At 46.8% G+C, this 115,343-nt stretch carries 104 protein-coding genes, 6 tRNA genes, 3 pseudogenes and 2 riboswitches (2 of these 115 running past the window's edge); of the genes and pseudogenes, 80 read left to right on the top strand and 33 right to left on the bottom strand.

Features of this window, described 5'->3' with window-relative positions; genetic code table 11:
• From B4V02_RS19040 to B4V02_RS19030, 3 genes are all read left to right on the top strand, one after another.
• A protein-coding gene (locus B4V02_RS19040; protein WP_244188558.1) for an ATP-binding protein crosses the window boundary here: on the top strand, window positions 1–2,845 show its 3' portion. It extends 170 nt beyond the left edge of the window; the window shows 2,845 of its 3,015 coding nt (coding positions 171–3,015); its start codon lies off the left edge, out of view; it ends in the stop codon at window positions 2,843–2,845.
• A complete protein-coding gene (locus tag B4V02_RS19035; RefSeq protein ID WP_094155958.1) occupies window positions 2,838–3,950 on the top strand; it encodes a response regulator in 1,113 nt (370 codons plus the stop codon). Before B4V02_RS19040 ends, B4V02_RS19035 begins: the two co-directional genes overlap by 8 nt.
• Before the next feature lie 364 nt (window positions 3,951–4,314).
• Window positions 4,315–6,612 (top strand): S-layer homology domain-containing protein, encoded by a 2,298-nt coding sequence (locus B4V02_RS19030; protein WP_244188363.1) that lies wholly within the window; start codon window positions 4,315–4,317, stop codon window positions 6,610–6,612.
• 249 nt (window positions 6,613–6,861) lie between these two features.
• Here B4V02_RS19030 and B4V02_RS19025 read toward each other — a convergent pair whose 3' ends face one another.
• The gene (locus B4V02_RS19025; RefSeq protein ID WP_094155956.1) at window positions 6,862–7,392 is read right to left on the bottom strand and encodes a cysteine hydrolase family protein; all 531 of its coding nucleotides are present in this window, start codon (window positions 7,390–7,392) and stop codon (window positions 6,862–6,864) included.
• Window positions 7,393–7,527: 135 nt separating this feature from the next.
• On the opposite strand from B4V02_RS19025, the gene tsaE reads away from it, so the two are divergent.
• Genes tsaE through tsaD form a run of 4 tightly spaced genes read left to right on the top strand, consistent with a single transcriptional unit; the run spans window position 7,528 to window position 10,438 of the window.
• Window positions 7,528–8,007 (top strand): tRNA (adenosine(37)-N6)-threonylcarbamoyltransferase complex ATPase subunit type 1 TsaE, encoded by a 480-nt coding sequence (gene tsaE / locus B4V02_RS19020; RefSeq protein WP_007429260.1) that lies wholly within the window; start codon window positions 7,528–7,530, stop codon window positions 8,005–8,007.
• Window positions 8,008–8,010: 3 nt separating this feature from the next.
• Window positions 8,011–8,844, top strand: coding sequence for a tRNA (adenosine(37)-N6)-threonylcarbamoyltransferase complex dimerization subunit type 1 TsaB (gene tsaB / locus B4V02_RS19015; protein ID WP_094155955.1), 834 nt, complete (start codon window positions 8,011–8,013; stop codon window positions 8,842–8,844).
• Window positions 8,845–8,861: 17 nt separating this feature from the next.
• Window positions 8,862–9,377 (top strand): ribosomal protein S18-alanine N-acetyltransferase, encoded by a 516-nt coding sequence (gene rimI / locus B4V02_RS19010; RefSeq protein WP_007429263.1) that lies wholly within the window; start codon window positions 8,862–8,864, stop codon window positions 9,375–9,377.
• Window positions 9,374–10,438, top strand: coding sequence for a tRNA (adenosine(37)-N6)-threonylcarbamoyltransferase complex transferase subunit TsaD (gene tsaD, locus B4V02_RS19005; protein ID WP_094155954.1), 1,065 nt, complete (start codon window positions 9,374–9,376; stop codon window positions 10,436–10,438). Before rimI ends, tsaD begins: the two co-directional genes overlap by 4 nt.
• 549 nt (window positions 10,439–10,987) lie before the next feature.
• On the opposite strand, the gene B4V02_RS19000 is transcribed toward tsaD, so the two are convergent.
• Window positions 10,988–12,952 carry an ABC-F family ATP-binding cassette domain-containing protein gene (locus B4V02_RS19000; RefSeq protein ID WP_094155953.1) on the bottom strand — a complete coding sequence of 655 codons (1,965 nt, stop codon included), beginning with the start codon at window positions 12,950–12,952 and terminating at the stop codon, window positions 10,988–10,990.
• A gap of 278 nt (window positions 12,953–13,230) precedes the next feature.
• Between B4V02_RS19000 and B4V02_RS18995 the strand changes: the two genes are divergently transcribed.
• The 7 genes from B4V02_RS18995 (at window position 13,231) to groL (ending at window position 18,496) form a co-directional block, all read left to right on the top strand.
• Window positions 13,231–13,881 (top strand): 5-formyltetrahydrofolate cyclo-ligase, encoded by a 651-nt coding sequence (locus tag B4V02_RS18995; protein WP_007429266.1) that lies wholly within the window; start codon window positions 13,231–13,233, stop codon window positions 13,879–13,881.
• 43 nt (window positions 13,882–13,924) lie between these two features.
• A complete protein-coding gene (gene moaC, locus B4V02_RS18990; RefSeq protein ID WP_007429267.1) occupies window positions 13,925–14,413 on the top strand; it encodes a cyclic pyranopterin monophosphate synthase MoaC in 489 nt (162 codons plus the stop codon).
• Window positions 14,414–14,526: 113 nt separating this feature from the next.
• Window positions 14,527–15,009 carry a MogA/MoaB family molybdenum cofactor biosynthesis protein gene (locus B4V02_RS18985; protein ID WP_007429268.1) on the top strand — a complete coding sequence of 161 codons (483 nt, stop codon included), beginning with the start codon at window positions 14,527–14,529 and terminating at the stop codon, window positions 15,007–15,009.
• Window positions 15,010–15,069: 60 nt separating this feature from the next.
• Window positions 15,070–15,321, top strand: coding sequence for a twin-arginine translocase TatA/TatE family subunit (locus B4V02_RS18980; protein WP_094155952.1), 252 nt, complete (start codon window positions 15,070–15,072; stop codon window positions 15,319–15,321).
• Window positions 15,322–15,411: 90 nt separating this feature from the next.
• Window positions 15,412–16,179, top strand: a complete 768-nt coding sequence (tatC, locus tag B4V02_RS18975) for a twin-arginine translocase subunit TatC (RefSeq protein WP_094155951.1) — start codon at window positions 15,412–15,414, stop codon at window positions 16,177–16,179.
• A 334-nt stretch (window positions 16,180–16,513) separates the two neighbouring features.
• On the top strand, window positions 16,514–16,795 hold the full coding sequence (groES, locus tag B4V02_RS18970) for a co-chaperone GroES (protein WP_007429271.1): 282 nt from the start codon (window positions 16,514–16,516) through the stop codon (window positions 16,793–16,795).
• A 72-nt stretch (window positions 16,796–16,867) separates the two neighbouring features.
• Window positions 16,868–18,496, top strand: a complete 1,629-nt coding sequence (gene groL, locus B4V02_RS18965) for a chaperonin GroEL (RefSeq protein ID WP_094155950.1) — start codon at window positions 16,868–16,870, stop codon at window positions 18,494–18,496.
• Between the two features lie 228 nt (window positions 18,497–18,724).
• Here groL and B4V02_RS18960 read toward each other — a convergent pair whose 3' ends face one another.
• Window positions 18,725–19,453, bottom strand: coding sequence for a protein kinase domain-containing protein (locus B4V02_RS18960; protein WP_094155949.1), 729 nt, complete (start codon window positions 19,451–19,453; stop codon window positions 18,725–18,727).
• A 2-nt stretch (window positions 19,454–19,455) separates the two neighbouring features.
• Window positions 19,456–20,529, bottom strand: coding sequence for a hypothetical protein (locus B4V02_RS18955; protein WP_094155948.1), 1,074 nt, complete (start codon window positions 20,527–20,529; stop codon window positions 19,456–19,458).
• 197 nt (window positions 20,530–20,726) lie between these two features.
• Here B4V02_RS18955 and B4V02_RS18950 point away from each other — a divergent pair.
• Together B4V02_RS18950 and B4V02_RS18940 are read left to right on the top strand one after the other, a co-directional pair.
• A pseudogene (locus B4V02_RS18950) lies at window positions 20,727–21,087 on the top strand (TCP-1/cpn60 chaperonin family protein); the annotation flags it as partial.
• A gap of 464 nt (window positions 21,088–21,551) precedes the next feature.
• Window positions 21,552–21,932 carry a hypothetical protein gene (locus B4V02_RS18940; RefSeq protein WP_068498724.1) on the top strand — a complete coding sequence of 127 codons (381 nt, stop codon included), beginning with the start codon at window positions 21,552–21,554 and terminating at the stop codon, window positions 21,930–21,932.
• A gap of 334 nt (window positions 21,933–22,266) precedes the next feature.
• Here the strand turns inward: B4V02_RS18940 and B4V02_RS18935 are convergent.
• Window positions 22,267–22,476: pseudogene (locus B4V02_RS18935) on the bottom strand (IS3-like element IS655 family transposase); the annotation flags it as partial.
• 150 nt (window positions 22,477–22,626) lie between these two features.
• Window positions 22,627–23,340: a hypothetical protein gene (locus tag B4V02_RS18930; protein ID WP_094155947.1), complete on the bottom strand. Its 714-nt coding sequence runs from the start codon at window positions 23,338–23,340 to the stop codon at window positions 22,627–22,629.
• 384 nt (window positions 23,341–23,724) lie between these two features.
• On the opposite strand from B4V02_RS18930, the gene B4V02_RS18925 reads away from it, so the two are divergent.
• The 4 genes from B4V02_RS18925 (at window position 23,725) to B4V02_RS18910 (ending at window position 27,251) form a co-directional block, all read left to right on the top strand.
• Window positions 23,725–24,609, top strand: a complete 885-nt coding sequence (locus B4V02_RS18925; protein WP_167383768.1) for an AraC family transcriptional regulator — start codon at window positions 23,725–23,727, stop codon at window positions 24,607–24,609.
• Window positions 24,610–24,706: 97 nt separating this feature from the next.
• A complete protein-coding gene (locus B4V02_RS18920; protein WP_094155946.1) occupies window positions 24,707–26,032 on the top strand; it encodes a prolyl oligopeptidase family serine peptidase in 1,326 nt (441 codons plus the stop codon).
• Between the two features lie 128 nt (window positions 26,033–26,160).
• Window positions 26,161–26,571, top strand: coding sequence for a YmaF family protein (locus tag B4V02_RS18915; RefSeq protein WP_094155945.1), 411 nt, complete (start codon window positions 26,161–26,163; stop codon window positions 26,569–26,571).
• 227 nt (window positions 26,572–26,798) lie between these two features.
• On the top strand, window positions 26,799–27,251 hold the full coding sequence (locus tag B4V02_RS18910; protein WP_068498739.1) for an SRPBCC family protein: 453 nt from the start codon (window positions 26,799–26,801) through the stop codon (window positions 27,249–27,251).
• A gap of 25 nt (window positions 27,252–27,276) precedes the next feature.
• Here the strand turns inward: B4V02_RS18910 and B4V02_RS18905 are convergent, their stop codons facing one another.
• The 6 genes from B4V02_RS18905 to B4V02_RS18880 all read right to left on the bottom strand — a co-directional run bounded on the left by B4V02_RS18905 (window position 27,277) and on the right by B4V02_RS18880 (window position 32,472).
• The gene (locus B4V02_RS18905; RefSeq protein WP_244188362.1) at window positions 27,277–28,767 is read right to left on the bottom strand and encodes an oligosaccharide flippase family protein; all 1,491 of its coding nucleotides are present in this window, start codon (window positions 28,765–28,767) and stop codon (window positions 27,277–27,279) included.
• An 88-nt stretch (window positions 28,768–28,855) separates the two neighbouring features.
• Complete coding sequence (locus B4V02_RS18900) at window positions 28,856–29,980, bottom strand: amidase domain-containing protein (protein WP_094155944.1); 1,125 nt, start codon at window positions 29,978–29,980, stop codon at window positions 28,856–28,858.
• A gap of 2 nt (window positions 29,981–29,982) precedes the next feature.
• A complete protein-coding gene (locus B4V02_RS18895; protein WP_094157040.1) occupies window positions 29,983–30,636 on the bottom strand; it encodes a class F sortase in 654 nt (217 codons plus the stop codon).
• A 79-nt stretch (window positions 30,637–30,715) separates the two neighbouring features.
• Window positions 30,716–31,027 carry a hypothetical protein gene (locus B4V02_RS18890; RefSeq protein ID WP_007429296.1) on the bottom strand — a complete coding sequence of 104 codons (312 nt, stop codon included), beginning with the start codon at window positions 31,025–31,027 and terminating at the stop codon, window positions 30,716–30,718.
• Window positions 31,028–31,143: 116 nt separating this feature from the next.
• Window positions 31,144–31,935: a polysaccharide deacetylase family protein gene (locus tag B4V02_RS18885; protein WP_094155943.1), complete on the bottom strand. Its 792-nt coding sequence runs from the start codon at window positions 31,933–31,935 to the stop codon at window positions 31,144–31,146.
• A 216-nt stretch (window positions 31,936–32,151) separates the two neighbouring features.
• Window positions 32,152–32,472 (bottom strand): hypothetical protein, encoded by a 321-nt coding sequence (locus tag B4V02_RS18880; RefSeq protein WP_094155942.1) that lies wholly within the window; start codon window positions 32,470–32,472, stop codon window positions 32,152–32,154.
• A gap of 191 nt (window positions 32,473–32,663) precedes the next feature.
• Here B4V02_RS18880 and B4V02_RS18875 point away from each other — a divergent pair, with 191 nt between their 5' ends.
• The 6 genes from B4V02_RS18875 to B4V02_RS18850 all read left to right on the top strand — a co-directional run bounded on the left by B4V02_RS18875 (window position 32,664) and on the right by B4V02_RS18850 (window position 39,426).
• Window positions 32,664–33,629, top strand: a complete 966-nt coding sequence (locus B4V02_RS18875; protein ID WP_094157039.1) for a carbohydrate ABC transporter permease — start codon at window positions 32,664–32,666, stop codon at window positions 33,627–33,629.
• Window positions 33,626–34,447 carry a carbohydrate ABC transporter permease gene (locus B4V02_RS18870; RefSeq protein WP_007429300.1) on the top strand — a complete coding sequence of 274 codons (822 nt, stop codon included), beginning with the start codon at window positions 33,626–33,628 and terminating at the stop codon, window positions 34,445–34,447. Before B4V02_RS18875 ends, B4V02_RS18870 begins: the two co-directional genes overlap by 4 nt.
• A gap of 154 nt (window positions 34,448–34,601) precedes the next feature.
• Complete coding sequence (locus tag B4V02_RS18865; protein ID WP_094157038.1) at window positions 34,602–35,969, top strand: ABC transporter substrate-binding protein; 1,368 nt, start codon at window positions 34,602–34,604, stop codon at window positions 35,967–35,969.
• A gap of 260 nt (window positions 35,970–36,229) precedes the next feature.
• Window positions 36,230–36,814: a TetR/AcrR family transcriptional regulator gene (locus B4V02_RS18860; protein WP_094155941.1), complete on the top strand. Its 585-nt coding sequence runs from the start codon at window positions 36,230–36,232 to the stop codon at window positions 36,812–36,814.
• 22 nt (window positions 36,815–36,836) lie between these two features.
• Window positions 36,837–38,201 (top strand): HlyD family secretion protein, encoded by a 1,365-nt coding sequence (locus tag B4V02_RS18855; protein WP_094155940.1) that lies wholly within the window; start codon window positions 36,837–36,839, stop codon window positions 38,199–38,201.
• A 1-nt stretch (window position 38,202) separates the two neighbouring features.
• On the top strand, window positions 38,203–39,426 hold the full coding sequence (locus tag B4V02_RS18850) for an ABC transporter permease (protein ID WP_094155939.1): 1,224 nt from the start codon (window positions 38,203–38,205) through the stop codon (window positions 39,424–39,426).
• A 110-nt stretch (window positions 39,427–39,536) separates the two neighbouring features.
• Here the strand turns inward: B4V02_RS18850 and B4V02_RS18845 are convergent, their stop codons facing one another.
• Together B4V02_RS18845 and B4V02_RS18840 are read right to left on the bottom strand one after the other, a co-directional pair.
• Window positions 39,537–41,291: a glycine betaine ABC transporter substrate-binding protein gene (locus B4V02_RS18845; RefSeq protein ID WP_094155938.1), complete on the bottom strand. Its 1,755-nt coding sequence runs from the start codon at window positions 41,289–41,291 to the stop codon at window positions 39,537–39,539.
• Window positions 41,266–42,489, bottom strand: a complete 1,224-nt coding sequence (locus B4V02_RS18840; RefSeq protein WP_094157037.1) for a quaternary amine ABC transporter ATP-binding protein — start codon at window positions 42,487–42,489, stop codon at window positions 41,266–41,268. The genes B4V02_RS18845 and B4V02_RS18840 overlap by 26 nt, the downstream gene beginning before the upstream one ends.
• A 425-nt stretch (window positions 42,490–42,914) precedes the next feature.
• Here B4V02_RS18840 and B4V02_RS18835 point away from each other — a divergent pair, with 425 nt between their 5' ends.
• Together B4V02_RS18835 and B4V02_RS18830 are read left to right on the top strand one after the other, a co-directional pair.
• Window positions 42,915–43,478 (top strand): GbsR/MarR family transcriptional regulator, encoded by a 564-nt coding sequence (locus B4V02_RS18835; RefSeq protein WP_007429307.1) that lies wholly within the window; start codon window positions 42,915–42,917, stop codon window positions 43,476–43,478.
• Window positions 43,479–43,676: 198 nt separating this feature from the next.
• On the top strand, window positions 43,677–45,158 hold the full coding sequence (locus B4V02_RS18830; protein ID WP_094155937.1) for a carboxylesterase/lipase family protein: 1,482 nt from the start codon (window positions 43,677–43,679) through the stop codon (window positions 45,156–45,158).
• Between the two features lie 124 nt (window positions 45,159–45,282).
• Here the strand turns inward: B4V02_RS18830 and B4V02_RS18825 are convergent, their stop codons facing one another.
• From B4V02_RS18825 to B4V02_RS18800, 6 genes are all read right to left on the bottom strand, one after another.
• Window positions 45,283–47,310, bottom strand: coding sequence for a methyl-accepting chemotaxis protein (locus B4V02_RS18825; RefSeq protein WP_094155936.1), 2,028 nt, complete (start codon window positions 47,308–47,310; stop codon window positions 45,283–45,285).
• A 256-nt stretch (window positions 47,311–47,566) separates the two neighbouring features.
• Window positions 47,567–48,514 (bottom strand): DMT family transporter, encoded by a 948-nt coding sequence (locus B4V02_RS18820; RefSeq protein ID WP_094155935.1) that lies wholly within the window; start codon window positions 48,512–48,514, stop codon window positions 47,567–47,569.
• A gap of 128 nt (window positions 48,515–48,642) precedes the next feature.
• Window positions 48,643–48,787, bottom strand: a riboswitch (FMN riboswitch).
• A gap of 74 nt (window positions 48,788–48,861) precedes the next feature.
• Window positions 48,862–49,557 (bottom strand): ABC transporter permease, encoded by a 696-nt coding sequence (locus B4V02_RS18815; protein WP_094155934.1) that lies wholly within the window; start codon window positions 49,555–49,557, stop codon window positions 48,862–48,864.
• Entirely contained in the window at window positions 49,550–50,473 is a 924-nt protein-coding gene (locus tag B4V02_RS18810) for an ABC transporter ATP-binding protein (protein WP_094155933.1), read from the bottom strand. The genes B4V02_RS18815 and B4V02_RS18810 overlap by 8 nt, the downstream gene beginning before the upstream one ends.
• Before the next feature lie 101 nt (window positions 50,474–50,574).
• On the bottom strand, window positions 50,575–51,519 hold the full coding sequence (locus tag B4V02_RS18805; RefSeq protein ID WP_094155932.1) for a sensor histidine kinase: 945 nt from the start codon (window positions 51,517–51,519) through the stop codon (window positions 50,575–50,577).
• A gap of 1 nt (window position 51,520) precedes the next feature.
• Window positions 51,521–52,228 (bottom strand): response regulator transcription factor, encoded by a 708-nt coding sequence (locus tag B4V02_RS18800; protein WP_094155931.1) that lies wholly within the window; start codon window positions 52,226–52,228, stop codon window positions 51,521–51,523.
• A gap of 567 nt (window positions 52,229–52,795) precedes the next feature.
• Between B4V02_RS18800 and B4V02_RS18795 the strand changes: the two genes are divergently transcribed.
• Together B4V02_RS18795 and B4V02_RS18790 are read left to right on the top strand one after the other, a co-directional pair.
• The gene (locus tag B4V02_RS18795) at window positions 52,796–53,299 is read left to right on the top strand and encodes a DUF6933 domain-containing protein (RefSeq protein WP_007429326.1); all 504 of its coding nucleotides are present in this window, start codon (window positions 52,796–52,798) and stop codon (window positions 53,297–53,299) included.
• Between the two features lie 224 nt (window positions 53,300–53,523).
• Entirely contained in the window at window positions 53,524–55,155 is a 1,632-nt protein-coding gene (locus B4V02_RS18790) for a formate--tetrahydrofolate ligase (RefSeq protein ID WP_094155930.1), read from the top strand.
• Window positions 55,156–55,180: 25 nt separating this feature from the next.
• Here the strand turns inward: B4V02_RS18790 and B4V02_RS18785 are convergent, their stop codons facing one another.
• Complete coding sequence (locus B4V02_RS18785) at window positions 55,181–56,899, bottom strand: AraC family transcriptional regulator (protein WP_094155929.1); 1,719 nt, start codon at window positions 56,897–56,899, stop codon at window positions 55,181–55,183.
• Window positions 56,900–57,009: 110 nt separating this feature from the next.
• Window positions 57,010–58,005 carry an ABC transporter substrate-binding protein gene (locus B4V02_RS18780; protein WP_094155928.1) on the bottom strand — a complete coding sequence of 332 codons (996 nt, stop codon included), beginning with the start codon at window positions 58,003–58,005 and terminating at the stop codon, window positions 57,010–57,012.
• A gap of 235 nt (window positions 58,006–58,240) precedes the next feature.
• On the opposite strand from B4V02_RS18780, the gene B4V02_RS18775 reads away from it, so the two are divergent.
• From B4V02_RS18775 to B4V02_RS18750, 6 genes are all read left to right on the top strand, one after another.
• Window positions 58,241–58,873: a LysE family translocator gene (locus B4V02_RS18775; protein WP_094155927.1), complete on the top strand. Its 633-nt coding sequence runs from the start codon at window positions 58,241–58,243 to the stop codon at window positions 58,871–58,873.
• 124 nt (window positions 58,874–58,997) lie between these two features.
• Window positions 58,998–60,272 carry an outer membrane lipoprotein-sorting protein gene (locus B4V02_RS18770; RefSeq protein ID WP_094155926.1) on the top strand — a complete coding sequence of 425 codons (1,275 nt, stop codon included), beginning with the start codon at window positions 58,998–59,000 and terminating at the stop codon, window positions 60,270–60,272.
• Window positions 60,273–60,559: 287 nt separating this feature from the next.
• The gene (alr, locus tag B4V02_RS18765; protein WP_094155925.1) at window positions 60,560–61,756 is read left to right on the top strand and encodes an alanine racemase; all 1,197 of its coding nucleotides are present in this window, start codon (window positions 60,560–60,562) and stop codon (window positions 61,754–61,756) included.
• 293 nt (window positions 61,757–62,049) lie between these two features.
• Complete coding sequence (locus B4V02_RS18760) at window positions 62,050–62,331, top strand: CopG family ribbon-helix-helix protein (protein WP_007429334.1); 282 nt, start codon at window positions 62,050–62,052, stop codon at window positions 62,329–62,331.
• A 6-nt stretch (window positions 62,332–62,337) separates the two neighbouring features.
• The gene (locus B4V02_RS18755; RefSeq protein WP_007429335.1) at window positions 62,338–62,688 is read left to right on the top strand and encodes a type II toxin-antitoxin system PemK/MazF family toxin; all 351 of its coding nucleotides are present in this window, start codon (window positions 62,338–62,340) and stop codon (window positions 62,686–62,688) included.
• Between the two features lie 179 nt (window positions 62,689–62,867).
• Window positions 62,868–65,090: a Tex family protein gene (locus tag B4V02_RS18750; RefSeq protein WP_094155924.1), complete on the top strand. Its 2,223-nt coding sequence runs from the start codon at window positions 62,868–62,870 to the stop codon at window positions 65,088–65,090.
• Window positions 65,091–65,160: 70 nt separating this feature from the next.
• Here B4V02_RS18750 and cmpA read toward each other — a convergent pair whose 3' ends face one another.
• A complete protein-coding gene (cmpA, locus tag B4V02_RS18745; RefSeq protein ID WP_007429337.1) occupies window positions 65,161–65,295 on the bottom strand; it encodes a cortex morphogenetic protein CmpA in 135 nt (44 codons plus the stop codon).
• 143 nt (window positions 65,296–65,438) lie between these two features.
• Between cmpA and B4V02_RS18740 the strand changes: the two genes are divergently transcribed.
• The 3 genes from B4V02_RS18740 (at window position 65,439) to B4V02_RS18730 (ending at window position 66,137) form a co-directional block, all read left to right on the top strand.
• Window positions 65,439–65,927: a SprT family protein gene (locus tag B4V02_RS18740; RefSeq protein ID WP_094155923.1), complete on the top strand. Its 489-nt coding sequence runs from the start codon at window positions 65,439–65,441 to the stop codon at window positions 65,925–65,927.
• A 44-nt stretch (window positions 65,928–65,971) separates the two neighbouring features.
• A tRNA-Asn gene (locus tag B4V02_RS18735) sits at window positions 65,972–66,047 on the top strand.
• A gap of 1 nt (window position 66,048) precedes the next feature.
• Window positions 66,049–66,137 (top strand) — tRNA-Ser (locus B4V02_RS18730).
• 184 nt (window positions 66,138–66,321) lie between these two features.
• Here B4V02_RS18730 and B4V02_RS18725 read toward each other — a convergent pair.
• Both B4V02_RS18725 and B4V02_RS18720 read right to left on the bottom strand, forming a co-directional pair.
• Entirely contained in the window at window positions 66,322–67,203 is an 882-nt protein-coding gene (locus B4V02_RS18725) for a Cof-type HAD-IIB family hydrolase (protein ID WP_094155922.1), read from the bottom strand.
• 35 nt (window positions 67,204–67,238) lie between these two features.
• A complete protein-coding gene (locus B4V02_RS18720) occupies window positions 67,239–68,000 on the bottom strand; it encodes a DeoR/GlpR family DNA-binding transcription regulator (protein ID WP_094155921.1) in 762 nt (253 codons plus the stop codon).
• A gap of 244 nt (window positions 68,001–68,244) precedes the next feature.
• On the opposite strand from B4V02_RS18720, the gene B4V02_RS18715 reads away from it, so the two are divergent.
• The 6 genes and pseudogenes from B4V02_RS18715 to B4V02_RS18690 all read left to right on the top strand — a co-directional run bounded on the left by B4V02_RS18715 (window position 68,245) and on the right by B4V02_RS18690 (window position 70,203).
• Window positions 68,245–68,316, top strand: a tRNA-Glu gene (locus tag B4V02_RS18715).
• A gap of 86 nt (window positions 68,317–68,402) precedes the next feature.
• Window positions 68,403–68,478 (top strand) — tRNA-Lys (locus B4V02_RS18710).
• Window positions 68,479–68,492: 14 nt separating this feature from the next.
• A tRNA-Leu gene (locus tag B4V02_RS18705) sits at window positions 68,493–68,575 on the top strand.
• Between the two features lie 162 nt (window positions 68,576–68,737).
• Window positions 68,738–69,193, top strand: a complete 456-nt coding sequence (locus B4V02_RS18700; protein ID WP_007429341.1) for a MarR family winged helix-turn-helix transcriptional regulator — start codon at window positions 68,738–68,740, stop codon at window positions 69,191–69,193.
• Window positions 69,194–69,378: 185 nt separating this feature from the next.
• On the top strand, window positions 69,379–69,756 hold the full coding sequence (locus B4V02_RS18695; protein ID WP_007429342.1) for a helix-turn-helix domain-containing protein: 378 nt from the start codon (window positions 69,379–69,381) through the stop codon (window positions 69,754–69,756).
• Window positions 69,757–69,818: 62 nt separating this feature from the next.
• Window positions 69,819–70,203 (top strand): annotated as a pseudogene (locus B4V02_RS18690) (helix-turn-helix domain-containing protein).
• Window positions 70,204–70,280: 77 nt separating this feature from the next.
• On the opposite strand, the gene B4V02_RS18685 reads toward B4V02_RS18690, so the two are convergent.
• Window positions 70,281–70,502, bottom strand: coding sequence for a hypothetical protein (locus tag B4V02_RS18685; RefSeq protein ID WP_007429344.1), 222 nt, complete (start codon window positions 70,500–70,502; stop codon window positions 70,281–70,283).
• Between the two features lie 323 nt (window positions 70,503–70,825).
• On the bottom strand, window positions 70,826–71,563 hold the full coding sequence (locus B4V02_RS18680; RefSeq protein ID WP_167383767.1) for an urease accessory protein UreF: 738 nt from the start codon (window positions 71,561–71,563) through the stop codon (window positions 70,826–70,828).
• A 262-nt stretch (window positions 71,564–71,825) separates the two neighbouring features.
• Between B4V02_RS18680 and B4V02_RS18675 the strand changes: the two genes are divergently transcribed.
• Window positions 71,826–71,908, top strand: a tRNA-Leu gene (locus B4V02_RS18675).
• A gap of 92 nt (window positions 71,909–72,000) precedes the next feature.
• On the opposite strand, the gene B4V02_RS18670 is transcribed toward B4V02_RS18675, so the two are convergent.
• Window positions 72,001–72,486, bottom strand: coding sequence for a glutathione peroxidase (locus tag B4V02_RS18670; RefSeq protein WP_094155919.1), 486 nt, complete (start codon window positions 72,484–72,486; stop codon window positions 72,001–72,003).
• Between the two features lie 465 nt (window positions 72,487–72,951).
• Window positions 72,952–73,124, top strand: a riboswitch (cyclic di-AMP (ydaO/yuaA leader).
• Window positions 73,125–73,239: 115 nt separating this feature from the next.
• Here B4V02_RS18670 and B4V02_RS18665 point away from each other — a divergent pair.
• The 5 genes from B4V02_RS18665 to kdpC all read left to right on the top strand — a co-directional run bounded on the left by B4V02_RS18665 (window position 73,240) and on the right by kdpC (window position 78,567).
• Window positions 73,240–73,635 carry a hypothetical protein gene (locus B4V02_RS18665; RefSeq protein WP_043890908.1) on the top strand — a complete coding sequence of 132 codons (396 nt, stop codon included), beginning with the start codon at window positions 73,240–73,242 and terminating at the stop codon, window positions 73,633–73,635.
• Window positions 73,636–73,790: 155 nt separating this feature from the next.
• Window positions 73,791–73,868 carry a K(+)-transporting ATPase subunit F gene (kdpF, locus tag B4V02_RS27245; protein ID WP_007429349.1) on the top strand — a complete coding sequence of 26 codons (78 nt, stop codon included), beginning with the start codon at window positions 73,791–73,793 and terminating at the stop codon, window positions 73,866–73,868.
• A gap of 141 nt (window positions 73,869–74,009) precedes the next feature.
• Window positions 74,010–75,686 carry a potassium-transporting ATPase subunit KdpA gene (gene kdpA, locus B4V02_RS18655; RefSeq protein ID WP_094155918.1) on the top strand — a complete coding sequence of 559 codons (1,677 nt, stop codon included), beginning with the start codon at window positions 74,010–74,012 and terminating at the stop codon, window positions 75,684–75,686.
• Between the two features lie 53 nt (window positions 75,687–75,739).
• Window positions 75,740–77,785, top strand: coding sequence for a potassium-transporting ATPase subunit KdpB (gene kdpB / locus B4V02_RS18650; RefSeq protein ID WP_094155917.1), 2,046 nt, complete (start codon window positions 75,740–75,742; stop codon window positions 77,783–77,785).
• 56 nt (window positions 77,786–77,841) lie between these two features.
• Complete coding sequence (kdpC, locus tag B4V02_RS18645) at window positions 77,842–78,567, top strand: potassium-transporting ATPase subunit KdpC (protein ID WP_094157036.1); 726 nt, start codon at window positions 77,842–77,844, stop codon at window positions 78,565–78,567.
• Between the two features lie 140 nt (window positions 78,568–78,707).
• On the opposite strand, the gene B4V02_RS18640 is transcribed toward kdpC, so the two are convergent.
• Complete coding sequence (locus B4V02_RS18640) at window positions 78,708–80,027, bottom strand: Nramp family divalent metal transporter (protein WP_094155916.1); 1,320 nt, start codon at window positions 80,025–80,027, stop codon at window positions 78,708–78,710.
• A 304-nt stretch (window positions 80,028–80,331) separates the two neighbouring features.
• On the opposite strand from B4V02_RS18640, the gene B4V02_RS18635 reads away from it, so the two are divergent.
• On the top strand, window positions 80,332–80,607 hold the full coding sequence (locus tag B4V02_RS18635; protein ID WP_007429354.1) for a hypothetical protein: 276 nt from the start codon (window positions 80,332–80,334) through the stop codon (window positions 80,605–80,607).
• 136 nt (window positions 80,608–80,743) lie between these two features.
• On the top strand, window positions 80,744–81,163 hold the full coding sequence (locus tag B4V02_RS18630; protein WP_094155915.1) for a thiol-disulfide oxidoreductase DCC family protein: 420 nt from the start codon (window positions 80,744–80,746) through the stop codon (window positions 81,161–81,163).
• Window positions 81,164–81,174: 11 nt separating this feature from the next.
• Here B4V02_RS18630 and B4V02_RS18625 read toward each other — a convergent pair whose 3' ends face one another.
• Window positions 81,175–81,966, bottom strand: coding sequence for a DUF3153 domain-containing protein (locus tag B4V02_RS18625; RefSeq protein ID WP_094155914.1), 792 nt, complete (start codon window positions 81,964–81,966; stop codon window positions 81,175–81,177).
• Window positions 81,967–82,202: 236 nt separating this feature from the next.
• Here B4V02_RS18625 and B4V02_RS18620 point away from each other — a divergent pair, with 236 nt between their 5' ends.
• The 15 genes from B4V02_RS18620 (at window position 82,203) to B4V02_RS18545 (ending at window position 99,478) form a co-directional block, all read left to right on the top strand.
• Window positions 82,203–83,171 (top strand): metal ABC transporter solute-binding protein, Zn/Mn family, encoded by a 969-nt coding sequence (locus B4V02_RS18620; RefSeq protein ID WP_094155913.1) that lies wholly within the window; start codon window positions 82,203–82,205, stop codon window positions 83,169–83,171.
• A gap of 14 nt (window positions 83,172–83,185) precedes the next feature.
• On the top strand, window positions 83,186–83,950 hold the full coding sequence (locus tag B4V02_RS18615) for a metal ABC transporter ATP-binding protein (RefSeq protein WP_094155912.1): 765 nt from the start codon (window positions 83,186–83,188) through the stop codon (window positions 83,948–83,950).
• A gap of 5 nt (window positions 83,951–83,955) precedes the next feature.
• Complete coding sequence (locus B4V02_RS18610) at window positions 83,956–84,885, top strand: metal ABC transporter permease (RefSeq protein WP_094155911.1); 930 nt, start codon at window positions 83,956–83,958, stop codon at window positions 84,883–84,885.
• Window positions 84,882–85,769 carry a metal ABC transporter permease gene (locus tag B4V02_RS18605; protein WP_094155910.1) on the top strand — a complete coding sequence of 296 codons (888 nt, stop codon included), beginning with the start codon at window positions 84,882–84,884 and terminating at the stop codon, window positions 85,767–85,769. The genes B4V02_RS18610 and B4V02_RS18605 overlap by 4 nt, the downstream gene beginning before the upstream one ends.
• Window positions 85,770–85,989: 220 nt before the next feature.
• The gene (locus tag B4V02_RS18600; protein ID WP_094155909.1) at window positions 85,990–88,341 is read left to right on the top strand and encodes a histidine kinase; all 2,352 of its coding nucleotides are present in this window, start codon (window positions 85,990–85,992) and stop codon (window positions 88,339–88,341) included.
• Between the two features lie 492 nt (window positions 88,342–88,833).
• Window positions 88,834–89,991, top strand: coding sequence for a P-loop NTPase family protein (locus tag B4V02_RS18590; protein ID WP_094155908.1), 1,158 nt, complete (start codon window positions 88,834–88,836; stop codon window positions 89,989–89,991).
• A gap of 24 nt (window positions 89,992–90,015) precedes the next feature.
• Entirely contained in the window at window positions 90,016–91,263 is a 1,248-nt protein-coding gene (locus B4V02_RS18585; protein ID WP_094157035.1) for a TadA family conjugal transfer-associated ATPase, read from the top strand.
• A complete protein-coding gene (locus tag B4V02_RS18580; RefSeq protein WP_094155907.1) occupies window positions 91,260–92,057 on the top strand; it encodes a type II secretion system F family protein in 798 nt (265 codons plus the stop codon). The genes B4V02_RS18585 and B4V02_RS18580 overlap by 4 nt, the downstream gene beginning before the upstream one ends.
• A gap of 12 nt (window positions 92,058–92,069) precedes the next feature.
• Window positions 92,070–92,948, top strand: a complete 879-nt coding sequence (locus B4V02_RS18575; RefSeq protein WP_094155906.1) for a type II secretion system F family protein — start codon at window positions 92,070–92,072, stop codon at window positions 92,946–92,948.
• A gap of 13 nt (window positions 92,949–92,961) precedes the next feature.
• The gene (locus B4V02_RS18570) at window positions 92,962–93,153 is read left to right on the top strand and encodes a Flp1 family type IVb pilin (protein ID WP_010349413.1); all 192 of its coding nucleotides are present in this window, start codon (window positions 92,962–92,964) and stop codon (window positions 93,151–93,153) included.
• On the top strand, window positions 93,153–93,821 hold the full coding sequence (locus B4V02_RS18565) for a TadE family protein (RefSeq protein ID WP_094155905.1): 669 nt from the start codon (window positions 93,153–93,155) through the stop codon (window positions 93,819–93,821). Before B4V02_RS18570 ends, B4V02_RS18565 begins: the two co-directional genes overlap by 1 nt.
• Before the next feature lie 60 nt (window positions 93,822–93,881).
• A complete protein-coding gene (locus B4V02_RS18560) occupies window positions 93,882–96,098 on the top strand; it encodes a DUF5702 domain-containing protein (protein WP_094155904.1) in 2,217 nt (738 codons plus the stop codon).
• Entirely contained in the window at window positions 96,067–97,047 is a 981-nt protein-coding gene (locus B4V02_RS18555; protein ID WP_094155903.1) for a TadE/TadG family type IV pilus assembly protein, read from the top strand. The genes B4V02_RS18560 and B4V02_RS18555 overlap by 32 nt, the downstream gene beginning before the upstream one ends.
• Window positions 97,048–97,074: 27 nt before the next feature.
• Window positions 97,075–97,587 carry an A24 family peptidase gene (locus tag B4V02_RS18550; RefSeq protein ID WP_094155902.1) on the top strand — a complete coding sequence of 171 codons (513 nt, stop codon included), beginning with the start codon at window positions 97,075–97,077 and terminating at the stop codon, window positions 97,585–97,587.
• Between the two features lie 64 nt (window positions 97,588–97,651).
• On the top strand, window positions 97,652–99,478 hold the full coding sequence (locus B4V02_RS18545) for a DUF6382 domain-containing protein (protein ID WP_094155901.1): 1,827 nt from the start codon (window positions 97,652–97,654) through the stop codon (window positions 99,476–99,478).
• Window positions 99,479–99,696: 218 nt separating this feature from the next.
• Here B4V02_RS18545 and B4V02_RS18540 read toward each other — a convergent pair whose 3' ends face one another.
• A complete protein-coding gene (locus tag B4V02_RS18540) occupies window positions 99,697–100,278 on the bottom strand; it encodes a TetR/AcrR family transcriptional regulator (protein WP_244188360.1) in 582 nt (193 codons plus the stop codon).
• Window positions 100,279–100,486: 208 nt separating this feature from the next.
• Here B4V02_RS18540 and B4V02_RS18535 point away from each other — a divergent pair, with 208 nt between their 5' ends.
• The 3 genes from B4V02_RS18535 (at window position 100,487) to B4V02_RS18525 (ending at window position 103,217) form a co-directional block, all read left to right on the top strand.
• Window positions 100,487–101,161 (top strand): nitroreductase, encoded by a 675-nt coding sequence (locus tag B4V02_RS18535; protein WP_208618687.1) that lies wholly within the window; start codon window positions 100,487–100,489, stop codon window positions 101,159–101,161.
• Window positions 101,162–101,643: 482 nt separating this feature from the next.
• Window positions 101,644–102,849, top strand: coding sequence for a WXG100 family type VII secretion target (locus B4V02_RS18530; protein ID WP_094155899.1), 1,206 nt, complete (start codon window positions 101,644–101,646; stop codon window positions 102,847–102,849).
• Between the two features lie 17 nt (window positions 102,850–102,866).
• Window positions 102,867–103,217: a hypothetical protein gene (locus B4V02_RS18525; RefSeq protein ID WP_094155898.1), complete on the top strand. Its 351-nt coding sequence runs from the start codon at window positions 102,867–102,869 to the stop codon at window positions 103,215–103,217.
• A gap of 72 nt (window positions 103,218–103,289) precedes the next feature.
• Here the strand turns inward: B4V02_RS18525 and B4V02_RS18520 are convergent, their stop codons facing one another.
• On the bottom strand, window positions 103,290–104,204 hold the full coding sequence (locus B4V02_RS18520; RefSeq protein ID WP_094155897.1) for a TIGR01777 family oxidoreductase: 915 nt from the start codon (window positions 104,202–104,204) through the stop codon (window positions 103,290–103,292).
• Between the two features lie 207 nt (window positions 104,205–104,411).
• Here B4V02_RS18520 and B4V02_RS18515 point away from each other — a divergent pair, with 207 nt between their 5' ends.
• From B4V02_RS18515 to ppnP, 4 genes are all read left to right on the top strand, one after another.
• Complete coding sequence (locus B4V02_RS18515) at window positions 104,412–105,539, top strand: deoxyribonuclease IV (RefSeq protein ID WP_094155896.1); 1,128 nt, start codon at window positions 104,412–104,414, stop codon at window positions 105,537–105,539.
• A 22-nt stretch (window positions 105,540–105,561) separates the two neighbouring features.
• Window positions 105,562–106,461: a formyltetrahydrofolate deformylase gene (gene purU / locus B4V02_RS18510; protein WP_007429379.1), complete on the top strand. Its 900-nt coding sequence runs from the start codon at window positions 105,562–105,564 to the stop codon at window positions 106,459–106,461.
• A gap of 357 nt (window positions 106,462–106,818) precedes the next feature.
• On the top strand, window positions 106,819–108,864 hold the full coding sequence (tkt, locus tag B4V02_RS18505; protein WP_094155895.1) for a transketolase: 2,046 nt from the start codon (window positions 106,819–106,821) through the stop codon (window positions 108,862–108,864).
• A 207-nt stretch (window positions 108,865–109,071) separates the two neighbouring features.
• Window positions 109,072–109,386, top strand: a complete 315-nt coding sequence (gene ppnP / locus B4V02_RS18500; RefSeq protein ID WP_094155894.1) for a pyrimidine/purine nucleoside phosphorylase — start codon at window positions 109,072–109,074, stop codon at window positions 109,384–109,386.
• An 86-nt stretch (window positions 109,387–109,472) separates the two neighbouring features.
• On the opposite strand, the gene B4V02_RS18495 is transcribed toward ppnP, so the two are convergent.
• On the bottom strand, window positions 109,473–110,372 hold the full coding sequence (locus B4V02_RS18495; RefSeq protein WP_094155893.1) for an NAD(P)-dependent oxidoreductase: 900 nt from the start codon (window positions 110,370–110,372) through the stop codon (window positions 109,473–109,475).
• 249 nt (window positions 110,373–110,621) lie between these two features.
• Here B4V02_RS18495 and B4V02_RS18490 point away from each other — a divergent pair, with 249 nt between their 5' ends.
• The 5 genes from B4V02_RS18490 to B4V02_RS18470 all read left to right on the top strand — a co-directional run.
• A complete protein-coding gene (locus B4V02_RS18490; RefSeq protein WP_010349396.1) occupies window positions 110,622–111,977 on the top strand; it encodes a glucose-6-phosphate isomerase in 1,356 nt (451 codons plus the stop codon).
• Between the two features lie 148 nt (window positions 111,978–112,125).
• Entirely contained in the window at window positions 112,126–112,758 is a 633-nt protein-coding gene (locus tag B4V02_RS18485) for a YigZ family protein (RefSeq protein ID WP_007429385.1), read from the top strand.
• A 5-nt stretch (window positions 112,759–112,763) separates the two neighbouring features.
• A complete protein-coding gene (locus B4V02_RS18480; protein WP_094155892.1) occupies window positions 112,764–113,345 on the top strand; it encodes a TetR/AcrR family transcriptional regulator in 582 nt (193 codons plus the stop codon).
• Between the two features lie 362 nt (window positions 113,346–113,707).
• Window positions 113,708–114,769, top strand: coding sequence for a sulfate/molybdate ABC transporter ATP-binding protein (locus B4V02_RS18475; RefSeq protein WP_007429387.1), 1,062 nt, complete (start codon window positions 113,708–113,710; stop codon window positions 114,767–114,769).
• 172 nt (window positions 114,770–114,941) lie between these two features.
• Window positions 114,942–115,343 carry the 5' portion of an MBL fold metallo-hydrolase gene (locus B4V02_RS18470; protein ID WP_094155891.1) on the top strand. The gene runs 369 nt beyond the window's last position, so 402 of the gene's 771 nt are visible here — the first part of the coding sequence; the start codon lies at window positions 114,942–114,944; its stop codon lies off the right edge, out of view.

Raw genomic sequence — 115,343 nt, 5'->3', positions numbered from 1 at the left:
GTGGAAAGGAAAATCAGCAAATGGCGGTATGAACCGAACAGGGTATGGCACGTACCGCTTGAAAGTGTTGGTTAAAAATACGGATGAGGTTTTAGGTTTAAAAATAAGGAGTATTCGCCTTTCCCATCGCTTGTTCATTAACGGCAAGCTAGAAGGCGAAAGTGGGCGCCCAGCAGTAGATATCAAGGCGCATCAGCCCGGAAATACGCCTTACAGTGCGTTTTTCCACACGGATACCAAAGAAATCGAAATTGTGATTCAAGTATCTAACTATGTATTTGTCACCGGTGGTATTGCTGGCTCGATCCCGTTCGGATTGGCTGAAGATGTGACAAAGCTAAACAGTATACAGATCGGCACCGATATCGGGATTATATTGATTCTTGGCATGTTTGGTGTGTACCATCTCAGCTTCTTCCTGCTAGGGCGAAGAGAGAAAACATATTGGCTCAGCGGGCTGTATTTGCTGCTGCTTTTATTGGAAAAAGCACTTTTTGGCGAAAAGATTTTACAGAGGGTACTGCCTGGCCTCCCTTTTGATATTGCTTACAAACTGCTGGATTTAAGCGAATTTGTCGGTGCTGTGGTGCTCATCCTGTTTTTCAGTTCAGTTGAAGCCCGCCTCATGTCGTCTCGGATGATGAAGCTGATACTGACTCTGTTAGGCCTATATATTACGGCGGTTGTCGTGCTGCCTTACCGTGTGCATATCCAGGTAAAATACGTTTTCTTTCTTTACTTAATCATCGTTATCCTATACATTATTGGCAGAATGGCGTATCTGTACATTCAAAGCCAGAGCGGCTCATCCGATCGGAAGGAATTAATGCTGTTTATTGGCGGAAGCGTTTCGATGTTGATCTTTCTGGTGGACGGAAGCCTCTATTCGGAGAATATGGTTTCGACCGATCTGCCGGGAAAACTCGGAGTAGTTTGTTTCATTATCATCATGAATATCCTGCTCGTGGTTCGATTCTCGAATGCTTATGAGAAGACGGAGCTCCTTTCCTATCAATTGACGGTTTCCAATGAGCTCAAGGACGAGTTTTTGATGAACACATCTCACGAGCTCAAGACTCCATTGCATGGGATTATGAATATGACGTCTTATTTGCTGGATGATGAGGAAAAAAATCTGTCGCCGAAGCAAAAACGGAATCTTTCGCTGATCAAGGATACGTCTATCAAGCTGTCCATGCTCATTCACGATTTAGTCGATGTTACCCGTTTGAGACACGGGGAACTGAGTCTGCATCCGACCGCTGTGAATGCCAGAATGGTAACGCAGATTGTATTCGACGTGCTGCAATTTGAACTTTTGGGCAAAGATGTGCGACTGGATAATCAAGTCGGTTCCGACGTCTGGGTGCAAGCGGATGAGAATCGGCTGCGTCAAATCATGTACAATCTGGTCAGCAATGCCATAAAGCATACAGACAAAGGGTCGATCAAGGTGGTGTCGAGCGTTGCCGAGGGAATCGTAACGATTTCTGTCGAGGATACTGGAACAGGGATTCCTAAGGATAAGCATGCTGTAATTTTCGAATATTTTGAGCAACTCGATGGGCCGCTGCCAAAGGATGGATATACAGGAATGGGCGTTGGTTTGTACATTAGCCGCAAGTTGGTCGAACGGATGGGTGGAGAAATTCGGGTGGATTGGTCGGAGGTCGGTCTAGGCACGCGTATGACGTTTACATTGCCAAGCGCAGTCCAAGTAACGGCTAATCGTGAAACAACATATGCGTTGGAAGAGCAGCAGCGATATACCGATAAGGATCAGGAGCTGAATATTTGGGGTGGACACGAGCATACCGTAATGATTGTTGACGATGAAGCCTCCAATATTCACACCTTGTTGAATATTTTGAAACGGCATCGCTACAATGTCGTCACCGCTTTCTCGGCAAAAGAAGCATTGGAGAAAATAGAAGAGTACCCGCAAGTTGATCTTGTCATTCTCGATGTGATGATGCCGGGGATCTCGGGCATTGAGTTGTGTCAGAGACTGCGAAGCAGCTACTCCATTCTCGACCTGCCCATTTTATTCGCAACAGTTAAGGATACGCCCCAAGACATTGCGCTCGGCTTCAGGGCCGGGGCGAACGATTATTTGACCAAGCCGTTTGAGGCGGAAACGCTCATTGCCAGAATCCAGACCCTGATCGCTGTGAAAACATCGCTCCAAGAAGCGATTCGCAATGAGCAGGCGTTCCATCAAGCGCAGATTAAACCGCATTTTCTCTATAACGCCTTGAGCAGTGTTATTTCATTTTGCTATACGGACGGGGAAAAAGCTGCGTACTTGTTATCAATGCTCAGTCAGTACTTGCGCTACATTCTGGACATGGATTCTTCCACGCTGTACGTTCCTCTCTATCAGGAAATGGAGTTGATTGAGGCGTATGTTGAGATTGAGAAAGCCCGTTTCGGAGAGAGGTTCGACTATGACGTTCACTACGATAACCGTATAAAACATTTGGAAATTCCTTCTTTATGCATCCAGCCTTTTGTCGAGAATGCGATTCGACACGGTTTGTTCGAGAAGGAAGGACACGGCAAGGTGACGATTGTGATCAACGAGGGAGACGGTCACATCCGGGTGGAAGTCGAAGACAACGGTGTCGGCATACCGAATGATCTACTGTACCGCATGTCTCAAGGAAACCTGCAGGATTGCGGCATCGGCATCTATAATATCCGCAAGCGTCTGGACTCTCTGCAAGGGGCAACGCTAAACATCAGCTCCGATGTGGGAGTAGGAACTAAAATAACGATGCATTTGCCTGTAAGGAATAACAAAGTGACCGGGTCGGGTAAACGAAGGAGGAGCGAGGTTGTTTAATGCGGTCATTGTGGAGGACGAAATACCGATTTTGAATTTAATGAAACACGTCATCGGGCAAAACCCGTATTTTACGATTATAGGTGCTTTTACAAGCTCGCTTGAGGCGCTGGCCAGCCTGCCTGAGCTTCGGCCAGATGTTGTTTTCCTCGATGTGGAAATGCCAAAGATGAACGGGCTGGAACTTGCAGAAAATATCAACGAAGCGTCGGAGCAGACAAAAATCATCTTCACGACGGCTTACCAGCATTATGCGCTGGATGCATTCAAGGTTTATGCCTTCGACTATATTTTGAAGCCCGTGACACCTGGGGCGATCGAGCGGGTCGCGAACCGGTTGGTCAAGCTGCATCGGCCTGCCATCTATGCTGAACAGCAGGTGGGGCTTTCCTCGATTCGGTGCTTCGGAGGATTCGAGGTCCGAAATCGGGAAGGATCGCTAATCCGCTTTCCGACACGCAAGACGGAGGAGCTATTCGCTTATTTCCTCTGCCATCCGGGTCAGAATCTCAACAAGTGGCGGTTGGCGGATTTGTTGTGGCCGGATATGAGCGAGGACCGCGCGTCGCATAATTTGCATAACACGATGTATCGTTTAAAGAAGCTTTTGAAAGAGCAAGAACTCGGCATGGAGATTCAGAAAACGAACGAAGGATACATGCTGGAACCATCGGATCGAACATACGATGTGCTGGAATATGAGCGGTATGGCTTTTCTCTTGCGGAAGGGTTTCAGGATACGGTGCAAACAGAACATCTATGCTCACTCTACAAAGGTCCGCTGCTGGAGAGAAAAGATTACTTCTGGAAAGCTCCGCTGGAGGCAACATTCTGTAAACAGTACACATCGCTTGTGCGCAGTTTGATCCAGCAGTATCTCGCCAGGGAGGATTGGAAAAAGGCGGAGCAAAAGATTGATTCGTATTTGACCGTGTATCCCCTGAATGAGGAGATGAATCAGACTTTACTGAGCATCTATGCAAGCAGCGGGGACAAGGAGAAAATCGTCAGGCATTACGCGCAGTTCGAGGCTTCTTATCGCAAGGAGCTGGGGCTGGAGCCGCCGCAGGAGCTGAGAAGCCAGAAGGCCTCATATTTGGAGTAGGGTTCACCGAAAACTGAATACTGGATTAATAAGAAAGTGGTTATTCCCGGTAGAAAAATCTATTGGGGGATAGCCTCTTTTTTATTTTATCGACCGCATCCGTGGTTTTGTGAGAATTTTGTGAGAGCTGTTTGATAGAATGTATGGCAATGGGGAGGGAGAGAGGCAATATGGGCGAGTGAATCAAGCAATACTGTTGGGCATGTGGAAAAATAGTCGATCTCTGCTCCTCTTGGAGTTGTAGATTACAGAAGCGTTGAGTATTTGAAAACTCGTATGAAGTTCATCCTAGAATACAGCGAGAGGCGAGTGAAAGAAATAGATGATTAGACGGTGTATTTCTTCGTTATTGGTATTATTTTTTATGGCAGGAATGACCCCTGTGCATGCAGGCTCTACTAACTTGGCGTTGAATAAAACTGCAACAGCCAGTAGTCTATGGGCTGGTACTCTTCCAAGTAATGCAGTCGACGGTAATCCACGTAGTGAGTGGGGACCTTCAACCGCAAGCGGTTCTCCTTGGCTTAAGGTTGACTTAGGCTCGGTAACACAATTTAATAGTTATATGGTACAGACATTGTCAGATCGGTATAACAGTGCGATCACATTAGAAACAAGCAATGATGATTCGAATTGGACTGTAGTAGATACAGTAGCTGGAAATACGAATGTAATTATCAATAAAACATTGCCTCGAGTTGTCAGTGCAAGATATGTGAAGGTTACGATTAATTCGTGGTCTTTTTTTCCTGACATTACAGAATTCCAACTATACAATACCACGCTGGATGCGCCAGCCGACGTTGCAGCTACAGCAAGTGATGAGCAAGTAACGTTAAACTGGAGCAGCGTATTGGATGCAACGAGTTATAAAGTGTACCAAGGTACATCGCCAGGTATATACGATGCAGCTCCAGTAGCGACAGCCACCGGCACAACTGCAACAGTAACAGGACTGACCAACGGTACAACTTATTACTTTGCGGTTAAGTCTAGCAATGAACACGGGGATAGCTCTGCCTCGAATGAAGTGAGCGCAAAGCCACATATTAACCCGCCTGCGGCACCAGGAGGACTCACAGCGACATCTGGTAACGGACAAGTGACTTTAGGCTGGAACGGTGTTTCAGGAGCAGTCACCTACGATGTTTACAAGGGAACAGCATCGGGTTCCTATGGGTCAATCCCGGTAGCGACGGTGAGCGGGGCGACTTATAGCTATACGGAAACAGATTTGACGAACGGTACGACGTATTTTTTCGTAGTCAAGGCAAGCAACGCAGGAGGCTACAGCGACAACTCTAATGAAGTGAGTGCAACGCCGCAAGTTCCAGTGCCTGGAGTGCCGGTATTGCTGCCCGCTACAGCCGGAGATTCGCGAGTAAGTCTTACATGGAATCCGATGATCGATTCCACGGGGTATAAAATATTCAAAAGTACGACTTCCGGGGCTTATGGGTCAGAAGAAACCACGGTAAGTGGTTCAGTATACAGCTATGATGTAACAGGCTTGGCAAATGGCACCACATACTATTTTGTCATCAAAGCAACGAACCTGGGAGGAGAAAGCGCTACTTCCAATGAAGTGAGCGAAACACCCAAAACCGTTCCGTCATCACCAACGGATGTAACTGCAACAGCAGGTGATAGACAAGCGACTGTCAGCTTCAATATCCCTGTCGAAAACGGAGGAAGCCCAATAACACGCTACGAGGTCACGGCCTCACCAGGGAATATCACCGCAATAGGGACGGCAAGCCCGATCACGGTAACGGGGCTGTCCAATGGCACCACGTATACGTTTACGGTGAAAGCTGAAAATGGTGCAGGTAGCAGTGCAGCTTCCGCTGTCTCCAAGGAAGTCACTCCAACAGCGCCATCCAGAAAGAGAGATAAATCAGAAACGGATACATCATCTGTATCTTCTACATCGACTATATCGTCAACACAGACCACGTCGCCTGCTCCGGCACCGAATCCTGAACCTGCGCAGCCTACTGTTGATGTATTTAAGAGCAACATTGTTAATGTAGCAAGCTCCGTTAAGGATATTGAGTCCAAGGTAGCGGAAGCTAAGCAAGCTAATGTCAAGATTGAATTGGCTGACATTAAAGGGCACTGGGCTGAAAAGGCGATCGATACGTTTGTAAAACTGCAGATTATCAAAGGTTATGGGGATGGACAGTTCAAACCTAATGGCGATATCACACGTGCAGAGTTCGCAATGCTTATTTCTCGCGCATTCGATATTAGCGGCGGTGCCGATCATTCCGCTGCTATGAGTGATATTAGCAGTCACTGGGCTAAGGAAGCTATTGAGAAGCTCGCTAGCGCAGGGGTACTTGGTGGTTATGGCGATGGAACATTCAAACCGAACCAAACGATCAGCCGCGAAGAAATGGCTATCATCCTATCCCGTATTGTGAACTTGGATGGTGTGGATAAAGAGGATTCCAAAGGTAACTTTACAGATATATCCATTGCAAGCCCCTATGCAACGAACGCAATTAAGGATGTTGCAGAAGCGGGTATTATCAATGGCAAGAGCAATGGCGCATTTGATCCACAGGGCAATGCCACACGTGCGGAGGCTCTAACGATTGTTCTAAATGCATTGAACCTCCATCCACAAGTTAAGAATCTCGTGGATTCCTTGAACTAATGTCTTACCTGACATCATTCATATGTAACAGCGGAGCTATATGACAAAGGTTATCCTGCAACAGTTGAGAAGGGCTGTTGCAGGATAACCTTTTGTTTTAGCCGCTTATCATAAGCTGCATACTGACTTCCGCGATCCGAATGGTGTAAGACAGGTAGAGCCATCCTTCATCGGTGGGGATATAAGTGATATCTGTCATCCACATTCGCCTGGCAGTAAACGGGAGCTATTTTTTTATGATGGTCAGGCTCATGAAAACTGTACATCTGCCGTCGCAAGCAAACGCACAAAACGATTGCCAAGCACCCCATTGTGATGAGCTATAATTTGTTCACCGCTTAGCACCTTGCTATCAAATGTACTATGCGCATCCGATACGAGCACATTGTTCTGATATCCCAGACTATAGGCACTTCGGCAAGTCGTGTCGAGGCAAAACTCGGTTTGCATCCCCGCGATTACGAGTTGATCGGCGCCCAATTCCTGGAGCACATGCTGCAATTCGGTTTGGTAAAAGCTGTCCCAGGACGATTTGCGAACAATTCGTTCATGAGGAAGAGGACGCACAGCGTCGGCGATGGGCCAGCCAGCACTGTTTTCCCGGAAATCCTCATCCGTTTCATCCGTATGCTGCACAAAAATCACCGGTGTGCCTGCAGCTCTGGCTTTGGTCAAAAGCTGCTGCAAATTCGCTATCACTTCCTGCTCCCGATATAGCTTCTCATCATACATGAACATAGCCTGCTGTACATCAATCAAGAGTAAAACGTTTTGTCCCATCGTTTCGATTCCCTCCTTGTGTATCTTCCTTAACATACAATAGCATGTCTTCATGCCTTGCGGCGACATAAGGTGAACTATATAATAAAGAACAAGTTGGAACGGTCCGTTGTGGACGAAAGGTGATTAAAATATATGACAATTTCGCAGGAACAGTTTACGTTCCGTTCTGTCGCAGAGGCGCAGACCGGGGCATTGGCTGGTTTTTTGGCAGCCCAAGCCGTTCCCGGAACGGTGATTGTGCTGGACGGAGATCTGGGAGCAGGTAAAACGGCCTTTTCCAAAGCTTTTGCCAGCCATTTGGGTGTCCCGGGTATTGTGAACAGCCCAACCTTTACGCTAATCAAGGAGTATGAGGGCCGTTTGCCCTTGTACCATATGGATGTGTACCGCATCACCCAGGATGAGGCAGAGGACCTTGGGCTGGATGAGTATTTTTACGGAGCAGGAGTATGTCTGGTGGAATGGGGCAGTATTATACCCGATATATTGCCGGAGCAAAGGCTTCACATGTATATAGAGACGACGGATGTCGGGGAACGCTTGATTCATCTGACCGGGTATGGCGAGCCTTATGAACAATGGTGCCGCAGTTTGCGGGAGAATGGAGTTTGAACCATGCAAAGAGAGCATACAGATGAGAATGTAAAGCCGCGTGAGCGGTTTTTGGTGTTAGATACAGCGACGACCGTGATGGCAGCCGCCCTGATGAACGGAAGAGAGCTGCTGGGAGAAAGCAATGTGTATGGCGAACGAAATCACTCGGTGCATGTCATTACCGAGCTGGAACGGCTCCTGAGCGAAGCAGGATTGACGCGCGATGATGTGGACGGTATTGCAGTCGGTGTCGGACCGGGTTCTTACACCGGTATCCGGATTGCGGTGACTGCTGCCAAAACCCTCGCTTGGGCCTGGGGCATCCCGGTGACATCTATATCCACTTTGCACGCTTTGGCGTGGGGAGGGTGGAATCGTGGTGTCGTGCAGGAGCAAGCAGGGAAAGGTGAGTCGGTGAGTGAAAGTCCAGCCGGAGCGAAGGCAGCAGACTGGATTGTGCCTGTGCTGGATGCGCGCCGTGGACAGGTTTACACGGGGCTGTTCGCTGTGAATACAGTTGACGGCACCGATAGCCCGCAGCGGCTGGAGCCGGATGCGATCCGGCTGATGTCCACCTGGACCGGGGACCTGCTGCAACGGCTGGAGGCTTTGCCTTCTGAGGAGCGTCCTGCTGCCATTTGGCTAGTCGGTGAAACGGCGATCCATGCCGAAGCAGCCGAAGGCCTGCGTGCATGGTGTGAGCTTCGTATCGTACCTTATGAGCTGGAAGGAAGATGGGTTGGCCGCCTTGGGGCGGATAAGCTGCTTCGTCAGGAGCATGACGAGCTACATACGCTGGTTCCGAATTATACCCAGCTGGCGGAGGCGGAAGCCAATCTGCTTCGTCAGCGCTAAAGAGAGCGGTGAACAACATGGCAAAGAACATACAACGGGAAGAGAAGCTTGAGTTTCGCTTGATGCAGCTGGATGATATTCCCGATGTGCTGGAGATTGAGCATGAGGCGTTCACGCTGCCGTGGACGGAAGAAGCATTCCGCAATGAGCTGACGATGAATCATTTTGCCAAATATATGATTATGGAACTGAACGGACAAGCCATCGGCTACGCGGGCATGTGGACGATTATGGATGAGGCCCATATCACGAATATTGCGGTTCGTGAGGCATTTCGCGGGCGCAAGCTTGGGGACAAGCTGTTGGATGAACTGATGCAGACCGCCTCATATTTAGGGATGGAACGTATGACGCTGGAGGTACGGGTAACGAATCGGATCGCTCAGGGCTTGTATGAGAAAAAAGGGTTTAAGCCCGCAGGTGTCCGCAAAGGCTATTATTCGGATAATAACGAGGATGCCGTGATTATGTGGGCGGATCTTCCCGCACATAAGGCATCCGATGAACAGGAAGGAAGCGTGCAGGAGCAATGACGCAAGTGGAAAAAGCAGGTACAGGCACCGCCTCCGGCGAGCCTTGCTATATACTGGCCGTGGAAACGAGTTGTGATGAGACGGCTGTTTCCGTCGTGAAAAATGGTACAGAGGTACTTTCAAATCTGATTTCCAGCCAGATTGAAACACACAAAGCCTTTGGCGGGGTAGTGCCAGAGGTGGCATCGCGCAAGCATGTGGAGAGCATTACTTACATGCTGGACGAAGCCATGCAAGCATCTGGAATTACGCCCCGCGAGCTTTCAGCAGTTGCCGTGACGCAAGGTCCGGGGCTGGTCGGGGCATTACTGGTTGGTATTGTCGCCGCCAAGAGCGCCGCCATGGCGTTCGGCAAGCCGTTGATCGGGACGCATCATATTGCCGGACATATTTATGCCAATCAGTTGGAGCATGATATCGTATATCCGTGCATCGCACTTGTGGTGTCAGGAGGACATACGGAGCTGGTGCTGATGGAGTCCGAAGGCCAGTTTCAGCTCATTGGCCGGACAAGGGATGATGCAGTCGGAGAAGCCTATGACAAAGTAGCGCGAGCCATTGGGTTTCCGTATCCCGGCGGTCCGCATGTGGATCGTGTGGCCCATGAATCGGAGGAGGTCGTTACTTTGCCCCGTGCATGGCTGGAGCCGGATTCTTATGATTTCAGCTTTAGCGGTTTGAAATCTGCAGTGCTGAATGTGATCAACCAGACGAAAATGCGCGGAGAAACCGTTCAAGCCGGAGCTATTGCAAGAGGCTTTCAAGAGTCGGTAGTCGAGGTGCTGGTAGAAAAAGCGATTCGTGCCATGCGTGAATACCGTGCGAAGCAGCTTCTGCTCTGTGGCGGTGTCGCCGCCAACCAAGGACTGCGTACAGCATTGCGTGAGCGCTGCGAGCGTGAAGGAATCGAGCTGCTTGTACCGTCCATGAAATATTGTACAGACAATGCAGCCATGATCGGCGCTGCGGCCTATGCCAAGTGGAAGCGCGGGGAATTTACTTCATTGGATATGAAGGCAGATCCAGGGCTGTATCTGGAGGAATGGTCTGTCCAATCTTAATTGAACAGGAATGAGCAAAGACACGGCACATTTGAGGTCGTGTCTTTTTTGTTCCATCCTGCTTAATATAAAAAGAATAAAAATTCAATAGGTATAATTAAAGGAGTTTGAGCTGATCCATGATAGCATCTTATCCTACCGCATGGTTCGTCACAATCGTGCACGGTTTTTCATGATTCATCAAAAAACTCAGAGGTTTTAATACTCCTCGAACAATGATCTGATTTGTCAAGTTGTGAACAAAGTTATCCACATATGCCGCTGAAAATGTGGATAATCATTTTCGAAGCAAGCAGGCTAAGACTTTTTGGAGATTGCAAGCTAGGGGATATTTCGCACCTCTAGCTGTTGTGAAATCTGTGGATAATGTGGATAAAAGGGTGGATAAATTTGGTTTTCATTTGAAGATGGCTTTTTAACAATAAAAAAATGGCCCAAAAGGCCATTTTTCAATATCATTAATACACATAAGTTGTGGATATCCCTGTGTACAAAAAGTAAGAAGAGGCAAATGTGAAATTTCTAGGGCCAAGATTTTATGCAGTTGCTTTAATCCTCTAACAGTTCTTCCCAAGACGCATAGGTTTGAGCCAATTCCTGTTTATGGCTGTCGAGTTGTGACTGAATTTCCTGAAGCGCCTCATAGTCCTGATAAATCTCTGGCAGAGTCATTTGCTCCTCTAGCCCTGAAATTTGCTCCTCCAACGCTTTGATTTGGTTTTCCAGGGCTTCCAGCTTACGCTGACGGCTACGCTCCTCGCTCTTGGCTTGTTTGTCTGCCGCATAGGTAGCCGCGCGTGATTTGGGTGAGGTCTCGTCTGTTACGGATGCAGAGGCCGCCGATATTTTGCTGCGTGTGGCCTGACCTGCCTCCAGAGCTTCCTGCGCTATCTCCTCCAGCTCCTGTTTTTTGGCTACATAGTCATCATAATTCCCCAGGAAATGTTGTATCCCTTCGGGATGAAGCTCAATGACACGCTCCGCCATTTTATTCAGGAAGTAACGGTCATGGGAAATGAATAGCAGCGTGCCGTCATAGTCCATCAAAGCAGCCTCCAGCACTTCTTTGCTGAACAGGTCCAGATGGTTGGTAGGCTCATCGAGAATCAATACATTGGCTTCGCGAAGCATCAGCTTGGCCAGAGATACACGAGCTTTTTCCCCGCCGCTTAATGTAGATATTTTTTTCAGTACATCGTCACCGCTGAACAGAAAATTCCCCAGCACCGTACGAATCCGTGTTTCCTCCATATGAGGGTACTCGCTCCACAGCTCCTCCAGTACAGTATTGGCCGGGTTCAGATTCGTCTGCTCCTGGTCATACAGGCCGATTTTAATTTTCGTGCCCCAGTGAATGAAGCCGGCAGCAGGCTTTAGCGATCCGGTCAGGCACTTGAGCAGCGTCGATTTTCCGATCCCGTTCGGACCAATCAGTGCCACCGTATCTCCACGTTTTAAATCAAAGGATGCATGCTGGAACAAAGGCTTTTTACCCTCATACGCTACGGAGAGGTCGCGCACCTCCAACACTTCCTTACCTGACATAAAGGCTGTTTCGAAGGAAAAATGAGCTTTTTTCAAATCGCCCATAGGTCGATCCATACGCTCCATTTTATCCAGCTGCTTGCGGCGGCTTTGGGCACGTTTGGTTGTGGAGGCCCGCACGATATTGCGTTGTATAAAGGCCTCCATACGGGCGATTTCCTCTTGTTGCTTTTCGTAATGCTTGAGATTCGTTTCGTACTCGGCAGCCTTCAGCTCCATATAGCGGCTGTAGTTGCCTGTATAGCGGGTGGAGCGGTGGCGTTCGATTTCAATAATCGTCGTTACCAGCCGATCCAGAAAATATCGGTCATGTGATACGACCAGCAGAGAGCCGGAATAGCCGCGCAAATAGTCCTCCAGCCAGGTCAGTGTCTGGATATCGAGATAGTTGGTCGGCTCATCGAGCATAAGCACGTCTGGAGCAAGCAGCAGAATGCGTGCCAGCGCGAGACGTGTTTTTTGTCCGCCGCTCAGTGTAGCTACAGGAGTCTCCGGTGCAAATGAACCAAAGCCCATGCCATGCAGCACGCTGCGAATACGGGTCTCCATTTCATAGCCGCCGTGATCCTTGAACCAGTCTGACCGTCGTGCATAGCGTTCCAGCAAATCAGCATAGCGCTTTTCGTTCTGCGCATTGGCCGGGTCAGCGATTTCCTGCTCCATTTGCCGCAGCTCCTGCTCAGCTTCAATCAGCGGGGCGAATACCAGCATCATTTCTCCCCAGATCGATCGGTCCGAATTCAATCCGCTGTTTTGTGCCAGATAACCGATGCTGGTCTCCTTTGCTTTAAAAATTTGTCCACTATCATAGGATATTTCACCAGCGATGATTTTGAGCAGAGTCGATTTGCCTGCACCATTCACACCTACCAGTCCAATGCGTTCACGTTCCAATATTTGAAGGTTAATCCCGTCCAGAACGGGCTCAATTCCATAGGATTTTGTAATTCCGGTTACTTGCAATAGCATCGCGTATCGTTCCTCCATTACATTTTGCACAGTTTCCCTGCTTTCCCTGCAGGTGCCTTCCTTCCAGTTTACATGAAAATACCCACTATTGCACTGCTATTGCCTCGTAAACCCTTGAGCCACGTGTAGTCAATTTGTATAAACAATGATAAACTTAAACAAGGACTGAAAAAGAATGAAAGAAACTTGCAACGTACAGCACTTACTGACAAATGAACTCAAATGGATTATTGTAACGTTTTAAAGTATTAGCGACGATTGTGCGGGAGGGCGGATATGTGGATGTCTGTAGTGTGAAGAACGCGCTGCGTTTGCAACAACGGGATGCGCGGGACTCCATGGACCCGTTGACAAGGCAGAAAGCATCGGCTGTGGCTTGTCGGCATGCAATCGAGGCATGGGAGCAGCTTAGAATAAACAGAAACGGAGACAAGCTGACGTTATTCAGCTATCTCTCATTCGGCAGCGAGATTTCGACAGCTCCCCTCATTGAGCATTGCTGGTCACAGGGGGACCGTGTGCTGGCTCCGAGAGTGGACCCGGCAACCCGGACCATGGAACTAAGAGAGATGGATCAGCACGGAGATATCGTGCCAGGCATTTGGGACATTCCTGAGCCTGCACCGACATGCAAGGAATGGTCCCCTCAAATGTGGGCTCAAATCGACTGGGTTGTTGTGCCCGGCTTGGCCTTTGATCGTCTGGGAGGCAGAATCGGCTATGGCGGGGGCTACTATGACCGCTTTACCGCACAGGTAGAGGCAGGGAAGCGTAACAGCGGCTGCGCGGGTCCGCTTTATGTCTCGCTGCTGCTGCCGGGACAATTGCTGGAGCGGGTGCCCATGGAGCCGGGGGATTTGAGAGTGGACGTTCTTTTTACCACGGAAGGGTCTTTGGATTGTGATTATGCAAAACTGAGAAATGACTAATGAAACGAAGTATCTGGTATGTGAAAGGAGCTGTGAGGGAGTCGTGGATTCCTTTACTCATTTTAACGAACAGGGACGGGCGCGTATGGTAGATATTTCTGGCAAAGCGTCCACGGTTCGTACAGCAGTCGCTGTGACACAGATTACGATGAATCCGGCTACATTAACGGCTGTGAAAGAAGGAAGGATCGGCAAGGGCGATGTTCTTGCTGTAGCGCAGGTCGCAGGGATTCAAGGCGCGAAAAAAACGTCGGACTGGATTCCCATGTGTCATCCGCTGGCCCTGACAGGCGTAAATATTACTTTTTCCGATAATGGACATGATGTGCTCCATATTGAGGTTGAAGTGAAGACCGAGGGTAAGACAGGTGTAGAAATGGAAGCTTTGACAGCGGCTTCAGCCGCAGCGTTAACCGTGTATGATATGTGCAAGGCGCTGCAAAAAGATATGATCATCGGCCCTACCATGCTGCAATCCAAAACAGGCGGCAAGCATGGGGATTTTCAAAGGGAGGACCACCGGAAACCTTGACATAGATAACATTGTCGCCGAGAGGGTACTGTGATGTGATGGAGGATGCAGCGTGGCTGTTTCTGATTTTCAGAAGAGAAAGTATTCTTTCATGATAGGAGAAGGGTGATCTTATGGTGTGGAAAACGGCGATCCTGACAGCCAGTGATAAGGGGGCAAGAGGAGAGCGTGAGGATACAAGCGCACAGGTCATCCGGGAGCTCGTCGAAGAAGAACTGGGCGGAGAGATTGTAGAGTACCGGATCGTTCCCGATGAACCGGATGAAATTATTGCGGCTTTAATCGAAATGACCGATTATTTTCATGCAGACCTGGTACTGACTACGGGTGGAACCGAGCTGGCGATCCGTGATGTGACACCCGAGGCAACTCGGCGGGTCGTGGAACGGGAAGTGCCAGGTATGGCGGAAGCGATGAGAATGAGCGTGATGCAGAAAAATCCGGCGGCTATGCTATTTCGAGGAATTGTGGGAATACGTGGGCGTACACTGATCGTAAATTTGCCGGGAACGCCCAAAGGCGTGCATGAAAATCTGGCAGCTATTATGGATCAGCTTCCGGAGGCGCTTCTTATGGTGACAGGCCAGTTCCGGTAGAAGGCGGCACTTGTGTGTGGTATGATACCCGTAAGGATTGATGAAGGAGGATTACTGCACATGCCCAATATTGGAGCACCGGGTTATATTTTGTTGATTATTCTGGCCCTGCTGCTGTTTGGCCCGAACAAGCTGCCTGAGTTGGGACGAGCTGTGGGCCGGACATTCCGTGAGTTTAAAAACGGGGCACGCGATATTTTGTCCGAAGACGAACGGACGGAACGTAAAGGCGTCAAAGATAGTGTGGTTCAAGCATCCCAGCCGACGTCTTCTGAGGCTCAGCCTCAGCCTGAGGATAAACGGTTGCCGTAAATTTATGAACATGAGCCTCTTCTTCAGGGAAGGGCTTTATTTTTTAGGGTTGCTACAGTACAGCGTTCCGTTCGGAAGGGAGGAGTGGGCGTGGCCCCATCAGAGCAAGAAATGTCGCTAATGGAACATCTGGGCGAGCTTCGTCGCAGAATTATTTATGTGCTGATTGTATTTGTCCTGGCGCTGGTAGGCGGCTTGTTCGCGGCGGGGCCTGTCTATGACTGGCTTATTCGCTCCGGTTCGGCACAAGCTTTTCAGCTGAATGCATTTTCCTTTTGGGACGGGATCGGTATCTACATGAAGATCGCTATGATCATCGGGATTGCGGTAGCCCTGCCGTTTGCGTGCTATCAGCTATGGAAATTTGTCAGCCCTGGATTGCGGCCGCAGGAGCGGAGTGCGACGTTGCGTTATGTGCCGTATGTGCTGCTTTTGTTTATCGTTGGTACAGCTTTTGCTTATTTCATTATTTTCCCGATGGCGATTCAGTTTACGTCCTCTGTCACCAAAAGCATGGGATTGCATGAAACGTACGGTATCGCGCAGTATTTCACCTTTATGTTTAATATCGTGCTGCCTGTGGCACTCCTATTTGAACTCCCGTTGCTAATCATGTTTCTGACGGGGATTCATGTTTTAACTCCAATGAGGCTTCGCAAATGGCGAAAAATTTCATATTTTCTGCTTGTGTTCGTTGCAGTTGTTATTACCCCGCCGGATTTTATATCCGATTTTTTGGTAGCGATCCCGTTGCTGGTGCTATATGAAGTGAGCGTGTATTTATCTTCGGTCGTGTATCGCAGGCAGCTGCGTGCACAGGAGGAACGTGAGGCCCGCATGTGTGTAGCACATGAATAGTGAGGCCGGACGCAGGACCTGAATGGGCTTGGTAAAACGATTTTTTCAGGTCCTGTAGCTAAATTGGCGACTTGCAGATCATGAAAAGCAGCGGTTGGGCTGCCTCAAAAATAAGCATTTGCCCAGGACAACGGTTATTTTTAAGGCAGATGGAAATAATCGAGAAGGGCTGTCCGTAAAAATTCCCATAAAAAATACATTAGGGACTTGAAATTCAATCTCAAGTTGAGTATCATAAAGTTGGTTGTTAGCACTGACGACTGTTGAGTGCTAATACATACAACATAACAACCGAATTAAAGAATAAAACACTTAATAAGGAGGCTATTTTTTCATGATCAAACCTTTGGGTGAACGCGTATTGGTGGAAGCAATTGAGCAAGAAACAACGACTTCCTTCGGAATCGTACTTCCTGACTCTGCCAAGGAAAAGCCGCAAGAAGGCAAAATTATCGCGGTTGGCGCAGGCGCATTGAAAGACGGTGCCCGTATTCCTCTGGAAGTAAAAGAAGGCGACCGTGTCATTTTCTCTAAATACGCTGGAACGGAAATCAAATATGAAGGTAAAGAATATTTGATTATGAAAGAAAGCGATATCCACGCGATCATCGGTTAACCGGAATCCGGACAGGACCTGAATATAGGAATCGAACGAATCATTCATAATCCATAGGGAGGTTTTACACAAATGGCTAAAGACATTAAATTCAGTGAAGACGCTCGCCGCTCCATGCTGCGCGGGGTAGATGCATTGGCTAACGCTGTTAAAGTAACACTCGGACCGAAAGGCCGTAACGTTGTACTTGAGAAAAAATTCGGTAGCCCGCTCATCACCAATGACGGTGTAACGATTGCAAAAGAAATCGAGCTGGAAGACGCATTCGAAAACATGGGTGCTCAACTGGTTAAAGAAGTAGCAACCAAAACCAACGATGTAGCTGGTGACGGTACAACTACGGCTACGGTTTTGGCTCAAGCCCTCATCACTGAAGGTCTGAAAAACGTAACTGCTGGCGCAAGCCCAATCGGTATCCGCAAAGGGATCGACAAAGCGGTTAAAGCGGCTGTTGCTGAACTGCAATCCATCTCCAAACCAATCGAAAGCAAACAATCCATTGCACAAGTAGCCGGAATTTCCGCTGCTGACGATGAAGTAGGCGAACTGATCGCCGAAGCTATGGAAAAAGTGGGCAAAGACGGTGTCATCACTGTTGAAGAATCCCGCGGTTTTGCAACAGAGCTGGAAGTTGTTGAAGGTATGCAATTTGACCGTGGCTACATTTCCCCGTACATGATTACAGATACGGACAAAATGGAAGCTGTACTGGACAATCCATACATCCTGATCACAGACAAAAAAATCACGAACACTCAAGAAATCCTGCCATTGCTTGAAAAAATCGTACAACAAGGCAAGCCGCTCGTTCTGATCGCTGAAGACATCGAAGGCGAAGCGCTGGCGATGCTGGTTGTCAACAAACTGCGTGGTACATTCAACGCTGTAGCTGTTAAAGCTCCGGGCTTTGGTGACCGTCGCAAAGCAATGCTGCAAGATATCGCTGCTCTGACAGGCGGCCAAGTGATCACGGAAGAACTGGGTCTGGACCTGAAATCTGCTTCCGTAGACCAACTGGGTACAGCACGTCAAGTGCGTATCACGAAAGAAAATACGATTGTGGTTGACGGTGCTGGAAACAAAGCCGACATCGACGCTCGTGTTAGCCAAATCCGTACACAATTGGAAGAAACTACTTCCGAGTTCGACAAAGAGAAGCTGCAAGAGCGTCTGGCTAAATTGTCCGGCGGCGTAGCAGTAATCAAAGTCGGTGCGGCTACTGAAACAGAATTGAAAGAACGCAAACTGCGCATCGAAGATGCCCTGAACGCAACCCGTGCTGCGGTTGAAGAAGGTATCGTATCCGGTGGCGGTGTAGCGCTCCTGAACGTATACAGTGCGGTTGCAGCCGTTGCACTGCAAGGCGACGAGCAAACAGGCGTAAACATCGTGTTGCGCGCTCTGGAAGCTCCAATCCGTACGATCGCTGCTAACGCAGGTGAAGAAGGCTCTGTCATCGTTGAGCGTCTGAAACGCGAAGAAGTTGGCGTTGGTTTCAACGCAGCTACTGGCGAGTGGGTAAACATGATCGACGCAGGTATCGTTGACCCTGCGAAAGTAACTCGTTACGCACTGCAAAACGCTGCATCTGTAGCGGCTATGTTCCTGACTACCGAAGCAGTTATCGCTGACAAGCCAGAACCAGAAAAGGCTGCAATGCCTGATATGGGCGGCATGGGCGGAATGGGCGGCATGATGTAAATAAAAGGCTAAAAGGCCTTTGAAAGGCTCTCGAAAGGGAGCCTTAGATTGTCGAGAAACCCCGGTCTTTACAGACGCGGGGTTTTTTCTTTATCCATCTTCTTCTTGTTCTTCACGGCTTGCCGTCACGGATCATATAGCCACTATCAGGGTCGGCTTTGCTCCTGTTTATTTCTATTTTTCATTCACATCCTCTGTGGTTTTAGGTTTTTTTTAATGATAGGGGAATTATTGATGAGAATAAATGATCTTATTTATAGAGGAATAAAGTTGATTCCACAACTCGGGAAAAAGATTCTCATAATTAGAATCTATCATTAGCGCGCTTCGATAAAAGGAATACGCATCATCCCATTTGAATTGATCGGGCTTATAGTTTGCCCCTCCTAAGTCTACTAAGTATTGTGGTTGTGTAAGAAGATAGGGGAGATCTGGCAAATGGTTCGGCCATAATCCTACTGAAAAAGCAAAGTCAATTAAAAATAACTTTACTGAATTACCAACTCCATCAATTTGAATTAACATATTGCCGGGTCTAACATCTCGATGAATTACATTTGTTTTATGCAAGATCGTTAAAATCTCAAGCATTTGCCTCAGTAATTCCCGCTTCTGATTGTAAGTTAAGCTTGGCCCCTGCATTAATAGTTGTTCCAACGTTATACCCTGTAAAAGCTCCATAGCAACAAAGGGATAAGGACCTTCCATCTCATATGCAATCAATTGGGGGAAATACTTGGTTTGAGTTGATGAATTTAATAATTGTAGCAGGATCGCTTCACGTTGCGAGGCTTGACCTAGAGTTCCGTCCATTTTTATGAAAATAGGTTTTGCTCCCGATATATCCATTCCTGAGAAATAATGAAAATTTAAATAAGATTTTTTTGGGAAATATTCAAAAAGATATCTAAAGCCATAACGGTTCTGCAAGTAGTAGATAAATTGGTTTTGTTCCAATGTTATCCTCCTCCCAAAACAGCACTATTAAAAAAGACAGATAAGTCATTAGGAACGGAATAATGGTATCCCTTCTTACTCATATAGGCATCCAAGAAAAGTTTCAGTTCCTTATTATTCGTTAAGGTTTGATACGAAAAATGTTCTATATTCAATTGATTTGCCATAGCGATAAGCCTCTCGATATAGTCTTGAGCAATCGTTGGTTTATGAATGAATGCATGATAAATAAGACTAAAAAAATAATCTTCTTGATTCGGTATAAAAAAGCCTTTATGGGATAATTCCTTATTCCTTAATATTGACATTTCCCAATCATTGCAATAATAATTATCTCCAATATAACGAAAATCAAATAATACCGTTTTACCAGCTATATTAATCTGATAATGGACTCGATATTCTTCCAAAAATACTTTTGTTGCGTTCGTAATAAACGAAACCTCTACAGCATCCTTGACAAGCAGGTCAATATCCCCATGGAGTTCCAAATGATACTGATTTGGTAAACACTCGAAATTCCGCAAAACGACATATTCCGTCGTCCAGTTTAATACAGTAAAAAGCTGTTGAATGTCTTGCCATCCATTCGTTCCTAGAAGATCTTGATACAAGGGATGAATCACGCCATCCCAGTTTCCCGGAAAATAAGATAAAAACGTTTTTGCATTACAGCTAATAAATAAGGTTAGGTCGTGGTCACATTCAATTTGCGTGTTCGTTCCATGGATTCGATGACCTCCGCCAGTCCAAGTCCGGTATAAGCTTTTAGCATCAAAAGTGTTAATGTTGACATTGCACATTCCCTTTGAAGTAGATCGTATTGCATAGACCGGATTTTCGTCTTGTACAATAACAAGTATAAAAGGTCCCATACCACAATGAATTTGCTTTTCACAACCGGGTGGAAGACTTTGTCCGTATAGTCTTGAAAGGTTTTTAGAGAAGTTAGAATTATTCCAATATATTTGATAAACTCTTTTTATTGTGAATTTCACTTTAAGGTCTTCGATGATTTGTTGTGCGCAATATGTTGCATGTTCCCAGATGATAAATAAATGCAGTTCAGGATTCATATGTTGAACTCCTCCTCTCATCCATTACAAGGGAAATTTTATTTTTTCTATATTTAGTTGTTATGGGTTCTACTCAAATTTCTACCTCCCTATCTGTTCTTTAGTCATGCTTACAATATCTATAATATGAAAACCAAGCGTAAAAGCATCAGACTTTGTCCTATAAAAAGAAAAAAAGAGACCCAAGTTCTAGTGCGGTTGCAGCCGTTGAATTGCAAGGCGACGAGCAAACAGGCGTAAACATCGTGTTGCGCGCTCTGGAAGCTCCAATCCGTACGATCGCTGCTAACGCAGGCGGAAGAAGGCTCGGTGATCGTTGAGCGTCTGAAACGCGAAGAAGTAGGCGTTGGTTTCAACGCAGCTACTGGCGAGTAGGTGAACATGATCGACGCAGGTATCGTTGACCCTGCGAAAGTAACTCGTTATGCATTGCAAAACGCAGCTTCCGTAGCAGCAATGTTACTGACTATCGAAGCAGTTATCGCTGACAAGCCAGAACCAGAAAAGGCTGCAATGCCTGATATGGGCGGCATGGGTGGAATGGGCGGCATGATGTAATAGGGTTGAAAAAACCTTATGCCTCAAGGTTTTTTGTTGGCCCAAATGGTTAATGGGTAACATTTGGGTAACATAAGAATGGAATTATAAGCCTCTCATGAGTTCTGCGAACTTACGGGAGGCTTCTTAGCATTTGGCTGGATGTGATTATTTATTTAAACAGACTTGATACTAGACTATATTTTTTTGGAACACCCTGCTGGCTATGCCGACAGGGTGTCTTCGTAGTATCCCGAGACTGCCTAGCACACTAAATAAGAGGCCACAGCAGCAGGGAAGTCGTCAGTATGTACAATTGACCGTGAAGGAGCCGAGCATAACCGCGAGCTATTAAAGGATAGGGATTTTATCTGCCAAAGTCTGATAGAATCTTTTTTAGCAGGACAAGCTTCCCCTTACTTCGACACGCTTGGAATAGTAGATTTATTATGTAATCATAATATTATACTGGGAGGTATTACTGTATGAAAAAGTTTAAACCTATGTTGCTAGTAATGATTGCTGTTTTTCTAATGTTTGCTACAAGCGCTTCAGCCTCAAATTACGTAACCAAAACTAAGTGGAAAAACGAAACCTACGCCCAAAGTGACATTATTCATACAAATGGCGGAAAAGTTAGATTACGTGGTGGTTATACTGGCCCAGGTAAAGCCACAATAATGTTTATGTACTCTATTGACGGTACATCCAGATATGGTCCAATAGGTACATATAGTTTTGACACTTTTATGAGTGGGAGATCATTTACTGATTATGTTGACGTACCTAGTGGGGGTTATTTCTACGTAGTCATTACAGGAGATGAAACTGCAGAAGCATACGGGAGAATAGACGACAAGAAATAAGTTTCGCTAAAGAGAAAAATATTGTGGGAGCGTATTCAGAAGGTCATTATGCCACTGGGTGATGCAAATAGATACTTTACACAATAAAAAAACCCGGATTGCTCCGGGGCTTTTTTATTGAAGGATTTCTCAAACTATTCACCGAATACCCATTCTGAGGTGATCATCATGAATCATACATATAAAGTGTTGAAATCGGATATCGAACATTTGCGGCTGCCTTAAGTCAGGTAAGAGTATATGGATTGTCAACAGACAATCAAACAGCTTTTTTAAGGGCTTCATTTGAGGTCATGATTCCCCAAGGTTCCATGGATTCGATGCTTGTTGTACCCGTTTTCATGACTTTGAACGTGGCTTCTGCCGCCGCGTTATCGTAGGGATAGCCTTTCATACTGAGGGAACGACCAATATGGAAGGTTTCCAGTAGCTCATCCTTGCTTTGATTTTTGAATTCACTTCCTCTGTCTGTGTGGAACCATTGAATCTGGCGCAAGTCGCCTTTCACGGTCGCAAAGGCACGGGAAACCAGTGACGTGCTTCTTGCGATTTGCAGGACGACGCACATTGCTGATACCGAGTATTTTTCCCGATTGTTCTGGATGATGGCTACTTTCGTCCCATGATCAGCGCGGCTTGCTTTAAAATATCGTTATACTTTCGGGCTTTTCTAAGCGTTTGGAAATTTATTTTGTTATTCTTTGTTTTTCAATTCATCGGGTAGCCCTGTTTTTGTAAATAACATGTGTACATACATTTTATATTCTTTAGAAAAAGCTTTTGCATTAGTCAGTTCCTGAATCACTGTATCTATGTGTGTTTCGTCCGACTCCTTAATGTACTTAAATAAATGTTCGTATGCTATAAAGCGAGAAGTGTAGTATCCATTTGCACTTCTTAACATGTTTTCCAAGTCGTATTTTAGGTCATTATGTAACCCGTCAGGAATTTTTATTGAATTAATTTTTTTAATTGTCTCTTTATATTTTTCATTGACCCGTTGAATTTCCTTACAAATGGCAGAATCATCGACTTTATCAGCCTTCATCATGTCGAAAACCCCGTTGCCTTGGTACTCATAGGGAGTCATTTCTTTATCGTATTTATTAAGGAGACTTTCAATTTGAAGAGCGTTTTTCTTATCAACTTCACTGTATGAAGGCGTGCTCTCAACCTCTTCATTGCTTACTTTAGAAGATACATCAGCTTGTGCTTGAGCTAAAGCTTTCTCAGATGCTGGTTTGGACTGATCGGCAGGTGTAGCTATGAAAAGTATGACTAAACTCAATAGTGAAATTAAAAAATTCCATTTGGCTTTTTTAGTTCGCTTGAATAGAGAGACTATTCCCAAAAGGAGAAAAAGCACAAAGGAAGCCGAACTGATTACAATTAAAAGTGAAGAAAACATTTTTCTTTACATCCTTCTATGACCCCATCGGCTGGGAATTTGCTTATTTTATCTTGTTAAATTTATTATCGAAAACTGACAATGAATATGTAACACTTTGTAGATTTTTAGATGCTGTTTTATTATGACTTGAAATGAAAGCGTTGACATACCTTTTAACCCGCTATATACTTATTTTAGTTAAATGAATAGCATTAGGATTGTTACTGTTATGCAGGCAAAACCTAAGGAGCAAAATATTAAGATCCAAGGATCTTATGTATTTTGTTGTACTTAGGTTTTTTTGTTTATTGAGAGAGGAAGGTTAAATACAAGTGGTTTCGGCACTCTGCTGAAGCCATTTTCTTCTATTTACTATGTTCACATCTGAGAGGAGCGACAAACTTGGAATACAAATATGAGTTGGTCCAGGCAGACAATCATTTTCCGTTAAAAATTATAGTTCATTCTTCAAATGAACCAGCATACATACCCAGGCATTGGCACGACAGCATAGAAATATCCTATGTGCTTTCAGGAGGAATCGACAATATTTACATTGATGGCGTGAATTATAGCTCCAAAGAAGGAGATATTGTGCTCATCAATTCGAATGCTATTCATTCCTTTTCTGTGGCTAAGGGAGAAGGAAGAGAGGCTATAACCGTCCTGATCCCTTATGGATTTATTAGAGAAAATGTTAACAGCAGTAACCCCATTTCATTTGATTGTATATCTATTTTCGAAACCAATGAGCAGAGATTGCAGCAATTTGCGGAGCTGCGTGGTTTGCTAGACACATTATTTGCGGCTTACCTCAACCGGCATAATGACCCTTTAGAACATATCCATTTAACGTCTCTATCTTATAAGCTGGTGTATCTTTTATTAATGCATTTTAAAATTGACAATGAATCTATTCACGGCTTTAATTCCAATAAATATTTGGAACGGCTGACGTTGATCACCGATTATATCCAAGAGAATTACGATCAAAGCTTATCCCTGGATTCCATAGCCCAGGTTTTTGGGTTATCTCCCGAATATTTGTCCCGTTTTTTTGTCAAGCATGTCGGGATGACCCTATTTCAATATATCAATGCCATCCGTCTGGAGAGATCTTTTCGTGTTCTTATGAATACGGACCATTCTATCATTCAAATTGCGCTGGAGCACGGGTTTCCGAACGAAAAATCTTTTGCCAGGGTATTTAAGAAGGTTTATCAGGCAACACCACATCAATATCGAAAGAGGACAAGGGGGATTCTGGGGCAAGGAGTCAGTAATTGACCCTAATTAGGTTAATAAAAGGCATGATGCAAATAAAAAAAATTATTAAAATAAATAATGTAAGCGTTTTACAAATGGATTTGGGAGGTAAGACACTATGTTTAAACGTTTTAAAAAGACTGCTAAAACAACTATGTTATTAACTCTGGCTGTCAGTACGACCCTTGCTTTCAGTTCTGGTGCATGGGCCAAGGATGCAAAGATACAGCCCACCTCATACCGGACGGTTGCGGAGGTAAAGGATTGGGGAGCAACCATTACAAAGATCATTGTTAATCTGGGTAAGCCGGTACCTAAAGAGGCGGTAACAAAGGATACATTTAAGGTGCATGTAGAAAGAAGCGATAGCAGGCTGGTAAATCCCTTTATTGAGAAAGGCAACCGGAAGGTCACCAAGGCCTATGTATCGGACAAAAACGGCAACCCTGTAAAGAAAACCGGAAGCTACGTTGTGTTGGAAATGGAGATCGGCCCGGCCATAACATTAGGCTCCGCTATTCATTATGATGCAGGTTCCGGGTTTAACGGGTGGAATGATAACAAATACACGATCACGCAGCAAAAAGCTATCAAAACCCAATCAGGAACGATTTCCGGCTTGGAAATTGATAATTCCACAGGTGAGATACGGAAGCTTGTAGATCAATTTAAAACCGGCAAAGCTTCTTTTGACGGGGTTACTTTAACCTATGCGGACTATGCGCCAGCAAAAGACAAAGTGAAAAACCCTCTAGTGATCTGGCTGCACGGTATGGGAGAGGGAGGCACAGATCCAACGATTCCGATTGCCGGCAATAAAGCTGCGAATTTTGCTTCTAAGGAAATTCAATCCTATTTTGGCGGGGCTTATGTGTTGGCACCTCAGACTCCAACCTACTGGATGGATGGTTTCACAGACTTTGGAGACGGAACCTCCAAATATGAGCAAGCATTGATGTCCTTAATTAAGGATTATGTGGCCAAGAACAAAGACATTGATACAGATCGAATCTACATTGGCGGAGACTCCAACGGCGGTTACATGACTATGCTGATGATCCGTGATTATAAAGATTATTTTGCAGCAGCTATGGTTGTGTGTGAAGCCTTGAAGGATAGCCTTATAACCGATGAACAAATTAACGAAATGAAGAACCTGCCGATCTGGTTTGTGGCCGCCAAAACCGACACCATAGTGCCGCCTAACGATTATATGATTCCGACCTACAACCGTTTAGTGAATGCCGGAGCAAAGGATGTTCATATGTCGTTATTTGACAACGTAGTGGATACTTCCGGCTTGTACAAGAAAAGCGACAAAACACCGTATGAATACAATGGCCACTGGTCCTGGATTTACGTGTATAACAACGAAGTATCGAAGCTGATTAACGGAAAGAAAACAACGATGATGGAATGGCTGGCCTCCAAAACATTGAACTAAAAGGTATAGCTGTTTCAGAAGCCTTATTTCACAAAAGTCTAGGTAATACGCCAATATTTCGCTTAGATTGAGCATTTACACTACCTCCTTCATAGTATGTAGCAGTTGATGAAGAGAGGAGGTTGCTGATGGAAATACCAGTAACAGGTTTTGTTGTACATTCCGGTGATTCCGACTCTGACCATTCGCATAGGCTTTTTATTACTTCGTGGGACGGTAGACCAGTTAATAGGGTTCACGTGCATCCTATTAAGGGGACTACATCATTTGATGTGGGACACTGCCACCATTACTGTGGAGAAACAAAGCCGGCTCCAAGTGGTGTTCCGCATGTTCATCATTATTGTGTGGAAACATCATGTAACGAGCAACATAAGCATCTTATTAAAGGAACAACAGGGCCAGCCATTCCCTTGCCAAGAGGTGGCCATTACCACCGTTTTGAAGGATGTACCACAGTAAGTGGTAAAATTCCTCACGTTCACAAGTACTGTGGAAGTACTGGTAATGAGGAAGAATGCCGGCCTCAACCGTATTGAAAAGCCTATCCTCCAATATCCCAATTCGCACAACATGGACGGCATGATGTGAAAATGCCAAAAACCCTTGTTGTAGCAAGGGGTTAGGAGATGTTAACTCTGATCAGATTGTTTTGAGGCTCTCATGAGTTCGTTGAACTTTTGAGTAGCCTTTTTTTCTTTGATTTATGGGTATAATAATGCAGACATGATCAAAATGCTGTTGAATTGAAGGGATTGAAGATGAAATGACATTACCTGTTTCTTTGCCTGATATTTCACAAAGGCCGCATCATCTGACGGTGGAACGAAAAATGGAGGCGTCACCTGTTGTCCTGTATCAAGCGTGGACCAAGCAGTTCGACCAATGGTTTGCAGCCCCAGGGACAGTCATCATGGAGGCCCGAGTGAATACGGCCTTTTTTTTCGAAACGCATTTTGAGGGGAAACGCCATCCGCATTACGGAAGGTTTCTAAGACTTGAACCAGATCGCCTTATCGAATTGACCTGGGTTACTGGGGAAGGAGGCACAAAAGGGTATGAAACGGTGCTCACCGTTGAGCTTAAACTCAACGGAAATGGCACACAGCTTCGCCTAACGCACGCAGGTTTTCCAGATACAAATTCGAGGGACCAACACGAGCAGGCATGGCCGATGGTACTTGATCAGCTCGACAAGAAGATGATGACCAATAGCTGATTAGAAATCTGAAAGCAGGCCTTGTCTACTCTTCGAAAACGCTCTTTAAGCGTACTTTCAAATACAGTGCACACCAAAAGCAGTAATGAAGTATCTCAGCAATAATTTGGACCGTCTGCGGCCAGTCTAATGAGGATAAAGACTTGGAACACAGCGTAACCATAATCAGAATGGCTTCAAAAGCAAGAATGTCCACTAACAGCATAATGATTATGCGGGATTTGATTTGCTGGAAGAGTTCCAGAGCTTTGAAATTCCAGGCCATTGCGATCCATTCGAGCATGATGATTCCCAAAGACATACCGGCATACCCGAGCCCGGGAATGGCAACTAAGGAATAAAGAATAATGAAGTTGACAAGGACTCCTGTGCCAAGGCCAATAAAGGGAGTTTTCTTCCGATTTTGTGCCCATAAGATGCTTGTTGTGATTTCCCGCAATCCGACGAATAACGGTAGCATTGCCAATGATTTAATGGGAATTTCGGCATGTTGTATACCAAAAACAAATAGGGAAATTTCGGAGGCATATTCAAAAATAAAAAAACCTGAGGCTAATCCCCAGACCCATGCTATCTGAAGGGCGGTATGGCTTTTTTTGTAGAAGATGTTATATTCCTTATTTTGCCAATCCGTAGTTATTTTCATTGTGAGCGTATGTGTTAGCGAGCCCGTAATCAGAGTAGGCATATAAGCGACCACAAGAGCGATACCCGTGACAATACCGAACATCTCCGCTGCTTCTTTGGGAGAAACTCCGGCAACCTGTAATCGTTGAGGGATGATGATCGCATCCATAAAGTCGGAAGCCGGGATAAGCAAGCGTGTAAGTGCAATAGCAAATGAAGCTTGTACCACCAAAGGTAGATCTGTTCGAGTTGATGGGGGAGACAAAGCTACAGAGGGACGATTGTACATAAAAAAAGCAGAAAGCATTGCAAAGGCTAACAATGCGCCTGTAAAGGTTCCAAGTACCGCTCCGCCTACAGCAGACTCAATGCCGTATTGAATAAATAGTGGCACCAGCCATATTAAAGTACCAATCCTGACGGTTTGTTCTATAATTTCCGAAAGAGCAATTGCTGTGTATTTCTCAAGCCCTTGCAAATATCCGCGCAGCAGACTTAGCAAGGGGACTGCCAGTATAGCAGGGGATAGACATCGAATCACAAAATCAAGCTGTGGATAACCAAGCAAAGAAGCGATCGGTTTTGAAAGCCAAAAGGTTAAGACACTGCATATCAAGCCCGTGAGCATCAGAAATATAGAAAAGATTTTGAACAAACGCCAGCCTCTTGCAGTATGCTTCGCTGTAAACATACCCAAAGCTGTCGGCAATCCCCCTGAAATAATCATCAATATTAAGCTATAGAAGGAGTAGGCTAGCTGATAAAGGCCCATTCCTTCGGCTCCAACAAGTCGCGTCATAAATACTTTTCCAACCAAACCGATGGCTTTCACAACAATCATCGCATTAGCTCTCACCATGGTTTGCTTTAATAAAAGAGGTAATTTCAAATTATTTTCACCCCATTAGAAGCTGTCCATATTATTCCTATGACAGCATCCTCCGGGATATGAACAAGTGTGACAAGTCATTTAATGCTTAATCTTGTATATGAATCAACAAATACTTGGTATTTTTATCCCACCCCAAGTCGAAGGGGACTCTGTAACGGTCTGCGGTATGGGAGTTGACTAAAGGAAAGCCACGCTGATCAAATCCAACAACTATAGAGAAATGGTCAACATCTCCTTTTAACACGTAAGCAATTAAATCACCTGGCATCAGCTGGGGTTTGTCAAGCTGCTGCTGCCGTTCATTTATCGATTGGACAATATTAGAAAAGCTTCCTTGCCCTATAATTCTGCCATAGCCGGAGCGTATCAGAAAATTTTTAAATGCGTCCGTTTGAACCCAGGCTTGGCTTCCACCGTGGCCATACAAGTAATGCCATCCTGATTTCATAGGCAGCCCTCCGCCTTCCTTCGCGTCCCCGATCACTTGTGAGGAGAAGTTGGTACAGTCGCCCCCTTTGGAATTATAATCCAGATATTTTTGATTATATCGCTGACCATTCCCTGCACCCCATGTCGTTCCTGCATACTTGTTTGCATAGTCAACTGCGCGGGTTCTGTTGTATTTATGAATAACCCTCTCTGGTGTTGCTGGATCTTTATGGGGAGTGAAAAATAAATCGGATTTTTCAATTTTCTTTGCATTTTCTTCTAGAGGGTCTGAATACCATTCACGCTCCACGTACCAACGATTGTCTTTTTTTCTCAATGTAATGCCATGACGAGTTCCAATTCCAAAATCATGCCGACCTGGATAGTCGTCGATATACTCATAACTCAATTTCAAGGACTGAACAAGAGACACTTTTGCCGTATCGCCCAACACGTCAGCACGAGCTACCCGAATGGAACTTTCCGCATTCACAAATTTCATTTTACGATGCTTGGCCCATTCTTGAATGTATTCGGCCCTGTTCATTTCATGAAGGTACGCGTAGTTGCTTCGTTTATCTGTTAACAAGTAATGGTCCTCAATATGCCTTTTATCCTGATCCATCAACAACTGAGTGCGGTCTTCAAACAATTCTTGAAGAAAGGGGACGACGTTTTCCTTTTTAGCTGGCTCGGCTTGTGCACGAAATAAAGAGAAGCTGCAAGCAGGAATCAATATTAAGGTCATGCACAGCAATTGTAATTTTGTGATTCTAAGCACAGTTATTCATTCTCCTTGGAAATGATTGGGTTGTCCTTGTTTTGAACCGTAAGTTTCTCACAAGCTGAATTCATGTGTGCTAATTTAGTAAAGACGACCAGTCTTCCTTCATGTTCCTTCTTGCTTCGACTGTAGCGTCCGGCACAGGTAATCAAGTTTAAACGGTGCTCTTCAGTAGGCCCAAAAATCGTTTGAATTGGTGCTTCGGGGGTTAGGTAAAATTTCACAGACTCTACAACAAACTGAAGCTTACAGCCGTCATCGCCAGTCACATACACGTAATCCCCCCTTTTCAGTTTTTTAAGAGGATAAAAAACTGCCGGACCCGTATATGTATCAACATGCCCATCCATAATTGCATTACCCGCGGCTCCTGGCAATATTCCAGTAGATAAATAACCTACTCGATCCGTGTTACCTGGAACGCCCATTTGTCCATTTTCTAAATAGGCAACCGGTTCTATAATCGAATGAACACGAACCGCAGGAATATCAATTTTATGTGGAATGATGCCTGGAAAGGGTTTACTTTTAACCTGTAATGGCTTCGGCGTTTTAGGTTGTTGAATTTCAAGCTTAGCCGGGGCCTGGGTGGGGTTGCCATCATGTTTAGCCGAAGAAGAACAGCTAGTACTACCCAGCAAAATCAATAGCACTATGATACGAATGATCCACTTTTTGTTCATATGAAGAAAGAGAGAGGGTCTACAAGCTAACCCTCTCCTTTGACCCTCCCTAATCCATTTGCTCGCTTGCGCCACCAAATCCGGTTTTTGGTAATTTAGTAGCCTTTGCTTTCATACTTTTCGCATGAATGCTTTTTCCTCCAATGATTTTGCCAGGTGCAGCTTTATGTGCATGTAGCTTGTGGACTTTCTCATGTTTGCTCTTGGCGTGCAGCTTGTGTTCATGTTTCGCATGAGCCTTAACCTTATGTTGGTGTACTTTGTGCTCATGCTTTTCTGTTGCGGGTGCAGATGCAGATACCATGGATCCTGCTGACAGAAATACAGCTAGGGACGCTACAGCCAATATTGCTTTTTTCATGTTATTGCCTCCTTGAGATAGTTGGTAATTCTCCATTATATTTTCCGTACGAAGAACGTTTTATGTAGCCAATAATTTCATAGGGGGAAATTGTCTTGAAATTCATTCCTATGAAATCATTTATTCACTTCAATAAGTCCTTCGGGCGTCTTACGATTGGCAAGCAGTTCGGTTACGGTGACGAAGGTAAACCCTCTTTTTTTCAGCTCAGGCAAAATGATTTTGAGGGCTTCAACGGTTTGTGTACTTTTATATACATAATCGTGCATGAGGACGATATCGCCGTTTCTGGCGTTGCGGAGCACTTTATTAGCGATGCGGTGTACGCCGGGTCTTCGCCAATCCAGGGTGTCCTGATGCCAGGACCATAAAATCATTTTGAGCCCTTTTTCTTTAGATAGTTTGACGAGCGAGTCGGTATAGGAACCACCCGGTGGACGGAAAAGGTGAGTTTCTGTACCCGTTGCTTGAACGATGCTGGCTTGGCCCTGATCCATTTCAGACAGGGCTTTGTTACGGGAAATACGATGGAAGGATGAATGATGGAAGGTATGGTTGCCGACATCATGTCCTTCTTCTCGTTCCCGCTTTACAATGTGAGGGAGTTTCTCTACTCGGCTGCCGACGACAAAAAAGGTCGCTTTGGCGTCATATTGCTTGAGCAAATCCAGAATAGCCGGCGTTTTGGTCTCATCCGGTCCATCGTCGAAGGTGAGGGCAATCACCTTGCGAGAGGTAGGAACTTCCCATACAATGTCCCCTCGTTCTTCGTAATAGGCTCTTCCTTTTGTAGGAGCAGGGGAGGCGTACGATGCGGCCTGTGTAGTATTGGTATAGGGTGTGGGGCAAAAGCTGGCACAGAACAAGGCAACAGCGACACTTGTAGACAGTAATCGGTTATATTTCATCAGGCATCTTCTCCGTTCTGACGTTTTCTCACATTAGCTTGCCAAGAAGGTACACATACCATTCCTCGTTTGCGAATTATCTGCTTTTAGATTCCTTTAAATTCCTGTTTCAATATGTAAAATAAATACGTAAAACCTCCAAATTTGTGAATAGCCAACTATCGGCATATTAACGAATTTGGAGGTTTTTTTGTCATGAACTGAATGCGTCGTGCGTCAGCTCAGCAGTATCATCACTAGCAGCGTGTACAGTACCAACAGTAGAATGACATTGCTGTAGGTATAGGGACGGTAAGGGGGTGGAGTGCCTGGGGAAGGCGAATGATACGGCTGAGGAACCCTTATATATAGATGATCGGCGTCCATGTGAACAATCGTTCCTTCATACACATGATGATCCATCGTTTGGACCCGGACGGTTTGATTGAGGTGTGGTTTGAGTCTTTGATGCAGGTGCTGGCGAGCCTTGACAAGCCTTGTCTGGAATTCCGGTTTGGCTTGATATAACGATTGTGGACTAGCGGTACTGTAGGACATTCGCCTCTAACCTCCATACCATGTAATAATGCATCCTATGCGGGAGTCTATGTCTGTGTGCTTATACCTATGGATCTTTTTTTTACAAAGAGGAGAAGAATTTACAGTATACACCAGTCCGTTTGATGATCCCTTTACATCGAAACGATACACTTACTGAGGCTGGTTTGAAAAGAAAGGGGCGTTTCGTTTTGAGTGAGCTTAACAAATCGATGGGACTTGGTACGAGAAGTCGGCATCTGGCTTCATCTAAGGCCCGCATACGCACAAGTTCGCTAAAAATTCAGAGATTGCGCGAAAATGCGCTGGCGTACACCTTTTTGGCTCCATCGCTCATTTTATTTGCTGTATTTATGTTTTATCCGATGTTGAAGTCGGTTTATCTCAGCCTGCATTCCACAGATCCGGCAGGAAACGTTGCAGCTTATGTAGGGTTGGATAATTTTGCTGTACTTTTCAGCTCAGGTCAGTTTCTGCAAGGGATCAAGGTCACGCTCCTGTTCGCGCTATTGACGGTGCCTGCAGGTATTTTATTGGCGCTCGTGCTGGCTGCACTGACCCATAGTAAACTACGCGGAATGCGCATTTTTCAGTTCGCGTTTTCACTACCGATGGTGCTGTCGGTCGGTTCATCTGCCGTCATATGGAAGTTTCTTTTTCATCCGACACTCGGGATGTTCAATTACGTGCTTTCCCTGTTACATATCAATCCGGTTCCATGGCTGACCAGCCCGGACTGGGCGCTGCTCTCCGTAGCCATCATGACTATTTGGATGAATCTAGGCTTCAATTACATTATTTTATCCAGCGGACTGCAAGGGATTCCGGACGACATGTATGAAAGTGCCAAAATGGATGGGGCCGGTCCCTTGATCACGTTCTGGCGTATTTCCATGCCATTGCTATCGCCAACGATCTTTTTTGTGACGGTAGTCTCCATTATCGGGGCCTTTCAGTCCTTCGCGCAAATTAACATTTTGACCAAGGGCGGGCCGGTGAACAGTACGAATGTGTTTGTATACTCCATTTATCAGGAGGCCTTCGTTAATTTCCGATTCGGCACGGGAAGCGCCCAGGCGATTGTATTGTTTGTCGTCATTTTGCTGCTCACGATGATTCAGTTCAAATGGGTGGAAAGAAAGGTGCATTACCAATGAAAGGACGCCTTCATTCAACGTTGCTGTATGTACTGCTCACGATTGCGGCTGCTCTGATTTTATATCCCGTCATCTATACGTTTTTTATGGCGGTGATGTCGCCTGAGGAAGCGAGTGCCTATCCGCCCCACTTTATTCCGCATTCCTTTCATTTGGCCAATTTTACCGAAGTGTTTGAAATCGTTCCAATAGCAGCCTTTATCGGCAACACCTTTCTCATTTCGGGCCTGACCATGATCGGTCAGCTCATTACAGCCAGTCTGGCGGCCTATGCCTTTGCCAAGATGGAGTTTAAGGGAAAAAATTTTATTTTCAGCATGTTTGTAGCCACGATGATGATCCCTTGGGAAGTGACTATTATTCCGAATTACCTGACAGTACGCAGTTGGAACTGGCTTGATACGTATCAAGGGCTGACGGTTCCATTTTTGGCAACAGCCTTCGGGACCTTCCTGTTAAGACAATTTTTTCTCCAGCTTCCCAAGGAACTGTTCGAGGCTGCCCGCATGGACGGGTGTGGACATATCCGTTACTTTCTCTTCCATGTGCTTCCATTATCGCGCCCGGCGCTCGGAACACTGGCTGTATATTCGTTTCTGAACATGTACAATTCGTATCTGTGGCCTTTACTGATTACGAATAGCGAAAATATGCGTACCGTACAGATTGGCATTTCCATGCTTGAATTTCAGGAATCCACTTCATGGAATCTGGTGTTTGCGGGCACTGCGCTTGTCATTTTACCGTCACTGCTCCTGCTGGTCTTTGGACTAAAGCAACTGGTACGCGGGATGGCCGCGGGTGCGCTGAAAGGCTGACCAAGCCCATGTTAAGCTCCTTATCCAAAGTTAACAGCAAAGCTTATAGCAACACCTGCGCAAGCAGCCTTTATACAAAGCTTGATCACAAAATAGTCTCGTAAAGGATTGTCGTATTCGAGAATGATTTAATCCAAGGGAGAGAAGAGAGATGATGAGATTTGTTCGTCTGAAAAGTGCCTTGACCCTGCTTATTCTGACTGCAATGGTGGTTGCAGCAGGTTGTAGCAACAATACGGCAGCAGAAAAGCCGGGGAATGACAGTAATGCAGGGGCTGCAGCGGGTTCTCCAGTCAAGCTGACCTGGTGGCATTCGATGTCCGGTAACGGTGAAAAAGCGATCAAACAGATCGCGGCTGACTTTAACGCCAGCCACAAGGACATTCAGGTGGAGCCCGTATACCAGGGCAAATATGATGACAGCCTGAACAAGCTGAAAGCGTCGCTTGGTTCCAACAGCGGCCCGGACATCATTCAGGTATATGAAATCGGCAGCAAATTCATGATCGACTCCAAAATGATCACGCCTGTACAACAATTTATTGATGCAGACAAATTCGATCTATCTCAGCTTGAGCCGAATATTACGCGATACTACACGATTGATGGTAAATTGAACGCCATGCCGTTCAACACGTCAAACCCGATTTTGTACTACAATAAGGATGCGTTCAAAGCGGCGGGGCTTGACCCGGCCAATCCTCCAAAAACCTATGATGAATTCGAAAAAGCTGCCAAAGCCTTGAGCAAGGATGGTAAACCCGGTGCATCCATCGCGATCTATGGCTGGTTTATGGAGCAATTGTTTGCCAATCAGAATGCGGATTATGTGAATAATGGCAACGGACGCAATCAGGCTGCAACGGAATCGCTGCTGAATTCGGATGCAGGTGTGAAAACCCTGACGTGGTGGAAGAAAATGATGGATGAAAAGGTTGTATCCAATCTGGGACGTAACTCGGATGATACTGCCAAAGCCTTTTCCGCAGGACAAATTGCGATGACGCTGGATACCACCGCTTCACTGCGTAATATTGTGGAGCAGGTTGGCGATAAATTCGAAGTAGGTACGGGCTTCCTGCCAAGAGCAACGGATGCTAAAGAAGGCGGTGTCGTTGTAGGCGGCGCGAGCTTGTACATTATGAACAATAAGCCTGAAGCCCAGCAAAAGGCAGCTTGGGAATTCATTAAATTTGTCGCTTCCCCGGCTGTGCAGGCCCAATGGAGTGTGAATACCGGATACTTCCCGATCACCAAAGCGGCTTATCATGAGCAGGTACTCAAAGACAATATGGTCAAATACCCGCAATTCCAGACGGCAGTTGACCAATTGCACGCTTCGGTGCAATCTACCGCTACACAAGGTGCTGTGATGGGGGTATTCCCGGAAGCGCGTCAAATTGTTGAGGGTGCAATCGAGGCCGTTCTGAGCGGCCAACAACAGCCAAAACAGGCATTGGATCAGGCGGCGCAGGAGATTACAGGCAAAATTGCACAATACAATCAAACGGTCAAAAAATAATCGGCCTTCCCTTAAAAGCGACGAGTAAACTGTAATACGTCCCCCTTTATCGGCCGCTTTTATAAAAATAACGGATTGAATGAGTGACCCTCTCACTGATTCAATCCGTTTTTTGCGTTATTTTCTTTTTAGAACGACTGTTTAGACGAAGTGTCTAAAATGAATAATTTGCATTTTTACTATTGCTGGATAACTAAAAGTGGGCTTATAATAAATACATAATTTTTGTACTGAACAGTCAGTTCAAAGAAGGAGGAAGCATGAAACAGCAGACAAAAGAAATTATTTTTAACGGAGCACTCAAGGCTTTTTCCGAACGAGGTTTTAATGAAACGAATATGGAGGAGATCGCCAAGGTATGTGGTATTGCCAAAGGAACCCTGTACTATAATTTTAAAAATAAGCAAGAATTGTACATCTACATCTTGAAGATGGGGATGGAACGTTTTGTTCGGGATATCCATGAAGCGATGGCTCAAACTCCCAAGGATCAGGTAGAACTAAGGATTCGCAAGCTGATCCAGGTACATATTGAGTTTATAGGGAGAGAGCCGGATTTTTGCCGTCTACTGGTCAGCAAAGGATGGGTTTCACAAGAGCAGCATTTTAATATCAGGCAGGTGCTGGCTGGCTATTTTGATTTTATGGAGGCAGAGATCGAATCCGGCAAGTTCTACGGGAAAATCTCGAGCAAGCTGGATGCAAAAACGACGGCAAATTGCCTGTTCGGTATTTACATTTTTATTCCGATGCGTTCAATGGTATGGGGCGAAACGATGAATATGCAGGAAGTTCGTGAAAGTACTGAATTATTTGTATGTAATGCACTAGGCATTCATCATTAATTGACAGATGGAGTGATGGAACATGAAAGCTAAAAAATATACGATTTACGCCGTACTTATTATTTTAATCGCTGTAGGAATCTATGCCTTGACGGCTTTCCCACGAGGAGGCAGCAGCTTATCTGCGGATCAATCCTCTTCTATTCCTACCGCTTATGTAGAATCGGATACCCTTAATGCCAGCTTTAAGATGGCAGGACGCATTGACCAGATGTTCGTAAAAGAGGGCGATCAGGTGAAAAAGGGGCAGGTATTAGCCAAATTGGAAAGTCGTGAGCTGGAAGATAAGGTGAAGCAGGCACAGGCTGCATTGCTGGCAGCCAAGAGTAATGTGTCCAAAGCGAAAGCCAGTGTACTGCAGGCTCAAGCAGGAGTAGGCCAGGCACAGGCTACTGTGAGTGCAGCTCAGGCCAAGAAAAGCCAGGGATCAACAGCAGTCGGTGTAACTGCACAGGCTTCCTCCAGCCAGATTGAACAGGCACAAGCGGCTGCGGCTGCGGCTAAAGCCAAGCTGGACGCCCTCAAGAGCGGTGCAAGACCGCAGGAGCTGGAACAAGCGCAAGTAGCTGTGAAGGCAGCCAAGGAAACGCTGGATTTGACCGTTAAAAATCTGGAGCGTGCCAAAAAGCTCCAAGAAGCCGGAGCGGCAACGCAGGCGTCATTGGATCAAGCAACGCTGGATCATCAACAGGCAGAAGCCAAGTACAATTCAGCTTCTCAACAGCTGAATATGGTACGTGAGGGAAGCCGCAAGGAGGAAATCACGGCGGCTGAAGCGCAGTACCGTCAGGCATTGGCTGCAGTGAAGGAAGCACAGGCTGGTGCAGGCAAAGTCGCTTTGCAGCAGGAAGATGTCAAAGCCGCACAGGCTTCGGTAGAGCAAGCGCAGTCCGCAGTGAAGGCGGCGCAATCCACGGTGGAGCAGGCGCAATCTGCGGTTGCAGGTGCCAATGCACAGGTAGCACAAGCGGAAGCCGCGCTCCAGGAAGCGCAAACTTACTTGAGCTACACCACGTTGCGCGCGTCCGAGGATGGAATCGTGAAATCCAAATCACTTAGCTTGGGGGAAATGGCTAGTGCAGGATTCCCGGTCTATACGATTGAAACTTCGACACAGCGTTGGGCTAAGTTCTATGTACCGGAAACATCTCTGAATGGTCTGCAAGCAGGGGATACCGTTCAAATTAAACTGCTGTCGGGTGGTAAGGAGCTGAAGGGTAAAGTGATTCTGTTGGAATCCGCTGCCGACTTCGCCATTCAAAAACCGAGCCAAAGCTCCGGTGATAAGGATGTTCGTTCCTTTGGCGTTAAGGTAGCTTTGCCGGATCTTGCTGCCTCGGTTCCAACGGGCTCTACAGTTCTGTTTACAGGCAAAGGGGCGCAATAATATGCAGGATCAACAGGAAAGACTTCGTATCCGCGATGTGTTTCGCGAGGAGTGGCTGAGCATCTTCCGGGATCGCCGCTTTATGGCTATTCTGCTGATTACGCCGATTGTGTATACGATACTGTTCGGCTTCCTGTATTCACATCAGCGGATTACCGAGATGCCTGTCACGGTATATGACGGAGATAACTCACAGCTTAGTCGCCAAATCATTCAGGCGTTCGACGCGACAGATTCATTTGCCGTTACACGGCAAGCGACCAATCAGGAGGATGCTGTCCATCAGGTGGAGACCGGGGAAGCTAAGGTCGGAATCGTCATTCCTGACAATTTCACCACTCGGCTTAAGCATGGGGAGAACCCGCCGGTGCTAACTCTGATTGACGGCAGCAATATGATGTATTCCAATAGTGCCAGCCGGATCGCGAATCAGGTCATCAGTAGCGTAAGTGCCGGAGTATCTATCAATTCTATGAAGCAAAAGGGAATGAATGCCGATCAGGCTGCCTCAACGCTGAGTACGATCCCGTTCCGATCGAGAGTGCTATTTAACCCGGTCTATGATTATAAGCTTTTCATGCCCTTAGGGGTTATTTCGGCGGCACTCCAGCAGTGCTTGCTGCTTGGCATTGCCTTATCCTGCACACGTGATAAGGAGGCAGGAACGTGGGGGAGATTTGGTGCATGGAAAAATACTCCCTGGCGCTTGGCAATTGCCAAGCTGACACCGTATTATGTGGCAGGAGCCTTCAATGTGCTGACTGTATTCAGTATCAGTGCGTTATACTTTGATATTCCATTCAGGGGACAGGTTCTTCCGCTGATTATGGTGTCGCTGGCCTTCAACTTTGCATTGTGCGGTTTAGGTTTTCTATTCAGTCTTTTTTCCAAGTCAAGAGTGGATGCCACGCAAACCCTGATGCTGATTGCTGTTCCTTCTTTTATGCTATCAGGCTATACGTGGCCACTGGAAGCAATGCCTGGCTTCTTGCGGGGGATTGCCGAAATATTACCGCTGACGTATTATCTGGATGCTGTACGAAATATTACGCTCAAAGGACTGGATATCACATACGTCTTTAAGGATACGATAGCTTTGGGAGTCATTGGCTGTGTGACTCTTCTGGTGTCCTTCGCTATTTATCCGCTATTTTTTAGACAGCACCAGACGACAGGGCAGCATGCCGATGTTCCCGCTCAAGAAGGTGTCACGCTTAAAGGCTGAAAGCAACTCTAAATATTCCAAATATAAAAAGGCAGATCAGATGCTACTCCTGATCTGCCTTTTGGTTATAAATACATAAGCGAAGCTGAAGCCGAAGCGGCTCCGCTTTCCTACAAATCAGCAATCGATTTAACATTCATATAAGCTGGAACGACCAATCCGGTTTTAACACCGGTCATATTAGCACCCAGATCGTCAAGCTTATCCTTGTATTTAGCCCAGTAGTCCGCATGTGTCAACGGCAGCCATGCAGCTGGCGAGGCATCTACATCGCCGCTGGCGACACCCGTCCACATTGGACCTGCTTCAACCTGCAGTGCGGTTACTTTGTAACCCAGTTTGTTTTCCAAAATATATTTCAGCAAATTCGTACTCGCAATTTCAGAATCCCAAGCCACATAACTCAGCTTAAAAGGGTCCCCATTGACAGGTTGCAGCCCATGAGTCCATTCCTGCACCTTATCGGCATGCTTCTCTGCCCAATCCTTGGCAGCTTGCTCAGGACTGGTTCCGGCTTGAATGGCAACCATCATTTCACCCATATCCTCCGGAGTCCATTTGAAGCGTTTCAGGAATTCGTAAGCGACAGGGGCATCCTTTTGCAGTCCTTTACGGGCAATCGTATGAATGCCCTCTGCTTCACCATAAGATTTTTTAGGGTCTTCCAAATATTTGAGATCATATTTGTTGAACATCCAGTGAGGAGTCCAGCCTGTAACAATGATCGGTTTTTTCGCTTTAATGGCTTTGTCCAGTGTTGCCGTCATGGCTGCACCGGAGCCTTCTACCAGCTTCCAATCGGATAAATTGTAGTCCTTAATCGCTTTGGCAGTTGATTTCATAATGCCTGCCCCGGCGTCAATGCCGATAATCTTGTAATCAACCTCTTCGCCAACCGGATTGGCGGCTGCGTTACCTTTGCCAGATGCAGAATGATCGGCACCAACAAAATATTGTGATGCGCCAGCGATCAGAATGACGGCTGTAACCGCAGAGGCAATCCACACTTTTTGTTTGGCGGATACACGGCTTTTGTTTCTTTTCGCTGGCTTGAACAGGTTTTGCGTGAAACGGTCAAGCACAATAGCCAGAACAACGACAGCCAGGCCAGCTTCAAAACCTTTACCAATTTGCAGCTGTGTCACAGCCCGGTACACAACCGCGCCGATACCTTCCGCACCGATCATGGAAGCAATAACCACCATGGACAGTGACAGCATAATCGTCTGGTTAATACCAGCCATCAGAGTAGGCAATGCCAGTGGAAGCTGTACTTTGAACAGCTTTTGCGCTGATGTTGAACCAAATGCGTCAGAGGCTTCAATCAGCTCACCCGACACCTGCATAATCCCCAAATTCGTCATGCGAATGGTCGGCGGGATGGCAAAGATGACCGAGGCGATGACGCCCGGTACAACACCAAGGCTAAAAAAGGTAACCGCAGGGAGCAAGTACACGAATGCGGGCATTGTCTGCATAAAATCAAGCAAAGGCGTGATTATGCGTGACGCCGATTTGCTGTATGCACACCAGATTCCGATGGGAATCCCGATAATAATGGATATGAGCGCAGACGTGATGACCAGTCCAAGCGTGTTCATCGTTTCGCTCCAATAGCCCAGATTGTCAATCAGCAGGAAGCCGATGACAGTAAACAGCGTAAGCTGAACCCGACCGATCATAAAGGCGATAATCCCGATGATTACGATAAACACCAGCGGGTGTGGAAGCATAAACAGGCCTGAGAAAAAGCCTACTACCGCTTCAATAACGGAAGAAATAACATTAAATAATCCTGCCAGATGAATACCCATCCAGTCTACAATGGATTGAATCCACTCAGCGATTGGCAGTTTCGGTATCATGGGCATTCACCTCCTTTGTAGTGGGTACATCTCCACTAAGTGCGCCTAGTAAAGCTCCACGGACGATAACACCCAGCAGCTTTTGCTTATCATCGACGACAGCCAGCGGCACCTTGGACGAGCTTGTAATTTCAAACAAATCGTTAATGACGGTATCGGCAGCAACCTGCGGCCCGTCTGTCATCAAAATATCTTCAATCTTCAAATTGTTGCGCAGTGCATGAACAGCATCCTCGGCGTTAATAACACCTAGGAGCTTTTTGGCACGGTCAATGACGAACAGGTTGGAAATCCCGCGTTCCCGCATCAATTCCAGAGCAACGCGTGGACCACGATCCATAGTAATTGTTTCTGGACGAAGCATGACATGGGCGGCCGTCAATACTTTGGACAGATCCACATCCTCGACGAAGCGCGCTACATATGAGTTAGCCGGTTGGATCATGATTTCTTCCGGTGTACCGATTTGTACAACCGACCCGTCCCGCATCAATGCAATCCGGTCTCCGATCCGCAGCGCTTCATCCAGATCATGGGTGATAAAAACAATGGTTTTCTTCATTTTATCTTGAAGCTCCAGCAACTCATCCTGCATGTCGCGGCGAATGAGAGGGTCCAATGCGCTGAACGCTTCATCCATCAGGAGCACTTCAGGGTCGTTAGCCAGTGCTCGTGCCAGACCGACACGCTGCTGCATACCGCCACTCAGTTCATCGGGCATTTTATCGCCCCAATTTTTAAGACCCACCAGTTCCAGCGCTTGCTGTGCCTTTTCCTGGCGCAACGCTTTTTCTACCTTTTGAATTTCAAGGCCGTATTCTACATTTTCCAATACAGTCCGATGTGGAAACAATGCGAATTTTTGAAAAACCATACTGATGGTTTTACGGCGAACTTCGCGGAGTTGTTCTTTGTTCATCTTACGGAGATCCTTGCCGTGGACAAGTATTTCACCTGAGGTAGGCTCAATCAAGCGATTTAGCATTCGCACCAAGGTGGACTTGCCACTGCCTGATAGACCCATAATCACGAAAATTTCACCTTGCTTAATTTCCATGTTGGCTCTATTGACACCAACAGTAATTTGTTTCTCTTTGGCCAGCCTTTCCTTGCCCCAGCCTTGCTCCAGGAGCGGAACACCTTGCTCTGCGTGAGGACCAAAGAGTTTGCTGACATTTTTAACTTCCAAAATCGTCATACATACACCTCTTCTTTCTATACTTTGCTTGGTATTAACCCCGTGTTGCATGATGGATTGGGTATAAAAAATCATAATTCCGGGCATCCTGAACGGTTAATGACAAAATAAATTGTAACAGAAGCCTTGCTTACTTTTCAAACGAAAAAACTGTTTATAAAGATCGTACAGAAAAAACTGTACAAAATTTACTCCGAAATGCTCCTTCGTTCTTTAGAATGCTCAAACATTCGGAACTTTACAACCGATAATGCTTTTTTTAAAATAGACAATGAAATATAACCATAAGAAAAAGATTTATAAATATCCATAATATTGAAAATAAACTATCATTAGCAATTTTGCGAATTGTGATTTTGAACGACCACGGGTAATTCGTTCATACTAAGTTATGCAAAATGCTCTAAAATTAGGAGGTTGCAAGCATGAGCTTGTACCAGTTAGGTGATGAGCAGCAGGCTTCGCTGCAAAAAATTCGCAAACGTGTCATAGAAGCTATAGGTAAAAACATGGACTTGTATGGGATCACTCTTTCTGCGGGGCATTTGTACGGTTTGCTGTTTTTTGCGGATAAACCGATGACGCTGGACGAGATGGGCCGTGAAATGGAAATGAGTAAAACCAGCATGAGTACGGGCGTCCGGACGCTGTTGGATTTGAAAATGGTGAACAAGGTGTGGAGCAAAGGCTCGCGCAAGGACTTGTATGAAGTCGAATATGATTGGCATCAAACATTCACTGACTTCTTCGCTATTAAATGGAGAAAAGCGGTGGAAACGAATCTGCTGGTGCTGCGTAAAGCCATTGATGAGCTGAACAGGCTGATAGAGCAGGGTGGAGAATATGATGAATTTAAGGCGATTCTCCAGCAAGACCGTCTGAAAATGAAGCAGGCCGTAGCCTATTATAAGTGGTTAGACCGATTAATTGACTCTTTGGAGAGTGAAGAAATTTACAAGCTGATTCCAAAGGAAGAAGTACAAGATTAATTGCCTATGTCCTATCCTGTCTACAACATGCCGGAGCGCCAAAAGCGCTTCCGGTGTTTTTTTGTGTTTCACTTAATAGAGGATGGATTGGCTTCACTCGATTTTTGGTTTGTCCCAGTGCACAAGGTATAATAGAACTATGTAACGATTGATATTATGCCGTTTGTGTTGAACATACGAGATAAAGGGGGGTTGATGATGGAAAGTATTACAGTACATACCCGTCTAGGTCAGTTGCGTGGGGAGTCGGGGGACGGATATCATGCATGGAAAGGTGTCCCATATGCCCAGCCTCCTGTTGGAGAACTGCGTTTTCACGCACCTCAGCCTTTGAAGCCTTGGGAGGGTGTGCGGGCTGCGACGAGGTTTGGGCCGATCTGTCCGCAACCTATGCCATCAGCAGACAGTATGACCGGGAATCTGGCAGAACCGCCTGAGCAGTCGGAGGATTGCTTGTACCTGAACGTGTGGACACCGGCTTCAGAGGCTCCTGTGGAGGGACGTCCAGTGATGGTGTGGATTCACGGGGGAGCCTTCGTCACCGGGTCTGGAATCATTCCTTTATATGATGGGGCGCGAATGGCGCAAAAGGGTGATATTGTCGTTGTTACGATCAATTATCGGCTGGGACCGTTCGGATTTTTGCATCTGACTCCACGTGGAGATGGTCTGACTTCTAATGCGGGGCTGCTGGACCAAATTGCCGCACTGGAATGGATCAGGGACCACATCGCTGTCTTTGGCGGTAACCCGGGCGAGGTGACGGTGTTCGGTGAATCGTCGGGTGCGATGAGTATTGCCGCTTTATTGGCGATGCCGGCTGCTGAAGGCTTGTTCCAGCGCGCGATCTTGCAGAGCGGTGCTTCGCAGGTGCTGCCGACTCCGCAGGCAGAGCAAATAGCAGTTGTGTATCTGCAGCAATTGGGTGTGGACACTCAACATCCTGAGCGGTTGTTTACGCTGCCGACGGATGCCCTGATGCTTGCGATGGCGAAGACGCATGGAGTGATTGGACCGGGTATGGCGATGATTTACCAGCCCGTTGTGGACGGTGTGACTTTGCCTAGCGAGCCTCTGACTGCGATTGCGCAAGGATCAGCGAAGCAGGTAAGTGTTCTGATCGGAACAAACTTGCATGAGGGTGACTATTTCATCCGTAAAGAATCCCATCTTATGGACAAAAAGACAGCGTGTCTCGCATTGGAAATGATGACGGGTATGCCGGATATCCCCGAAGTGACAGAACCTTTTCCTGTGACGATTGAGGGTCAGGCGCAAATGCTGACCGATCTAATTTTTTGGCGTCCTGCCTTAGCTCTCGCGGCTGCGCAGTCAGCCTATGCGCCAGTATGGATGTATCGTTTTGACTGGACATTTCAGGGGCATCCAACCTTTAGAAAGGCCGTTCATGGCGCGGAAATTGCGTTTGTTTTCGATAATCTGGAGCTGCTGGACAAGCTCGGATTAGAGATTCAACCGTCGATGCGGACGTTGGCTCAGGAAATGCAGCAGGCATGGGTGACTTTTGCACGTACTGGAAGGCCTGAGCTGCCAGAAAGGGAATGGTCGGCGTATGACAGGGAAAAACGCGCTACGACCATTTTTCATGAGAATATCACTGTGGAGTATGACCCGGAAGGGGATAAACGGCGCCAGTTAATGGGGCAGATGGGTGTATAAGCATGTAACAAATTCATTTAACCCATTTAATTAAAAAGCCCTCGTCGTAATGAGGGACTGACCTTGTTAGTGAGACAGGGGTCAATCCCTCGTATTCGGACGAAGGCTTGTTTTAATGTGGAAGTTAAATTTTAAATCGCTTCACGAGTGCTTGCAAATCCTGTGCCATCCTGGACAGCTCTTGGGACGAAGAAGCGATTTCCTCCATGGCCGCCATCTGCTCCTGTGCGGCAGCGGATGTAGTCTGTGAGCTGTCCGCCGAACTGCGGGACAGGCTTGCCAGATGGGTCACGGTAGCCGAAACCTCTTCCGTGCTGGCCGAGATTTCTTCAGCGGCAGCGGATACGCTTTGAATTTGCTCTACGATATGAGACGTGGAGCGCTCAATATTCGCAAAAGCGCCTTCTGCATCCTGGCTGATGCGCAATCCTTCGCCCACCTGGTTACGAACATTGCCGTTCATCGTAGCAGTAGAGCGTTGAATCAGATCCAGCATCTGCGTAATAATCTGACTGATGGAATCGGCGCTTTCCTTGGATTGCTCCGACAGCTTGCGTACTTCTATAGCGACCACGGCAAATCCACGGCCGGCTTCGCCTGCTCTGGAAGCCTCAATGGATGCATTCAGGGACAACAAGTTCGTTTGCTTGGCAATGGCAGCAATAGCACTATTCATCTGCTTCGCATTGTCAGAGAGCTGTGACAGCTCATCCATCAGGCTAGCCGTTTGACTTACAGCTTCCAGAATACGGTCCATCTGTGCCCGCACATTGCTAATCATTTTGCTGCCTTGAGCAACATCATGCTCGGTATGTCCTGCTGAATCCACGATAGAGCTGGCTGATTCGGCAATGGTGCTGACACCTTTGGCCATTTCTTCAACGGCATTGGCGGTTTGCTCGGATGCCTCGGCGCTGGTGGCCGCATTTTCGGCGGATTCCATGACAGTTTCCGCTACATGCTGTACAGATTCTGTTGTTTGCTCCGTGCTTTCCTTGATCATCAGGGAAGAGGAAGCAAGTCGGGAGGACGTTTGATTGACCTCGGAAACCATCGTATGCAAGGCATGTGTCATCTGGTCAAAATTTTGGGCCAGCTCGCCGAACTCGTCCTTACTGGACAGGTTAACACGTTCGGTCAGATTCCCATCCCGGACGATACGTGTTCCTGCTTGCAGCTTGCGCAGCGGAATCAGGAATGAACGAATCATCAGGAAAATAATGACAGCAGCAACCAGTACGGATATGGCGATAACGATGAGGCTTTGTTTCAAAATCGGTTGGGCAGCATCACTGTAATCCTCCAGATCCGACAGTGCGATAATGCTCCATCCGGTGACAGGGTCCTTGAGTGTAAAGGCCAGCACGTTTCTATTCATAAATTGAATTTGTGATATGGAAGGAGTATCATTTTCAGCGTTTTTCGCTTCGGGAAGTCCCTCAATGGTGTCTGCCGGTTTTTTGCCTGTATTGTTAAAGGCTGCTCCAGCTCCAGACACAATTTTATGATTAGAATCAACAATAAAGAGTCCCCCGCGTTCGCCAATCTTGACAGACTGGAGGCTTTGACTCATTTTGTCCAGATTCAAAGAGAGGGCAATAGCTCCTTGACCGTCCTCCAGCGTTTTTGATAAATTAACCACTAAATTTCCTGTCGTGACGCTGACAGCTGGAACACTGACGGATACTTTGTCCTTTTCCTGCATCGCATTTTTGTACCATTTTCTCTCCCTTGGATCATAATCGGCCTCCTTTTTTTTCGGCGTACGAATATATTGTCCTTTCGCATTGCCGAGGAGCGCAGCATCCAACTCGGGATGAGCCTTGACGATGACATTCAATTTTTTCTGAAGGGCATCTTCGTCGGCAGCAATGGAATCAGATTTGATTTCAGTGGCAAGCACGTCCACATCCTTCATAATAGGCGATACATACTGATTGACATTGCTTCGAATCAGATACAGATTCGTGTACACAGAACCGCTCATTTGCTGACTGAGTTGCGTTGTAGCACCTTGATAAGAAAAGTATCCAATAAGTGCACTTGGAATCAATAAGACAGCCAAAAAAGCTACAATCAATCTTGTTCTCATTAAATAAAACTGTCTGAGAAACCTGGTCCACCATGGAATTGTTTGTTTTGCTTTAGTCATAGTTGTTCTCCTCTGTGTCTGATGATCACTACATTGTTTTATTCGACAAAAAGCAGTGGATTTTATAGATGTAATCTATGGCAAACGAAGAATAGTTGCATGTTTTAGACGTTTTTATTTAAAAATAGTTCAAAAGTAGCATATTATGTATTAATACTTATACATAAAAAACCAAATCGGAGACGCAAAAGCATCATCGCGATTTGGCTTAGGGATTTGACTCAGATAAGTGATGAAATGGATATGAATGAACCTGCTAGTTTTTTTGCTGACGTGAAATCATAAACAGCGTAATCCAGATAAGCATAAAACCAGTCAGTTGTGCCATGGTAACAATTTGCTGGAATGCGATCCAGTTAATCACGACACCGACCATGGGAAAGCTCAATTCCGCCATAGTGGCATAAGACGCTTTGGTTGTGCTCAATCCCTTGTAATACAGGAGCAGGCTGAGAAGACCCGGTAGCAGTGCCTGCAATAACAGATTGATAATCACGGCTGCGCCCGCCCATGTACCAGCAGGCATATTCCATGGCGCATGTTCCACAGAGGTGAGAACAATCAGCATGGGGAGCGCCACCATGAAGCGCAGGGAGGTTACCGTCTCATATTTCATCGAGCGAAGCAAATAACTTCCCATCACAGTCGAGCCGCCCCACAAAACCGCTGCTCCCAGTGCCAGCAGACTGCCGACCTGAATAAAATTACGAGCATGCCCGAAGGGGAGGGACCAGCCGAAGGTAAGAAGATACGTCCCCAACAAAGCGATAACAATAAGAATTCCAAAATTACGCGGCAGCATTTCCTTCAAAATAATGCGTGCCAGAATAATAGCGACCAACGGTTGCAGCTTTTGAAGTAAAAGAACGGCATTCAAATCACCGTTGCTGAGTGCCATGGTGAAAATCACGCTGGCCAAAGCTGAACCGCCCCACGAGACGAACAAAATAGCAAAAACTTGACGGAGCCGTACTGCTTTAAGCTCCTCGCGGTGCTTCCACAGGATCGGTGCCAAAGCAATAAAAAGCAGCACGTGCTCCATCAGTACAATTTGAGCTGAGGTGAATGATTTTAACAAAATAATACGAAACAGCGGGTCAGCACCCCACAAGGCCGCTCCAATCGCGACTAGCCAAAAACCGCTTTTCATGTGAGTGCTGCGCTCAAAACCCTTGGAAGTTAGTACAGTTGATGTTTGACTCATATTCAATTAGCTCCTTGCGAATACAGGACCGGTGGCACAAAAACCCCCGTCCATGGCTAGAGGCCATGCAAGACGGGGGTTGATCAAATAAACTTGCCGCACTCATTCACTTCACGGCATGTTCATGCTTCGATCTTCTTCCATCCGGACTTTACCGTCGGCTTTGGCATCTCACCAAATCAGTCCGTATCCTGTTGCCAGATACAGAGTCGCGGGCTTAGCTCCATGAGCCATACCGCCGGTTGGGAATCACACCCTACCCCGAAGATCCTTATTCCGTTTTTAATTTCTCCTTTAGGATATACCCGTTTTAGAATGAAGTCCAGTGAAAAATGTGTGTACTCATTTTACGAGGTAATATCCTTATACTCAATGCGGCGAATCGCTGCATAGGCGACAAGCATTCCCAGCACAGAAAAGCCAATTTGCACGAGGGCAAAGGAGCTAAGCGTAGGGCCGTTATTATTGGAGAAAAGCAATGCTACAATCAGGATGGAGGTCACAATGGTTGTGGGTACAGAATATTTTCGCATTCCCATATACAGCGGAACCAATCCCATAAAGCTGGCGGCAACGGCATTCATCAGCGTCCGTACTGATTGCTGGCCCAACACAGCAAGCGTAAGCTGATCGGGTACAATAACGACAAATTGATTAAGCAGATGAATGGCAGCCGTAATGACAATTTCCGATATCATAATGGACAGGAACGTAAACAGTAGCACGACCAAGAGTTTGGCGATCATCAGCTTTTTACGGTGGATCGGGTACATGAACAAGATGGTAATTGATTTGGACTTGAATTCGTCTACAATAAAGCGGCACAGCAGAACAGAGGCAAACACGATAAAAGTGGCCCTGACCAAATTGTCCATGAGATCCAGAATCTGAGTGTACTGTGCAAATTCGTGTATACCTTCACTTTGGGTGGTCTGCGCAATGAGGCAGGTAAGCCCAAGAATGCAGACATTGGCGATCAGGGCTGAACGGATATATCCTGCCAGATGGAATTTTTTCAATTCTAGCTGCATCAATTTAAGCATGGAGATCACCTCCATTTAGCAGACGCAAAAAGTAGTCTTCCAGCGTACTGTTTTTCTGATGAATGGAATCCACCTCTACATCATTGATAATGAGGGTTTTTGTAATTTGCTTTTGCGGTACACTTGTATCGTAAATACGTACACATTGCTCGTTCAGTACCCGAATATTATTCAGATTCAGATGATGCGAGAGGACGTAGACTGCCTTTTTGCAATCATTGGTTGAAAATTCGATGTACTCGGTATTGGTTTCCCGCACCTGTTCCATTGACACTTCCTCAATCAGCCGCCCGTGATTAATGACGCCCACCGTATCCGCAATCTGCTCAATTTCCGCTAAAATATGACTGGACACAAGCAGGGTCATCCCGTATTCCTTGCACAGCATGTGGAATAACTGGCGGATTTCCTTGATTCCTACCGGGTCCAGACCATTAATCGGTTCATCTAAAATCAGCAGCTCCGGCTTGGTCGCGATGGCTCGGGCGATCCCGAGACGCTGCTTCATCCCCAAGGAAAAGTCCTTTACCGGCTTGTCACCCGCGTTGCGCAAGTTCACTAGCTCCAGAGCATCCCGAACAGCCTGCTTGTTATAATAGCCCATGTATTCACAGTGCAGCTCTAGATTTTGCTGGGCTGTCAGCCTGTCATAAAAAATCGGATATTCAATAATCGAACCCATCCGTCCGAGCAGATGGTACGATTTTGGCGTCAATTTTTCACCGAACAATTCAATCTCACCTGTTGTCGGCTTGAGCAGGTTGGTAATCATTTTCATGATCGTTGTTTTGCCCGCTCCATTGGGACCGAGAAAGCCATAGGTTTCCCCCTTTCGGACATTCATACTGACCCCTGCTACAATTTCATTGCCCTTCAGGGCTTTGGTCAGCTGATGTGTACGTAATATGTAAGTCATGGGTGTTCTCCCTTCGTATACTGTTGATGATTCAAGAATAAAGGGTGAAATATTCATTTTTCTTTCGTGATTCTTACAAATTTATTAAGTTCAATGAATAGTTAATAGTTGATTTTCTTCAAGGTAAAAGAGAAGACTGTCTGGTCATAAGGCTTGCTGGTCAATTGAATCTCTCCGTTCATCGTCTCGACCAGTCGTTTGGCAATCGTAAGACCCAGTCCGCTGCCTTGTACCGCCTTATTGCGTGAGTCCTCCAGTGTGTACATACGCTCAAAAACCTTGTCCTGCTCCGGCTCTTGTATGCCTTTCCCACGATCCCATACTTCTATACGCACGGTGTCCTGCTGTTCCGATAGACTCAGTCCCAGCGTCTGGCCGTCCGCCCCGTAGCGAATTGCATTAGAAATCAGATTGTTCAGTACCCGTGCAATGGCTCCTTCGTTTCCCAAGGCATGAACGGGATGCTCCGGGATATCAATATGCACTGCAAACCCCTGTGCGGTCAGCAGATCATAAAACTCCAAAATGCTGCGTCTGCACAGCTCTCCCACCTCCAGCCGTGTTAGTGGAATGTCCGTATCATTGGCCTCCAGCTTCGCCAAGCTAAAAAAACTGCCGATCAGCTCAATCGCTTCGTTTGTTTTTTGACGAATTTTGGATAGCAGCTTTGTACGTTCTTCCGGCAAAATATTCGGATCACCATCCAGCATTTCGGCATATCCAAGCACCACCGTAAGCGGGGTCTTGAGATCGTGCGAAATATTTGAAATCATTTTGCGCATGGCGATTTGGCTTCGGTTGTAATCCACCGACACCCTGAGATTCAGGTCCAGCAGACGGTTGATTTCTGTCATGAGTCGTTGCAGCTCAGCATCACCTGTGACATATAGCAGCTTTTCCGCATGGTTCACCGTCACAATCCGCTCTAGTAGGGTTCGGACATCCTGAATACTGCGCTTGTAGGCCATACGCTCCCGCCAAAGCCATAAAATAACGACGGTTAGGATGATGACGACAATCCATCCCGACATGTTCTCGATGTTCATATCAGCCGTTCTCCCATTTGTAGCCGATCCCCCAAAGCGTCTTAATATGGACAGGGTGGGAGGGATCTTCTTCGATTTTCTCACGCAGACGGCGAATATGGACGTTAATCACGTTCTCGTCGCCCATATAATCCTCTTTCCAGATAAATCCGTATAATTGCGCTTTCGTAAATACCCGGTTCGGATTGGTTACAAACAGCTTGAGAATATCGGATTCTTTGGCGGTTAGCTGAATTTCATTTTCATTGCGAATGACGGTAAAATGATCCAAATCAATATGCAGCTTGCCATAGGTCAAAACTGGTGCTTTCGGTTGTTCCTCCTGCTGTTGCTGACGGGCATATGTAGTGGATCTGCGGATCGCAGACTGAATACGTGCGGTCATTTCCACCATCGAAAAAGGCTTGGCGACATAATCGTCCGCACCAAACCCCAGTCCAAGCGCTTTATCCACGTCGGTATCCTTGGCAGACATAATCAGGATCGGCACCGCGCTGCTGGTTCGGATTCGGCGGATCACTTCCATGCCATCCACCTTCGGCATCATCAAATCCACCAGAACCAGATCGTAGGTGTGACGTTCAAAGGCAGCAAGCCCTTCTTCCCCGTCATAGGCGGTGGTTAGTTTGTAGCCTTCTTTGCTGAGCGCCTTGTGCAGCATTTCGGCGATGGATAGATCGTCTTCAATGAGTAAAATATGCTGTGACATAGGTGTCGAACACCCCTAATGTTTGGATTAAGCTCGTATGACGAACTGTATCTGAATTATATAGAGCAGTGAAGGGGATTTCCATAAAAAATATCAATGAATTTGAGTTGGAGAATTTTCGAAGGAGGTTTAAAGGGCCGTTTTTTTATATGACAGGTGAGAAGTTGACCGAGGTTGGGGAAAAATTGCGAAACCCTTGTGGCTGTAGTAAAATAAGCACATTGTGATTTTGAAAAGCTTGATTCTACTAGCCTTTAACCACAACATGGTGATGTATTGAAATAATGAAAAGAGTGAGGACAATGACGCCACCTCCATTCTTTAACCACAACATGAGATGTACCTAAATATTTTTATCTGCAAGCGCTGAAGTAGATTTTTTACTCCCCCTAACACAAGATGTAATCAACTTAATATCAGCATACTTTCCCCTATATTATACTGAAAGAGTTTACAATCTAATCTTAGGAATAAGGTGTTATGATACCTGGGACATGCTTTATGCAAAAGATCAAGCATGTCGAATCATGAGCTGCGGTACAGGACCGTCAATAAAGGAGAGCAATGATGTTTGTTATACGGGGAACACAAAAACTGCTGAAGGAATGGGATACCGAGCCACTTCACGTTGATATTTATCCGCCTTTAAATAGTTGGCATGCCAGCTTGTTTTTACTGAATCGGAGAAAAAATATTGTGTTTATGCATGATGCAACCCGCTTTAGCATTACGCTGTTTGGCATTAAAAAATCGCAGTACAAAAATCTGCCGACTCTTTTTATTCAAGCCTTGAAGGAATTCATGATCAGCGAAGGCTTTGATGAGCAGATCGTAGAGGCATACACACAGGAAGGCGAGCAGATGCTGGCTACGACGACAAACAGCCATAGTGTGATGAGAACCTTGGAAGAGCTTATTTTTGTCATGAAGGAATTGGATATGGAGCATGGGTGCGAGCTGGAAAAAAACCAATGCAACAACCGGATTGTGTTTAAAACGGTTCAATACCAGTATCCTGTTGATACTTTTAAAGAAGCATTAGAAAAGCATTATAACCTGGAACGTGTTTGAGCGAATTGCTATCTTGGTCAAAAAATAGGCTATCCTGATTTCTAAACAAAAGAGTATCCACCAAGTCCATGCGGGCGGGGATGCTCTTTTTTATCAGTTCATATGATGATAACGCTTGCGATGAAATGAATCATAGCGCAATAAACGGCACACTTTGGTAGAATAAAACATAAAGTATTTGACAGCATAGATCTGACTTAAAAACGGGGGGTACATAACGAGCAATGAAGAGGATTATTGATGTAGCCAAGGAAGCAGGAATTGAAGAAGAGCATTTGGAGACGTATGGAAAATATAAAGCGAAGCTAAATCCGTCCCTGTGGGAGCAGTTGAAGGAACGCCCGAATGGAAAGCTGGTGCTGGTTACGGCGATGAATCCGACTCCAGCGGGAGAAGGAAAAACGCTAACAACCATCGGGCTGTCACAGGCGCTAAATACGTTGGGGCACAAAACCGTTGCTGCGCTGCGTGAGCCGTCTCTTGGACCTTGTTTTGGTATGAAAGGAGGAGCAACTGGGGGAGGGCAGGCCCAGATTGTTCCAGCAGAAGATATTAATCTGCATTTTACAGGTGATATACACGCGATTTCGGCAGCACATAATTTGCTGGCAGCGATGATTGATAACCATTTGTTTCATGGAAATGCTTTGCGGCTGAAGCCGGAACGGATCGTGTGGAAACGGGCTGTAGATATGAATGACCGAAGCCTGCGAAGTATTGTGACCGGATTGGGTACGGGGAATGGAGCGGTGAGAGAAAGCGGCTTTCTGATTACCTCGGCCTCGGAAGTGATGGCGGTATTATGTCTAAGTGAAAATATGAACGATCTTAAAGCGCGATTGGGCCGAATGGTGATTGGATATAACGAGGCGGGCGAAGCGGTAACCGCCGAGGAACTGAACGCGGTGGAAGGCATGGCCGTGCTGCTTCGGGAAGCATTGAAGCCCAATCTAGTACAAACGTTGGAAGGAACGCCGGTCATCGTGCATGGCGGACCTTTTGCGAATATTGCACATGGATGCAGCAGTCTGATCGGTACGAAGCTGGCTTTGAAGCTAGGAGAGGTGGTCCTCACAGAGGCTGGATTCGGGGCCGAACTGGGAGCGGAAAAGTTTTTTGACATCAAGTGCCGTCAGTCCGGTTTGCGGCCAGATGCGGCTGTATTGGTCGTCACCGCCAAAGCACTGAAATATAACGGCGGTGTCTCCAAAAACGAGCTGGATGCGGAAAATCTGGAGCAATTACAGCTTGGCTTAGCCAATATGAACCGACACATATGGAATTTGCAAAAGTTTGGCGTGCCTGTACTGGTAGCGATTAACCATTTTGCAACAGATCATGAAGCTGAACTGGAGCTCATTCGGGCAGAATGCCGTAGGCTGGGTGTACCCGCTGAGCTGTCACAGGTATGGGCGCAGGGAAGCCGTGGGGGAGAACGCTTGGCTCAAAGTCTGCTAAATCTGCTTCAGGAGGACAAAGCCAGCTTCGCACCTTTGTATGATACTGCGCTTGATTTGCCAACGAAAATTGGCATTATTGCGAAGGAGCTTTACGGTGCGGCAGATGTAGTATACACTCCTGCGGCTAAACGGGCGTTGTCCGGTATGGAGCAGCTTGGCTTCGGACAACTGCCTGTGTGCATGGCCAAAACACCCTATTCTTTTTCAGATCAGCCGTCTCTGCTGGGAGCCCCGGAGGGCTTTACGATTCACGTGTCCAGCGCTTCTTTATCCGCAGGCGCAGGCTTTGTAGTGGTGGAAACGGGCAATACCATGACGATGCCTGGACTGCCCAAATCCCCGGCCGCCGAGCATATGTCGCTGGAGGCAGATGGAAGCATTCACGGCCTGATGTAGTATTTTCATGAAAAATACTATCATCTTATAATGACGCGCCAAGCAGCTTGGGCAGGGCGGTGAGCAGCTTTTGCCGGGTCATGGCATCGCTCCAGTTCCAGCGGTCTGCATCTACGAAGTATACCCTGCCCTGGCGCACAGCAGGCAGGCTGCGCCAAAGAGAACTGCTGATCATGCGCTCCAGCGTGCGTCTGGAGTCTGGAGCTGTGGGGACGAGCATAAAAATGCGGTCCCCGGCGTAGTCAGGCAGCTCGTTTGGCTCAATTTCTACGAAGCCGTGTCCCTCGTCGAGCACCTTTTGGATCGGCTCGACAGGTTGAAAGCCCTGCGGGTGGTAGAGGGCTGGCGAAAAGCCGGACATGCCCATGACAAACAACCGATCCCCGTGATCGAAGATGAAGGCGGAGGCTGTTTCCCCGGCTGTGATTACTGTGCCAAGCTGTTGCCACATCTCCAGATTACGGGCAGCGAAGGACAGCCATCGTTCGGCCTCGCGTTCCTTGCCGAGCCAGACGCCAAGCGTGCGCAGCCGTTCCTCCAGCGCGGCGAAGGAGTTGAAGGTGACGGTAGGCGCGATGTTGGCAATACGCTCATATTCCTGTTCATCCGAGTTGGCAAAGATAATCAGATCAGGCTCGAGAGCGCTGGTCAAACGGGTATCCAGCGGAAGTCCGACATCTGCAACGCTTCCCAGACGATGCTTATAGACACTGTATTTACTGAGACGCAGGCTTCCTCCAACGGCTTTGGCCCCTAACGCGAGCAGATCGCCCATCGTTTCTCCATGATAGATGATGCGGCTTGGGCGGCGCGGAATATGAATATGGTGGCCTGTCCAATCCTTGACGCCTACGGAACAGGAAATGTTAAGCGCGTACTGTCCCGGAGGAATTCCGGTCATTTGCCTAAAGCGTCGGTTAAAATAATATTCGTCAGAGAAACCAACCTGACGGGCAATTTCCCGTAAAGGCCGTTTGCATTCCAGCAGTAGCCGCTTGGCATGATTCAAGCGCAGCTCAGTGAGGTAATGCAGCGGCTTTTTGCCTGTCATTTTTCGAAACATTTGCGAGTATTGCCATATGGAAACGTTCGCCTGTTCGGCAAGCTGCTTGACGGTGATAGGCTTTTCATAGTGATTTTCCATATAAGTGATGGTGCCTTCGATGGATGCTGGCAATGCAGAATTGGAGCTGGCTCTATTCCTTGCCTGTTCATGCGATTCGTGCCACAGCAGGAGCAGCTCCTGAAACATGATTTGCTGCTGTAATGCGGACATGGGGTTATGCTGGTGCATCGGTTGTTGGGCGCTATGGAATAATTGCTTGGTCAACTGAATGAGCTTGAAAAAAGAGGAAGCGATGTGCTCACGTGGTCTGGGCAGGACAGGTCCATTATATATGGATGGTATGCCTGTTGTATGTTCACCCAAAGCTGTGTCTGATGGTGGTTCCGATGGCATAGCAATGACCTCGAACGTGATCCGATAGTATTCGGGCACCGTTCCATCAATGGGAGCGATTCGATAGAATTCACCTGGCGTTAGCCAATACCCATGACCTGTATGGAATAGATACTGCTCTTGCCCCATGTCCACCATACCTGTCCCACCGATGAACATAAGCAGGCAGTGAGCTGGAACTGGACATGCGGAAGCTGCAGGCTCACCAACCAGCTCAATCCCCTTAAAATGAAAAAGCAGCGAGTTGGACGGAGGAGGGGGTGAGGACGACAAGAACAGATTCACGGTGTAACGCTCCTTTTATTAAGAATAGTTATCATATGAATCTAAGTATACCTCCTTTCGGTTCAACAAAAAAGAAGCCTATCAACAAGTGTCGATAAGCTTCTTCAGAATTATTTTATGAGCTTGGGCAGTTCTTTCAGCAGCCATTCTCGGGTGGATGCATCACTTTCAGTTTTGCCAATGTCCTGTATATACACATGTCCTTGCTTGACGGCAGGGAGCTGGAGCCACAGCTTGCTTTTCATTAACTGTTCGGTGGATTGCCGGGCTTCCGAACTTGGAGTACTCAATATAAAGATCCGATCTCCGGCGTATTGTCCGATCACTTCTTGCGATATTTGCACGAATCCTTTGTCTTCATCCAGTGCTTTCTGAATAGGAGCTGTAGGCTTGAGCCCGTTCTTTTCGTACAAAATTTGTGACAATCCTGTTCGTCCCATTACGAACAAGCGGTCACCCGGATAGTAGGTAAAGACTGAAGCCGTTTCCCCCGCCTTAACACCGTTTTCGTGAAGCTTGGTCCACATCTCCGCTTCCTTGATTTTATATTGGGCAAGCCAGTCTTCAGCAGCCTTTTTCTTGTTCACAATGTCTCCGAGAAGTAGCAAGCGCTCGTTTATGGGAGCGAAGGTATCGAACATAATCGTAGGGGCAATTTTAGTCAGCGCTGTGTATTGCTTTTCATCCGTATTGCTTGTAATGATCAGATCTGGCTGTAGAGCCAATGATTTTTCCAAATCAATGGGAAACCCTAGGTCCGACACATTCTGAACCTGTTTCTCATATACCTTGCCCTCAATCATGGAAGTCGATGTACCTACAGCTTGTACGCCTAGAACCAACAGGTCCCCATAGTTTTCTCCGAAGTAAGCAATGCGCCCGGGAGCCATCGGAATGTTCACTGTATGTCCCTTATAGTCTGTGTAGGCGCGTGTTGGAGCTGTTTCTAAAGTCTGTGTAGATGCTGCTGATCCTGCTGCGGGTGCTGCTGTGTTACGGTTTGCAGTCTGATTGTCAGATGCGCCGCATCCCAGCAGCAATGCCCCCATAAGAGAGAATAGGCAGATCAGAGCAGTGTATTGTCGAGTAGCTTTCTTGTTGATCATAGTAACCTCCATATGATTGGGTGATTCAAAATTTTGTAAATGAGAATTATTATCACAAAAGCAATGATAAGCGATGGACCCTCAATACTCAATGGACAAACTTGGTCAATGAATCCGATTTTGTACAAAATAAACCTCATGTATTTTTGGTTTGTACAGCCTTCAAAAATCTATTGATTTGTCATTTTTTATGGTATAGAATGTCTTTTTTATACATTTGAAAGGGGTTCAGGAAATGGCATTGTTTATTACATATGTTTTACTTGGTTTTTCTATAGCACTACCTGTAGGTACCATTACGGTTGAAATGACGAAGCAAGGGCTAAAGAATGGATTCATGCATGGATGGATTGTGGGCCTTGGAGGGATGACCATCGATTTGTTATTAATCATTGGTTTATATTTTGGCTTGGCCTCGGTTTTGTCATTACCTGTTGTACAGGTGATCATGTGGCTCATTGGAGCCATATTTTTGTGCTACGTGGGGTACGATAGCATTAAAAATGCGGATCATGATATTGCGCTGGAAGGAGAGAAAAAGACGAAAACATTATTTTCTTCCTATAAAAATGGGCTGCTTGTAGCTGTTTCACCAGGAAATTTAGTGTTCTGGGTGAGTGTTTTTGGGACGGTGCTGGCAAGTTCATTTGATCGGTCAAATACAAGTCAATTCCTGATTGTTGGCTTAGGTATTCTGTTGGGTATTCTTATCCATGATTTAGGCTTGATGACCCTTGTGGCGACAACACGCAAAGCCATGAATCGGACTGCCATCAAGTGGGTTACGATCAGTGCTGGTATGGTTTTGATTGGTTTTTCGGTTTATTTCCTGTATGAATTTGTTTTAAGTATTCAAAAGATTTTATAGCATTACTGCAATAGTTACTGCAATAGATACGCTCAAGCTTGTCATGCCAGTCTGCATAAATCGAACAAGTCCTTCATAGACATGTACTAATTCATTTAAAACATGTGCTGAAGGGGTTGATGACATGCGCCGGATTTCATGGATGCTTGCCATGGTCATGTGTGTAACGCTGCTGCTGGCCGGGTGCGGCAAGAAGAGCGCGGACGATGTGGTTAAAGATTTGAGTGACGTGGTGAGCGACCTGAACAGCTACCACGGTACAGCCTTGATGACGCTGCATACCGGCGACACGCCGCAGGAATACAAGGTGGATATTTCCTACCGCAAGCCGTCCTATTACCGAATTGCCATGACGAACGAGAAAAAAGATGTTACGCAGATCGTACTGCGTAATGATGAGGGTGTATTTGTACTAACGCCCAGCCTGAACAAGAGCTTTCGCTTTAAAAGCGACTGGCCGAATAACCAGGGCCAGGTATATTTGTATGAAACGCTGGTTCGCAGCATTATCGGAGATGCCTCACGTCAGCTGGCTACCGATGATAAATCCTATGTGTTTGATGTGGCAGCGAATTACAACAGCCACGCGCTGGTCAGACAAAAAATATGGCTGTCCAAAAGCAACTATGCACCCACTCAGGTACAGGTTTCGGATGCGAACGCCAAGGTTGTCGTTGATCTGAAATTCGATCAATTTGCGTTTGATACGAAGTTCGACAAGGACTCTTTTGATATGGAGCGCAATATGGCTTCGGGGAAAACGAATACGAAGAGTGAAGGGGCACCATCTTCCGGAGCGGTAGATTCTAGCAGTCAGCTTGATCCTGGCGGTGCAATCGATGGGGCGACTGGCGTGAAGTCCAGCGAAGCCGGACAAGAGCAGGGAACAGCGGGAGATGCGACCCAGCAGCAGACCGGGGAAGCGAAGGTGGATGGAGCTGCTACAGGTGATACTTCGAAACCGGATACAGCAGCCAGCACGGAGCAGCAGCAAAATCCGGAAGCATCTGATGCAGCAACCGGAGCATCGGCGGGTACGGATGCCGCAGAAGCTATGATGGGTGAGTTCGGGTTGATCGAACCGTCCTATACGCCAGCCGGGGTGCAAATCAAGGATACGCCGGAGCTGGAGGAAAATGGTACACACGCGGTAATGTTGCGGTATAGCGGAACGTATAACTATACGATTGTGGAGGCACGTCCAAAAGACAGGGCGGTCGCTCTGAGCGCAGGGGAACTGGTTGATATTGGAGGCAGCTTTGCCGTTCTGACAGGCAGTGAGCAGCAAACCCTGACCTGGATGAATGATGGAATTGAATTCCGAATTACCAGTGCTGACCTGCCTGTGAGCGAAATGATACAAATTGCCGCTTCTATACAGGATCAATCGGGTAAATAAAACCTTATAAGACGGATGCAGACGGTCTGGAGTGTACAATGCTCTGCTGCCGCCCGTATCCGTCTTTTGTTCATTCGCGGTCCAAGATGTGCATCGCTTGTATGTTCTGTTCCTTGTATGTTCTGTTCATTGCAGAGATTGCTAGAGAGGAGGCTGACGAACGTCCCCTGCCATTGACAGCCACGTTTCTGAACATTACCATTAACCTTTAGAAGTAAGGACTTTGCAACATTCCGAATGGTAAAAGGTTATGTTACAGGCTAACAATTGAAGAAGGTGACTGGATTTTGCAAGCACAATACAGATCGACCCGGGCTGAAATCAACCTGGATCACCTTGGCGCCAACTATGAAGCTTTTCGCAAGGCATTGCCAGCGGACAAGCTGATGCTGGTCTGTGTCAAGGCTAACGCCTACGGACACGGTGCCGTGGAAATTTCAAAGGAATTGGAACGTCTGGGTGTGGATTATTTGAGCGTCGCTTTTTTGGATGAGGCTTTGGAGCTTCGTCATGCGGGGATTGAATTGCCGATCCTTGTGCTCGGGTATACCTCACCAGAAGCTGTACAAGCGGCATGGGAGCATGACATTTCACTAACGGTATTCAGTGAGGAAGTGCTGGAGGGTATCCGCCGCTTGGACCGCAAAGGAAGCGAACGCAAGCTGAAGGTGCACATCAAAATAGACAGCGGCATGGGAAGACTGGGGCTACTACCCGGAGAGAAGGCTGTTGCTTTTGTCCGGCAGGTCGAAGGGTTAGAGCAAGTGCAGCTGGAAGGCATGTACACCCATTTTGCCCGCGCGGATGAAGAAGACAAAAGCTATACACTGCTTCAATATGATCGGTTTCGGGGTGTGGTGGAAGCGCTAAGGGAACATGGTATTGCCATTCCCATTATACATACGGGCAACAGCGCGGCCAGCATTGATACCCCTTCGCTTTCCCCTAACTTGGTACGAATTGGTATCAGTATATACGGACTGTATCCGTCTGATGAGGTGAACCGTCAAGCTATCGAACTGTTGCCTGTGCTGTCATTGAAGACGGCGGTGGTTTATACCAAGTCGCTTCCTCCCGGCTGGGGGATTAGCTATGGCACCCGGTATGTGACCTCCACAGAGGAGCAGATTGGTACCTTGCCAATCGGCTACGCGGATGGATACTCCCGCATGCTGAGCGGGAAGGTCGAAGTATTGATACGCGGACGCCGTGTCCCGGTACTCGGTACAATATGCATGGACCAGTGTATGGTTTCCTTACAATCTTTCGCAGAGGATGCGGAGGAAATTCAAATCGGCGAAGAGGTTGTTCTCATCGGTCAGCAGTCCGGCGAAATGATTGCGGCGGATGAGCTGGCATCCAAGCTTGGTACGATCCACTATGAAGTGATCTGCATGATTGCAGACAGGGTACCGCGTGTATATACACGCGGCAATGTTCCTGTTGTTCGAGTGAATTCGCTTCTTCCAACCCGCTGGAATTAATTTCATAACGTAAATTACCGGAGAAAAGCAGGAGTTTTCGCAGAACGTCCCGAAATATGTACAAAGGAAAGAAAAGAAGGCTATAGCTGTCAAAAAACGCATCAGGCTCCGCTGACACTTGTATTTCGGGGATCAAACGCCTGTACGAAATCGAACTGCGTAGTTTATAATGGAATGCAGCATAGATGATATACGAATATCATATACATTCTCTTGTATTCCGTTTGAATAAATTACCGGGAATAACGTTATAATGGTACAATGGCGACAAGGTTTTGGGGGTGGAAGAGAAGTTGGCCAATTTGCAGAACACCAAAAGAATAATGATCAGTTTGCCGGATCATCTCTTGCAGGAAGTGGATGGGATCGTAGCTATGGAAAATTCCAACCGTAGTGAATTTATTAGGCAGGCCATGAAGCTGTATGTAGGCGAACGTAAAAAACGTTACATTCGTGAAGCGATGCAGCGTGGGTACATGGAAATGGCTAAAATTAACTTGACCATGGCATCCGAAGCCTTTCACGCGGAGGAAGATGCTAACAGCACCTTGGGCCGTACAGTTAGCGGGGTGTAATCCATATTGATCGTAAAGCGCGGCGACGTTTTTTTTGCAGACCTTTCACCCGTAGTCGGTTCCGAGCAAGGTGGCGTCAGACCAGTGCTGATCATTCAAAATGATATCGGCAACCGGTTCAGTCCTACCGTGATCGTGGCAGCCATCACCGCCCAGATTCAGAAGGCAAAGCTGCCCACGCATGTGGAGATCGACGCGGCAACGCATGGCTTTGATCGCGATTCTGTCGTTCTTCTGGAGCAAATTCGGACGATCGACAAACAAAGGCTCACCGACAAAATCACCCATTTGGATGAAGAAACCATGCGCAAAGTGAGCGATTCGCTTCAAATCAGTCTTGGTTTGATTGATTTTTAGCATATTGGAACGACGAGTGAAACGGGAAAAGGGCAGCGCTTGGGCGCTGTCCTTTTGCATGTCCGATGAAAATGCAGGCAGGGCCTTGCTTTAACGTCACCTGCTGGCGCTTTGAATCTTTTTTTGTGATAATGAAAGACATAGTGTATGACAAGAGCTGTAAGGAAGAAGGGATAGGTTTGTCTAACGAGGAAACGAAAACGGAAATCGGACAGGGGCCGAACGAAGCAGAACGCCAGGAGCGGATTGTCAAACAAGTGGCGAGAGAGCTGTCGCTGGCACTCAAGCAAATCCGGACAACGATCAGTTTGCTGGATGAAGGAAATACGATTCCTTTTATCGCACGATATCGTAAGGAAATGACAGGAGAGCTGGACGAAAACCAGCTGCGTGAAATTGAAGACCGTGTGCTGTATTTACGTAATCTGGAGGATCGTAAGGTAGAGGTCATCCGCATCATTGAGGAGCAGGGCAAGCTGACTGAAGAACTCCAAGCCGCTATCACCTCTGCGGTCAAGCTTCAGGAAGTGGAGGATTTGTACCGCCCTTATCGGCAAAAGCGCAAAACCCGCGCGAGTGTGGCGAAGGAACGTGGATTGGAGCCGCTGTCTATCTGGATCTGGGGCCAGCCGAAGCAGGGCGATGCTCTGAAAGAAGCTGAATCCTATGTGAATGCAGAGCTGGGAGTCGAAAGCGCCGAAGCGGCTATTCAGGGAGCTTTGGACATTTTAGCGGAAAATATGGCAGACGATGCGACGATTCGCCAATGGGTGCGTCGATATACACTCGACCATGGCATGTTGACCTCCGAAGCGAAGGACGCGGAGCAAGAGTCTGTGTATGAGAACTATTACAGCTATCGTGAGCTGGCCAAGAAAATGCCGCCTCACCGCATTCTGGCGATTAACCGCGGGGAACGTGAAGGCATTCTTAAGGTCGGACTGGAGGTCGTGCCAGATTCGATTTACAATTACATGGCAGGTCAAGTGATTAAAGGCTCGTCAGTTGTGGAGGAGTTGTTGCGCGGCGTCATTGAGGATGCGTATAAAAGACTTATCGCGCCATCGATTGAGCGTGAGGTGCGCGCCGAAATGACGGAGAAGGGCGAGCAGCAAGCCATCTCTATCTTTGCAGGCAACCTGCGCAGCCTGCTGCTGCAGGCTCCGATCAAAGGCCGCCGTGTGCTTGGTGTCGATCCGGCATACCGGACAGGCTGCAAGCTGGCGGTTGTCGACGACACGGGCAAGCTGCTGGAAGTGGCCGTGACCTATCCGACACCGCCGAACAATAAGAAGCGCGAGGCTGCCGAGAAGTTCAAGCAGCTGATTGCAGAGTACGACATTGAACTGATCGTCATTGGTAACGGAACCGCTTCGCGTGAGACAGAGCAATTCGTAGCTGAAGTCATCGCGGAGATTGGCGACAGCAACCTGGCGTACCTGATTGTCAATGAGGCGGGCGCGAGCGTCTATTCCGCCTCCAAGCTTGCGCAGGAGGAGTTTCCAGATTTGGACGTGGCTGAGCGCAGTGCGGCCTCCATCGCGCGTCGTGTGCAGGACCCGCTGGCTGAGCTGGTCAAAATTGAGCCCAAAGCCATTGGGGTAGGCCAATACCAGCATGATGTATCGCAGAAGCATCTGGACGAAAGCTTGAAGGATGTTGTAGAATCGGCCGTTAACCATGTCGGTGTAGATGTGAACACCGCTTCCCCGGCACTGTTGTCCTATGTAGCAGGAATTAACGCGACGATTGCCAAAAATATCGTCAAGTACCGTGAAGAAAACGGTAAATTCAGCAACCGTCGTCAGCTGCAAAAAGTCCCGCGTCTTGGTGCAAAAACCTACGAGCAATCCATTGGCTTTATCCGTATACCGGGTGGAGAAAATCCGTTGGACCGCACGCCGATTCACCCTGAATCGTATGCTGTAGTAGACCGCTTGTTGGCTGAGCTGGGTATCAGTGCCCACGATTTGGGTACGAAGGCTGCGGAGCAAGCATTGAACATCTCCAGCATCGAGCAGTTGGCTGTTAAGCTGGAGGTTGGTGTCCCGACGTTGCGGGATATTTTGGAGAGCCTCCAGCGTCCGGGGCGTGACCCGCGTGATGAACTGCCGTTGCCGGTATTTCGCAAGGATGTGCTGAAGATCGAAGATCTGGCACCTGGTATGGAGCTGCAGGGAACCGTCCGCAATGTCATTGATTTTGGCGCCTTTGTCGATATCGGTATTAAAAGTGACGGATTAGTTCATATTTCGCAGCTGCGCAGCGGCTTCGTGAAGCATCCGATGGATGTCGTATCTGTCGGTGATAATGTAACGGTATGGGTGCTGAATGTCGATTTGAAAAAGGGCAGAGTGGGTCTGACGATGAAACCTCCAGCAGAGGCGCAATCGCAGGCATAATACTTCAAAAAAAGCCGGAATCTCCGAACCGCATCGGGGACTCCGGCTTTCATTTTTGATGCCTTCGCGTTTAGCCATTGTTGGCATCAAACTCTACGCCAGGGGCTTTATGATAAAAAAACCAACAATCGTTTAACAGTTTGATTTGACGACGGTCCTTTTTGTAAAAGGCCCGCATAAGCTGGTTGCTGAGCCATTGAGGCAAGCCAATCTCCTCCTCCGCGTTACTTTTTGTATGTTTAGCATATGGGATGAGTACCTAAAGTGTGCTTCTGAATTGGGGTTAGACTTCGATCGTTATTTTGTAATATGCTTGTCAGTATGGGACAAAGGAGGAGAAAAGCAAGGATGGAGTCCAAGTCCATGAGTAATGAGGAGCTTCAGGAGTGGGTGGAGCATATTTCGCTGGAAAGCTTCGGTGTGCCATTTAAGCATCAAGCTCGCTTCAATGCGCGCCTGTCTTCTACAGGTGGGCGGTATTTTATGAAAAGTCATCATATTGAAATTAATCCACATCAGCTTGCAGCCTTCGGACGATCTGAGGTGGAAAAAATTATTAAGCATGAGTTGTGCCACTATCATTTGCATCTGCGCGGAATGGGCCACCGGCATCGGGATGCAGATTTCAAGGCATGGCTGGCCCGTGTAGGGGGAAGCAGGCATTGTCAGACCCTGCCGGGAAGATTGGAGCGGAAGCCGCGGCCTTATCGTTACAAACTGGTGTGCGTTTCCTGTGGACAGGAATACTTGCGGAAGCGTAAAATGAATCCACAGCATTACCGCTGTGGTAAATGTGGAAGTAAACTCCGTTTGTTAGCACTTGACGGCACCCCCTGAATCATGGTAAATTAACCATACTGTATGAATATTTACAGTAATGTTCCCTGATAGCTCAGTTGGTAGAGCACTCGACTGTTAATCGAGTTGTCACAGGTTCGAGTCCTGTTCGGGGAGCCATGGAGAGGTACCCAAGTGGCTATAAGGGGACCCTCTGCTAAGGGGTTAGGCTGCGAAAGCGGTGCGAGGGTTCGAATCCCTCTCTCTCCGTTTGTTTTTTGTAACAGAAAAGGACGCTCGTATGTATCGAAATGATGCTTGCGAGTGTCCTTTTTGTATATAACCCTTTTTGTCTATAATCCGTTTTGAAAATAACGATGATCGGAAAAATGTGTATAAGCCGGACTGGAAAATGTACATAATATCGCGGATTAGGCGGAATGGTGGTGAATTTTCAGTTTACAATGTCAGCCTCAGCCTCGACGGTTTTGAGTATATTCAACAGTGCATGAGCGACGCCATCCTCCACATTGGTCAGGGTCACTTTGGAACAGATGGCCTTGATGTCGTCTTTTGCATTGCCCATGGCGATGCCCTTCCCTGCCATCGTCAGCATGGAAATATCATTATAGCTGTCCCCGATCGCCACGGTCTCCTGCATGGGAATGCCCAGATGATTCGCCAGATAACGCAATGCATTGCCTTTGGATGCATCCTTATGCTCGACTTCAAAGTTACGGTCTGAGGAAATGACCATGTTTAGAGTGCCGAAATTTCGGTAACGCTCACGACCCCGATCCAGCTTGGCTTGATCAAAGGAGAAGCAGAGCACGTTATAAATCTCCACATCCAGTGGAATGTCCTCGTATGAGGTGATGCGGATAAGCCCTGTCTGTTCATATTGCTTTTCGGCTGCGTGTAATAAAGTGTTCAGCGAAATATCGGGATTGGCGCTTAGCAGACGGTCCATTTCCACGGCAAGCAATTGATGTCCGTATTGTGGGGAATAAATTGCGCGGTCTGTCATGACCTCATAGTAAAAATCGTTTTCGCGCAGCCAGCTCAACACTTCAAAGGTTTCATCTCGGTCCATGGGTGTAGAGGTTAGCTGGCGGCGTTGTGTATCGTGTACGGTCGCGCCGTTTGCTCCAATGACGGGGGCTACAAGTCCAGCTTCCTCTAGCTTTGTCCAGGCATCATAAGACGCTCTGCCAGTAGCAATCGCCACCTGGATGCCTTGCTGCTGTGCTTGGCGTATAGCCTCCGCGTTCACTTTGCTTATTTTTCCTTCCTCATTCAGTAGTGTTCCATCCATATCAATCGCAAACAGTTTCATTTCTCCATCTCCTGTCTTTTTATCGGCTTCATTTTCTATGAGGGGACAATAACCTCAATATCATGATGTTGAAAAATGTCCAACATATCCGGATCTGGCAAGCGGTCGGTGATCACGATATTGATTTCGGATAGATCGGCAAAGCGGTAAGGGAATTTTTTACCGAATTTTGAATGGTCTGCAAGGACAATCACCTGATCTGCCTGTTTCATCATCTGATGCTTCAGCATACCGTCCTCTTCATGAATCAGACTCAATCCATGGGCAGATATACCTCCAATCCCGATAAAGGCTTTGTCTACAAAATAGTGGGACAAGGTGGCGATGACAGAGGAGCCGTATACGTATCGGTGTTCTTTTTGCAGATGTCCTCCCAAGAGATGAATGGATACACCGTCTTTTCTGGACAGCACGTCAGCCTGATTAATGGAATTGGTGATGACCGAACATTCCTGCACATTTAGTTTTTCTGCACACGCCTGCACGGTAGTGGAGGAATCCAGTATGATACGATCCTTATTTCGTACCAAGCTGGCTGCCAGTTGTCCAATCACTTGCTTTTCCTCGGATACAGTGAGCAGTCTTTCATTATAATTACTAATGGAATCGTGATGGAATGAAGGGAGAATAGCGCCGCCGCGGGTACGAATAATCTTCTGATGCTCCTCCAGCTTTACCAAGTCGCGACGGGCTGTATCTCGCGATACATTAAAAATTTCGCAAATATCGTCCACCGAAATGCGTTTATGAAGCTTTAAGTAATTAACGATTTGAATCATTCGTTCTTCCTGATACATAGGTAAGCTCCTTTGGTATAAAATGATTTCGGTTTATGTAAGTGATTATAAGTAAATGTAAGTTAATTTGCAATAAATTATCTATAAACTCCTGAAAATTAGCTGTACTGAGATACAGTCCGTAAGTGAAGATGCGTTTTTAATTTAGAAAATGACTTATATAAAAATTTCAAAATTAAGTATTGCCATTCTGTAATCTATTTGATATACTCTTTCTTGTCGCCAAGTTGGCGTACAAAAATGAGGCCCGTTGGTCAAGGGGTTAAGACACCTCCCTTTCACGGAGGTAACAGGGGTTCGAATCCCCTACGGGTCATTGTTGTCTTTATAGACTACATGTTGCATGCTTGGCGGAAATTCCTGAGGTCTGGTTTAATGGCGGACAGCTTGGATGAACAGCATGAGCCATTAGCTCAGTTGGTAGAGCACCTGACTTTTAATCAGGGTGTCGAAGGTTCGAGTCCTTCATGGCTCACCATTTATTTTTGTTATGCGGTCGTGGTGGAATGGCAGACACGCTATCTTGAGGGGGTAGTGAGCGTACGCTCGTGGAGGTTCGAGTCCTCTCGACCGCATCAATGGAATGAACGGAAAAGTCTCTCGCAGTAGAGGCTTTTTTTGTTTGTTTAGTGATGTATGAAGTAATGATTATGAAGAAATAATGATTCCATAGTATAATATAACGCCATAATGTTATAGAATGATAAGTATAAACTTATGAAGTGACGGTGAAAAATATGGACAATCAACTGTTAGGGAATATATCAGAAAATATTTTGGGCTTGTTTCCGATTGTGAAGAAGAAATTTTTCACCTACGGTCCGCTTGATTTCCCATTGCATTTGTCGCCTAATAACTTTCAGGTATTGCTGCTGCTGCGAGAAGTACGTTCGTCTACCGTATCTGATTTGTCCAAACAGCTTAATGTCTCACGTCCGAACATGACTCCTCTTCTGGATAAGCTGGTGGAGCATGGGTTGGCTGACCGCCAGTCGTGTGACTCGGATCGCAGAGTCGTGAATGTGGCAATTACAGAAGAAGGCGACGCTTTTTGTGAACAGGTATTCCATACCTTTTCCGGTAAAATTCAAGAGAGACTGGTGTTTCTGCCGGAAGAAGATTTATTGCACTTGAGCGAAACTTTGAATGAATTGAAGCAGATTTTACTTAAAATCGACAACCCTACTTCGTAATTGGTGTACACAAGCTGACTAAAGGCCGCCGTTTTCTTCGGAAAATGGGCGGTTTTTGTTGCATATTGTGGTATAATGAAAACCAACATACATAATTCGGCAATTTTGGCACACGTGATCTTTGAAATGGGAACAGGGCACATGATATCGTTATTTGAGAGCCTGCTAGGGAGGAAGGGACTTCTATGCAATCTATTTACCAACGTATTGAGCAACTTATCAAGGAACGAGGGATGACCAAAAAAGCGTTCTGCGAGCAGTTGGGTATTAGTACGGGAAACTTTGGAGATTGGAAAAGAGGAAAAACGACGCCAGGCACGAATAAACTCATTGAAATCGCTTCGTTTTTTAATGCCAGTCTGGATTGGATCATGCTGGGACGAGATGTACGGGGTGAGGCACTGAAGGAGTCAAAAGACCCTTATTTTTTTGAGGCTTCAGGGCAACTGGATTGCCAGGGGGAACCGCTCAGTGAGGCAGAAAAGGATTTTATACTTGAGTATATTGAATTTACTCGTTTTCGTAAAGAGAAAAAACAAGGCAATTCAACTGCCAAATCATGATTTGCTTGAGGTTTAAGATGAAATTTCATTCGTAAAAGTTATAGTTTCGGAGGGGAAAAATTTTGGGAGATCAAACTATTTATCAGCGGATTGAAGCTTTGATTAAGGACCGGGGAATGACCAAGAAGGCGTTTTGTGAAAAGCTTAAAATCAGTTCAGGGAATCTTGGTGATTGGAGAAGAGGGAAAACAACACCGGGTACGATGCATCTAATTCAGATTTCGGACTTTTTTAACGTATCTCTCGACTGGTTAATGAAAGGGATCAAGCCGGGAGAAGGCGTGCTCCAGGAGCAAAAGGCTGCTTATTTTTTTTGGGGTGATGGGGCCATTGAATTGCCAGGCAGAGGATCTGGAAGCAGAAGAACAGAATTTTATTTTAGAATATGTTGAATTTGCAAAATACCGTAAGCAAAAAAGAGAGAATAACAAAGCAAATCCGGAATGATCTCCTAGCTTGAGATTTCCCGGATTGAAAACCCGTAAAACGGACTGGTGGGTTCGAATTACGAGTTTATTTGGGTTTTAGAGTGGTGATGCCTCCTTATAGTCGTTATCATCAATGTTCAGAATTGCAGCAACTTTTTTTCTGTACCTTTGTGCTTTGCGGGTGCCATGAATCAGATTGGATAAACGTGAAGGCGGAATGTTGTGTGTCTCGCAAAATGTTTTCTGATCCAGTCGAAGTTCGACAAGCCGTTGTTTGATGGCCCACCCGAAGGAGGTGACAGGCATTTTGTTGTTCAAGAGAAATCGCCCCTTACGGATTCTTGCGGAATAATTGGTGTGTTATAATAATCATCAGTAAACATGTTAGAATTAACCATCTGAAACCATGATACACTTTTATACGTGTTTTTACAATCGTAAATACGTTATTTCATTAAATTAATTACTTAATTAAGTGAGAAATTTGTAAAAACCTGAAGTGCTAAGTGACCTGAATCATTCATCTAGAGCCTGTTGACGGTGTGAAATTGCGGTTATGCTTGGATAAAAAAAGCACTCTGCCACTTGGGGAAAGCGGTAGGGTGCTTTTGGTGTTGCAGCCGGATCGGTGAAGTGGGGCATTAGGGGGATGCTGGAAGACGTTTGGACAGGCCGGGGGAGGGAAACAGCCTCTCTTCATCCAGTCGGCTCTTACGGCTCATATAAGGCGGTTGAGTAATGTAGGAACTGGACCAATGTCTGTAAAGCAGCTCTCGCTGAAATGCAGCTGACTCAGGCACATCGAATTTTTTCCATGTAGTGAGCAGTTCGTCGGTCATGCGCTCGATGAGAGGATTTTTTTCCTCGTAAGGTGTATTTAGCAGTTTGGAAGCATCTTCAATGCAGAAGGACACGGCTGCGGCTAGATAGCCGTGAATGGTCTGCTCCACATCATTTCCAAGGAGAAAGTTGATCCACGTATGAACGGTAGCGAGTGTGCCAATTGCGCTGTACTGAATGAGTATTGTTTCAAGCTGATCAAATTCAAGCCAAGGATACAGGGCTTTGGCAAGCTTGATCAGGCGCTGACCAGACAGGCGTGACTCTTTCGCGTGTTGCAGAGAGGAGCGTTGGGTATGCAGCATCTTATCAATAAGGGCGATACGCCAACCATCCTCCTGTTGAATGGCGACATACAGGCTTTTGATCGCCATACCGTCAAGCGTTGTGAATTGAGGATACAAGTCATTCCGCATGTAATGTTCCAGGTCTTGCATACAGGTCAAGCGTCCGTTATGGAATCGTTCCTCCAATCCATAAGAACGGGTGAAGCCGCCGACGGGTAGGGAAGGGTCCAACAATAATGCGTAATTTAGCAAGCGGTTGCCTTTGTGCAGGGTGGTTCGCCTCCTTGAATCGAAATATTGTGTTATATTATTTAACATATAAGTTGAGTTTATTTGAATACTTAAAGTATTATGTAATATATATTCACATTTATTTTGCTAAAATGTCAAATTAAATATTTTTATAGCTCTTATATGTTATTTAACATAACATAATAAATAATTATTAAATTTTGGTTTACAAATATAAGCTAAGGGAGTATAATAAATCTGTTGCCTCAAAACATTATGATTTGCGGTCGTGGTGGAATGGCAGACACGCTATCTTGAGGGGGTAGTGGGCGTACGCCCGTGGAGGTTCGAGTCCTCTCGACCGCATTATATGGAAGATACGGTTACAAATAGCAAAAATAAAAAAAGCATCCTGACACGTTTTGTGTGAAGGGATGCTTTTTTGTTTTAATCGAATCTTATTTTTCCTGCAAAAGCTTTTCAATATCTCCTGCCAGCTTATCCGGAGTTGTTTGTGGTGCATAGCGCTTAAATACGTTACCTTCGCGTGTGATTAAAAATTTCGTAAAATTCCACTTGATCGCTTTGGAGCCTAATACGCCTGGAGCTGTTTGGGTAAGGTAGCGAAATAAAGGGTGTGCCTGATCACCGTTGACATCTGTCTTGGCAAACATCGGAAAGGAAACTCCGTAGTTGATCTGGCAAAACTCCGAAATCTCCTCGCTGGAACCCGGCTCTTGCTTGGCAAATTGGTTGCTGGGAAATCCCAAAATTTCGAGCCCATGCTCATGATACTGGTCGTATAGCTCCTGTAGCGCTTTATATTGGGGAGTTAGCCCGCATTTACTGGCTGTGTTCACGATGAGCAGAACTTTCCCTTCATATATGGATAACGGGATTTCTTTTCCTTGCAGGGTTTTGGCACCATATTCATAAACGGTCATGGTATCCCTCCTAATTCGATATTCTACAATTAAATCGTAAGCAATTTTATGAAAGGTTGCAAGCCTACAATAGATGTAATGAGTTTTCTTAATACTGTAAAATCGTATTTTGTTCAAAACGGCAAATTGCGCTGCAAATGGAGCGAATTGCGGCGTTTCTCAGCGTAAAAGCAGGTTCAATCGGCGTTTATCTGGTGTATATAGCACATTTTCTTTCGCTTTTACAAAAAAAGGACAAAACTGCTCTCCTTACGCCAATATTGACATGCCTTTCATTTTCGAAAAGGTATGAAAAACCGAGATTAAAGGAGCTGGGAGAAGCATAGTCGTATTGTAAGCGTTATTATTGATCTTCTATGCTTAAAAGGACGATTTATAACCCCGTTGGTGAGCTTTACAGTGCTCCTTGCACGGGTGTATGATTCAAGACGTAATTTCAAATTAACAAGAATGAAGCAGCAACGAATTGTCTAATCGCTGAATTTTGCAGTTGCAAAAGCGGGGGAACCAATCGGGATGTATACGGCTTTGGAAGCCGTAATCTCATGGGGTGAATTTTCCGGCCAAGTGCCGGAAATAGGGCGACTCTCACGTCCAAATCCGACAGCTAACCTCGTAAGCGTACAGGGAGAGGCAACAAACCGCCGTGTGCAGCCATGGTTTATTTTATCATGGATATGTAAGAAGCCGGAGGAAAGCCTTTTTCCTTTGGCTTCTTTTTGTTGTCTTTTTATACCGGGAGAGGAGCTACTGATGGAAGGTCGGTTAATTATCGTCACTGCACCGAATGAAGCGGGCAGAAGTTTTGTGAAATTGCTTATGTTCAAAAAACTGGCGTTTGCGGTACTCACCAATAGCGCTCAGGAGGAACGACAGCTCAAAAAAATGGGTGTGGAGCACATTGTGCGCATCAATACGATGCAAGCGGGAAAATGGAATTTTCCCAAAAAAGAAATTGGTAGCGTGTATTTGTTCGAAAACAGTATGAATCTGACTTGCCGTTTCCTGCAAATATGCCGGCCACTGACATCGGATTTGATCTATGTCATCACGCACGGCTGTAATCCACAAGGAATTTATCGGGGATTAGGAGCGGATCATGTGATCTACACATTGAACGGAGAGGTGGGTTTTCTGCTGAACGGATAAGCGCTTATAACATAGTTATTGATCTGAGGACTGATACGGGAGGGCTTGAACATGATGGATATATACATGCTGCTCGTGCTGGCTGTGAGTTATGGAGCGATACTGCTATTTGTACGCTGGTGCAATGAGCAGACCTCTAAGGGAGGGCGAAGAGGATGATTGTTGTGCTTGTGCTCACGGCTATGGTGTTGGTGTATTTAATCTATGCGCTCCTGAACCCTGAAAAGTTTTAATCGCTATAAGAGGAAACGGGCAGGAACAGCAGATCCGGTATCACAGGTAGCGGGTTTGGCGCAAACGTGTGCACTCGCTTGCTGGTCTGGGTCAGGTCTGTTGTTCCACATGCGCAGGAGCATTTTAAGGAGGAATAGACGATGGAGCTGCTGCAAATTGGAATTGTGCTTGTCATATTGCTGCTCTTGGTAAAGCCAGTGGGCACCTATATGTATCATGTATTCTCAAATGAACCGAATCGGACGGATCGAATTTTCGGTGGAACGGAAAAGCTGATTTATAGGCTAGCAGGCTTGAAAAAGCTGGAGAATATGCGTTGGACTACGTATGTTATGAGCTTTCTCGCGACCAATGTCGTGCTTGTGGTCATCAGCTATGTGCTGCTGCGTTTGCAAGGAATGCTTCCCGGGAATCCGGCTGGAAACGGCAATATGGAAGCGTCATTGGCTTTTAACACGGTAATCAGCTTTATGACCAATACGAATCTCCAGCATTATAGCGGAGAAAGCGGACTTACGTATCTGACACAGATGGCGTTTGTCACGATGATGATGTTCACTTCGGCGGCTTCCGGTTTTGCTGTTGCTGCGGCTTTTATGAGAGGATTGACGCGGCGCGGTGAAGGAATGGGCAATTTTTTTCAGGATTTCATCAAGTCGATTATACGGATTTTCCTGCCGCTGGCCTTTGTGCTTACGCTGGTGCTGGTTGGATTGAAAGTACCACAGACGCTGCAGCCTACGGTGGATATTACGACGCTGAGCGGAACACAGCAGCAGATTGCTTTGGGGCCCATTGCTTCGATGGAATCTATCAAGCATCTGGGGACGAACGGGGGCGGTTATGCGGGTGCCAACTCTGCGCATCCTTTTGAGAATCCAAGTCCCTGGACGAACGTTCTGGAGATTTTAGCGATGTGGGTAATGCCGGCTTCGCTGCCGTATACCTTTGGCTTGTTTGCCCGCAATCGTAAGCAGGGCTGGATTATTTTTAGCTCGATGATGGTATTGTTCCTTATTTTTCTGTCCATTACGTACGTGTCTGAAAAGACGGGAAATCCGCTGATACAGGCGCTGGGTGTGGATGCTTCGCAGGGAAGCATGGAAGGGAAAGAGGTTCGCTTCGGCATTGGACAATCGGCATTATTCACTGCGGTGACGACAGCGGCAACGACAGGTTCGGTCAATAATATGCATGACACACTGACCCCGCTGGGTGGTATGGCGGCTTTGGGTGAAATGATGTTAAACGTCATTTTCGGCGGCAAGGGTGTCGGGCTGATGAACATGCTGATGTACGCGATTCTGGGTGTGTTTATATGCGGACTGATGGTCGGAAGAACCCCGGAATTTATGGGTAGGAAAATTGAAGGCAAGGAAATGAAGCTGATCGCGATTGCCATTCTGGTACATCCGTTTCTCATTCTGGCACCGACTGCGCTCGCTTTTATGAGTCATTGGGGGTATGATGCGGTCACAAACCCCGGATATCACGGGCTGACTCAGGTGCTCTATGAATATGCGTCATCTGCGGCAAATAACGGGTCAGGGTTTGAAGGTCTTGCAGATAACAACGTATTCTGGAACTTAACAACAGGGATGGTTATGTTCTTTGGACGATATGTATCCATGATTGCATTGCTGGCTGTAGCGGCTTCGTTGAATGCCAAAGCGCCGACACCAGTGACGACGGGCACACTGCGCACGGACAACAAGCTGTTTGGGGCCATTCTGATCGGAGTTGTTCTGTTGATTGGTGCATTGACCTTTTTGCCTGTCATCGTATTGGGGCCTGTAGCTGAATTTTTGACCATGTGATGAAGAATAAGCATGAAGAAGAAATTGAGAATGGATGAACGGGGTGCTTGATCATGAAGGAACAACGTAAACGCATGCTGGACAGAAGCATCTTGAAGCATGCGATCAGGGATAGCTTTATGAAATTAAATCCGATGCTCATGATGAAAAATCCCGTCATGTTCGTCGTGGAGATCGGCACACTGGTTGTGCTGCTGATGCTGCTGTTTCCCGGTTATTTTGGAGCTGACAAGGAAATGAGCTTTAACCTGGCTGTTTTTGTTATTCTGCTGTTCACGCTGCTCTTTGCCAATTTTGCTGAAGCGCTCGCGGAGGGGCGGGGGAAGGCGCAAGCTGCCTCTTTGAAAAAATCCAAGCAGGATACACAGGCCAACAAGCTTGTCGGAAATGACATTCAGGTGGTTAGCTCAACCGAGCTGCGTAAAGGGGATATTGTGCTGGTATCCCAGGGCGAGATGATTCCGGGGGACGGCGAGGTTATTGAAGGACTGGCTTCGGTGGATGAATCGGCGATTACAGGGGAATCAGCTCCGGTCATCAAGGAATCGGGCGGTGATTTTTGCTCGGTAACGGGCGGGACACGGGTAGTTAGTGACCGCATCAAGGTGCGGATTACGGCAGAGCCGGGCGAAACGTTTATTGATAAAATGATTTCGCTCGTGGAAGGGGCACAGCGGCAAAAAACGCCGAATGAAATTGCGTTGAACACGTTGCTGATCAGCTTGACGATTATTTTTTTGATCGTGGTGGTCACGCTGGCTCCGATCGCCCGCCATTTTAACATCGATTTGCCTGTACCAGTCTTGATTTCGCTGCTGGTTTGTCTGATTCCGACCACAATTGGAGGGCTGCTGTCGGCGATTGGGATTGCCGGTATGGACCGGGTCACCCAGTTTAACGTGCTGGCGATGTCAGGCAAGGCGGTAGAGGCATCCGGGGACATCAACACGATGATTCTCGACAAAACGGGGACCATCACCTTCGGGAACCGGATGGCGAGTGAATTTGTGCCTGTAGGGGGCGTGGAGAAGGCAGAGCTGGTAAAGTGGGCAGCGATGAGCTCAATGAAGGATGAGACGCCTGAGGGACGCTCGGTGCTGGAATTGATGCGCAAGCAGGAGTACACATCACAGGAATACACATTGGATGAATCCTTGGCGGCAGGCGGAGCCTTTATTGAGTTCAAGGCGGAAACCCGGATGAGTGGCCTGGACCTGGCCGATGGACGAAAGGTGCGCAAGGGCGCAGTGGACTCTGTTCGGCAGTGGATCATATCGCAAAACGGCAGGGTTCCAGCTGATCTGGAGGAAAAAGCGAATCAGGTGGCCTCTGAAGGAGGTACACCGCTGGCGGTTGCGCTGGATGATCGGATATACGGCATTATTTATTTGAAGGATACAGTGAAGCCGGGCATGAAGGAGCGGTTTGATCAGCTCCGGGAAATGGGTATCCGCACGATTATGTGTACCGGGGATAATCCGCTGACTGCTGCTACCATTGCACGGGAAGCAGGTGTGGACGATTTTGTAGCTGAAAGCAAGCCGGAGGATAAAATTGCGGTTATCCGCCGTGAGCAGGAACAAGGCAAGCTGGTGGCTATGACCGGCGACGGTACCAATGATGCTCCTGCGCTGGCGCAGGCGGATGTTGGTCTTGCCATGAACAGCGGCACGGTCGCGGCCAAGGAAGCCGCCAATATGGTGGATCTGGATTCCGATCCGTCCAAAATTATTGAGGTGGTCGCCATCGGCAAGCAACTGCTCATGACACGCGGCGCTTTGACAACGTTTAGCATCGCGAACGATGTTGCCAAATATTTTGCCATTATCCCGGCGATGTTCATGCTGGCTATTCCACAAATGGGCGCTTTGAACGTCATGGGGCTTGGCTCTCCGCTGTCCGCTATTTTGTCGGCGCTGATTTTTAACGCGGTTATTATTCCGCTCCTGATTCCGCTGGCCATGAAGGGCGTAAAGTATAAGCCGATGAGCTCGGACCGCCTGCTCGGACGGAATTTGCTGATTTACGGTTTGGGTGGTATGGTGGTGCCGTTTGTCGGCATCAAGGCCATTGATTTGCTGGTGCATTTATGGATTTAAGGCAGCCTGTAAAAGGATGCATTTCAGATACAATGGAAGCGGAAAGGGTGAGCAACATGAGTGGGTTTTATCGTATGTCTGGGCGCAGATTTGCTGCACACGAGAAATCCGGTTCTGCCGGACGAGACAATAACAACCCTGCAGTGACGAGGACTGGGTCGGAGGGGCAGCCGGAGAGACAGGAGATGCGGGGAAGCACGGTTACTGGAGTCGCTTTGCGAACCTCGGTGCTGATGATCCTCTTGTGTGGCTTGGCATATCCGCTCGTTAGCACAGGAGTGGCACAGGTATTGTTTCCGCAGCAAGCCAATGGCAGCATGCTGCAGAATGCGGAGGGACGGGTAGTCGGCTCTGAACTGATCGGGCAATCCTTTGCCAATCCTGCGTTTTTCCAAGGTCGGGTATCCAGTGTTGATTATAACGGGGCTGGTTCAGGATCAAGCAACTACGCGCCGTCCAATCCGGCCTTGATACAGCGAGTCAAGGATTCCATTGCCGCTTGGCAGAAACAAAATCCGGATGTGCCAGTTAGCGAGGTTCCGGTGGATCTGATTACGAACTCCGGTTCCGGTCTGGACCCGCATATCTCGCCACAAGCGGCACAGGTACAAATTCCACGTATTAGCAGCTTGACGGGAATCGCGCAGGATCAGCTGAAAGCACTGGTGGAGACGCAAACCGAAGGCCGTAGTGCCGGAGTATTCGGAGAACCGCGTGTGAACGTGCTCAAGCTGAACCTCGCGCTTGAAGCGCAAATGAAGGTAGCGCCTGCCAAGCGGTGAAACTGGCCATGCGGAATGATAGAGAGTAGAGTAAATAGGAGGAACTAAGTTTTATAGCAATTTTACAAAAAAAGGTATCCCCTGGGTGAAAGGCCCGTGGGATACCTTTTTTGTTGGTAGAAAGAATTATCGGCAGCAGCCTATCCTGAAATCGTTTGGACGATGAGTATCACATTCAAGACAATAATGATACCGGTCACGATCCAGGCTAATGCTTTTTGCCACATTTTGTTGGCAAATTCACCCATGAGCTTTTTGTCACTCGTAAAGAGCAATAGTGGGATGATGGCAAAAGGCAACTGGATGGATAGAATGACCTGACTCAGCACAAGCAGTTCTTCCGCTCCTTTTTCACCGGCGATAGCAGTGACGATTACCGCTGGAATGATTGCGATGAGTCGCGTTACCAGACGACGCAGCCAAGGGGGAAGACGAAGGTTGAGAAAGCCCTCCATGACGATTTGTCCAGCTAACGTACCAGTAACGGTCGAATTCTGACCGGAGGCGAGCAATGCCACCCCGAATAGAATGCTTGCGAGTGTGGTTCCCAGCAAAGGCGATAGCAGATAGTAGGCGTCGCTAATTTCGGCTACATCTGTTTTTCCGGCAGTATTGAACACCGCTGCTGCCACGATCAAAATGGCGGCATTAATAAATAGGGCGAACATAAGCGCGATACTGGAATCCCAGGTTGCAAATTTAATAGCTTCGCGTTTACCTGCTGAAGTCTGCTCAAATTTGCGAGTTTGTACAATGGATGAATGCAGATACAGGTTGTGAGGCATCACGGTAGCGCCCATAATACCGATCGCAATATACAGCATGCTTGGGTTGGTCAAAATTTGTGAATCTGGCACAAATCCGCCTAACATGCCGCCCCATGATGGCTGTGCCAAAATGAGATTGATGCCAAAGCACCCGGCAATCGTCGCCATTAGCACAATGACCAATGTTTCCAAAGCCCGAAAACCTTTGTTTTGCAGCAATAAAATGAGCATGACATCAAATGCGGTAATGATAACGCCATATAGTAGCGGTAAACCGAACAGCAGCTTCAGTGCAATGGCTGAGCCGATGACCTCGGCCAAATCCATAGCTGCAATGGCAATTTCGCATAAAAGCCACAAGCCGATTGCGACGGGACGACTATAGGCATCGCGGCACATTTGTGCCAAATCTTTACCAGTGGCAATGCCAAGCTTGCCGGATAAGGCTTGCAGCAGAATAGCCATCAGGTTGGAGACCAGAATGACACTAAGCAGCGTGTAGCCGAATTTTGCTCCGCCTGCGATGTCTGTAGCCCAATTGCCGGGGTCCATATAGCCGACAGCGACCATATAGCCAGGTCCGGCAAAGGCGAGAAACTTTCGAAACCACGTGCCGTCCTTAGGGACGCTCAAGGAGCGATTCACTTCCGACAGTGAAGCGATTTCCGCCAAGTTGCCCTTTATATTTTTCATACGCTCCACCTTCTTTATTCATGATGAAATCTAGTATTAGTGACATAACGATTGTACTATCCCTATTGTACACCTACAATAGTTTTTGTCTAGTGCAACTTTTATGTGGTCAAGCAAATTAATAGTATTTTTTAATGATTCATTTTGTGTGGTTCGTTTAAAGTACATACGAGAAGGAAATCATGAATGTATTAACATGACAGTAGATCCCCGACCATTTGACATCATCGCCAAAATTCATTAAGATGGCTTAGGTGATTCTGGTCACCAGGTACGAAACAAATTTGAAAATACGGGTGATATGATGTCTTACAGACCGAATATTGTTAATTTCACGCTGGCTGGCAGCAATGAAAAAGAAGGGCTTTATGAGTTTAAAATGAGTTTGGCCGATGGTACGGAGTGCCGTGTTTTTTCTCAACGTAATCCGGAGTGGACTTTGACGAATATTAGTCGACTGCTAACGACACCTTGCCCGGTATGCCATAAGGATTTTATCTGCAAGTGTATGGATCAGTTTCATGAAGAGATTATAGGACAAATTAATGCCAAACAACTGTTCGAGAAAGCATTGAGCTAGTTTCCGAACTGGTACAAGTCGATACATTTCTAAACAAGCGTCGGATGATTTCGGCGTTTTTTTGTTATATGTATTTTTGTTATATGCATAAAGTTGATTGCATTTAAGCTGTTGATTCCTTGGAGGTGAAAGTATTATGAAGCAGTCTGATCATTTGGAGCATTCAATTGTGTTGGTCGATGGGGTATGCCATTTTTGTCAGGGGGCGGCCCGCTTCATTATCAAGCGTGACCCTGAGGGAGTATTCCATTTTGGTTCCCTGCAATCCGAGGAAGGACAAAGGCTTTTGCGTGCAGGAGGACTATCTGCAGATCATCTGGATACGTTTGTATTGATTGAAGACGGTGTGTATTATACAAGGTCAAACGCGGCTTTGCGGATTGCCAGACATCTTCGTTTTCCATACCCGCTGGCCTATGCTTTCATTCTGATTCCCCGCTTTATGCGAGATGCTGTGTACAACGTGGTAGCACGTAACCGATACCGTTGGTTTGGCAAGGATGAAGAGGATCAGTGCCAGATCCCCCCACCAGAGATTCGGGAACGATTTTTTTAGGTATTCAGAATTTAAGATTCAGAGGGATCAGTTTTCCTTTTGGAGCGATGACCACGAATCAGCCATATCACAATCGCCACAATCAGTATCAAGCCGGCAATAGCTACATACACGATATGTCGTAGATTCGGTACATTGATGGATAATTTTAGCTCATTAGATTCCAATGGGGCAATATTCCAACGCAGTGTTTTTCCGTCTTCCGATACACTGTCCGCATTGCTGGCAGCGGGTCGGATCGGCAAGGACAGGCTAAAGTTAAGATCAAGCTGCCGCTCCAGTAATTTGCGCGCGAACACATTCATTTGCTGTAATTTGTCACTCAGTCCCTTAGCTTCGTCAGGAAGCATTCGTGGCAGATCAAGCTTCATCGTAAGATCATAATTTGTTGTGAAAAAATGTGGTGTTACCATGCGTTTTATTTCTAATCCCTCGGGCAGATTGACTTCCTGATTGGGATTTTTTTCGTTTGTGCTCCAATCTCCTTGATAATGCCCCTTGAATTGATAGCCCTTTCTCCCCTGTTCAGCTAGCGGCTGAACATCCACATTGTTGCTTTGAAAACGCTTGGCTAATCGATCCAGCAGTCCGGGATTGTCCAGCATCACCAGCGTCTGATTGTTCACACTGAACGATGCATCCATATCTACACTCTGATCGAGATGAACATCTACATGGATATCCCCCCGAGCACATGAGGTAAGGATAGCCAGACAGCACAGCAGCGCAAAAACGCGCAGTATTTGCCGAGTTCGATGTTGCTGACGTCTGTCCTGATCAGAGCTGTGTTCTGTTTGCTTCATGATTTACACCTTCTTTATATACGTTCTTTACTTTAACAAATGGATGTCTTCTATATATTACACATTCAGAGAGCCAAAATCGAACGATAAGACAGAAGAAATAAGATTTATATTCTAAAAATGTTTCCCAAGGTAAAAACTTTAGTGTATACTCTAAAAAATAGTTCTCATAAAAAATAATTGTCTCCAGGAAATAGTTTGTCCCAAATACGAATAGTCGAAGGAGGTTTTAAAGTATGAACAAGCAGTTTAAGAAGGATTTGCCGCGATGGGTAACGACGGTTGGAGTATTGTCACTAGTTTTGGTTCTCGCAACTGCATGTACTCAGGAGCAGAAGGAGCAGGGTACGGCGGTAGAGGCGGGACAAAAAATAAAGGCCACAACGACCATCGGCATGATTTCGGATATTGTCGGCAAGGTCGGTGGTGATCATGTGGAGGTTACGGGCATTATGAAATCAGGTGTTGACCCGCATTTGTACAAGGCTTCTCAGGGAGATATGCGCAAGCTGGATCAGGCTGACATTATTTTTTATAACGGGTTGCATTTGGAAGGAAAAATGCAGGACATTCTGGAGAAAATCGGCAAGCAAAAGCCCGTCATACCTGTCTCCAAAAACATCGCTCAGGATCAGCTGCGTGCAGGGAGCCCGGAAATGGGGTCCGAGCATGATCCGCATATCTGGTTTAACGTGCAAAACTGGATGTCTGCGGTAGAAACCATCAGAGACGAATTGTCGGCGCTTGATGCTGCGCATGCAGAGGATTATAAGGCTAACGCAGAAGCTTATCTGGCTGAGCTGCGCAAGCTGGACGATTACACGAGGGAGCAGATTGCCAGCATACCGGAAGCCCAGCGCGTGCTTGTCACGGCACATGATGCCTTCGGCTATTTCGGAGATGCTTACAATATTCAAGTGAAAGGACTTCAAGGTATGAGTACAGAATCAGAAGCTGGCTCCCAAGATGTGACCAGGCTGCGAGATTATCTGGTGGAAAATAAAATCAAAGCCGTATTTGTAGAAACCAGCGTTCCGAGGAAGGCCATAGATGCGGTAATTCAGGGGGCCGCTCAGCAAGGTCATACGATAAGGATTGGCGGCGAGCTGTATTCAGATGCCATGGGCAAAGAAGGCACAGAAGAAGGCACATACATTGGAATGGTCAAGCATAACGTCAATACGATGGTTAAAGCGCTCAAATAAAGGAGGCAAGACATATGGGGCATTCACCGCTTGTGGTTCGTGATTTATCTGTAGCCTATCAAAAAAAGCCCGTTCTGTTCGATGTTTCCTTCGAGGTACCGGAAGGCAAGCTAATTGGTATTATTGGCCCGAACGGGGCTGGTAAATCTACACTGATTAAGGCAGCGCTTGGACTGATTCCAAGGCTCAAAGGCGAGGTACTGGTCTACGGCAAGCCCTACAAGCAGCAGCTGCTCAAGGTTGGTTATGTACCGCAGCGAGAATCGGTGGATTGGGATTTTCCAACGAACGCGCTGGATGTGGTTATGATGGGACGGTATGGCAGACTAGGCTGGTTTAAACGACCGGGAGCGGCAGATCGTCAGGCAGCGATGGAGTGTCTGGACAAGGTAGGTATGAGCAAATTTGCAGACAGGCAGATTAGTCAGCTGTCAGGCGGGCAGCAGCAGCGTGTATTTTTGGCCAGAGCACTCGCACAGGACGCTCAGCTTTATTTTATGGATGAACCGTTTGTTGGTGTGGACGCTGCGACCGAGAAAGCGATTATATCATTGCTCAACGATCTGAAACGGCAGGGGAAAACCGTACTTGTCGTTCATCATGATTTGTCTACGGTGACAGATTATTTTGACCAGGTCACGCTGTTGAACGGCCGTCTGATGGCGTTTGGAGAGACGTCAGAGATTTTTACCGAGGAAAATCTGCAGCGTACGTATGGCGGACGTCTAAGTATACTCAAAACAGGCCCGGATTCCGGCACCATACTCGGAGTGAGGTGAGGAGGATGACAAGTTTGGCTACGCTTTTGGCCGATCCGAATATGCAGTGGATTTTGCTGGGCTGCATTTTGCTTGGTTTAAGCAGCGGCGTGATTGGCAGCTTTATGTATTTGCGCAAGCAGTCGCTTATGGGAGATGCCTTGGCACATGCAGCTTTGCCCGGGGTATGCGTGGCGTTTATGATTACGGGTACGAAATCCGTGTTTGGATTTATGATTGGGGCTGCCATTGCAGGCATTGCTGCGACCTTTGCCATTAGTGTGCTAATCCGGTATTCGCGAATCAAAAGCGATTCGGCGATTGCGGCGGTGCTGTCTGTATTTTTTGGTTTCGGCATTATGCTGTTGACCGAAATCCAGCATAGTGGTGCGGGAAACCAAAGCGGATTGGACAAATTTTTATTTGGTCAGGCTGCGGCCATGGTATTGTCTGATGTTTATACGATGGCAGCAATTTCGGTGGTACTGATCGGGGTATGCCTATTGTTCTTCAAGGAATTTAAGCTGCTAAGCTTTGATCCCGGCTTTGCTCGCGGACTTGGTTTTCCAGCAGGGCTGCTGGATAAGCTGTTGATGCTGCTGATTGTCATTGCGGTGGTTGCCGGCATTCAGGCCGTGGGTGTCATTATGATGGCGGCCCTGCTGATTACTCCGGCGGTGTCAGCCAGATACTGGACAGAGAAGCTGGGGGTCATGGTGTGCCTATCAGGCCTGTTTGGCGCTATAGCGGGTCTTGGCGGGACACTTCTTAGCTCTCTGGGACAAAATCTCCCTACAGGACCGTTGTGCGTTCTGTGTGCGACGGTGGTGTTTGGTGTGAGCCTGATTTTTGCGCCGCAGCGTGGAATGATTTCCAAGGCTATCGTTCGGTGGAATGTCAGAAATAATCTGGAGCAGGCAGTCGGTACGCCGCCGGGAAAGGAGCGTGCCCTATGAGTTCATTATATGTGATCTTGACGGGAATGTTAGTGGCAGGAGGATGTAGCATTGTCGGCTGCTTTCTCGTGCTTCGAAAAATGGCTATGATCGGTGACGCGATCAGCCATGCGGTGCTGCCGGGGATTGTTATTGCTTTTTTAATCAGCGGGTCCAGGGATTCGGTATGGATGATGTTTGGTGCGGCCGTGCTGGGTCTTCTAACGGTGTATCTGATTCAGCTGTTCCAGCAAAGCGGTCTGCAAAGTGATGCCGCCATCGGTGTAGTGTTCACGACACTGTTTGCCATCGGTGTCCTGCTGGTCAGCGTGTTTGCTTCCAATGTCCATCTGGATATGGATCACGTGCTGTATGGGGAGATTGCATATGTGCCGTGGAATACGCTAGAGATTGCTGGCATTGATGTTGGTCCGAGGGCTGTATGGATTACGGGCGCGATGTTTTTAATCAACTTGCTTGTGGTATGGGGCTTTTTCAAGCAATTTAAAATCACTTCCTTTGATCCCGCATTGGCAGCTTCATTGGGCATTCCGGTTGTTTTTTTTCATTATCTGCTGATGAGTCTCGTATCGCTTACAACGGTGGCGTCATTTGAGAGCGTGGGGGCCATTCTGGTGGTTGGAATGCTTGTTGTACCGCCACTTACGGCTTACCTGCTGACGGAGAAATTGTCCCGCATGATCGTGTATAGCGTCGGATTTGGAGCTATCAGTTCGGTTGCAGGCTTCTACACGGCAAGTATGCTGGATGCCTCTATTGCGGCATGTATGCTGTGTGTATCGGGAGTGCTGCTGCTTGTAGCTTTTCTCTTTTCTCCAACCCATGGTGTGGTTTGGCAAAAATGGCTTCAGCAGCGGGGGATGGTTGGCGAGGATAGCAAGTGATGCGATTCGCGGGAAGCATGATATACAAGTTTACCGAAAAAGCGTGCAAATGGGCAGAAAATGCCCGAATCCACGCTTTTTTGCGTGTATACTGCCTTGTGCAGATTTTTTCAGGGAAAGCCGTGGGACTCGTCTTGAATTGTCTGGAACACGGGAGTACATTCATTACAGCCAGACAAGAACGGACACTGAGCTGTCGCGTTGCGGGGAGGAACAAAAGATGGAGAGCTTCAAACGCAAATCACCCGAGGAAATACTGGAGTCCATTAACAAACTGCACCGGGGCAGACTCAAAATTTATATCGGTGCAGTCAGCGGTTCGGGCAAAACGTATCATATGCTCCAGGAAGGACAATCACTTCAGCATGAAGGGATTGATGTTGTGATTTGCGCGGTCTCGACCATGCAGCGGCGTGAAACCGTGGAGCAGGTCGGCACGCTGGAGCGAGTGCCCAGTATTCATTGGATGCAGGACGGTGTGGAGCAAAAAGATTTGAATGTGGAAGCTCTGGTGGAACGCAATCCCGAGGTGGTGCTGGTAGATCATTTGGCACATCGTAACCGGGTAGGTGCCCGATTTCCAAGCCGGCTGGAGGATATTCAATATTTGCTGGAGCTGGGGATTAGCGTCATTACGACAGTCAATGTCTATGAACTTGAAGGGATTACGGAGTGGGTTTATCAGCTGACAGGAATTGAATCGGCATCCACGGTCCCGGTCGATACGCTGGAGCTGGCGGATGAAATCCGTCTGATTGATGTTACACCGGAGACGGTTTTGGAACGGCTGGCGAAAGGCTACATGCATGCACCCAATCCTGAAATGTTCCACCGGGGAAATCTGGGTAAGCTGCGCGAGCTGGCTCTGCGATTAGTGGCAGAGGATGTGAACGATTCGCTGGAACGGCATCGGGAGGAATTAGGCTTGCACGGGGCGTCAGGGGTGGCCGAGCGTATTTTGGTGCCTGTCCAATATCATTGGAACGGGTCTATTTATGTTCGCAGAGGAGAGCAGGTCGCCAAGCGGTTGGGTGGAGATATGCTGGTGGTCTCCTTTGTCAGCCCGAAGCACAAGCTGTCCAAGGAATCAGCGGCCTTTAAGCGCTCCATTGTGCAGCTGACTGACAAGATAGGATCGGCATTTGAAGAGATCCCGCTTTTTTCCCGCAGAAGGTTGCCTCGTCAGCTTATTCATTATGCGGTGGCGCATAATGTTACCCGGATCGTTATGGGACATTCTCGGCAGACCCGATGGCAGGAGCTGGTTAGGGGATCGCTGGTGAACGGAATTTTAAAACGGATGAAAAACATGGACCTGCTGTTGATAGCGGATCGAGCCGAGCAGGAAGGTGAACGGATTTTGCCAACGATGAGACAGGAGGAAGGAGATAATGATCCCTATCATCGCTTGAGCGATGAGGAGGCACAGGCTGAGGCAGCCAAAATTCGGCGCGGCAAGCTCAAGGTATACATTGGCGCTGCACCAGGGGTCGGCAAAACATACACGATGCTGAGAGAGGGCAATGATTTGCTGGAGAGCGGAATTGATGTTGTGATCGGCTTGCTGGAGACGCATGGAAGAGCGGAAACTTTGGCACAAGTGGGCTCTCTGGATATGATTTCCCGTCAGCCCATTGAGCGTCATGGTGTACATTTGGAAGAAATGGATACCGAATCCATTCTCAGACGCAATCCTGAGGTAGTGTTGATCGACGAGCTGGCGCATACCAACGTTCCCGGCAGTCAGAGATCCAAGCGCTATGAGGATGTACTGACTATTTTGGATCAAGGTATCTCTGTCATATCCACAATGAATGTACAGCACCTGGAGAGCTTGAATGACGCGGTAGAACAAATTACCGGCATTCGGGTGAGAGAGACTGTTCCCGATCATATGATGCGTCTGGCCGATGAGGTACAGCTTGTGGATGTGGCCCCCAAATCGTTGCAGCAGCGTATGCGTGATGGCAAAATATACGATCCTGCCAAGGTGGAACAGGCGCTTAGCCACTTTTTTAAATTAGGTAATCTGATTGCGCTGCGTGAGCTGGCTCTGCGGGAATTGGCAGATGATGTGGATGAGCGGCTGGAATCGTGGGATCGTCATGGATCGCTTCGGGGACCGTGGCGCAGGAAGGAAGTGATCTTCGTAGGCGTCACGCTAAGCGAAAATGCTGAAAGGCTGATTCGCCGTGGTTTTCGTATTTCTTTTCGTCTGAAGGCCGTGTGGATTGTGACTTACGTTCATGTTGGTGAGCGTATGCCCGAGAGGCTGAGCCCTCGTCTGGAACAGTTAAAAATGTTGACCCACCGATTGGGAGGAACCTTTGAAATTCGCTTTGTTTCCAGCCAGCGGGAGATTGCCGACATTTTGATTTCTCCGGTGGAAGGATATACGGGTACGCAGTTAATCGTGGGGCAATCGCCCCGAAATAAACGTTGGGGAAAGTTTGCGGTCGTCCCGAGAATTCTCCGTCAAGCGCGTCATATGGATGTTCTAATCGTGGCGGACTATGACCCGAATATCAAGCTGGAGGAAAACGATCAGATCACCCAATTCATTCGTAAATAGTCATATGTTAGTTTCCGGTTGTTCAATGCTTCCATAGTATATTCTATCTCAAAGAAATGGAGGCGAATTAAAAATGTTTAGACATTGTCATGTTCGTAAGCCAAGAAAACACGTTACTAAGAAGATTATTAAGGTGACTATCATTAAGTTTAAACCTAGAAAACATCATCGGTTTCATGAAGACTTTTTTGTGAAAAAACATCATCATCATCGGAAACATCGTCATCATCGTCATCATGAATGTCATCGTCATCACCACAAATTCTGGTAAGATAAAGGTAGCGGGAGGCGGGGATTATATCCCTGCCTTTTGCTCCTAATAGAATATGGAATCATATTTGCATAAAAAATACTTGCTCTAAAATAAGTGCTATGCTATTCTACCAATAAATAGTTTGCACGTGACGGAAGCACCGTTCACCAACCGTATGTATGTACGGCTTGATGAACGGTGCTTTTTTGCGTTGTTGTGTTGGAAAGGGGATGGGGATCATGATTCCGGTAAAAGTGGTATTGGCTGTAGCAGGCCGGGAATATATTGAGCCGCTGCTGAATTATGTACACGGAAGCGAGTACGCCAGAAGGCTGAGGATAACGGCATTTTCGCAGCCGGAAGCATTTCGTCAATACATGATGGAAACGAACGGGATGAAAAGACCGGATATTGTGGTGGGTGAAGCGGCTTTTTTGAGTCTGTGGACAGATCGGGAAGCTGCCGATATTCCTTGCTTGGCATTACATGAGGGTGAAGAAGTAAGCCAATACGGACAACCGTTATTGAAATACCAGCCTTTATCCGAGCTGGTAGGTTCTATTTTGGAAATGGCAAGACAGCGGTCGGGCAGTCGACAAAGTGTAAACAGTCGGGAAGGCGGAATCATTGTCGGCATGATGGCGGCTTCCGGCGGGTTGGGCAAGACAACAGCTGCGCTCAATATGTCCAAGCAGTTGGGGAATGAGGGGTATTCCGTATTTTATTTGAATCTGGAAACGGTGGATTCAAGCTCGTTGTTCACGGGTTCAGGCAGTTCTAACAGCACAGAAGGAGGAGGGCTGTCCAGGCTGCTATATGACCTCAAGGCGACGGAGAGTGACGGCATTCCCTTTTCCGTAGCTTCCTATTGTGTGCATCGCCCTGAAATTCAGGCCGATACTTTTCAGCCTGTCTATAATCGCAAGGAGCTAATAGATATGACCTGTGGTGAAGCAGTGCAGCTAATTCGGACGATTGCCGAGAGCGGACAGTATGATGTAGTGATCGTAGATAGCGAATCCGAAAATGGTGACCGGGCTCAAGCTGTGCTAGAAGCTAGTCATAAGTTGATCTGGCTGCTGGCTGACGATTTAATGAGCATGCATAAATGCGGCCTGTGGCTGGATGTTCTGGAGTTAACACAGCCCGAAGGGTTTGAAGCCATGCTGTCCAAAACGAACTTTGTGGTGAACCGTTATATGGGAACGATGATTAACTCGTTACCTCGAGACTTCATGGACCTGAACGGAGCACTGCCGTATATTCCTTCATGGAAACAGATGCAGCATCGTGAATTGCTGCTTAGTTCACCGATTTATCAGCGGGAAATCCGCCATCTGTGTCGCAAGCTGCTGAATGTGGAGAGTGCAGCACAGTCGCCTGCCGCTTGGTCTTAAAAGGGGGGAAAGGGGCTGATGAGCATAAATGAGAAGCATTTTAAGGCACTGCGAGCGGATATCCGAAGCGGGCTGGATGTGACGTCTTCGGTAGACGATGCGGATTTGGTCCGGCATATTGAAAATCGAATTTTATACGATACAGAGCTGACAGGCTTAACTTCCCGAGAGAAGCATGCACTTGTCCGTAAAATTTTTCATTCGTTCCGTGGGCTGGATGTGCTCCAGCCATTGATCGATGACCCGACAGTTACGGAAATTATGATCAACAGTCACCGGGAAATTTTTGTGGAGCGGGCAGGTGAGGTGATTCAGGTGCCCGATCAATTTGAGTCCCGAGAGCGACTGGAGGATCTGATCCAGACAATTGTAGCCGGGGTGAACCGAATTGTGAATGAGGCTTCGCCGATTGTGGATGCCCGTCTAAAGGATGGATCACGCGTCAATATTGTGCTGCCGCCAGTCGCCCTCAAGGGGCCAACAATGACAATACGGAAGTTTCCCGAACGGCCCATGACGATGGAGGACTTGATACGAAGAGGCGCGTTGGATGAGGAAGCCGCCGCGATGCTCAAGGACCTGGTACGCAGCAAATACAATATTTTTATAAGCGGAGGAACGGGTTCCGGGAAAACAACCTTTTTGAATGCGTTATCCCAGTGTATCCCACCGTCCGAACGGATTATTACGATTGAAGACTCGGCAGAGCTGCAAATTGTGACCGTCCCTAACCTCGTTTCTATGGAAACACGGAACGCGAACACCGAGGGCAAGGGGGAAATTACGATTCGTGAGCTGATTCGTTCCTCCTTGCGTATGCGACCCAACCGGATTGTAGTAGGTGAGGTCAGGGGGAGTGAGGCGTTGGATATGCTGCAAGCGATGAACACGGGACACGATGGAAGCTTGTCCACCGGCCACGCGAATAATATCCGTGACATGGTCAGCAGACTGGAGACGATGGTGCTCGGCGGGGCCGATCTTCCGCTGGGTGTAGTCCGGCAGCAGATCAGTTCGGCTATTGATATATTCGTGCATCTGTCACGGCTGCGTGACAAATCCAGACGGGTACTGGAAATTAGCGAAGTCATTGGCTTTGAAAATGGTCAGGTGACGCTTAATCCGCTCTATCGTTTTCAGGAACGCGGAGAAAGTAACGGGAGAATCATAGGGGCGCTGGAACGCTGTGGTGAAGGTCTGCATCATACGTTAAAGCTGCAAATGGCCGGAATAAAGCCGGAAAGCTGGCACAGGGGGGAAGCATCGGTATGAAGACAGGAAAAGTGGCTGTGAAGCCGGAGCAAGCATCCCGTCAGGCCCCTTCTCTGCCTGATTATACGGTATATACATTAACGACAACGCAAAAAAGTATGTGCATTCTCTTCAGTGGTGTGCTATTTGCAATGATCGGCTATCTATTTTATCACCAATGGATTTTATCGTTGCTGTGTGCTGCCGGAGCTCTGGCAATGCCTCGTTATTACAGGCAATTTTTGCTGCAACGACGCAGGTCTGCTCTGAGCATCCAATTCAAACAGGCTTTATATTCACTCTCGTCTTCTCTTTCGGCGGGGAGGTCGGTAGAGAATGGTTTTCGCGAGGCTGTGGAGGATTTGCGTTTGCTTAGTCCGGATGGAGATCATGATCTGATTTTTGAATTTAACATTATTACAGCCTGTCTCGAAATCGGACAGCCCGTGGAGACCGCTTTGCAGGATTTGGCCCGTCGGGCTCAGATGGAGGATATTACGAATTTTGCAGATGTATTTGCGGCCTGCAAGCGAACCGGAGGTGATCTGGTGGAGGTCGTACGAAGAACTTCAAGTGTCATAGGGGAGAAGCTGGAAATTCAACAAGAAATCAGTGTGATGATTGCGCAAAAACGTTTTGAATCAAGAGTTATGTTTGCTGCTCCTTTTTTGTTTGTACTGTTTATGACAATGACTGCAGGAGACTACATGATGCCTTTATACAGCGGTACAGGGATGATTCTGTCCACCCTTTGTCTACTGGTGCTTGGAGGCTGTCTCGCGTGGATCAACCACATTATGAAGATTGAAGTATAAGGAGTGCTAGATATGGTGATGTTGGTTTGTCTGGTCATGCTGGTTCTGCAAGTGGGCGGTTGGGTGGTGCTGAACCGGATGCATGATGCTCAGTATGCACATTTTCGCTGTATGAAGCTGGAAGGACTGCGGCTGCATAGACTTTCGGTTCCTTTTGTACACCTAATTCATGTTTCGCGTGTCACTCATAGGCTGCCTGTGCTGATGTTCAAGCTCCAGCGTTCGGTGCAAAAGCTGTATGGTATGCAGAACAGCGGAGAAAAAACGATACTTTTTCTGGCAGAAATGCTCTGCTACGGATATATGATGGTTGCTGGTGGAGCTTTAATATCGCTGATCATGGGCGGAGATGCAACCGGGCTGGTGCTTGGTTTGGGACTGGGTGTTCTGGTTCCAGTCGCGCTGACCAAGGATTTGCATGGGAAAGTACAGCAACGGGATCAGCAAATTCTATTGGAATTGCCTGAACTGTTGAGTAAAATGATGCTTTTGGTTGGTGCAGGCGAGACGGTACAACGGGCATTGCTTCATTGTGTGGAGCGCAAAGGGGCCGATACGGTACATCCGTTGTATCGGGAATTGCGGCAGACCGTGGGGGAATGGGAAAGCGGATATTCCTTTCAACAGGCATTTGAGCATTTAAGCAAACGCTGCGGTATTCAGGAAGTGACGGTATTTACGACAACGGTATTGCTGAATATGAGACGTGGCGGGAGCGATTTCGTGATGGCGTTACGTGAGCTGTCCCAGACGTTATGGGGCAAGCGGACTTCGATTAGCCGGACAAGAGGAGAGCAGGCTTCATCTAAGCTGGTATTTCCGATGGCGCTGATTTTGCTGACGGTTATCGTGCTGGTGGGTGCTCCTGCTTTAATGATGATGAATATGTAGGAGGAATGAAACGATGTTGACATTAGCAACAAGCGGTATCCGTAAATTGTACAAGGAGGAGGACGGTCTGGGTACGTTGGAAATGATTCTGATCATTGCAATTCTGATTGCAGTGGCCATTATTTTCAAGGATCAGATTAAGAAGATTGTAGAAGGTTTGCTGAAAAAGGCGGATAAAAAAAGTAACGATTTTATGGATTCATAATGCTGCGCAAATTGGTACAAAAAGAGGACGGGAGCTTCTCATTAGAAGCGTCCCTCGTCTTTCCCGTTCTGTTGCTGATTATTTTTGTGATGTTATTTTTCTGCCTGTACATATATCAAAAATCTATATTGGTGCAGGTCGCTTCTACCGCTTCGGAAAGAGCTGCCTACAGTTGGGATAACAGCTTCAGGGACCCGCGTACAGGAGCTTTTACGCAAGGACAACGGGATTCGCTTTATTGGCGTTTGAAGGATGATGTCATGCTGGGTGCTTTGTTTGGCTGGGCCGGAGCTAATCATCTGGAAAGTGTACAGGTGCCTGACGGCAGTGTGGCAGGCTCATTGCCCGTTCAAAAGCTGTCTAATGCCGAAAGCAGAATACCTGCGGGTATGCAGGGACAGATGACATATGAGAACAGTCTGGTTCACCGCAAGGTGACAACGGAGCTGAATAGGATCGTGAAAGTGCCTTTGTTGAATCAGTTTCTGGACCAGACGGATTTACAAGGGAAAATGAGCGCGGGTGTGGTTGAGCCTGTGGAATGGATCCGTACGGTGGAACTGGTCCGGTATTACGGTGCGAAGTTTATGGGCAGAGGCTCAGGCGAAAAAGTAGATCCGGCGGGCGTGGGACAAGTGTTGATGCAATATGGTCAGAACGGTAAGTAAGGAATGATAGGTAATGAATGGTAGGTAAGGAACGGGAATGGACTGGAAAGGAGGAAGCGGGTGTTTGGAAAGGGACGTAATACAAGGGATAGGGAGTTAGGTGCTGTCACGGTCTTCTTAATTTTGATTTTGGCTGTCATGTTTGGCTTTATTGCTGTCTTTATTGATTATGCAAGAATTGCTGCCCTGCATGTGCAAACCGAGCGTCTGACTCATGCGGCGGTGCGTTCAGTGATGTCTGCTTATGATCCGGTATTGCAACAGGAGTACGGGCTGTTTGCTTATGGTGAAAGCGACGGACAACAAATCATGGTCAAAGTGTTGAATGACAGCGCCAAGCGTACAACACGTGCGGAAACGCTGCCGCTTATGAATACAAAGCTGGATTCGAGTTCTCTGCAAATGGAAAGGGAGCTTGGTAAATATTCCATATTTAATGAGCAGATACGTGAAGAGATGAAGTATAAAGCGCCTGTCGATTTTACGTTTGAGGTGCTCGAAAAGCTGAAGCCGCTCTCTCAAAATATGAAGGAGGCTTCTCATACGGTTGATTTGCTGAAACGGCTGCAAAAGCTGTATGACCAACGCGAGGCCAAGCTGGATGATATGCTGGCGAAGCAGCGTGAGGCTGGAGCTCATATGGAAGAGGTTCGCAAACGGATTATTAAGCAGCAGGGCGTATATATACCCAATCAGTATATTTGGGACCCGCTCGAGGTTGTAGCTGATATTGCTGCACAATATAAGCACTACGTGCATGTATATGAGGATAATCAGAAAAGTGTGGATGACGTTAAAATCATGCAGATGGAGAAATATTCAAGAAGGGCGAGACCAGCGCTTGACCGCCTTCGTCAGGCCATGGTTCAGGCTGGAGAAGAGCATGATAAGCTGCTTATGGAAGCCAAAGAGCCGTTAAATGAGGCTCGGCAGATTAATGAAGAGATGCGCAAAGTCATTGTGCAGTATAAGCAGAGAGCGGCTAATGCAGGCTACGATGAGGTTTCTGCTGCACCTACTCCAAGCGGAGGAGGCTCCAACGCCGATCCCTCAGTAGGAAGCGCCCGGCAAAAGGCAGAGGATCTGTTGATTCCCGATAAGGAATTTGAACAATGGGAAGTAGAAATCGAGAAGCAACGAACTGCTATAAATACAGTTAACAGCAGACTAACGGCAATGATGCGCACGTTATCCTTTTATACAGACCCATTTCTGAATGCAGATATGCTCAAGCAGGAAGTCGCCTCAGCGCTTAAGGAGATGGACAAATACTTGAATGCGTATCTCTGGTCGGGAGCCACCAATGTACTCGACAGCGAAGCCAGAATACTGGACACGCGACGAGGACCTGACAAAGAACGCAAGAAAATGGAAAAAGAGGCGAAAAACAAGCTCAAGCAAGCTTATCGGATCATTGAGGTACTTTCCAAAGGTAAACAAAGTGCAGAACAGTTCCAAAAGCTGGAGCAGTATTACAGTGAAAGCATTGCATTTAATCAGTCTACATCCGGTTCATCTGTAACCGCTGATTTATCCTATGACACCTATGATGCAGCGGGAGCCTCCATGGATAGTATGGATGGTTTGTATGGAGCTGCATCCGGTTTGCTGACTCAACTGGGGGATGAATTTTACCAGAACGAATATGCGCTTTCTTACTTTCATCATGTGGATTTTAGCCGATTTGGCAGTTTGGCTGGATCAGGTGCAAATGTGGGTAATGCGGCGCAGGTTTTGGGAGATCAACTGGAGGTGAGTAATCAGGAGGTTGAGTACATCCTGTACGGGTTCCATAATCCAACGGGTAATCTGGCATCCGCTTATGGTGAAATTTTCGCTATGAGACTTGCCATACGTACGATGGAGGGACTAGTTAAAAATAGCTCAAAGGGAAATCCATTGGTCGTTTTGGCGGCGGCTTTGTTATACGGGGTAGAAAAGGCGATTGAAGATATGATTATGCTGGCGCAAAAGGGGTATGTGCCTTTGTCTGATTTTCTGAAATTTCGAATGACGTACAAGGATCATTTGCGATTGTTTCTGATGCTTCATAGCAATAATGAACGAAAGATGTCCCGTATGCTTGCTCTGATCCGCCTGAATACAGATGTCAATCCTGCTGAGCGGCCAACGTATGCAGAGGGTGAGGTCAAGAACGGGATGCGGCTGTGGTTTTTACCTGGGGTAATGAGGATGCTCGGAACTGCCTCTAAGGAAGGCGAGAGTATTAAGGGAAGTGTGTACTATGTTACGAAAACAGCGCATTTTTCCTATTAATCGGGATCTACAGTGGATATATGGGCAGAAGCAGTGTGAACAAGGAAGCATTGTTTTAGAAGCGTCGCTGGTGTTGCCGTTATTTCTGTTTTTTATTATTTTTCTCATTTATATGGTTCAGATGACGCTGGTGTCCACGGCATTGCAGACCACCGCTTCAGAAGCGGTTAAGCAGGTTTCCGCTAAAATCTACCCAGTGTCTCTGGCGGTAGATGCGGCGTCTACGAAAATAGATGCCGTCCGCGAACCGCTGGATGAATGGCCCAGGTTATCTGTGAGTGAATATGCAAGCAAATTCGCTGAGCAGTTGCCGCCTCCGATTGGCGATTGGCTAGAAAGCGCTGTGCAAGGTGGTCAAAAGCCGATGGAGGAGCTGCGGGGGCGCTTGACGGAAGCAGCACTTGATCCTGTTCTGAAGCCGATGCTAAAGCCTTTTATGGAGGAAAGTGTTCTGGAGTATGACCGTATTCATGTAACGAGTGTTCATGTGCCTTCTCTTACAGGTATCAAGGACCCTTATTTTAGAGTAGAGCTGTCTTATGAACTGCCGATGAAGGTCCCATTTTTGTATCGCAGCATTGTGCTTCAGGCAGCGGCAGAGGAGCGCCTTTGGATCGGCGACACAGGCGAGGGAACAGGTACAGGAGATGCTGCAGATGATAAGGATGAACAGCATTCCATACAGTTGCTTGTCAAGCCAGAGCCTGCCGTGAAGGGTGTGTACAATTTGATCAGAGCCAGAATTGAACCCGGAACGAGTGCTAATCTTTCTGTATTTTACAAGTCGGGTCAAAGCACGGCCCAGCATTTGGGCTGGACCTCTGCTAATGCGGAGGGAATGATTGAATGGAATTGGTTTGTGGGAACCAACACGACACCCGGTCAATGGAGTTTTGTGATTGAAACAGAGGATGGACAACGTATCGAGGTTCCATTTTCCGTGGAGTAGACAATAGATGGGGAGGGGGAGGTCACATTGACGTGGATGTATATTGTATGTGGAGTTTTACTGGCGATTGCGCTGGTCACCGATTTACGGAGTATGAAAATTCCTAATAAGCTTACGATGCCCGGCATGGTGGCAGGTTTGCTGTTCAATACGGTATTTGAAGGCTGGCATGGTTTTGTATTTGCTGCCGCTGGACTTGGGACCGGATTTGGCCTCATGCTGATTTTGTACTGGATAGGAGCTGTTGGTGCAGGAGATGTGAAGCTATTTGGCCTAATTGGAGCCTGGACAGGTGCTGCTTTTGCGTGGCAATCGGCTCTATATTCCATTTTTTTTGCAGGTATTATTGGTATCGGAATCTTGCTATGGCGGAGGGAAACCATTATGAGACTGCGGCGCGTAGCTTTTAATTTGGGGGGATTTTTTCTGTTTCGCAGCGGCAAGGCGCTGACCAGCGGGAGAGAAGCGCATCTCAGGTTTCCATTTATGACCGCAGTCATTCCGGGAGCGATCAGTGCTTATCTTTACTTTTTGCCATGACATGCCCGCCTGGATAGATTATGCTGCCTTATGGAGATCGGGAATATGCTAAGGAGGTCATGAATTGTTTGGTTTAAGCAGGGATTTTGCCCGGAACAGCGGGACATTTATGATTTTGAACAAGGAAGGCGGACTCAAGACTGATGATTTAAATTCCGTGCAAACCGGAATGATGACTGGCAATCGGATTCCCGGTCTTCTGGAACTAAGAATAAAGGAAGTCGATTTTCAGGTTGAGTTGCACTACGATATTTCAGGTCAACGCATGCTTTCCCAGGTATGGAAGGGCGGGGGAATTTCGACTTCTGAGTTTTATCGGATTCTTTTTGAAGTGGCAGATGCCCTACATCGCAGCCCTCAATATATGCTTAATATAAGGCAGTTTATTTTGCATGAGGATTATATTTTTATTGAATGTTCAGGTTCAAGAAAAGCTGCCAGTTTAACCTATGTTCCTTTACAGGCTGTATTGTATGAAGGACAAGCAGGTAGTCAATTTAAGCAGATGATTATTCGTTTGATGACTCGTGTGGCTCACTTTCAGGGAGAAAATATGCAGCGCATACTTGAGCTATGTGATAGAAATGAGTTTGAGTTACGATCGTTGAAGGAGCTGCTTTTGCAAGGGATGGCGGCTAGTGCAAAGAGCGTTAGCGCCCAAGGTGAAGGGATAGAAGAAAGTCATAATAATAGGAACGCCTTGATCCCAAATATGCCTCAAGGAAAGCGTGATGAACTGTCCTCATTGCGCCATCATTCAGAACGTGGTGGAGTGTATGGGCAAGAGAATCGGGAGACACTGCAGGAAATACAGGAGCTTAAACGGATCAATCGGCTCAAGCCGCCCGTGAAGCCACAGGAGAATGACGAGGTAGATGTAGAAATAGAAGAAACGGAGCCTGCGTTGCAGAAGTATAAAACGTACATTGCTTTAGGCTGTCTTCTCGCTTCGGCTATCGTGTGGCGCTACGTTTATCTGGATCATTCTGAGACCGTACCGTTGATCATTTCCGTTGTGCTGACGGTGGTACTTGCTGTGGTCGCTTATATAAGCTGGACGGGAAAATGGGGGCGCAAGGGCGCTTCGCCTCATATCTACACTGATTCAGTCCCTGTGCTGGATTCGGAATGGTTAGGAGCTGCTTCACCTGTTCAGCGGAAAAATGATCGTTATCAGGTTGATAAGCTAACCGGATTCATAGCAGGACGTCAGAATAAGGATAACCGTTCTTCCAATCCAAGTGATCAAGGACAAGAGAGCTGGCGATGGTCTTTTCCTGACCCGGAGTCTGAACATATGGGTAGCCGGGATGCGGGAGAAAGAAGTGCAGCTTCCGAACGTCACAACTTGCACGAGCCGCAGGGGATAGGTGCGGATCAGAGGAATGATTTGGAGGCCAGTGATACCAGCGAGGCATATTATAAGTCGCTGTCTGGTATAACGGAGCTGCTACATGCTACATCCAGGCAAGAAACGGTGTTGCTTCGTGCGGATCAAGAGACACATGCTCCACACGTTCAGCAATCACCGATTGCCTGTCTAGAGCGCAAGACACCGGGAAGTGGAGCGACCGAGCGCATCCAATTGCAATCGGACCAATTTGTTGCAGGCAGCTTCTTCATCGGAAGAGAGCCGCAATTGGTTCAATTTGTAGAACATACGGAAGGAACATCCCGCTCTCATATTGAGCTTTGTATAGATGCAGGAGGGCAAGGCCACATCGTCAAGGATTTGTCCTCGACGAACGGAACTATCTTGAACGGTGAGCTGATGGTGCCATACAAGGAGTACATCCTGAATGAGGGAGACACTTTTAAAATTGCTGGTGTATCCTATACTTATCGGTTGGACTCTTTTAAATCTTCCAGCGCTTCCTTAGGTGAAGGGTAGTTTATTATGTGTGCATAGTAGAAAAAGAAGCCCGTTTAATGTATGAAGCTATTAAAAAAGTGGTGAATCTCGTTTTGTGAGGTTGCTCCCTCCAAAAGAAGACATCAACCCTTTGGGGAAGATGTCTTCTTTTCGCTGTATTTATCTCCTAGGTTTTGCTTTTTTCATCCATAACAGATCCTAGTGTTTTGGAATTTGAAAAGGAAGGACGATCATAGTCATCCTTTTAAATCATTTATTTCTGTCACCATAAAAGGTAAGGCTTTTTTTATATATTGCTCTGCTGAAAGAGAACTATTATTTTGCCAATCTACAGACGCTCCGTAAATTCCCCGACTCAACACAGCAGCACCAATTTTTAAGGCTTCCGAATCCAACTCAGGTTGTTGTTTTAAAAGTAAAGAATAAAATAATTTTTCCAGTTCTTTTTTTACTTTTTGTTCAAGTATTGAACTAAAGGATTCAATGCTTCTTCTACATTGTAAGCTTAATTCTGTGGATTTTTCTGTATGAAACTCAGTTAATGTTAAAAAGATTTTCACAATAGTCTCTTCATTTAAATCGTGATGATTCAAATTTTTTACAATGCGCTCTAATATATCTTCTGTAAAGACCACATCTACTAAATCGTATTTGTCAATAAAATGAGAATAAAAAGTGGCACGATTAACAGTTGCTTCCTCCGTAATGTCCTTTATTGTAATGTTTTTGAAATCCTTTTTTTGACCTATTTTTATAAAAGATTCTATTAATAATTTTTTTGTCCGTTTAATACGTGGATCTACTTTCATATCATCCATATTATCCCTCTCTTTTCTATAACATAAGCAACATTTAAATTGGTTTGTTGTTTAAGCAATAAAACACCAAAGCTGATGATTGAGAATAAGTGGATTCTACTTTAACATCAACTATACAATATTTGTTGTTTAAATAAAATATGTTGCTAAACAACGAATGTCGTTTTAATAATTTTTACTAATTTTATTAAAAAAGGAGATGTTTGGGTTGGTTGATTATTCTTTTCAAGAAGTTATACGCAGTCGGCAGTCTATACGTCAATTTCTTTCTACACCAGTTGAAGATGAGGTGCTTCGTGAGATTCTCGAGGATGCTCAGTATACCCCATCAAATTGCAATACGCAGCCTTGGGATGTTCATATCGTTTCAGGCGCAAAGAAAGAGGAACTTAGCAGGGCCTTGATACCGGCATTTGAAAAAGGGACATTCGTAAGTGATTTTACTTTTGATATGAAAGAATACTATGGTCGTTATTCTGAACGACAAAAAGAACAAGCCAAAACATACTATGAGGCAGTGGGCATAGCTCGTGAGGATCATGAAGGCCGTTTTAAAACAGTGTTACGTAATTTTGAATTTTACGGTGCACCGCATGTTGCGTTCCTATTCATGCCTTCCTTTGGAGATAATGTGCGTGTCGCATCTGATATTGGCATGTATGCCCAGTCGTTCCTTCTGTCACTGGCTGCGCGCGGGATTAGTAGCATCCCTCAGACAGTATTGGGCATGAACGCTGACGCGGTACGCCAAGTATTGGGTGTATCCGATGACATGAAGTTATTGTTTGGAATTTCCTTTGGTTATCCAGATAAAGAAGCTAGAGCAAACAGTTTTCGTATAGGTCGTGACCCAATCGAATCTAATGTGACCTTTCACGGCTAATCTAACAAGAGAGGACGTAATCCATCCGGGTAACGTCCTTTTAATTTGTGAATTTGTGGAGAGTGGTAGTGCTCTCCTTGCCTATGTCAATTGATAGAAAAGAATTTATTACACAGGGACACACTGTACCTTTGACTGGTGAACAGAAGACGGTGGAGGAGTAGAGAAGTTCAGAAATTCATTAAAATGTTAACGATAGGAGGAGAATCATTTGGAGGCTGCTGGGCTTCGTCTGCGGTAGCCAGTGTGTACGTGAGTTTAGTGTAGCTAAGTATTATCAAGAGGTTAGATGGGATATTCCGTCTGGCCTTTTTAGTATGTATGGAAAAGCTTGCTAGATGTATTGCTGAGTTGGAGAGGGTTTAAGCCTTTAGACATAGGTAGAAAGGTTAATCCTTCTCATAACAATTAGGAGATAAGGATGTTTTCCTTAAATTTGAATAATGCTATCATGTCATAACGAACTTGAACCGAGGTAAATTATGACAACGATTAGAGTGACTCCTGAACAACTTATAACCGTCTCTAAGCAATTTGACTTTGCACAGAAAACAGCGATTCAGATGAATAGTCAATTGATGAAGCAAATTTCTTTTATGCAGCAATCATGGGATGGTACAACTAAACAACAATTTTATAGTCAATTTCAAGTCTCTCAGAAGAATATGACTGACTTTGTTACCCTGACGGATTCTATTGCGAGGGAGTTGCGTCACCATGCAGACAAATTCAGATTAGCAGATCTGATGGAAGCAGGTAATATTGACGCAAGTTGTTTACCACCTCCATCTAATGCATGTGCTGTTCCTGCTCCAGATACACGCAATGCGTTTCAGAAATCGGCAGATAGTTTATTGGAACTTGGTCAAGATTTCATGAACGCTGCTGAGGAAAGGTATGAAAAACGCTATGATTCCGTAGGAGGTTTTTTAGACTATTGGACATTTGGTATTCCGAAAGGCCTGTATCAAGGATATGCGGAGCGAGCATCCAGGCAGTTTGATTCAGCAAATGATTTTTTTAACTTCTGGACTTTTGGTGTACATGGAACGATCAGAGAAGCTACATTCCCTACAAATGCCTGGTCAAAGGAACACTGGGCTAATATGATCGGTACAGCAGGATTATTTGGAGGAGTCAGCTCAGTAATTAAGCCTAAAGTTGGTTTGGGATCATCAATAAAATATGAGGTGAAATCTGGGACTATTGTTGAAGCTGAAGGGACTTCAAAACGTTTATCTGATAATATGTTAGGTAAAAATGATGCTGACCCATTTAGGGATATTTATGGTCCGGGAAGACTTTCTCACCCAGAAGAGTGGAGTAACATTATTAAAAACACACAAGAAGCGGGCGTTGAAGTTAGGATTTTGGATAGAGATATTATGGCGTATGCTCCCAAAGGATCAGGGAAGCCTGGTCAACTGAATATATATGAGGATGCTTCAATTAGTGCATTGCGACATGAGTATCAACATTTCCTTGATGATAAGGCTAAAGGATTTCCAAGTTTGGATGTAACATATGAATTCAAAAATAGAATTATCATGGAACTTAGGGCTTATATGGTGGAAATAAAAGAAGCAGAGAGAATTGGAAATAAGGATCTTGCAGAACATCTCTGGAGCAATTACAGGGATGAACGGCAGTATCTTTTGGAGAACTTTGGGCCAGTTAAACTAGATTGAATGGAGATTGTATAATAATGAATCTACTTACTTTATCAAAAGAAATACGAGAGGGAAAGATAAGTGACGATAAATTGGTGGAGTGTCTGGATATTCATCATAATCAGGTTATGATGAATGCTATGAGTCAGATAGCAAAAAAGAAGCTCTGCAACGAAAAAATTATCGAAAAATTGAAGCATATTAGCCAGTTCAGAGATCCGAAGGTAAATAAGCTATTTGGTATTGATACTCTTGGACACTACAGTATTGCTGTACTTCGAGTATTGAACACCTCTGAATCTATAAAACAATATGATCTTTTAATGGCTGAACTAGATGATTTTGATAAGGAAATAGTTGAGAGGATAGCTGAAGGGATAGGCTAAAATGAAAATGGATTATCTAAAAAGGAACTCTGAGCTGGTGAGATGCCGCCAAATAGAGTTCCTCTTTTCATTTTAGCGCTGCTTATGAGGAGAATGGAGTTCCTCCAGCGCTTCCTTCAGCGAAGGATAGTTAAACTTAAATCCGTGCTCCAGCGCTTTGCGCGGGAGTACTTTTTGGCCATCCAATACAAGGGTGCTCATCTCACCGAGCAGCTTTTGAACGAGAATGCCTGGAACGGGAAACCAATGCGGACGGTGGTATACTTGAGCCACTGTTTTCCCAAACTGGTCGTTCGTCACTGGGTATGGTGATGATGCGTTCACTGCTCCGACGATTTCCTTCGTATGGATGCAGTACGTGATCAGACGAACGATATCCTCAATATGAATCCAGCTCATCCATTGATGACCGCTGCCTATTCTGCCGCCGAACCCGAATCTGTAGGGCAATTTCATCAGTGGAAAAGCCCCCTTTTTTCTATCCAGCACGAGGCTAATACGCAGCTTGATTAAACGGGAATCGGATGGATAGGCGCCAGCGGCCTCTTCCCATTGCTCGACCACCTGAGAAAGAAAATCTTCCGAACGACGCGGGCTCGTTTCATCGAACGTTTCGGTCAAGGAAGTACCATATGCGGCAACTGCCGACGCCTGAATGATGGCCTCCGGTTTTTTTTGCAGCGCATTCAGTGCTTGAGCCAGTTTGGCAACGGACAATAGTCGGGATTGAAGAATTCTTTGTTTGGACTTGTCCGTCCAGCGCTGATTGAGCGTTTCGCCTGCCAAATTAATGACCACATCTGTACCTTCCAGTAATTCAGGCCTTTGTTTCAATTCATTCCAGCTCATGTATTGCAAGCGGGGACTTGATTCGTGTCCTACCAGTGGCTTGCGTGTAATGACCTTCACAGTGTATCCGTCGCCCAGCAGGCTTTTGACCAGCGCCCTCCCTACCAATCCAGTACCTCCGCATACGATGATGTTCATGGAGCCAGTTCTCCTTCCGATTCGCAAATAAATATATATGTTATAGAATATAACCCTTTTCAAGAAAAAAAAATTCATTTGAATAAGCACATCCGATCGGGATGCCATAAAAGCCATGTTGTTTGATTTCAATAATCACGTTAAAATGATTAAATTAAATTAAGACAAGCATAACAGGAAATAAGGATAAGGGGATGAATCAGGATCATGCTGAAAATTGGTTCTCATGTGTCCTTCTCGGACAAGGGTCTGCTCAGTGCTACAAAAGAAGCGTCTTCTTACGGGTCCAGCTCGTTTATGATATATACGGGGGCACCGCAAAATACGCGTCGTAAGCCGATGGAATCCATGTATTTGGAAGAAGGCAAGCAGTTAATGACCGAAAAAGGGATGGAGGATATCGTGGTGCATGCCCCGTATATCATTAATCTCGGTTCCTACAAAGAAAATACCTATGAGCTGGCGGTCAGCTTTCTTCAGGAGGAAATTCGTCGTACACACGCGATTGGTGTGAAAAATATTGTGCTGCATCCAGGTGCTTTTACCGATAAAGATGCAGAGTACGGGATCGGGCGTATTGCTGATGGTCTGAACGAGGTACTGAACGGTGTCAAGGAGACAGATGTTAATATTGCGCTTGAAACGATGGCGGGTAAAGGTACCGAAATGGGACGCAGCTTCGAGGAGATTGCCTCTATTATAGATAAAGTAGAGCACAACGAGCGTCTTACAGTTTGTATGGACACCTGCCACATTCATGATGCGGGCTATGATATCGTGAACGATCTGGATGGTGTTTTGGAGCAATTTGACCGTATTGTTGGCTTGAATCGCATTGCAGTGGTTCACATCAATGACAGTAAAAATCCAGTCGGCGCTCGTAAAGATCGCCATACTCCGATTGGGTCGGGCTGGATCGGCTATCAGACCATTCATCATGTGGTGCATCATGAAGCGCTTCAAGGGCGTCCATTTATTTTGGAAACGCCATGGATCGGAAAGGAAGCCAAAACTCAGCGTCCGATGTATGAGGTTGAAATTGCTTTGCTTCGCGGAAATGTGAAGGAGCGCTTTGGAGATGAATTTTTGGGTCAGGTCGAGCAATTGCATTCATTCTTCAAAAAGCAGGATGTGGATGTGCGGAAATTTGTGCTGGACACCTGGACTCTGCTGAAAAATGATGCTAAAGCAAGAAAAGCCGATCCACGTGAGCCGCTGGAGCGTCTGTATGACATGATCACGGAAGCAGCGCTCTTTCCAGAGCTGAGCGAAGAACACATTAATCAACGGCTGATTGCCTGGTTTGCTGGCAGTCATTTGCCAGTAACAGTATAAGCTAAGGGGGATTAGTAGCCACATGGAACGTCACGTAAAACATCATCCAAACAGCACTTTATCTGCACATGAAAACCGCGCGCGTATGCTCGTATCCTGTCCTGATGGTCCAGGTATTGTAGCGGCCGTGTCCCGCTTTTTGTACGAGCATGGGGCCAATATCGTCCAATCCGACCAATATACAATGGACCCGTCCGGCGGTATGTTTTTTATGCGAGTTGAATTTGATCTGCCGAATTTGAGTGCAGCCCAGCCGCAGCTGGAGCAGGACTTTGTGGCTGTCGCTGAGCAATTCCGTATGGAGTGGACGATTTCTGCGGTCAGCCGCAAGAAAAAACTGGCTATTTTCGTTTCCAAAGAGGATCATTGTTTGGTAGAGCTGCTGTGGCAATGGCAGGCCGGGGATCTGGACGCAGATATTGCAATGGTAGTTAGTAATCATCTGGATATGAAGGAGTATGTGGAATCGTTTGGCATCCCGTATCATCATATTCCGGTAACACCCGATACCAAGCCGGAGGCGGAGCGCCGTCAACTGGAGGTCATTGGTGACGACATCGATGTTATCATTTTGGCCCGGTATATGCAGATTATTTCGCCCAAGTTTATTGAGCATTACCGCAATCGGATTATCAATATTCATCATTCCTTTCTGCCTGCATTCGTGGGAGGCAAGCCATATGCCCAAGCGTATAATCGCGGGGTGAAAATTATTGGCGCTACCGCGCATTATGTAACTGAGGAACTGGACGGCGGCCCGATCATTGAGCAGGATGTGCAGCGGGTGAGCCACGGAGATGATGTAAATGAGCTGAAACGAATTGGCCGCACGATTGAGCGGGTCGTTTTGGCAAGAGCCGTGAAGTGGCATGTGGAGGATCGAATTCTGGTGCATGAGAACAAAACGGTCGTATTTAACTAATCTTGAAATCTATAAAAATTTTTGTATATACCCTTTTTATAAAATAAAGTCCGTCGATATGACGGGCTTTGTTTTTTTGTGTTTTTTTTCGTGATTTTATCATTTTTTAAATGAGGTTAATACATAACGGGTATATTGATATGAGGACTCTGTGTTACATTTTGACAACCATCTCTATAAACGATCTGGCAAACCTTCACGGCAAATGGTACAATACTTAAGAATGTATAAGTCATATTGAAACATTCAAGCAGATTCACTCACTCCAAGAGGCGCTGTTTACATAATGAACGCTGGTATTGGAGAGCATGACCGAAAGCAATTGACATACTTTTTAACAATATGAGGAGGCAAACCATGACTGACCAGAATCAAGCGATTCAAAAGGATGAAAACTCCACGATCGACAATTTGTCCATCACAACTATTCGTACGTTGGCAATTGATGCCATCGAGAAAGCAAACTCGGGACATCCGGGTATGCCAATGGGCTCCGCACCAATGGGCTACCAACTTTTTGCTAAAACCATGAATCATAATCCGGACCATCCTACATGGGTTAACCGTGACCGGTTTGTATTGTCCGCAGGACACGGCTCCATGCTGCTGTACAGCTTGCTGCACCTGAGCGGCTATGATCTGCCTATGGAAGAACTGAAGCAATTCCGTCAATGGGGCAGTCTTACACCAGGTCACCCTGAATTTGGACACACCGCTGGTGTAGATGCTACGACAGGACCTCTGGGACAAGGCTTGGCCATGTCCGTAGGTATGGCAATGGCTGAAGCTCAACTGGCTGCAACATACAATAAAGACGAATTTAAAGTTGTGGATCACTTCACGTATGCGATTTGTGGCGATGGCGATCTGATGGAAGGTATTTCCCACGAGGCTGCTTCGCTGGCTGGACGTCTGCAATTGGGCAAGCTGATCGTATTGTTTGATTCCAATGATATTACACTGGACGGCAAACTGAACCTGTCTTCTTCCGAGAGTGTTGCCAAACGCTTTGAAGCTTACAACTGGCAAGTGCTGCGCGTAGAGGATGGAAACGACCTTCCAGCGATCCAAAAAGCGATTGAAGAAGCGCAAGGGGACTCCACACGTCCTACGTTGATTGAAGTGAAAACAGTTATCGGCTACGGAAGCCCGAACAAACAAGGTAAAGGTGGACATGGCGGTACTCACGGCTCCCCGCTGGGTGCAGAAGAAGCCAAGCTGACTAAAGAATTTTACAAATGGGTATACGAAGAGGATTTCCATGTACCGCAAGAGGTTCGCGAGCATTTTGCTAAAGTAAAAGCACGCGGTATCGCGGCGAACAAAGCATGGGATGAACAATTCGCGAAATACAAAGCGGCTCACCCTGATTTGGCAGCCCAGTTCGAAACAGCTGTTAATGGCGAACTTCCAGAAGGATGGGACCGTGATCTTCCGAAATACTCGACTGGAGACAAAGCCGTTTCCACTCGTGTAGCTTCTGGTAATGCATTGAACGGACTGGCGCCAAACGTACCATTTCTGACAGGCGGATCTGCCGATCTGGAAAGCTCCACGATGACACACTTGAACAATCTGACGAACTTTACGCCAGAAGACTATGCCGGCCGCAATATCTATTTCGGTATCCGTGAGTTTGGTATGGCTGCTGCAATGAACGGTATGGCGCTGCATCAAGGCGTAAAAGTATTCGGTGGTACATTCTTTGTATTTACGGATTATCTGCGTCCGGCTGTTCGTCTGGCGGCTCTGATGGGATTGCCTGTAACCTATGTTCTGACTCACGACAGTATTGCTGTGGGTGAAGATGGCCCTACCCATGAGCCGATCGAACAATTGGCTTCCCTGCGCATTATCCCGAATCTGACGGTCATTCGTCCGGCAGACGGCAATGAAACTTCTGCTGCTTGGGCTTACACGCTAGAAAACAAGAAAAACCCAGTTGCTCTGGTGTTGACTCGTCAAAACCTGCCAATCCTGGCTGCTACTGCTGAGCATGCACGTGAAGGTATCAAACGCGGTGCTTATGTCGTTGCAGATGCGAAGGACGGTAAGCCGGTTGCTCAAATTCTGGCTACAGGTTCCGAAGTACAACTGGCTGTTAAAGCACAGGAAGCACTGGCGGAGCAAGGTATCCAAGTACGTGTTATCAGCTTCCCAAGCTGGGATCTGTTTGAAAAACAAGACAAAGCATATAAAGATTCCGTTCTGCTGCCTGAGGTGAAAGCACGTCTGGCTGTAGAAATGGCGCACCCGATGGGCTGGGAAAAATATGTCGGCGATCAAGGCGATATTCTCGGTATCAGCACATTTGGCGCATCTGCCCCTGGCGACCGCGTTATTAAGGAATATGGCTTTACGGTAGAGAATGTGGTTGACCGTGTGAAAGCTTTGTTGAAATAAAACAATATATAAAGCAAACAGTCGTAACCTGAGATAGGTCTTACGGCTGTTTGTTTCATACAACCGGGATTTTGCAAGACAATTTTAAAATCCAGCGTACAGGATACGCCGATGCAGTGTGTATTTTCATACTGAAGCTGGAATTAAATCTATGCTATGATGCACAATGTTCATTCAACCATTGATAAGCAGATGAGGGGATAAAAAATGTCACAGTTTGATGGAGTCAGCGTAGTTAAAAAAGCAAATATATATTATGACGGCCAGGTCACTAGCCGTACAGTCATTCTGAGTGACGGCAGTAAGGTTACACTGGGGATTATGCTGCCGGGAACATACGAATTCGGCACGGATTCCCGTGAGATTATGGAGATTTTGGCAGGGGATCTGAAAGTATTGCTTCCAGGCACTGAAGAATGGCTGGAAATACAGGGAACGGCAACATTCCACGTACCTGCGCAGTCTTCGTTCAAACTGGAAGTACGAAGTGTGACTGATTATTGCTGCTCTTACCCGGAATAACCAGCTAAAAAGGGTAAGCACACGCGACTTCAAGCCAAGTGTGCTTACCCTTTAAGCTAGCGTATAACTGCAAAGAAAAGGAAAGCTTATTCGAGAGGCTTGCCACCAATGGTGCGGCCAATCCATGCTTCATATGTCTTCACGACAGCAGACAAGTCCTCGTCACCGTAGCCTTGCGTTTGCCCGGCTTGAAACAGGCTTTTGGCAATGGCCAGCATAGGTGTCGGAATGGACAGGCTATCGGTCAGCGAGGAAGCAAGCTTCAAGTCCTTGAGCATCAAGGCAAGTGAGAACTGGTTGCTAAAATCATGCTCGATGATTTTGCGTCCTTTCAGTTCCGCAGCCTTGCTGCCTGCCGATCCGAGCTGAACCAGCTCAAGGAAGCTGTCTGCCGGAATGCCGGATTTGGCGGCGATAGCGAAGCCCTCAGCCAGAGCGAGGTTGTTAATGCCGACCATCGTATTATGAGCGAGCTTGGCTATAGCTCCGCTGCCGTTAGGCCCCATATGAAGTACCTTTTTGCCCAAGGTGTCAAAAACGTCTGACTGTGCCGCGATGGCTTCCGCGTCACCGCCGACCATGAACACGAGCGTTCCGTCAACAGCGGCAGGCTTGCTGCCTGTGACGGGAGCATCAATGAAGGAGCAGCCCAGCTTGTCCGCTTCAGCGGCCAGCTGTTTGACCAGCTCAGGTGAAATCGTGCTGTTGTCCATCACGGTTACGCCAGACGCAAGACCGGCAAATACGCCGTCCTCGCCGTAATAGATGTCACGAATCGAGTGATCATCACTGACCATGGTAATGACCAGCTGCTGACCTTCAGCCGCCTCACGAGGCGTTGAAGCTGTACGGGCACCCTGTTCTGCCAGTGGCTCGCAGCGTGAAGCCGTACGGTTATAAACCGTGACTCCAAATCCCTGCTTCAGCAGATTGGATGCCATCGGGGCGCCCATGGTGCCCAGTCCGATAAATCCGATGTTTTTCATTGCTAATCACCTTTCTTGTTGGAGGATAGCGTCCGATAAGAGCGAATTCGGCTTGAAATGAATGTTTAACAGGTTGATCTTAGTTTATTGTAGCACTGTCATGCCACCCTATCTACCACATGGGCCTGTCAAGGCACTCGACATACAGGTAACGCAAGCTTGTCAGGCCCTGCAAATTAAAGTATCCTATTCCTAAGTCCTTATGTTCGTATTCATGGTCTTAGTAATACCAAACAGGAGGTTCCAAACATGTCTAAAAAAGTTATTTTTGATTACACTAAAGCACTCTCCTTCGTAGGTCAGCACGAAATTGATTATTTTGCAGAGCCCATCAAGCTGGCTCATGAGCAACTGCACAACCAAACAGGTGTAGGCTCCGATTTCCTGGGCTGGATTGACCTGCCTACCAATTATGATAAAGAAGAATTCGCGCGTATCCAAAAGGCTGCAGCTAAAATCCAAAGCGATTCCGAAGTACTGATCGTCATCGGTATCGGTGGTTCTTACCTTGGAGCACGTGCTGCAATTGAGATGCTGTCGCATTCTTTCTACAATGCATTGTCCAAAGACCAACGCAAAGGTCCGGCTATCTTTTTCGCAGGCAACAACATCAGCTCTACATATATGAATCATCTGTTGGAACTGATTGAAGGAAAAGACTTCTCCGTCAATGTTATTTCCAAATCAGGTACGACTACTGAGCCAGCTATCGCTTTCCGCGTATTCCGTGCGGCTCTGGAGAAAAAATACGGTAAAGAAGAAGCGCGCAAACGTATCTACGCAACAACAGATAAAGAACGCGGCGCTCTGAAAAAACTCGCTAACGAAGAAGGCTATGAGTCCTTCATTATTCCTGATGATGTAGGTGGCCGTTACTCTGTACTGACAGCAGTAGGCTTGCTGCCGATTGCTACAGCTGGCATTAACATTGAGGAAATGATGCAAGGAGCGGCAGACGCATCCAAAGAGTACAGCAACCCGAACGTAGCTGAGAACGAGGCTTATCAATATGCAGCCGTTCGCAACGCTTTGTACCGTAAAGGCAAAGCCATTGAAATTCTCGTAAACTATGAGCCTTCCCTGCATTTCGTATCCGAGTGGTGGAAACAGCTGTACGGCGAAAGCGAAGGCAAGGATTATAAAGGCATCTATCCTGCATCCGTGGATTTCTCGACAGACCTGCACTCCATGGGACAATTCATTCAGGAAGGCAGCCGCAACATTTTCGAAACAGTTATCCAGGTAGAAAATGTGCCTAGTCACATCACTATTGAGGCGGATCAGGATGATCTGGACGGACTCAACTTCCTGGCAGGCAAAACTGTGGATTTTGTAAACAAAAAAGCATTCCAGGGTACGTTGCTGGCTCACACAGACGGACAAGTGCCAAACCTGATTGTAAATATTCCTGATCTGAGCCCTTACTCCTTCGGGTATCTGGCTTATTTCTTCGAAAAAGCTTGCGGCATCAGCGGCTACTTGCTGGGCGTAAATCCGTTCGATCAACCGGGCGTAGAAGCGTACAAGAAGAATATGTTTGCGCTGCTCGGCAAGCCGGGCTTCGAAAAACAAAAAGCTGAGCTTGAAGCGAGATTGTCCGAATAAGGAAACTGGAATCTCTGATCCGAAGTAGGGTTTCAGGCAGAGTATCATAGGTTGTAGCCTCAGATAAAGTACAGGAAAGCAGTTCGCCGGCTGCCAGAAGCGGGGGACTGCTTTCTTGTAAAATGAAGTAAGGAAGGGTATACGTAATATGTTGGAACAATACCGAACCGTACGCGGTTCCGGCAGCAAGGAGATTGTGATCCGTAAATCCCGTTTTATCGGCCATATTCAGCCTGTTCAAACCGAGGAAGAAGCCACGGCTTTCATAGAACGCATCAAAAAAGAGCACTGGAATGCAACCCACAATTGTTCAGCTTACATGATTGGTGAAAGAGACGAAATCCAGAAGCAATCGGATGATGGAGAACCGAGTGGCACGGCTGGGAAGCCCATTTTGGAGGTGATCCGTAATCAGAAGCTGAAAAATGTGGCGATTGTCGTTACCCGTTACTTTGGTGGTATTATGCTGGGAGCAGGCGGTCTGATTCGTGCCTACTCAGACGGTGCTGTTGCAGCCATCGAGGCAGGCGATGCGATTACGCGTGTGCTGCATCGTGAAATTTTTGTGGAATTGGATTATACTTGGTTGGGTAAAGTTGAAAATGAATTACGGAATCGCAGCATCCGTACTGGAGAAACCATATTTACGGATAAAGTTACGTTAACCTGTCTGCCGCTGGCTGGTGATGCTGAATCCTTCAGCAACTGGATAACAGACTTGACACAGGGGCAATCACTTGTGTCGGAGGGAGAGCAGCTTTACTTTATTGAAGGGGAATAAATAATATGGCTAGAAGAGCAGTGGAACAGGAGTTGTCAAGAGGGCGGATTCTGGAAGCGGCCAGGCACTTGTTTATTACCAAGGGCTACCGTGCGATTTCAATGCGCAGCATTGGCCAGCATCTGGGTTACAGTCATGGTTCGTTATATTATCATTTTAAAGAGAAGGCTGAACTGTTCTACGCCATTGTAATTGAGGATTTTAATACATTGCGCGGAATTTTGCTGCAATCAGCAACAGGTACGCCTGAGGGCGGCTTGAGCAGACTGGAGTACCTGATGCTGGAATTCATCCGTTTTGGCTTGGAAAATCCTTATCAGTACGAAATTATGTTTATGATGCACGATGAAGAATTGCTTGCATATTGTCGCACAGAGCAAAATCGTTGTGTGGAATTGTTTGCGTCCATGATCCGTCAGGAATTGAATGATCAGGGGCATTCGGAGGCAGCGTGCTCATGGGTGCCGAAAAGCCTGTTTTTATCCATGCACGGCTTTGTGTCATTTTATATCCAGGATGGTTTAACCTTTGAAGAGATCAGACCCGCTGCTTTATCACATGTAAAGCTGTTGTGCAGAAACCTATGAGCGCACCTGCATTCACATGCCTTGGCTATGTACTTGTAGGGCGCTTATTTGGGTATACGTGCTTCAAGACGGTGACTAATCATTACGTTACTTTGCGAAAGCGACTAAGAATTTAACAGACGATGATGAATCCAGGAGGAGAACATCATCGTCTTTTTTTATGGCCTGTCAGCCCTTTTAACACTCAACCTAATATATAGAGTTGACGACAAAAGCTTTCCTTTGATAAAGTATCACATAAGAAAAACATAGTATAGACATTGGAATAATTGAATGAATTTAAATGAGGTACGCGCTTTGCGAAAAGCAAGGCTGCTGCTGTTCCTAAAACAGGTTCAGAAGCGGAAAGGAAGTGTACGGATATGCATGTGGAAGTAAGGGGATTGAACAAGCATTTCGGCAATTTTCATGCGGTAAAGGACGTATCTTTTGATATTCAGACAGGCCATTTAATTGGTTTACTCGGTCCGAGTGGTGGCGGCAAAACCTCCATTCTACGCATTTTGGCGGGGCTGGAGCAGCCAGATGCCGGGGAGATCCATTTTCACGGGAAAAGAGTGAACGATCTGGCCCCGCAGGAGCGCGGAATCGGCTTTGTCTTTCAAAACTATGCTTTGTTTAAGCACATGAGCGTGTATGACAACATTGCCTTTGGTCTAAAAGTGAAAAAAAGCTCCAAAACCCATATCAAGGAGCGAGTCACAGAACTGGTCGAGCTGACCGGGCTCAAAGGCTTCGAGCATCGTTATCCGCACCAGTTGTCAGGCGGGCAGCGGCAGCGGGTTGCTTTTGCGCGTGCTCTGGCGCCGGAGCCTCAGTTGCTGTTGCTGGATGAGCCTTTTGCAGCTATTGACGCCAAGATCCGTCAGGAGCTGCGAAGCTGGCTGCGTGAGTTGATTGAACGGGTGGGCATTACCTCCATTTTCGTCACTCATGATCAGGATGAGGCGATTGAGGTAGCAGATGAAATTATGGTCATTAATCAAGGGCGGCTGGAGCAGAAGGGAACGCCTTGGGATATTTATAAAAAACCGGGTACGCCGTTCGTTGCTTCTTTTATTGGTGAATCGACAGTGATCGAACAGGCATCCAGTCTTAAAGGCTTCGAGGAAGCTGCTGGAGCAGGCGTGCGTGCCTTGATCCGGCCGGAGTATATTGATGTCGGGCCTAGTGAAGAGTTTGCGCTTCTGTCAGCGACCGAGGAAGGCATCGTGAAGCATTTGCATTTTCGGGGAAGTGAATGGATGGTTGAAGTGCAGGTCGGCGATCAGCGGCTTATGACGTACCGTTCGCTGGAAAAGTCTACACTGGAGCCCGGTCAGCAGGTGCGAGTGCTGGTACATCGGGCCTATCTGTATAATGACCAGTCGAGCTGGATGGTGGAAAATCGCCTGAAGAAAGATCCAATGCCTATAGTGATTTAAAAGTTCACAAGTATAGCAATCACGCATGAGGGGATGTCCGGCCTGATTTCACGGCTTGGGGCATGCTCCTTTTGGCGTTGGAGATGGAAGGATTTACGCAGACGATTTACGCAGAATTGGTATATTCGCTATAATAGTAATATAACCATTCAGATAGATAGGAGTATAATTCATGAATCGGCTTATTTTTCTTGGCACGGGGGATGCGATGGGTGTTCCGCGTGTATATTGTGATTGTCCCGTATGCACAGAGGCCCGCTCGACGGGGGCGAATGTAAGGCTGAGATCGTCTGTCCTGATCGAAAGCGATACGGAGGACTTTATGATTGATTGTGGCCCGGACTGGCGCAGACAGCTGGAATTGCGGGGTCTCCGCTTCATCCGTACGATCCTCGTTACACATGCCCATTTTGATCATATTGGAGGATTGCCGGAGTGGGCGGATGCCTGTCGCTGGACTGGCAATAGAGGCCGCTTGTACGCTCCACAGGAAGTGATTGACACGATTCTGCGTCAATTTTCCTGGCTATCTGGACATCTGGATCTCATCCCAGTCGATCAGGGAGCCCAGCTT

This window comes from Paenibacillus kribbensis (genome assembly GCF_002240415.1).
In the GTDB taxonomy this organism is placed as follows: Bacteria; Bacillota; Bacilli; order Paenibacillales; family Paenibacillaceae; genus Paenibacillus; species Paenibacillus kribbensis.
Note: the sequence above shows the minus strand (reverse complement) of the source record. Positions and strands in the feature narration are given on the sequence as shown.

What these genes read in the sequence shown, in the direction of transcription:
- B4V02_RS19030 (WP_244188363.1), top strand. Translation starts at nt 4,315, where the DNA reads ATGGCAGGAATGACCCCTGTGCATGCAGGCTCTACTAACTTGGCGTTG.
- B4V02_RS19025 (WP_094155956.1), bottom strand. Translation starts at nt 7,392, where the DNA reads ATGGGACAAAACGTTTTACTCTTGATTGATGTACAGCAGGCTATGTTC.
- tsaE (WP_007429260.1), top strand. Translation starts at nt 7,528, where the DNA reads ATGACAATTTCGCAGGAACAGTTTACGTTCCGTTCTGTCGCAGAGGCG.
- tsaB (WP_094155955.1), top strand. Translation starts at nt 8,011, where the DNA reads ATGCAAAGAGAGCATACAGATGAGAATGTAAAGCCGCGTGAGCGGTTT.
- rimI (WP_007429263.1), top strand. Translation starts at nt 8,862, where the DNA reads ATGGCAAAGAACATACAACGGGAAGAGAAGCTTGAGTTTCGCTTGATG.
- tsaD (WP_094155954.1), top strand. Translation starts at nt 9,374, where the DNA reads ATGACGCAAGTGGAAAAAGCAGGTACAGGCACCGCCTCCGGCGAGCCT.
- B4V02_RS19000 (WP_094155953.1), bottom strand. Translation starts at nt 12,952, where the DNA reads ATGCTATTGCAAGTAACCGGAATTACAAAATCCTATGGAATTGAGCCC.
- B4V02_RS18985 (WP_007429268.1), top strand. Translation starts at nt 14,527, where the DNA reads ATGGTGTGGAAAACGGCGATCCTGACAGCCAGTGATAAGGGGGCAAGA.
- B4V02_RS18980 (WP_094155952.1), top strand. Translation starts at nt 15,070, where the DNA reads ATGCCCAATATTGGAGCACCGGGTTATATTTTGTTGATTATTCTGGCC.
- groES (WP_007429271.1), top strand. Translation starts at nt 16,514, where the DNA reads ATGATCAAACCTTTGGGTGAACGCGTATTGGTGGAAGCAATTGAGCAA.
- groL (WP_094155950.1), top strand. Translation starts at nt 16,868, where the DNA reads ATGGCTAAAGACATTAAATTCAGTGAAGACGCTCGCCGCTCCATGCTG.
- B4V02_RS18955 (WP_094155948.1), bottom strand. Translation starts at nt 20,529, where the DNA reads ATGAATCCTGAACTGCATTTATTTATCATCTGGGAACATGCAACATAT.
- B4V02_RS18940 (WP_068498724.1), top strand. Translation starts at nt 21,552, where the DNA reads ATGAAAAAGTTTAAACCTATGTTGCTAGTAATGATTGCTGTTTTTCTA.
- B4V02_RS18930 (WP_094155947.1), bottom strand. Translation starts at nt 23,340, where the DNA reads ATGTTTTCTTCACTTTTAATTGTAATCAGTTCGGCTTCCTTTGTGCTT.
- B4V02_RS18920 (WP_094155946.1), top strand. Translation starts at nt 24,707, where the DNA reads ATGTTTAAACGTTTTAAAAAGACTGCTAAAACAACTATGTTATTAACT.
- B4V02_RS18915 (WP_094155945.1), top strand. Translation starts at nt 26,161, where the DNA reads ATGGAAATACCAGTAACAGGTTTTGTTGTACATTCCGGTGATTCCGAC.
- B4V02_RS18910 (WP_068498739.1), top strand. Translation starts at nt 26,799, where the DNA reads ATGACATTACCTGTTTCTTTGCCTGATATTTCACAAAGGCCGCATCAT.
- B4V02_RS18890 (WP_007429296.1), bottom strand. Translation starts at nt 31,027, where the DNA reads ATGAAAAAAGCAATATTGGCTGTAGCGTCCCTAGCTGTATTTCTGTCA.
- B4V02_RS18885 (WP_094155943.1), bottom strand. Translation starts at nt 31,935, where the DNA reads ATGAAATATAACCGATTACTGTCTACAAGTGTCGCTGTTGCCTTGTTC.
- B4V02_RS18880 (WP_094155942.1), bottom strand. Translation starts at nt 32,472, where the DNA reads ATGTCCTACAGTACCGCTAGTCCACAATCGTTATATCAAGCCAAACCG.
- B4V02_RS18870 (WP_007429300.1), top strand. Translation starts at nt 33,626, where the DNA reads ATGAAAGGACGCCTTCATTCAACGTTGCTGTATGTACTGCTCACGATT.
- B4V02_RS18865 (WP_094157038.1), top strand. Translation starts at nt 34,602, where the DNA reads ATGAGATTTGTTCGTCTGAAAAGTGCCTTGACCCTGCTTATTCTGACT.
- B4V02_RS18860 (WP_094155941.1), top strand. Translation starts at nt 36,230, where the DNA reads ATGAAACAGCAGACAAAAGAAATTATTTTTAACGGAGCACTCAAGGCT.
- B4V02_RS18855 (WP_094155940.1), top strand. Translation starts at nt 36,837, where the DNA reads ATGAAAGCTAAAAAATATACGATTTACGCCGTACTTATTATTTTAATC.
- B4V02_RS18850 (WP_094155939.1), top strand. Translation starts at nt 38,203, where the DNA reads ATGCAGGATCAACAGGAAAGACTTCGTATCCGCGATGTGTTTCGCGAG.
- B4V02_RS18845 (WP_094155938.1), bottom strand. Translation starts at nt 41,291, where the DNA reads ATGATACCGAAACTGCCAATCGCTGAGTGGATTCAATCCATTGTAGAC.
- B4V02_RS18840 (WP_094157037.1), bottom strand. Translation starts at nt 42,489, where the DNA reads ATGACGATTTTGGAAGTTAAAAATGTCAGCAAACTCTTTGGTCCTCAC.
- B4V02_RS18835 (WP_007429307.1), top strand. Translation starts at nt 42,915, where the DNA reads ATGAGCTTGTACCAGTTAGGTGATGAGCAGCAGGCTTCGCTGCAAAAA.
- B4V02_RS18830 (WP_094155937.1), top strand. Translation starts at nt 43,677, where the DNA reads ATGGAAAGTATTACAGTACATACCCGTCTAGGTCAGTTGCGTGGGGAG.
- B4V02_RS18825 (WP_094155936.1), bottom strand. Translation starts at nt 47,310, where the DNA reads ATGACTAAAGCAAAACAAACAATTCCATGGTGGACCAGGTTTCTCAGA.
- B4V02_RS18820 (WP_094155935.1), bottom strand. Translation starts at nt 48,514, where the DNA reads ATGAGTCAAACATCAACTGTACTAACTTCCAAGGGTTTTGAGCGCAGC.
- B4V02_RS18815 (WP_094155934.1), bottom strand. Translation starts at nt 49,557, where the DNA reads ATGCTTAAATTGATGCAGCTAGAATTGAAAAAATTCCATCTGGCAGGA.
- B4V02_RS18810 (WP_094155933.1), bottom strand. Translation starts at nt 50,473, where the DNA reads ATGACTTACATATTACGTACACATCAGCTGACCAAAGCCCTGAAGGGC.
- B4V02_RS18805 (WP_094155932.1), bottom strand. Translation starts at nt 51,519, where the DNA reads ATGAACATCGAGAACATGTCGGGATGGATTGTCGTCATCATCCTAACC.
- B4V02_RS18800 (WP_094155931.1), bottom strand. Translation starts at nt 52,228, where the DNA reads ATGTCACAGCATATTTTACTCATTGAAGACGATCTATCCATCGCCGAA.
- B4V02_RS18795 (WP_007429326.1), top strand. Translation starts at nt 52,796, where the DNA reads ATGTTTGTTATACGGGGAACACAAAAACTGCTGAAGGAATGGGATACC.
- B4V02_RS18790 (WP_094155930.1), top strand. Translation starts at nt 53,524, where the DNA reads ATGAAGAGGATTATTGATGTAGCCAAGGAAGCAGGAATTGAAGAAGAG.
- B4V02_RS18780 (WP_094155928.1), bottom strand. Translation starts at nt 58,005, where the DNA reads ATGATCAACAAGAAAGCTACTCGACAATACACTGCTCTGATCTGCCTA.
- B4V02_RS18775 (WP_094155927.1), top strand. Translation starts at nt 58,241, where the DNA reads ATGGCATTGTTTATTACATATGTTTTACTTGGTTTTTCTATAGCACTA.
- B4V02_RS18770 (WP_094155926.1), top strand. Translation starts at nt 58,998, where the DNA reads ATGCGCCGGATTTCATGGATGCTTGCCATGGTCATGTGTGTAACGCTG.
- B4V02_RS18740 (WP_094155923.1), top strand. Translation starts at nt 65,439, where the DNA reads ATGGAGTCCAAGTCCATGAGTAATGAGGAGCTTCAGGAGTGGGTGGAG.
- B4V02_RS18725 (WP_094155922.1), bottom strand. Translation starts at nt 67,203, where the DNA reads ATGAAACTGTTTGCGATTGATATGGATGGAACACTACTGAATGAGGAA.
- B4V02_RS18720 (WP_094155921.1), bottom strand. Translation starts at nt 68,000, where the DNA reads ATGTATCAGGAAGAACGAATGATTCAAATCGTTAATTACTTAAAGCTT.
- B4V02_RS18700 (WP_007429341.1), top strand. Translation starts at nt 68,738, where the DNA reads ATGGACAATCAACTGTTAGGGAATATATCAGAAAATATTTTGGGCTTG.
- B4V02_RS18695 (WP_007429342.1), top strand. Translation starts at nt 69,379, where the DNA reads ATGCAATCTATTTACCAACGTATTGAGCAACTTATCAAGGAACGAGGG.
- B4V02_RS18670 (WP_094155919.1), bottom strand. Translation starts at nt 72,486, where the DNA reads ATGACCGTTTATGAATATGGTGCCAAAACCCTGCAAGGAAAAGAAATC.
- B4V02_RS18665 (WP_043890908.1), top strand. Translation starts at nt 73,240, where the DNA reads ATGGAAGGTCGGTTAATTATCGTCACTGCACCGAATGAAGCGGGCAGA.
- kdpF (WP_007429349.1), top strand. Translation starts at nt 73,791, where the DNA reads ATGATTGTTGTGCTTGTGCTCACGGCTATGGTGTTGGTGTATTTAATC.
- kdpA (WP_094155918.1), top strand. Translation starts at nt 74,010, where the DNA reads ATGGAGCTGCTGCAAATTGGAATTGTGCTTGTCATATTGCTGCTCTTG.
- kdpB (WP_094155917.1), top strand. Translation starts at nt 75,740, where the DNA reads ATGAAGGAACAACGTAAACGCATGCTGGACAGAAGCATCTTGAAGCAT.
- kdpC (WP_094157036.1), top strand. Translation starts at nt 77,842, where the DNA reads ATGAGTGGGTTTTATCGTATGTCTGGGCGCAGATTTGCTGCACACGAG.
- B4V02_RS18640 (WP_094155916.1), bottom strand. Translation starts at nt 80,027, where the DNA reads ATGAAAAATATAAAGGGCAACTTGGCGGAAATCGCTTCACTGTCGGAA.
- B4V02_RS18635 (WP_007429354.1), top strand. Translation starts at nt 80,332, where the DNA reads ATGTCTTACAGACCGAATATTGTTAATTTCACGCTGGCTGGCAGCAAT.
- B4V02_RS18630 (WP_094155915.1), top strand. Translation starts at nt 80,744, where the DNA reads ATGAAGCAGTCTGATCATTTGGAGCATTCAATTGTGTTGGTCGATGGG.
- B4V02_RS18625 (WP_094155914.1), bottom strand. Translation starts at nt 81,966, where the DNA reads ATGAAGCAAACAGAACACAGCTCTGATCAGGACAGACGTCAGCAACAT.
- B4V02_RS18620 (WP_094155913.1), top strand. Translation starts at nt 82,203, where the DNA reads ATGAACAAGCAGTTTAAGAAGGATTTGCCGCGATGGGTAACGACGGTT.
- B4V02_RS18615 (WP_094155912.1), top strand. Translation starts at nt 83,186, where the DNA reads ATGGGGCATTCACCGCTTGTGGTTCGTGATTTATCTGTAGCCTATCAA.
- B4V02_RS18610 (WP_094155911.1), top strand. Translation starts at nt 83,956, where the DNA reads ATGACAAGTTTGGCTACGCTTTTGGCCGATCCGAATATGCAGTGGATT.
- B4V02_RS18605 (WP_094155910.1), top strand. Translation starts at nt 84,882, where the DNA reads ATGAGTTCATTATATGTGATCTTGACGGGAATGTTAGTGGCAGGAGGA.
- B4V02_RS18600 (WP_094155909.1), top strand. Translation starts at nt 85,990, where the DNA reads ATGGAGAGCTTCAAACGCAAATCACCCGAGGAAATACTGGAGTCCATT.
- B4V02_RS18590 (WP_094155908.1), top strand. Translation starts at nt 88,834, where the DNA reads ATGATTCCGGTAAAAGTGGTATTGGCTGTAGCAGGCCGGGAATATATT.
- B4V02_RS18580 (WP_094155907.1), top strand. Translation starts at nt 91,260, where the DNA reads ATGAAGACAGGAAAAGTGGCTGTGAAGCCGGAGCAAGCATCCCGTCAG.
- B4V02_RS18575 (WP_094155906.1), top strand. Translation starts at nt 92,070, where the DNA reads ATGGTGATGTTGGTTTGTCTGGTCATGCTGGTTCTGCAAGTGGGCGGT.
- B4V02_RS18570 (WP_010349413.1), top strand. Translation starts at nt 92,962, where the DNA reads ATGTTGACATTAGCAACAAGCGGTATCCGTAAATTGTACAAGGAGGAG.
- B4V02_RS18565 (WP_094155905.1), top strand. Translation starts at nt 93,153, where the DNA reads ATGCTGCGCAAATTGGTACAAAAAGAGGACGGGAGCTTCTCATTAGAA.
- B4V02_RS18555 (WP_094155903.1), top strand. Translation starts at nt 96,067, where the DNA reads ATGTTACGAAAACAGCGCATTTTTCCTATTAATCGGGATCTACAGTGG.
- B4V02_RS18540 (WP_244188360.1), bottom strand. Translation starts at nt 100,278, where the DNA reads ATGGATGATATGAAAGTAGATCCACGTATTAAACGGACAAAAAAATTA.
- B4V02_RS18530 (WP_094155899.1), top strand. Translation starts at nt 101,644, where the DNA reads ATGACAACGATTAGAGTGACTCCTGAACAACTTATAACCGTCTCTAAG.
- B4V02_RS18525 (WP_094155898.1), top strand. Translation starts at nt 102,867, where the DNA reads ATGAATCTACTTACTTTATCAAAAGAAATACGAGAGGGAAAGATAAGT.
- B4V02_RS18520 (WP_094155897.1), bottom strand. Translation starts at nt 104,204, where the DNA reads ATGAACATCATCGTATGCGGAGGTACTGGATTGGTAGGGAGGGCGCTG.
- B4V02_RS18515 (WP_094155896.1), top strand. Translation starts at nt 104,412, where the DNA reads ATGCTGAAAATTGGTTCTCATGTGTCCTTCTCGGACAAGGGTCTGCTC.
- purU (WP_007429379.1), top strand. Translation starts at nt 105,562, where the DNA reads ATGGAACGTCACGTAAAACATCATCCAAACAGCACTTTATCTGCACAT.
- tkt (WP_094155895.1), top strand. Translation starts at nt 106,819, where the DNA reads ATGACTGACCAGAATCAAGCGATTCAAAAGGATGAAAACTCCACGATC.
- ppnP (WP_094155894.1), top strand. Translation starts at nt 109,072, where the DNA reads ATGTCACAGTTTGATGGAGTCAGCGTAGTTAAAAAAGCAAATATATAT.
- B4V02_RS18495 (WP_094155893.1), bottom strand. Translation starts at nt 110,372, where the DNA reads ATGAAAAACATCGGATTTATCGGACTGGGCACCATGGGCGCCCCGATG.
- B4V02_RS18490 (WP_010349396.1), top strand. Translation starts at nt 110,622, where the DNA reads ATGTCTAAAAAAGTTATTTTTGATTACACTAAAGCACTCTCCTTCGTA.
- B4V02_RS18485 (WP_007429385.1), top strand. Translation starts at nt 112,126, where the DNA reads ATGTTGGAACAATACCGAACCGTACGCGGTTCCGGCAGCAAGGAGATT.
- B4V02_RS18480 (WP_094155892.1), top strand. Translation starts at nt 112,764, where the DNA reads ATGGCTAGAAGAGCAGTGGAACAGGAGTTGTCAAGAGGGCGGATTCTG.
- B4V02_RS18475 (WP_007429387.1), top strand. Translation starts at nt 113,708, where the DNA reads ATGCATGTGGAAGTAAGGGGATTGAACAAGCATTTCGGCAATTTTCAT.